The sequence below is a fragment of the Mesorhizobium sp. M1C.F.Ca.ET.210.01.1.1 genome, from assembly GCF_004791585.1.
Classification (GTDB): domain Bacteria; phylum Pseudomonadota; class Alphaproteobacteria; order Rhizobiales; family Rhizobiaceae; genus Mesorhizobium.
The window spans coordinates 112471-225267 of the sequence record NZ_SRUU01000007.1 but is presented as its reverse complement, the minus strand read 5'-3'; the positions used below and the strand labels follow the sequence as shown (position 1 = coordinate 225267).

Here is a 112797-nt window from a genome sequence, read left to right as displayed (position 1 = left end):
TTGTCCTTGCCACAGCCTGCGTCAGGAAGAACGTGCCTTTGAGGTTCGTGCCGAGAACCAGATCGAAGTCCTCCTCGCTGACGGATTGCGCCAAGCTTCGCCGCGAAATGCCGATATTATTAACCAGGATGTCGATTTGGCCGAAATGGGCTACCGCATCGCGCACGGCGTCTTCAATTCGTCGGGTCTCGGATATGTCCAATGGGACAATCAATGCGCGGCGCCCGAGCGCTTCGATGTCCGAGGTCAAATCCTTGCCGGCATTGTCGTCACGGACGATCGCAACGATGTCGGCTCCCGCCTCGGCGCATGCCAACGCACAGGCCCGGCCAATACCGCGCCCGGCGCCGCTCACCATCACGACCTTCCCGTGAAGGCCGAAGCTTGGCAGAGAACTCTTTGTCATCGTCGGTAACTCCAATGAGCGCCGCTTCCGGCGCCTGTTGTCTGATGCTGCTTTGGTAAGGTGGCAAAACGCCACGAGTTGTGACGGCGAGCCGTGATCGCCTCACAAGATCCGGCGTCGTGATTTCACGAAGGTGTCGAACGCAACCGCCAGAACGATGATCATCCCGATGATGATTTGCTGGACGTAAGCCGAGACATCTAGAAGAACGAGGCCGTTGAGCAGGACACCGATGAGGACGGTGCCGATGACCGTGCCGAATATTGTCCCGGTGCCCCCAAAGAGGCTGGTCCCACCAATCACAACCGAGGCAATGACAGTCAATTCAAAACCCGTACCTGCCACGGCCTCAGCCGAGTTCAGTCTTGCCGCCAAGACGAAAGCGCCGAGGCCTGCGAAGAAGCCGGTGATGACATAGACACTGAGGATAATCTTCTGGACGTTGAGGCCAGCGAGGCGCGCAGCTTCGGGGTTTCCGCCAACTGCATAGATCTGCCGGCCGTAGCGCGTGTAGCTCAACGTTATGTGCGCGATGATCGCGAACAGAACGAAGATCAGAACCGGAACCGGGACTGGCCCCAGCTTACCTTGGCCCCACCAGACAAATGCTTCGTCGAAGCCGCTGACCGGCCCGCCGCCGGAAAAGAGCAAGGCCGCACCGCGAAAGGCTGACATGCCGCCCAGCGTCACTACGAAAGGCGGCACCTTGAACCGGGTGATAGCCAGCCCTTGAACAAATCCTGCCGCGACGCCTACGCCGATCGCTGCCAGCGCTGCGACCTCCCAACCGAAACCCGTTGCGGCCGATCCATCGCCAACACTGAAACGATTGTCGAGGCCGCCCTTAGCTACCACCGCCGCGACAAGCCCTGCCAATGCTAGGATCGAGCCTATCGAAAGGTCTATTCCGGCGGTGAGGATGACGAAGGTCATTCCTATCGCCAGCAGTCCGTAGATCGAGACCTGGCGGAGCACGTTGAAAAGGTTCAGCGGCGTGAGAAATCGCGGCTCGAGGATCGAGAAGCCGATCATGAGGACCACAAGGAACAGCACTGGCGCGAAGCGCGCCACCACATTGAACGGCCGAATTTGCTGTCGCTTCGGGACCGGTGCCTCCGCTGCCACTTGCGCCATGTCGTTCTCCCCTGGTTGATCTCTCATGCCAGGACCGCATCCACGGTCATCAGGGCCATCAGCATTTCTGGATTGGCGGCGTCGGCCTGCACCTCGCCGGTGACGCGGCCCTCGCGCATGGTGATGATGCGGTCGCTGATGGCCAGCACCTCGGGCAGCTCCGAAGAGATCACGACGATGGCGATCCCAGTGCTTGCCATTTGAAACAGCAGATTGTGGACTTCGGCCTTGGCCCCGACATCGATCCCGCGGGTCGGCTCGTCCACGATGAGCACCTTGGGACCAAGAGCGAGCCAACGTGCCAGGACAATCTTCTGCTGGTTGCCACCCGAGAGGTCGGAGACGATCTGCTCCGGCCCCAGCATCCGGATGCGAAGCAGTTTCCGATACTCCGCGATCAAGGTGTCCTCGGCACCTGAATCGATGAAGACACCCAGCCGGGAAACCCGGTCTTGCGCGGTGACCGTCAGGTTTGCACGGATCGACTGCGACAGGAACAGGGCTTGCTGCTTCCTGTCTTCTGGCACTAGGCCGATGCCTCTTCGGATGGCGTCTTGCGGCGATGTCGGCCGCAACGACACGCCATCGATAAAGATATTCCCGGAATCGAACGGATCCGCGCCAAAGATGGCGCGCGCCGTCTCCGTGCGACCGGAGCCGACCAGCCCGGCGATGCCGAGGATTTCGCCGCGTCGAACCTCGAAACAGACGTCATGCAAGGCCATGGCATTCAGCCCTTCGGCGCCCCTGCGCCGCGACAGATTCTCGACACGAAGGACGACCCTCTCGGTCGCGGCCGGCGCCGGGCGCCGTTGCATCGCGGTGATCTCGCGGCCGACCATGTGACGGATGATGACATCTATGGAGGTATCGGCGACGTCTCCTTCGCAGACAAACGCGCCGTCGCGCAGGATGGTGAAGCGGTCGCACACGCGCATGACCTCTTCCAGACGGTGCGTGACGAATATGACGCTGAGCCCCTCGTCCCGGAACCCGCTGACGATGTCGAAAAGCCGATCCACCTCGGCATTTGAGAGCGCCGCTGTCGGCTCATCCATGATGATGAGTTTCGATTTCATCGACAGGGCGCGGGCGATCTCGACCAATTGTTGTTCGGCCACGGAGAGATCGCGAGCCAGTATGCGTGGGTTCTTCTCGAGACCAACCTTCGACATCAGGCCTTGCGCCTCGTCGACCAAACGTCCCCAATCCACGAAGCTTGCCCGGCCAGGTTCACGGCCAAGGAAGATGTTCTCCGCAATCGACATTCCAGGAACGAGCGTGAGTTCCTGGTAGATCGTCGCTATGCCACTGCGCTGCGCATCTTGAGGCGAGTTGAACGTGGCCTTCGCGCCAAGAAGATTTATCTCGCCGGCGTCCGGCGACTGAGCTCCCGACAGGATCTTGAGCAGGGTCGATTTGCCGGCACCGTTTTCACCCAGCAAAGCGTGAACCTCGCCTGCGCCGACGCGCAGATCCGCCGCTCTCAGCGCGGAGATGCCGCCAAACGACTTGGTGATGCCATTCATCTGCAAAAGAGGCTGGCGCATAGTGAGATCCAAACGAATTCAGCAGCCCGGAAAAGCGCGGCGTTGTGGGCCGATAAGGGTGAGGCCGGAGCTTAGGACCTCACCCTTGACCGCGATCGCCTTGGGAGGATAGCGGTCGCGGACGCCGAAGAGCTACTTCAGCTCTCCCAAACGTTCGCCGGCGTCGAGGTTGTCCTTTGTCACAGCGATCGGTGTGAGCAGCGTGATCTTGTTCTCCGGCGCCTTGCCGTCGCGCACAAAGGCTACGAGAATATCGACCGCCTGCCTGCCCTGCTTGCCAGGCATCTGCTCGATGGTGCCGGTCATTGCTCCATCGCGAACCTTGCCGAGCGATTCCGGCAGGGCGTCGAAGCCGATCAACTTCACCTTGTCGGTCAGGTCGCGGGCTTTCAGCGCCTCAAGGGCTCCGAGCGCCATATCGTCATTTGCCGCGGCGATGGCGTCGGGCGGGGTCGCCATGGATGCGAGCGCGGACTCCGTCATGGAAAGACCCTTGGCACGGTCAAATCCGGCTGTGTCCTCGAACACGAACTTGTATTTGGCCGCGAGGGGATCCAGCGCGTTGTGGAGGCCCTTGTTGCGGTCGATCGCGGCGCTGGTGCCAGGCTGCCCCTGCAGGTTCATCACTTTGGCGCCGTCGGGAAACAGCTTGATGATGAGTTGGCCCTGCACCTCGCCACCCTTCACATTGTCGGCACCGACGTGAGCGAGGATTCCTTTGACGCTGTCGATCGAGCGATCGACGGTGACGACCGGTATCTTGGCATCGATCGCTTCCTGGATCGCCGGCGCAAGCGCCGCTGAGTCGTTGGGGCTGATTACGATTCCGTCGACACCCTTGGCGATCGCCGCCTCGATATCGGCGCTCTGCTTGCTGGAATTGCGCTGACCATCACTCACCACAACGTTGATGTTGCGGAGCTTTGCTGCCTCGTCCTGCATCTCTTTCATGATGTGGACCGAAAATGGAAAGGCCAGATCAGGGCTGGACAGCATGATCGTCAGGGGTTTGTCGCCGGCCCACGACAGAGCCGGCGTCAGCAATGTTCCAAGAACTGCCAGGGTTGTCGCGAAGGTGTTTATGCGCATTTTCATTTCTCCTCCTTGGTTGTGCACGGATCGCGGACAAATGCTCTCCCCCGCAATCTTTTGCCAATTTGTTTATGTTCTATACATATTACGCAAAAAAAGAGAATGCAAGCCTCCCTCCTGCATTAGTCAACCGGCGGCGTGACGACGCCCTTTTTCAGAAGGATGTTTCCGTAGAGCCGTCGATCGCCGCTGAGAATGATCGCGAAGCCGCTCTTGGCGCGCCGCTTGAATTCGTCGGGAGTAATCGGCGCCAGCGACAGCGGCCGGTCAGCATGACTGGCGACGATCGCTAGGAATTCGCCAAAAATAGGCAGTTCCGTCTCGGGATTGCCGTCGACGATCATGCGGCATGCCGCCTCGGAATCGCGGCTTTCAAGCGGCATTACCGAAAGAACCGCTTCGAGGATCCGGGTGCCAAGGACGCCGTCCAGGCGAATGATATGGGCATCGTCATCGCAAGGATAGTTGGCGTCCACGATCGCGATCTCATGACCGTGGCCCATGGACCGCAGAGCATGGAGAAGATCGGGCGACAGGATTGGATCGATACCTTTCAGCATGACAGGCGTCCTTTCAGATTTGCGTTTTGGCTCAATGAGTGCGCGAGCGTTCCGCCGCTCAGCGATTTCACAGGAGATGCAAAAAGCATCCGACAAGCTCGGATATCTTGTATTTGCATTGAACCTATACTAATAGGCTTTGGTGGCCGTCAATGGCATTTTTCCGTACGCCTTCCGAGCGCGACCCACCGGCGACGTCCAGTCGCTCTGGACGCACACGGCCGGGTGACGCTAACAGGGCAGACGCCACGAAATGACGATCGAAATGGACGGGCAGGAATTTGAAAACCACCAACCTCATCCGCCACGTCAACGAGACGCGTTGCCTGCGCCTGCTGCGAAGGGCCTCGCCGCTTTCGCGCGCCGACATTGCCCGCGAGCTTGGCCTGACCCGGGCGACTGCCGGCAACGTCATCGCCGTGCTGCTCGAGGCGGATCTGGCCATGGAACTGACCGAGCCTCAGGAAGCGGGCAAGGTCGGCAGGCCGGGAATACGCGTAGCGCTAAACCCCAAGGGAGCTTTCTTCGTGGGTATCGACGTATCAAGCACCTGGCTGGCCGGTGTGCTCGTCGACTTCAGCGGGGCTGCGCTCAACAAGATCACCATTCCCAACAGCAGGAATTTCAGGGACCCGGAAACCGTTGCGCAGGCGATCGCCGATCTCGCGCGCCGCCTTGTTGTTGGTGCGGGTGTCGATACCAAGCGAGTTCGAGGTGTGGGCGTGTCCGTTCCCGGTATCGTGGGCCGAGACGGGGTCGTGGTTTCGGCGAGACTGCTGGAGTGGGAGGACGTCGATCTTGGACAGTTGGTCGCCTCCTCACTTGGGGCACCATGGCCGATCCGGGTGTGCAACGACGCCGTCGCGCTTTCTGCAGCCATCGGCGCGCTAGACACCCACGAGCCGGAAGACATGCTGGTGGTGTTGCTCTCGGAGGGGATAGGCGCGGCGATCATCCGCAATGGTCGGGTTGCCGAGGGCGCCAGTGGTTTTGCTGGCGAAATCGGCCATATGGTTCTTTCCGTCAGACCAGAAGATGCCAAATCCCAAACCCTGGGGTTGCTTGGGGGCTACAGCCCTTTCCTGCCGCTTCTTCCCGACGGGCAGTCGATCGCCGAGGGCCTGGCGGATTTGGCGGCAGAGCGGGACCACGGCAGCGTCCTGGAAATGAAACTCGAGACATGGTCCGAAGTGATCTCAGTCGGACTGCTCAATCTTATCCACATTCTAAACCCGGCACGCATCGTCCTCGGCGGCCCATTGGCTGTGTTGTTCCCAAGGATCCAGAAGAGGGTCGATGCGGTTCTGCGAGCCAATTTGCTGCACGGTCTGGCATTGCCGCCAATCAAGATCGCCGGCATTGAAGCCGACACCGTCGCTGTCGGCGCCGCCGGGACTCTTCGAGACAGCATTTTCCTGCTTCCTGAACTGGATCAAATTGGAAATGGAATGCCGGTCGGCCGGTCGCCCCAATTTGCCGAAATCGCCGGCTCATACAGCGAACGCTAATTGCAGTCGGGCACGCCTACGCGCCATTCGAGCCATCAACGCAACAGGCCGTCGCTCCTGAAATTGCCAAGCCGCACAACTTGGCGTGAGACCCGTGAGAACTGCTCGTTTTACTGGAAATTGCCGTCGAGCGGTCGCTCCCTGCGGACGCTTCGCGGGCCGCCTTCATCGCACGAAAGCTCGAAAGCAGGGTAATCGTTCTCTCGAAATCATCTTGCGCGACCAACACATGAGCATCGTCGGTGACCTTGACTTGGCCGTCACCGAGGCTTCAGCGTTGTTGGCTTGTCTACAGGGCATCTGCAAGGGCCAGAGCAATCTTTGAAGTAGCAGATTTCGGGAACATCCGAACTGCGCCAAGCCCATGCAGGGGCGCAAAGTGGCCATCGGCTGAATGATCGGGCTGAATGTCTGAAATGGGGCCGGAAGCCGAAGGTCCGGTTCTGCAACGGGGGGACCAGAAAGGCACCACTCGGCTGAGCACCACCGATCGATAACACTTTGAATGTCCCGCGTGCCGATGATCGGGTTCGTTTCTTTGAACACCGTAAGTCCCGAACAGATCGTGGGACCGATACCCGCGCCTATCGATCCTCGTACGTTGTCGCTCAGCATTTTTGTGGATACCGGTACGGCAACGCCGCGTGTTTGCTGCCTTTGAGCAAACAACACGGGATTACCATGGTTACGGAAAAGTTTGACTGCGTTACCCTTATCGGACTGCCTTACCATTGCGGCGTTCGAGGCGCGGTTCCGGGAAATGCCATGGCAACGGCGCCAGAGATTCTACTCGCCCCAGAGCACGTTCCCGACCAACTTCTTCACCGTAGTATTTCCCACCAAATCACTCTGCTTAACAACGCTGATCAAGCGACCGATGCCGAGATCGGTGATGATTTCCGGCTGATCCCCGCGGGAGATCAGATGGGGCGCATGCTTGTTCAAAGCATCCACACCGCCGCTGCGGTTCGAACTGCCAGAACCAACAACACGCTTCCTGTTGTTTGCCTTGGAACCTGCTCAGGGTCACTAGGGGTAATCGGCGGCCTGAATGCGAAGGAAAATCAATTCGGGGTGATCTGGTTTGACGCCCATGGCGACGCCGACACCCCCGAGACGTCGCGGACCGGATTTATCGAGGGTATGGTGACGTCGACGATCGTTGGCCGGTGCTGGTCTCAGTACACAGCTCAGACACCCGGGTTTGCGCCCATTCCCGAAGAGCACTTTATATCCGTAAGCCTCCACGAATTCTATTCGAACCCAGGTCCAGGAGACAACCTATCGGTTGGCACGGCGGTATCCAAACCAGTCATAGACAAACTTGGCTTCGACCGGAGCATGGCGGCCGCGCTGGACCTGCTCGCACCTCGAGTTTCTTCTGTATACGTGCACGTCGATACCGATGTCCTTGACCCGTCCGTTTTGAAATCCAACCTCCATAGCGCTCCCGGGGGTCTGACCGTGGACCAAGTCAACAGAGGTCTACAGATGATCGCCAACCAGTTCGAGATCCTGGCCGTCAGCTTCTCCTCATGGGACCCGGCAGTCGACCCGAATGGGGCGACGATCATCGCCCCCATGATCGCCAATGCCGCCGAAGCGGCTCTGGGCAGCCATCCCCGCTTATAGGCGTTTGGCCCTGCCTACTTATCCATCCGCCCAAAGCGGACCGGTAGCGCAGCTCAAAACAAAGGAGATCACATGTCGAAGAACTCAGTCGCGAACGCCTACACCCAGACCCGCAGGCAACTTCTGACGCGGACCGCAATGTTAGCCGGAGGCGCCATCATCGCGGCTGCGGGATCACGTGTCGGCTCGGCTCGAGCAGACGCCTTGGACGTCATGCATGTGGCTGTGACTGGAGGGAGCGGTGACTCGCTGGATCCCCACCGTACCCAGGGACAGGTATCAGACATTATCCGGTTCACGAACCTTTTCGACGGGCTCTCTGAATACCGTCCCGACGCTAGCGTCCAGCTATCCCTCGCGGAGTCCTTCACACCCAACGCCACGGCGGATGAGTGGACCTTGAAGCTCCATCCTGGCGTCAAACTTCACGACGGTCGTGAATCGGGATCGTAAAGCCAGAGCGAATTCCGAATTGCGTCGCCTCATCCATAAACTCTTGCTGTACCTGCGACAGTCCGAGCTCGCCGCTAGCTGCGTTCCAGCTGAATGTTTCCTGACGACTCCGTGCCCGATGGATAACCGGGTCGATCTTCTCATAAGCACTGCGCAGGTAATGGGACGTCCAGGGAGGCGGATAGGTTGAGATCAGGTCCGTAGCGCCGCCCACCTTAGGTGAAGGGAAGAGGTAGGCGAAGATTGGCAGGTCGAACGAATAGGCGATCTCGGACAGTACGTTGCGCAGGTCGGTCGCGTCGACGCTCTCTGCCAATTTCTCCGCGAATATTTGGAAGACGTCATGCCCGGCCAATTCAGCTTCTCTCCCAAATTGCGCGGCCGCTGAAACAGGCTCTAGGCCAAGGTCGCCCAACACGAGAAATCGCTCCGCGGTGGGCGCAGGTGCCTGACACCCGGCGCCGGTCAGCGCCTTAGCACCGCGCTCAGCACGTCCCGGATGCCGATCGCGCCGACGAAGCGCGACCCTTCGTCGAACAGCGCCACCGGCGCCGTCTGCGAGCGGTGCATGGCGAGCATCACCGTCTTCAGCGGCGTGCCGGGATTGGCCCAGAACACCTGGGCCCCCTCCTCCGGCTGGCGCTCGACATCGGCGCAGGAGACCCACACCGCCGGCTTGCCGTCGCGCTCGGCCGCGGCCACCAGGCCATGGTCGCCAATCCTGAAGCGCGTCGTCTTGCGCCGGTCGAGCCACACCCAGCCGCCGTTGCCCTGTTCCAGGTCGCGACGGTCGAAGACGCCGATGGCAAGCGGCCGCGAACGCTGCAGCAGCCAGGCGACGATCGCGACGACCAGCGCCAGAAGCACTGGCGGCACCATCAGCAGGAGATCCACCGCGCCGTCGAGGATGAAATTCAGCCCGTTGGAGAACGCCCGGAAAATCGTGTCGAAATTGTCGGTCAGGAAGCCGAAGAAAGCCTTGCCCCATGGCCCGATGGGGATCTTGTAGGCGACCAGAAATTTCGAGATCGGATCCATTGTCCCCTCTTGTTGGTTTTCGCCGCCCCTGGCGGGCGGTCATCTTCTGAAGCATATGAAAAAGGGCAGCCTTCCCAGCGGCTGCCCTTTTTCGGAGACTATACCGGCCTCAAGTCGTAAATCTCCCGAGCGCGGTCTTGACGGCTGCCACCGCATTGCCTGCGTCTAAGGGGGGCGCACCGACCCCATGTCATCAACTGTCCGTCAAAACAGCCAGCCTTGCGGCTTGATCCTCGCAGCGGCCGGCGGATTAGAATGAAGATCAATTATTAAGCGCAGCGTTGACAGCTGCGGTGGCATCGCCGCCGCTTGTGGTCGTCACGCCCTTTAGCCAAGTGGCAACGGAGTCAGGGTTCTTTTTCAACCAGCTCTTGGCGACATCATTGGCATCTCCACCCTTCAAGATGGTATCCATCATCCCACTTTCCATGGCGAGATTGAACTTAAGGTTTTTGAAAAAGGTGCCTACATTCGGGCACTCGCGCACGTACCCCTTGCGCGTAATGGTGTAGACGGTCGCCGAGCCGAAGCCGGAATCCCCCATCCCTTCCAGATAGGTGATCTTCATCGAGCCCATCACCGGGTGCGGTGTCCAGCCGAGAAATACGATCCACTGATTATTCTTCATGGCGGACTCTGCCTGAGTAAGCATGCCGGCTTCAGAAGATTCGACGAGCTCGTATCCCGCAATCGGCGAGTTCGGCTTCTTGATCATATCGAGGATGATCCGGTTGCCATCATTGCCTGCCTCGATGCCATAGATCTTGCCGCCCAGCTTCTCCTTCACCTCTGGTTTGGCTAAGTCGGCGAGACCCTTGATGCCTGCGTCAGCCATATAGTTCGGTACAACCATGCCATACCCGGCGCCTGTAAGATTAACATTGATCTGCTCAATAGTCCCCTCGGCCAGGTAATCCTTGACGTCATTCGTCATCGACGGCATCCAGTTATCCAGGAAGACATCGATGTCGTTGTTCTTCAACGAGGCCATCGTCACCGGTACGGAAACTTGCAGAGTCTGTGGTTCGTAGCCGAGCGCCTGGACAATGATTGAGCTCATGGCATTGGTTGCCTGCAGATCAGTCCATCCGACATCCGACAGGCGGACCTTCTTGCAGCTTTCCGCGTCAGCCGCTGCCGCGGAGGTCGCCAGCGCTGCCACCAAAGCCAATGCCGCTGCGACAACTCTTGTGCGTGACATGTAAGTTTCTCCCATTGTTTACTTTTGGGGGAACGTACCCGACTTGCCGAGCGCCGGCAGTCGAAAAAAAGTCAATAGGCAAGCTACTTTTTTGCGCGAAACAAACCACCGGGGCCATGCTACGGCTCGCACAAGTCGCCGGCTTTGGACGTCAACTGGGATCCCTGGACAGTCTCCCAGTGTTCGTCCCATTGCTTTAGCTTGACGCCTACTACCCTGAAGACACAGCATGGCAACTCGGACTGATCCCCTCACTATTGCAGATTTCGTTATCGTTGGTTCCGGCTCAGCCGGGTCCGCGATGGCATATCGCCTATCGGAAGATGGAAGAAACACTGTCGCCGTACTTGAATTCGGTGGTTCGGATAGGGGCCCGTTTATTCAAATGCCGGGGGCTTTCGGCTACCCCATGCGTATGGCTCGATACAATTGGGGCTACTACAGCGAACCTGAGCCACAACTCAACAACCGCCGCATTTTTGCCCCGCGCGGCAAAGTCGTCGGTGGCTCGTCCTCTATCAACGGCCTTGTTTACGTTCGGGGTCATGCTGAAGATTTTGATCGATGGAATGAACTCGGCGCGCGGGGATGGTCGTATGCCGATGTCCTTCCGTATTTCAAACGGATGGAAAATTCTCTTGGTGGGCAGCAGGGTTGGCGTGGAACTGAGGGCCCACTGCACGTACGCCGAGGTAACCTGTCGAATCCACTCTACAACGCATTTATCGAGGCTGGCCGGCAGGCCGGATTTCCGTTAACCGACGATTACAACGGAAGAAAGCAAGAAGGCTTCGGGCTGATGGAGCAAACCAGCCGCGACGGAGTCCGCTGGTCCACCGCGAATGCCTATTTAAAGCCCGCCTTGAAACGCCATAATTGCAGACTGATCCATTGCTTTGCCCGCAAAATAGTGATGGACCGCGGCCGAGCAATCGGGGTCGAAGTCGAGATTGGCGGTGAGACGGCGATTGTCCGCGCCAACAGAGAGATTATTGTCGCGGCTTCTGCATTTAACTCTCCCAAAATTCTGATGCTTTCAGGGATTGGCCTTGCCGAGCATTTGCAGAACATGGGAATTGATGTCGTCGCCGATCGACCTGGCGTGGGCCAGAATCTTCAAGATCATCTTGAATACTACCATCAGTTCAAAGCCACGCAGCCAATCACTCTCCATTCCAAGTATAACCTATTCTCGCAAAGTGTGGTCGGTGCGCAGTGGCTATTCTTCAAGAAAGGATTGGGTGCATATAATAATCTGCATGCTGCCGCCTTCATACGGTCGGCCTCGGGCGTGAAATCGCCAGATATTCAGTTCCACTTTTTCCCCATGGCAGTTGCATCGGATGGGACGCCTGCCTGCAACGGACACGGATTCCAGGCCCATGTGGGGTACAACATGTCCAAATCGCGCGGTTCCGTAACGTTGCGCTCTCCTGATTTTGCCGATGCGCCTGTCTTGAAGTTTAACTACATGAGCGATCCGGAAGATTGGAGCAAATTTCGGCATGCCATCCGCATAACTCGCGAGATCTTTAGCCAGCCGGCTCTTGAGCCATACCGAGGCGACGAGATTCAACCCGGGGTGAGTGCACGCTCGGATGATGAACTCGATGCTTTCCTGCGAGAGCATCTTGAAAGCGCTTTTCATCCCTGTGGCACCTGCAGAATGGGTGCTGCAGACGATCGGATGGCCGTCGTTGACCCGACAACGAGAGTCGTCGGGGTAGAAGGGCTACGGGTTGCCGACAGCTCTATCTTTCCCCACAACACGTACGGAAATCTGAATGGCCCTTCCATCATGACGGGCGAGAAAGCATCCGATCACATCCTGGGCAGGCATCCATTGCCTCGCTCAAACCAACAACCCTGGATCAATCCAATGTGGGAAACTAGCGACCGTTGACGGGGGTGTCCGCGTTCCGTGCTCTAAACCAATTTGGTCCCTGGGGAGCACCTCCAGCGAGGCAACTGCTGCTTCGCCGTGGAGTCTATGCAACCTGGCGAAAGCCCGCCCTCTTTTCCTCCCGGGGCGGGCTTTTTCGTTATCTGCACAACCCAAAAGGCCTCCTGCCCCTAACGCGCTTACGGGTGGCCTTTGAGCGGCGATCATCGAAGGCAAGCAAACCCACCACAATGGTTATGATCCTGGCCGCCGATCTCTCCAAGGCCACAGACCCCTCGAACAGTCGAAATTGTTCAGCCCAGCCCCGGACCGACCCACGCTGGTACCATCGCCCTGCACTGCTGCGGCGAGGTCCCATTGAATGCGCGAAAGCACTTGGCGAAATGCGAGGTGGACATAAACCCGCACGCTACTGCAATGTCGATGATTGGTAACCTAGTCCCTTCTATCAATCGCTTCGCGTGGTCGACCCTGATTCGGAGATAGTGGCGGACCGGCGGCAATCCAATGTAGGTCCCAAACAGTCGCTCCAGTTGCCGGCGGGAAATCCCAGCCCGCTGCGCGACTTCATCCACGGGCAGCGGACGTTCCACATTCTCTTCCATGATCCGCATCGCCAGCACCAGCTTGTCGCTCACGCCGGCAAACGCCAGGCCCGACGGCCCCGTCTGCCGGTTCGAGCCGGAGCGCTGGCCCTCGACGGTCGCGTGGCGGCAGACCTCCTGCGCGATGAAGCCGCCGGCATGGCCGCCGATCAGATCCACCGCGAGATCGAACGCCGCCAGCTCGCCGGCGCAGGTCGAATACTGCCCGTCCTTGACGAACAGGGAGTCGCGGATGCGCGGCTTGTGAAACACTTCGGAAAAGGCCGCGAGCCGCGACCAGTGGATCGTGCAGCGTATGTTCGCCAGGAGGCCGGCCTGGGCAAGCAGCCAGGGTGCCGTACCGAGAGCCGAGATCGGCACTCCACGCCGCGCGGTCGCCCGCAGAAAAGCATTTAGCTGCGGCGTCAGCTGCTTTTCCACCGCTTCGCCCGCGATGACGGCGAGTTGATCGGCCCTGCAGTCGCCAATGCCGGCTGAAAGCTCGTCCGTCGAAGCATCGACTGCGACTGAAAGCCCGTTTGCCCCTTCGATGGGCTGCCTGCTCGTCCCCACGATCTGCCAGCGAAACAGCGGCAGCCGGGAGACTGCGTTGGCGATGCGGAGCGGCTCGATATAGGCGTGAAGCGCCAGGTGGGAAAAGCCGGGCAATGCCAGCACCGCGACCTCAAACGGGCGGGCGACCGCCGCCGCCGTTTCCGACGCGGTCAGCGCCTTCATTGCGCTGATGTTGGTCGGCGCGTTCATCACTCCCGGTATATCGCCACGGGCTTGCCGAACATGCCCGGCTCCGGCTTCACGCCCAGCCCCGGCCGCTGCGACACGTCGACCGGCACGCCGAGTTTTTGGCCGAGCAGGTCGAAAAAGGCCATGTCGAAGGCGGCCTTGGCATAGCCATGCCCGTTCAAACGCTCATCCATGCGTTTCGCCAGCGGTCTGATCGAGGCGATCTCCGACCCGACGAGGCCGGGCGCAATCTGGGCGATTGCCGCGCGGGCGCCCAATGCGTGGTGGGGCTGATAGACGGGCCCGATCGGGCAGATCTCGCCCCAGCCGGCCAGCCCGTTGTCGGCGATAATCTCGACGAGTGTGCTATCGAGCGACTCCACATTGTCGCTCGCCATGCGGTAGACGCCGCCCTTCACCGGCAGTTCGGTCGTATAGACGTTGATCCTTTCAATGCGCATGACCATCTCAGTAATCCTCGTTCAGGGCATCGACCGCGGGGATCTCGCGCGAGCGTCGGTCGATATAGGCGCGCAGCTCGTCGTCCTTCGCAATATCGAGCGCGGGCTCTTCGTACTTGGCCAAAAGCCTGCGGGCATGCTCGAGTGCCCGCTGTTTGATGTCCTTGGTCCCGTCTGCGTACCACTGCTCGATCGAGTTGTTGTCGAACAGCTTCGGGATGAAGAAGGCCCGCTCGAAATTCGCTTGAGTGTGCGGATGGCCAAGATAATGGCCGCCCGGCCCGACATCGCGCACAGCGGAAAGGGCCTCGTCGAAGTCGTCCCACTGGACGCCTTGAGTCATGCGGTAACCCATCGAGCAGACCTCTGCGTCGACGACGAACTTGGCGATCGAGCAGTGCATGCCGGCTTCGTTCCAGCCTGCCGAGTGCCAGATATAGTTCGCGCCCGACATCAGCACGGCCATCATGGTCATGGCGCTCTCATAGCCGGCCTGCGCATCGAACACCTTGGCGCCGCCGAGCAGATTGGAGGTACGCCACGGCACGTTGTAGCGGCGCGCCATCTGGCCGATCATGAAGTTCATCAGCGATATCTCCGGCGTCCCCGCCATCGGCGCTCCGGACTGCATCGACACCGTCGACAGGTAGTGCCCGTAGATCGCGGGGCAGCCTTTGCGGATCACCTGGGTATAGGCAAGCGCGGAGAGCGCCTCGGCATTGAGCTGCGCCACGGCCGCGGCTGTGGAGGCCGGCGTGTTGGCGCCGCCGAGAACGAAGGGCGAGCACAGCACCGGCTGGTTGCGCCGGCAGAAGGCGCGCATGGCGCCGAGCATCACCTGGTCCCAGACCAGCGGCGAATTGCCGTTGCAATTGCCGGTCGCGACCGCGTGTGTCTCCAGGAAGCCTTCGCCGAACAGGATCTCGCACATGTCGAGCACGTCCTCGGCATTCTTGGGCGACGTTGTCATGCCCATGAACATCTTGTCGGAGTGCTTCATCGACGAGTAGGTGATATGCAGGTGCCGATGCGCGACGACGATGTCCATCGGCTCGACGATATGGTGCGCCGACGAGTGCAGCGCCGGCATCATGTGCGCCAGCTTGTGGAAGGTGCCGAGATCCGCAATCGTCGGGCCGCGCCTGACGTCATCAAGGTCGCGCATGTAGGGCGCGCCGGTCATCGGCACGAAGATCGACTTCGGCCCGCCGAGCTCGACATTTTTCGCCGGATCGCGGGCGAAATATTCGATCTTGGAAGGAATAGTCTTGATGAGTTCCATGACCAGGCCGCGGTCAAGATACACCCGGTCGTCGGCCCTGACGTCGGCGCCGGCCCTCTTCCAATCCTCGATCGCGATTGGGTCGCGGAACACCACGCCCACGTCTTCGAGGATCGCAAGCGAAGCCTCATGAATGCGCTCGACCTGCTCGGCATCCATCGGCTCCACGACCGGCAGGCCGCGCTTCAGCGTCGGCAGCATATCGATTTTCGGCGCCGTGCGGATGGTCCGTCGAGCCTCCCGCCCTCCTCTACGAGAAACTTGCAGCTGTGCAGTCAGGGCGGCCTCCAAACAAAAAATCTCCCACGTCGGACAAGGCGCCACTATTGCCCAGGTACGAAGGCTTGACCTACTGCAAAAGTCTCACGCCTGAGTTGATTAAACGGCCGTCAGACGCGCGGTGTTGTGGGTGGGGAGATCGAGATTCGTCGCCATAACGCGGTCTCGAGCCCTGACTCACCATGGCAGCCTCAGGATCGCAAGGATCCGTCGCCTCGCCCACTTGCGCCAGCAACGCGCATTGTCGCAGGACCCGGCGGAGATCCGCTGCTAAATTCGGAGGCGGGAGTCCCGGGGCACCAGATTACTTAAACTAATTTGTCCGAAATTTTTTTGCCGTTGAGAAGGTTCTAGAAAAGCCCATTATTCCGCGCACCGCCAGAAACCGCCTCAAGGTGTGAACATGTCCATTGACCTCGTTGCCAAGCTCGACGACAAATTGCGCGCAAAGCGCGAAAGCTTTGACAAGATCCCAGTGGTCGATATAGCGCCGCTTCTCGACGGAAGCGACAAGCAGGGCGTAGCCAAGCAAATCCGCTGGGCGCTTTCGAACACCGGCTTTATGTATGTGAAGAACCACGGCGTTGCGCAGGATTTCGTCGATTCAGTGTTCGACGTCAGCCGCCGGTTCTTCCAATTGCCAATGTCGGAGAAGATGGATTTGCACGTCAGCAAATCCGATGTCGCACTTCGCGGATATATCGAGCCATTCGGCGAAAACACCGACCCCGGAAAGACCAAAGACCTGAAGGAGTGCTTCGACATCGGTCCCGAGCGCCCAGCCCTGGAAGGCCCTTTCTTTGGCGCAAACCAATGGCCATCAGCCTTCCCCGAGTTTAGGGAGCTGACATACGGATACCACCAGAAGATGGTGGATCTGGCAAAGATGCTGTTGAAGGGGATCGCGCTTAGCCTGGACCTGCCGCAGGACCACTTCGAGGCGCTGATGCGCAACCCAATCAGCATTCAGCGCTTGCTTCATTACCCACCGCAGCGCGGCTATGTCGGCGAAAACATCATCGGTATCGGCGCGCACACGGACTATGGCAATCTGACCATCCTGGCACAGGACGACGTCGGTGGCCTCCAAGTGATGAACCGGGACGGTGACTGGGTAGAAGGCACGCCTATTCCCGGCACCTTCGTCATCAACATCGGAGATCTTATTCAGCGGCTGACCAATGATGTTTACCTCGCGAACATGCATCGCGTCGTGAACACCTCCGGGCGTGAGCGATATTCGATCCCCTTCTTCATCGACGCGGATTTCGAGGCAACCGTCGAGCCGTTGGCGTCGTGTGTCACCGCTGTCAATCCAATTCGTTATAAGCCGGTGACATGTGGGCAGCACAAATTCGGGCGATTTGCCGCCAGCTATGCCCACTTGGCAAAAGCGGGCTGAAGCCCGACAACCCGGGGAAGGCTCCGCAGGATTGCAGCCTTCAAGAACTCGAAGCAAGCCACCTGGCGAAAAGTCGACTTTTCGCCCCGGCGCTCGGATGGATCTTCAAATAGAATCCCATCGGCGACGTGATGGTTTCAGGCACCAGTTTAACCAGGCGCCGCTCGCGCATCAGGCTTTCCACCAACCCGTCCCAGCCAAGCACCGCACCGACATCATCCTGAGCTGCCTGCAGCGCAATCATATAGTTGTTGACGGAGAATTTCCGGCCCTTGGGATTTCCTTTGCCAAGCGCTTGAAACCAATCGTTCCAATTCGTCCAACCGGTTTCCTCGCTGCTCAAATGAATCAAGGGCGCCCCCAATAAATCTTCGACTCTGGAAATGCCATGCTCGGAGGCAAATCTCGGGGTGCCAAGCGCGACGATCCGATCTCGAAAAAGTTCGTGACACTCCTCATTTTCCTGGGGAGTTCCGTATTGAATGCTGAGGTCGCAGCGGATGGCCGTGGCCGGCACGTCGCTTACGATCTGCGAGACCGTAACAGCGGGATGGCTTTTCCAGAATGTCGAAATTTTCGGGGTCAGCCAAAGTGAACTTACCGCCGTGGTCGTCCTGATGGTTACATCGACGGCTTCAGGCCGGTCGCGCATTTGGGAAACTGCTTCGGAGATGATCTCAAATCCGCGCTGAAGAGCAACGAACAAAAAGGCCCCCTTCTCCGTCAATTCGACACCCCGGCTTCTACGCAGGAAGAGGTCGCATTTCAGATCACTCTCAAGCGCCTTGATCTGGTGGCTGACTGCCGCCGGCGTGACGTTCAATTCCCGAGCAGCCGTCTTGAAGCTCTCATTTCGGGCTGCCGCCTCGAAGCATATGAGAGCCGTCATCGAAGGGAGATCATAAGGTCTGGGCATCGGCGCCTCTTCGAGATGTTGCCAGCTTCAACTGCCGTTTCGTGGGAAGCCAAGTTAGATAAACTAAACCGCCACAAAAATTAATGCTATTGCCGAAACGGCATCAGCACGGAAGAATTGCAGCTTAAAACCTACGCTCACCTCGCTGGAAATTCCTATGGCATCCTCGTCGCCCTCCATCCAAGAAATGCTCGGACGCCGCAAGTCTGGTTACGCTCTGGAGCAGCCGTTCTACACCTCGCAGACCGTCTACCAGCTCGATCTCGAGCACATTTTCTACAAGGAATGGCTGTATGCGGCCCCGTCCTGCCAACTGCCGAAGCCGGGAAGTTATCTGACGCTTCGTGTCGGCGCCTACGAAGTGATCGTCGTTCGAGGCCGCGACGGCGAAATTCGCGCGTTCCACAACACATGCCGTCACCGCGGATCGACAATTTGCAAGGCGCGCGATGGCCAGGTCGCCAAACTCGTCTGTCCCTATCACCAATGGACCTATGAGCTCGACGGCAAGCTCATCTGGGCCAACGATATGGGAGCCGATTTCGACATGTCCAAACACGCCCTGAGGTCGGTTCAGCTGCGCGAACTCGCCGGGGTGATCTACATCTGTCTGTCGGATGCTTCACCGGCCTTCGAACCCTTTGCTGGATTGGCCCTCTCCTATTTGAGCGTTCACGATCTCACAAATGCGAAAGTCGCCCATACGTCGACCATCGTCGAGAAGGCCAACTGGAAGCTGGTGTGGGAGAACAACCGGGAATGCTTCCATTGCAGCAGCAATCATCCGTCGCTCTGCCGCTCCTTCTCACTTGATCCTGAAGTGGCTGGTGTGTCTGCGGACGGCTCGGTGTCGGCGGCTCTGCAAGCGCATTTCGACCGGTGCGAAACCTCCGGCGCGCCTGCACAGTTCCGACTGGCGAGCGACGGTCAGTTTCGCCTGGCGCGGATGCCCTTGCAGCAAAAGGCCGTGAGTTACACCCTCGATGGCAAGGCAGCGGTTCGCAAGAACCTCGGTCATGTAGCCTTGCCCGATGCAGGCTCGTTGCTGATGTTCCATTATCCGAGCAGCTGGAATCACTTCCTGCCGGATCATTCCCTAACCTTCCGGGTCATGCCGATCAGTCCGTCGGAAACCGAGGTCACCACCACCTGGCTCGTGAACAAGGACGCCGTCGAGGGCGTGGACTACGACATCAAGCGTCTAACCGAGGTCTGGATCGCCACAAACGATGAAGACCGCGAGATTGTTGAAGCCAACCAGCAAGGCATCTTCTCTCCCGCTTATGCTCCGGGCCCGTACTCGCCGGTGCAGGAAAGCGGCGTCTCGCAATTCGTTGACTGGTATGCGACGCGGCTTGAACGCTCGCTAGCGCCCACACTGCTGGCTGCGGAGTGAGTGGATGAATGTCGTCACAAAACCCAAGCTGGTTTTCTGGACCGATTCAGAAGAACTCGAATGCGTTTCCTTTCTTCCCGAGGCGCCGAACGTTTTGACTTTCTGCTTCCGGTCGCCGTCGGGGGCGCTGTTCAATTTCGATCCAGGGCAGTTCCTTACATTGGAGCTGCCTGTTCCCGGCGGCCCGATCTATCGGACCTACACGCTTTCCTCGTCTCCGTCGCGACCGACCTCCCTGACAATCACGGTAAAGGCGCAGGCAGACTCGATCGGCACGCGTTGGATGTTCGACAAGCTGCGTCCCGGCACGCGCCTGCGGGCTATCGGTCCAGGCGGCACTTTCTCAATCGCGCACCAACCTGCCGAAAAGTACCTCTTCATCTCCGCCGGCTCGGGCATCACGCCGATGATGTCCATGACGACCAATTTGTACGATTCCGGGGTTGACCCGGATATCGTCTTTGTCCACTGCGCGCGCCGGCCTTCCGAAATCATCTTCCGGGAACGGCTGGAACATATGGCATCTCGGGTAACCGGCATCGACCTGAAATGGGTGGTGGAGGAAACCGACCCGTACAAGCCTTGGACCGGTTACAGGGGCATGTTCAACCAGCTGATGCTGGGTCTGATGGCGCAGGACTACCTGGAACGCGAAGTGTTTTGCTGCGGACCGGAGCCCTTCATGCAAGCAGTTCGCGAGGCGCTGGCGGGTCTGGGCTTCGATATGGCTCGCTACCATCAAGAGAGCTTCCGCGCGCCCCTTCCGGAGGTAGAGAATGTTCCGGATGACTTCATTCCCGGAGACAAGACCGAGGCTCAGATCGAGTTCAGCTTGTCCGGCATCTCCGCGAAGTGCGTCGAGACGGATACGGTTCTGACGGCCGCGCGGTCTGCCGGCCTGATGATCCGTTCAGGCTGCAGCATGGGGATATGCGGGACCTGCAAGGTCCGCAAAACCGAAGGCCAGGTGCATATGGTGCACAATGGCGGCATCACAGAAGACGAGATCGCCGACGGTTTCATTCTTGCCTGCTGCTCGAACCCAGTCGGCCTGGTCAGGCTCGAAGCATAGCTGCCTGAGTACTCATCCCCATCGTATCTAACGGAGGTCGACCGGTGTCGCACGATCCTCTTCTCCAGCCGTATAAATTGAAGCACCTCACGCTTCGCAATCGAATAATCGTAACATCACACGAACCAGCATACCCTGAAGATGGCATGCCAAAAGAGCGGTATCGCGCCTACACCGTCGAACGTGCCAAAGGCGGCGTCGCGCTTACGATGACCGCCGGCTCTGCCGCCGTTTCGAGGGACAGCCCGCCGGTCTTCAACAATCTGCTCGCGTACAAGGATGAGATCGTCCCCTGGATCAGGCAAATGACCGACGCCGTCCACGAAGAGGGTGCCGCGATCATGATTCAGTTGACCCATCTCGGCAGACGGACGCGCTGGGACAAGGGCGATTGGCTCCCTGTGGTAGCTCCTTCACATCACCGCGAAGCCGCACATCGGGCCTTCCCAAAGAAGATCGAAGATTGGGACATCGAGCGCATTATCAAGGATTTCGCCGATGCCGCGGAACGCATGAAGGCCGGCGGCATGGATGGCGTCGAGCTCGAGGCTTACGGTCATCTGATCGACCAATTCGCATCGCCGCTGACGAATGAGCTGGATAGCCCATACGGAGGCTCGCTCGACAATCGCATGCGCTTCTGCCTCGACGTATTCAAGGCCATGCGCGAAAGGGTGGGCGAGGAATTCATCCTTGGCGTGCGTTACACCGCAGACGAGCGTTTGCCTGGCGGGACCAACAAGGCGGATGGATTGGAGATATCCCGGCGCCTCAAGGACAGCGGCCTCATCGACTATCTCAACGTGATCCGCGGCCACATCGACACTGACCCGGGTCTCACCGATGTGATCCCGATTCAGGGTATGGCCAACTCGCCTCATCTCGACTTCGCTGGCGAGATCCGCGCAGCAACCAAGTTTCCCACGTTTCATGCGGCGAAGATCCCGGACGTCGCGACCGCCCGACATGCGATCGCGGCCGGCAAGGTGGACATGGTCGGCATGACGCGCGCCCATATGACCGACCCTCACATCGTGAGGAAGATCATCGAGAAGCGGGAAGAGGACATCCGACCCTGCGTCGGCGCCAACTACTGCCTGGATCGCATATATCAAGGCGGGTTGGCGTTCTGCATCCACAACGCGGCTACCGGGCGCGAACAGGAAATGCCCCATGTGATTGAGAAGGCCGAGATCCGCAAAAAGATTGTCATCGTCGGCGCCGGCCCGGCAGGACTTGAGGCGGCGCGTGTGGCGGGCGAACGAGGACACGAGGTCGTGGTTTTTGAAGCAGCCAACGATCCGGGCGGGCAGATCCGTCTTACAGCACAAAGTGCCCGCCGCAAGGAGATGATCAGTATCATCGATTGGCGTATGGCCCAATGCCACAAGCTCGGTGTCACCTTCCGCTTCAACACTTGGGCCGAAGCCGCCACCATCGAGGCGGAGAATCCGGACGTCGTGATCGTCGCCACGGGTGGCCTGCCCAATACCGAAGTTCTGATGAAGGGCAATGAGTTCGTGGTTTCGTCATGGGACATCATCTCCGGCGACGTCAAGCCAGGCACAAATGTCTTGGTGTTCGATGATGCTGGCGACCATGCCGGACTTCAGGCAGCAGAGTTCCTGGCGAACGCGGGCGCGAAAGTGGAAATCATGACGCCGGACAGGTCATTCGCTCCGGAGGTAATGGCGATGAACCTCGTGCCTTACATGCGATCACTCCAGAAGCTTGATGTTACCTTCACCGTCACTTTCCGTCTGGAGTCGGTCGAAAAGAACGGCAACCAACTCGTGGCCCAGGTGGGAAGCGACTATGGCGGTGTGTCAAAGGAACGGGTCATCGACCAAGTTGTCATCAATCACGGGACAATACCATTTGATGACGTCTACTTCGAACTCAAACCGAAGTCCTCCAACGAGGGCGCCGTGTCTTACGACGAGCTAATAAGCGGAAAGCCACAGTCGATGAGACGCAACTCCGCAGGACTATTCCAGCTGTTTCGGATCGGCGACGCTGTCGCCGCCCGAAATACGCACGCGGCAATTTATGACGCATTGCGCCTAGTCAAGGACATCTAACAGCACGACGGACGTGAATATCCCATGGGAAGAAGCGAAGCACTGCAGAAATTCTTGGATGGCGCATTCCTCGCGTTTGACCGTTTTGCGGTCGACATCCGTTCGCGAAAATCGCTCACGCAGTTGTTCGCGCAACTGAACGTTCCGGGAGTTGAGCGCACGACGCCAGGATCGCGTCTCGCGGTCTGTGAGCGGTTTCTTGCGCCTGCTATGGATCTCACCCCCAACGAGCCTACGCTCCAAGCGCTGATCTCGCTGTTCAAGGCATTGGAACCGAAACTTGAGTGGAAGTGGCGAGCGACCTACGACAACACTGCGAGTCAGAACTTTCTGATGAGCCATGCCAATGTGATGATTGTTGGTCCCGGCGCTTTGGAAGATCGCCAGGATGCCTGGATCGGCGCGACGCTGATGGCACCCAACGTGCGCTACCCGGACCACAGCCACGCTCCGGAAGAGACCTATCTCGTCATATCTGAAGGTGAGTTTCGACAAGCAGATGGCGATTGGTTCGCCTTGAGCGCAGGCGGTTCATTCTTCAACCCACCGAATATCAAACATGCCATGCGATCTGCCCAGAAGCCTCTATTCGCATTTTGGGCGCTCCTCCCAGAGCAACGCGTTCATTGACCACGTGCTTAGTTGATTGATGTTTGGGGCTCGTTCCGAAGGTCCCATATTTTGCGCTTGTGGAACGATGAGCACTCCCGGCATGCACGCGGCGATCAACGATCAAATGCTGCGTTGCGGTGTGTCGACTTTTGGTAAGAGGGGTCGCATGTTGTGAGGGGAAATCCGTGCGGGTTGAATAGGAGTTGGGATCTCCCGACGTCTTGAGGGGCTTGGTTGAGCCGATCGCGCGATCAACGCGGGGTTAGGAAATTGAGATGGTTCGCCGTTACTACGATCTGCCATCTTTGACAGCCTTGGCGGTTTTTGAGGCATCCGCCCGGCACCTTTCGTTCAAGCTGGCTGCCGCGGAACTGAATGTCACGCCTGGCGCCGTCAGCCGGCAGATCAAGGCGATCGAAGACGAATTGGGGGTTCTTCTCTTCACTCGGCTCGGAACCGGTGTGACCCTGACCAGCGCTGGCGAAGATCTTTACGGCGTGTTGGCCAGCGGTTTCTCACGAGCTGCAGAAATCGTGCGAAATGTAAAACGCGGTGACCGTACGAAGAACGTCACGGTGGCTTGCTCTGATGCCTTGGCATCTATGTGGCTGATCCCCCGCATGCCGGACTTCTGGACACGGCACCAAGACATATCAGTCGACCACCTCATCTCTGATAATCCTAGGGACTATCGCCGAGCAGAGGTCGAATTGCGCATCCGCTACGGATTCGGGTCATGGTCCGACGAGAATGCCGAACTCCTTTTCGACGAGACGATTTATCCTGTGTGCGGATCGGAATTTGCGAACACCCATCGGGACGCAACCGCAGAGTCGCTAGCCGACCTGCCGCTACTGCATGTCGATTGGGTTGATCCCGACTGGGCAGCCTGGGACGAGGTGTTACGGCGCGCGGGTGTTCCGCACGGTCCGACCCGAGGTCGGCGCTTCGGGAAGTTCTTCGTGGCCCTACAGGCCGCACAAGCGGACCAAGGTGTCGCCGTTGGCTGGCACCGTTTGGTGAAAGCCCAGATTGAGGAAGGGAAACTGGTCAGATTGACGGATCTCGAGCTGCCGGCGCCGGGCGGCTACTATCTAACGTGGAACAACAATCGCCTGCTTTCCCCCGCGGCTGAAGCCCTGCGCACCTGGATCCGGGAAGTCGCTACGCAGGAACGAGAAAGCTAGAGTTCCTGGTTAGCTGACCTGTGCAGCGCCAGCGGAGCGCGCCGATTGACTATCAGCGGCTCCCGATAGAACTCGGCCGGAACTGGGTCATCGAGAGCGTCCGCAGTCATCGGCTCGTTTGCGCCGAGCGCAAGATCCGCGCTGCTATGTCGAGTTCACTTGACTTGCATCGGTCTGCATGCTTGAAATCATCGTGCGCATACAAGGAAGGTATGTTTGCATACTTGGCCCAATGCAATGCATCACACCTCTGCCGCCGAAAAAGCCAAACGCGCATGGTTGAAACCACTGAGAGGAACTTTTGATGTCAAACGAACTCGACTCTTTGAGCATTTGCGTCGCTTCCGGCAAACTGAGCCGCCGTAATTTTCTCGGCCGGGCGGCGGCACTTGGCATCGCCGCACCGTTCGCTAACGCGCTGCTTTCAAGCGCGGCTCGCGCCGCGGGTCCGGTCAAGGGCGGCATTCTGAAAGCAGCCATGGCCGGCGGAGAATCCACCAACAGCCTCGACCCGGGTACTTGGTTGAGCCAAGTCCCTTACACGTTCGGTCGTTGCTGGGGAGAGCAACTCCTTGACGTCTCTCCGACTGGCGAGATCGAGTACCGGTTGGCCACAGAGTATGATGCCTCTGATGACGCCAAGAAATGGACTTTCAAGATCCGCAAGGGCGTCACCTTTCACAACGGAAAGGACCTAACCCCTTCCGACGTCGTGGCGACGTTGGAGCGCCACGGCGACGCCAACTCGAAGTCGGGGGCGCTGCCCTTCGTTCAGGCATTCGAGACGATCAAGGCGGACGGCGATACAGTCGTCATCACGCTCAAGGAGCCGAACGCCGATCTGCCCTTTGTCGTGGGCGACTATCATCTGATGATCCAGCCGAACGGTGGCAAAGACAATCCGACCGCCGGCATCGGCACTGGACCTTACAAGGTAGCGGTCAACCAGCCTGGTGTGCGCCATGTCGGCGAGAGACATCTGGGGCATTGGGATTCCGACAAGCGCGGCCATGCCGACCAGGTCGAGATCATCGTTGTCAACGACGCGACCGCGCGCACCGCAGCACTTCAGGGCGGGCAGGCTCACATGATCAACCGCATCGAACCGAAGATCGTGGATCTGGTGAAGCGTATCGCCGGAGTCACCATCCGCAATGTTCCGGGCAAGGGGCACTACGTGATGGTTGCTCATTGCGACACTGCACCCTTCAACAACAACGACCTTAGGCTGGCGCTTAAATATGCCGTCGACCGAGAGGAGATGGTGAAAAAAATTCTCGGGGGTTACGGAACCGTCGGCAACGACACGCCGATGATTGCCGGCTATCCATTATACTCCGACGACATCGAACAGCGTAAATTTGATCCGGAAAAGGCTGCCTTTCACTATAAAAGGTCCGGGCATTCGGGTTCGGTGCTGCTGCGAACCTCTGACATCGCCTTCCCCGGTGCCGTCGACGCGGCGCAACTCTACCAGCAAAGTGCCGCCAAATGTGGCATTACGCTGGAGGTTAAGCGCGAACCAGGCGATGGGTATTGGGCTCAGGTCTGGAACAAGCAGCCTTTCTGCATGTCCTACTGGACTGGCCGTCCAACACAGGATCAGATTTACTCACTCGCTTACGTGTCCAAGGCCGAGTGGAACGACACGCACTTCTTCCGTGAGGATTTTGACAAGCTGATCGTCGCCGCTCGCAGCGAGCTCGACCAGGCGAAACGCAAGCAGCTATACCGGGACGCCGCCGTGATGCTGCGCGACCAGGGCGGTGTCATCGTGCCTATGTTCAATAACTACATCGATGCGACCAACGAAAAGGTCGGGGGCTGGGTGGACGATCCAAACGGCGAGCTGATGGGTTCCCATGCGCTGACGAAATGCTGGCTGCAGCCCTGAGTCGGGCGTTGCAGAGATGTCTTCACCAATCCTGAAGCTAATTGCCCAGCGCATTGCGCTGGGCATTCTCCTGCTGCTGGCCGTTTCGGTCCTGATCTTCGCCGGCACCCAGATCCTGCCCGGCGACGTCGCGCAAGCCATACTCGGACAATCGGCGACGCCTGAGTCGCTCGCCAATCTGCGCGAGCAGCTCGGACTCAACCAGCCTGCCTATATCCGCTATTTCCACTGGCTGGGCGGCGTGCTGACCGGCGACCTCGGCACCGCCATGTCGAGCGGGCAGGACATCGCGACGTCGATCAAGGAACGGCTGTGGAACACACTGTTCCTGGCCTTCTGGGCGGCGATCGTTGCCATCCCGCTGGCGATCACGCTTGGCCTGATCGCGGTGCGTTACCGCAATGGCTGGGTCGACAAGCTGATCTCGGGCGTAGCGCTCGCCTCGACCTCGTTTCCGGAATTCTTCATCGGCTATCTGCTGGTCTATTTCTTCGCCGTGAAGTGGCAAATCTTCCCCGGCATCTCGACGGTCTATGACGGCATGTCGTTCCTTGAGCGTATGCAGGCGATCGCCTTGCCGGCAACGGCGCTGACCCTGGTGGTGCTGGCGCACATGATGCGCATGACGCGCGCGGCGATCCTCAATGTCATGCAGTCGGCCTATGTCGAGACGGCGGAGCTTAAAGGGCTGTCGGCGTTCAACGTCATCCGCAAGCACGCCTTCCCCAATGCCATCGCGCCGATCATCAACGTCATCATGCTCAACCTCGCTTATCTGATCGTCGGCGTCGTCGTGGTCGAGGTGATCTTCGTCTATCCCGGCATGGGGCAATACCTGGTCGACCACGTCACCAAGCGCGACGTGCCGGTGGTTCAGGCGGTCGGCCTGATCTTTGCCGCTGTCTATATCAGCCTGAACATCATCGCGGACATCGGGGCGATCGTCGCCAATCCGCGGCTCAGACATCCAAAATAGGGGGCGGATATGCTCGATATCAAACGCATGCCGATCCCGGCGCTGATCGGCATCGTGCTTACGGCATTGTTCGTGCTGGCGGCGTTCTTCGCACCCTGGATCGCGCCGCACGGCAATGGCGAAATCGTTGGCGACGTCTGGGAACCAATGTCGGCAACGCATTGGCTGGGCACCGACAATCTGGGTCGCGATCTCTTGTCGCGGATGATCTACGGCGCCCGCATCACCTTGTTCATCGCGGTGCTGGCGACGGCGCTGTCCTTCTCGCTGGGCGCCATTCTCGGTTTCTCGGCGGCAGTATTCGGCGGCTGGTACGACACGCTGCTCTCACGCCTCGTCGATCTCCTGATGTCGATCCCGACACTGATCATGGGCCTGGTGGTGCTCTCGGTGCTGCCAACCAATCTGGTGACGCTGATCCTGGTGATGGGCGTTCTCGACTCCACCCGCGTCTATCGCCTCTCGCGCGCAGTCGCCGTCGACATCAACATCATGGACTATGTCGAGGCCGCCAAATTGCGCGGCGAAGGCGAAGGTTGGATCATCTTCCGCGAGATCCTGCCCAACGCGCTGTCACCGCTGATCTCCGAGCTCGGCCTGCGCTTCATCTATGCCGTGCTGTTCTTGTCGACGCTCTCCTTCCTCGGCCTTGGCGTGCAGCCGCCTGACGCCGACTGGGGCGGCATGGTCAAGGAAAACAAGGACGGCATCGTCTTCGGCATCGCAGCCGCGCTCATCCCGGCGGCGGCGATCGCCTTGCTGGCGATTTCGGTCAACCTTGTTGCCGACTGGGTGCTCAACCGGACGACAAGCCTTAAGGGAGGACGCGGCTGATGGCTGATACCAAAACGAAGCCCGTGCAGCCCAAGCAAGGCCTGCTGCTCGACATCCGCAATTTGCGCATCGAAGCGACGGTCTATCCGCCCGGCGGTGAGGCGCCGAAGACCATCACGCTGGTGCACGATGTCTCGCTGACACTGGAGAAGGGCAAGGTGCTAGGCCTGATCGGCGAATCCGGAGCCGGCAAGTCGACCATCGGCCTGTCGTCCATGGGCTATGGCCGCGGCGGCGTGCGCATCACCGGCGGCGAAGTCATCTTCAACGGCCGCGACATCCTCAAGGGCGGCAAGGAAGGTTTCCGCAAGCTGCGCGGCCGCGAAGTCTGCTATGTCGCGCAGTCGGCGGCGGCCGCTTTCAATCCGGCGCACAGGCTGATGGACCAAGTTGTGGAAGCCACGCTGCTGCACGGGACGGCGACACGAGCCGAGGCCGAGAAGCGCGCGGTCGCCCTATTCAAGAAGCTCAGCCTGCCCAATCCCGAAACCATCGGCGAGCGCTTTCCGCACCAGGTCTCCGGCGGTCAGCTGCAGCGCGTGATGACGGCGATGGCGCTGTGCTCGGAACCCGACCTGATCGTCTTCGACGAGCCGACCACGGCGCTCGACGTGACGACGCAGATCGATGTGCTGGCGGCGATCAAGGACGCCATACGCGACACGCATGTGGCGGCTTTGTACATCACCCATGACCTCGCCGTCGTCGCCCAGGTGTCGGATGAGATCATGGTGCTGCGCCACGGCAGGCTGGTCGAATGGGGAGGCACCCGCCAGATCATCAAGGAGCCGCGCCAGGAATACACGAACGCGCTGGTCTCGGTGCACGAAATCGAGCACCAGGAGCAGAAGCCCAGCGCGACGCCATTCCTGTCGGTCAAGAACGTCACTGCCGCCTATGGCGGCGGCCACGTCAAGGTGCTGAAGAACGTCTCGGTCGACATCTATCCGGGACAGACGCTGGCCGTGGTCGGCGAGAGCGGCTCCGGCAAATCGACGCTGGCGCGCGCCATCACCGGGCTTTTGCCGCCCGAGCAAGGCAGCGTCGTCTTCGACGGCCGCACGCTCGGCAACAGGCTTTCCGACCGGCCGAAGGAAGACCTGCGCCAGCTGCAGATGATCTACCAGATGGCCGACGTGGCGATGAATCCGCGCCAGACGGTCGGCACCATCATCGGCCGGCCGCTGGAGTTCTATTTCGGCATGAATGGCCGCGAGCGCGACAGGCGCGTGACCGAGCTTCTCGACGAGATCGAGATGGGCAAGGGCTTCATCGACCGCTATCCGGCCGAGCTCTCCGGCGGCCAGAAGCAGCGCGTTTGCATCGCCCGCTCGCTCGCCGCCAAGCCGAAGCTGATCATCTGCGACGAGGTGACCTCGGCGCTCGATCCGCTTGTCGCCAACGGCATTCTCAAGCTCCTGCTCAACCTGCAGCAGGTGGAGAAGGTCGCGTATCTGTTCATCACCCACGACCTCGCGACGGTGAAGTCGATCGCCGATTCGATCGCGGTGATGTATCGCGGCGAGGTGGTGCGCTACGGACTGAAAAGCAAGGTGCTTGCGCCGCCGTTCGACGCCTATACCGACTTGCTCTTATCCTCCGTCCCCCAGATGGAGATCGGCTGGCTGGAAAAGGCGATCCGGGGGCGGCGCATGGCGAGTGCTGGCAACTGAGCTTGAACAGCCGACCGATCTACCGAGCAAGCTCAGCCGTCCGCGATGCGGCCCTGCAGGCCTCATTCCTAGGCTAAATGCAACCTCCGGATCATCGCCCCGGGGCCGGCCAATTCATACTGGCGATGAGGTCGCTAAAACGTTCCCCTTGAACGAGGACATGCGAGCGCAGACAATCACCCGCCGCTTGCTCGTCGCCCGCAAGAATAGCTGAAACGATCTGCTCGTGTTCTTCGAACGAGACAGACACACGGTTCCGCGTGCGTAATTGCAGTCGGCGATATGGCTTGAGTCGCCTGTGCAAATTGGTGGCCTGCTCGAAAAGAAATCTGCTTCGGCTTGCCTTGTATATCGCGTGGTGAAAGAGCTCGTTGGCATAGTAATAGGCATCCGTGCCTTGCTCTACAGCGACGCGACAGGCCTCATGGGTTTCCAGCAGGTTATCATGATGCTCCGGCGTCAGTCGGCGCGCGGCCAGTCTGCCTGCGAACGCCTCTATCTCCGCCATGAATTCGAACATCTCAATCAATCGGTCCGGCGACAGTGCGGCAACAGCCGCGCCGCGCCGAGAAAGCACCTCAACGAGACCCGCTGTCTCGAGCTGCTTCAGAGCTTCGCGAATAGGCGTTCTTGACACGCGAAAGCGAAGCGCGAGGGGTTGCTCTTCAAGTCTCTCGCCGGGCTGAAACTCGCCACTTAGAATCGCCTCCTCAAGCAGATCCCGCACGGAATGACCCCGATCGGGCCCTTGACTAGAATTGGATTGCATGCAAATATTCCATTCGTGTATACATTGTTTTCGTCCCTGGATGCATTCTGACAGAGGCTATATGCGTCGGTCGATGAATATCAACAAAAAAGCGTCCTGTCAGACGCAGTTCGCCGGCTGGCATAGGGCGAATGATCCTGGAGTCGTAAATTGAGGCAATCAACCCACGGGCTGCAAAATGAGCCGCCGACCGTAAGCACGGACGATTTCTGCGTACAGCTGGATGACACGACCCTCTACGAAGACAATGTGCTGGCGTTGCTTGCACAGGTGCACAGGCGGCGTCTTTCGTCGGAATTGATCGCTTTCTACGGCTCCTCCTCCTTCCGTATGTGGGAACGAATGGCCGAGGATCTCAACGAGCTTCGCGTCGCCAATCTGGGTTTCGGCGGCGCTACCTATGCAAGTGCGGTTCATTATTTCGGGCGCGCTGTCGCGCCGCTGAAGCCGGCGAAGATCGTGCTGTATTTCGGCGAGAACGACATTTCCATGGACGGTATGACGGCGAAGTCGACCTTTGACAATTTTCTGCGGTTAATCGACGTGGCGCGAAAACAGCTCGGACCCATTCCGATCTTCTGCCTGTCGGTCAAGCAAAGCCTGGCTAATTGGATCTATGCCGATGAGGTGATGCGCCTGAACGCCCTGATCGCTGACTTCTGCTCGGGAGATCCCCATACGACCTATGTCGATGTTGCCACATGCCTTTTGGGCGAGAACGGGCGTCCGATGGGGCGTTATTTCAAGGACGACAACATTCATATCAATCATCGCGGTTACACCGCTTGGGCAGACGTCCTGGCGGCGGTTCCGAACCTTTTTACGGCCGAATCGGGACGATGAGCCACCCGCTTTGCCGATGATGATATGCTCACGTGAGGCAAAAGTTATGAGGGGGACTATTTTTTCGGATTTGCTTGCGTCGATTACCGAGCGCGGGCGCGCCGTTCTCGGATTGCCTCAGAGAGAGACGCAAGGAGCGGACGGACAGACCAGCATTGTAGATCTATGTGAACGACTGCTTTCTGGGCGAGGTGAAGCATCTGGAACAGCGTTGGCGCGGGCTGTGCTCGACGCCTACGATCATCTTAACGAGGCAGGCAAGAAGGATTTCTTCCTGATGCTCGCCGAAAGCTTTGGCTCTGACAAATCCGCGCTTCTGGAGGCGGTCGATCGTTGGACGCAGGAAGAAACCACAGAGCGCGCAACTGAGCTCCATTATCGCTCCGAGCCGCGGCGGCAGGAGTTGCTACGCCGTCTCAACTACGCGGCGGGAGGAACCGCGGCGCTTGTGAAGATGCGCGAGACGCTGCTTGGCCATCTTCCGTCCCATCCGGCGCTACGCGCCGTGGATCGGGACTTCGTGCATCTATTTTCATCCTGGTTCAACCGGGGTTTTTTAGTCCTGCGGCGCATCGATTGGACGTCGCCGGCAATAGTCCTAGAGAAGATCATTCGTTACGAGGCCGTCCATCAAATACTCGGCTGGGACGATCTGCGTCGGCGTCTCGATCCGCCGGATCGGCGCTGTTACGCCTTCTTTCACCCTGCGCTGCTTGACGAACCCCTCATCTTCGTCGAGATCGCGCTTTGTCACGAAGTTCCCTCAGCGATCCAGCCACTGCTGGCGCACGACCGAACCGGTGTGCCGGCGGGCAAAGCGAAAACTGCGGTGTTCTACTCTATCTCGAATTGCCAGCAAGGCCTCTCCGGCGTCTCTTTCGGCAATTTTCTTATCAAACAAGTGGTTGAAGAACTGCGCCGCGATCTTCCCGGTATCAAGACATTTGCAACCCTGTCGCCGGTTCCCGGCTTCGTGCGCTGGATGCGAACGGTGGCAATGGCTGGGATGTCTGCGCAAGATCGCGCGGGGGTCGCCTTCCTCGACGATCCGCAGTGGTGGACGGAACCTTGCCTAGTGGCGAAGACCCGCCCCCCGCTAGAGCGGCTGGCTCGGCAATACTTTCTGGATGCACGCCTGCCAGACGGGCGCCCTGTCGATCCGGTCGCCCGTTTTCATCTAGGCAATGGCGCTCGTTTGGAACGGATCAACTGGATTGGCGACATCTCCCCGAAGGGGATCCAGGAATCGGCGGGCCTGATGGTCAATTATCTCTATGACCTCGATTGGATCGAGGCCAATCATGAAGCTTACGCCAACAACGGTGAGATTGTCGCCTCGCCAGAGGTCCGCTCGCCGTTCTCCCCTGACTCGCCGGGCAACACGCTCCCCGGGCGGTCCTCTCGTCGCGGCAATGCTCCCAAGAGAATTAGTCCGCCCGTGGGCACAAGGTCAAAGTAAATATGACTTCATATCTCTACGAACGCCTAACCCAAACAGCGCCATCGGACGACAAGATCGTCATAGAAACACCCAATGGCCGCATCCTCACCTACGGAGACCTGCGCAAGGAATCGGCGAGGTTCGCTAACCTACTGGTTTCGCTCGGTGTCGCCCCCGGCGATCGGGTTGCCGTCCAGATAGAAAAGTCGCCTGACGCCATCTTGGTTTATCTCGCATGCTTGCGCACCGGCGCGATCTTCCTGCCTTTGAACCCGGCCTATACGACGGTCGAAACCGAATATTACCTAGGAGACGGTAGGCCGACGGTGTTCATTTGTGATCCAGCGGCATTCGAAAGAATCCTGCCGGTTACGGCGAGCATTAATGTCGCTCACGTCGAAACGCTCGGCAACGATGAGGACGGTTCGTTCGCGCGCAAAGCAAAGTGCCATTCTGTCGATTTCGATGATGTGCAACGCGGCCCGGATGATCTTGCCGCGATTCTCTACACGTCAGGCACGACTGGACGTTCGAAAGGCGCCATGCTCAGTCACGGCAACCTCGCATCTAACGCGGCAACGCTGAAAGATTTCTGGAGGCTGACCAGCGACGACATTCTCATTCACGCATTGCCAGTCTATCACACCCATGGCCTGTTCGTGGCGGTCAACACGATGCTAATGGCAGGCGGGTCGATGCATTTTCTGCCCGGTTTCAATGCGGAGCTGATCCTGAGTTTGATGTCTCGCTCCACAGTTTTGATGGGCGTGCCAACTTTCTACACGCGATTGCTGCAAAACGCTGCACTCACGCCCACGGCGACGAGCAACATGCGCATGTTCATTTCCGGTTCAGCCCCGCTTTGGGCCGAAACCCATCAGGAGTGGCAGGCCCGCACCGGCCATCAGATCCTGGAGCGATACGGCATGACCGAAACCAACATGAACACGTCAAACCCTTGCGAGGGGGACCGCATTGCCGGCACCGTCGGCATCCCGCTGCCTGGCATTTCGGTCCGCGTTGTGGATCCTGAAACCGGCGTAGCGTTGCCGCCCGGAGAAGTCGGTATGCTGGAGGTGAAGGGCCCAAACGTCTTCGCGGGCTATTGGCAGATGCCTGAAAAGACTGCGAGCGAGTTCAGTCTGGACGGCTTCTTTATGACCGGCGATTTGGGCCGGATCAATGAGCGCGGCTACATCCATATCGTCGGAAGGGCAAAGGATCTGGTGATCACCGGTGGTTTCAACGTCTATCCGATCGAAATCGAAAGCGAGATCGATGCATTACCCGGCGTGGCCGAGAGTGCCGTCATCGGCGTGCCTCACGCCGATTTCGGTGAAGGGGTCACTGCGATTGTAGTGCCGAAGAAAGGCGCCTCGATCGATGAGGCACGCGTACTTTCGGCCCTGCAAGGTCGGCTGGCGAAGTTCAAACTACCCAAGCGCGTTCTCTTTACCGACGAACTGCCTCGTAATGCGATGGGGAAAGTCCAGAAAGCTATGCTACGCCAGACCTACGCGGATCTCTACAAAGCCTAAACTTAGAAGCACTGAACGCTGTCTTGCTTCGATGTTTTCATGGACTAGTCGGCGCGCTCGGAACTGCGGGCCAGACGGGATGTGCACAGCTTGGGGCTTTCCAGGGTCGCGTATCTGGGGTTTTCGATCCTGCGTTGAAAGTTCTGTCCCAGCCACAAGCGGGCAAGGCCGGCGCCGTCGGAAGCCTCTGTTTGGGGAAAGCTCAGACGATAAAGGCAAGGTGGTCAGGCTGCCAGATCTCGAGCTATGGAACGACAACCGCGCGATTTTGCCTGCCGTCGAGAGCTTGTGCAGTGGGTTCGGAAATAGCGACACGGAGCAACAGACCTAGAGCTCTCTGCCGGCTCGCCTCCGCATCGCCCACAGCTTCAGCGGCGCACCGATCGTCATCAATGGTTCCGGATAAAGCCGGGACGGAGCCGGCTCGCTGAGGGCGTCCGCGACCATCGGCTCATCGCTGCCGGCGGCGAGCGCGGCGGCGAGCATTCCGTAGAGCGTGCCCTGAACCGTTCCCAGACCATTGCAGCATCCGGCGACGAACACCCTCTCTTCGATCTCTCCGAAGGCGGGCGCCGAGTTGAGGGAAAGGCACAGATGGCCTCCCCATCGGAATTCCATCGCCATGTCGCCCAGCATCGGGAAGCGCGCTCGGAACGATCGATCATGCGCCGCGCCGATTTGAGCGATCTGTTTGTCGCTGGTGGACATGTCCGGGTTGTAGGTGAAGGTGTTGCGCACCACGATGCGGTCGCCGATGCGGCGAATGGTCGAACCCATCGGATCGGCAGGGATCAGGCCCCAATAAGGCTCGCCGCCAAGAGCCGCTTGCTCGCTTTTGGAAAGCGGCCTCGTCATACTTGCATAGGTAAAGACGTGGAGCAGACGCTTCTTGAAGAAGCCCAAGCTCTCCAGATGGCCGTTGACGGTCAGGATCAGCCGCGGCGTGGAGATCTCACCCTCGGGCGTTTTCACGGTGTGTAGTTTGCCGGTCCGCAAGGATGTAACCGGGGATTGTTCGAATATCTGCACCCGCGTGGACAAGCCTTCGGCCAGGCCACGGATGAAGCCTGCCGGCTGCGCCATCACCGTGCCCGGCGTGAACGTGCCGCCCACGAAGAAGTCGCTTCCGGTGATTTTCTTCAACTGCGGTCCGTCGAGCCGATCGAACGGCTCGCCAAGGCCGGTCAGATGATTCTCGAAGTCGCGCAGTACACCGAGGCCGTGTTCGCTCGCGGCGCCATGGAACTTGCCGGCGCGAACGAAGAACCTCTGCAATCCATATTCATCCACTGCTGCGGCAGAGAACTCGATCGCCGCGCGGTTCATGCGAATGCGCTTGCGGTCGTGCTCCGGCCCGCCGCCATAATTCTCGCCGCCAAGCTCGTGCGGCAGGTCGATCATGAAGCCCGAGTTCCGCCCGGCAGCGCCCCAGCCAACCCGTTGAGCATCGACGACGACGACGCGGTCGCCGGGAACGAGCTGGGACAGGCGCCGCGCGGCCGCCAATCCCGCGAACCCGGCTCCTACGATGGTCCAGTCCGCTTCGTGGCGGCCGCGCAGCACCTCAGGTGCCTTGGGAGGCGACAGGAGCCCGTACCAGCCGGACATGTTGATGTCGGCTGGCGTTCTTACGGCCTGATATACGCTCATGGCTTTTCGGTTAGTCTACCGCGCGCGAGACCTTCGGATCGGAAATATCCGCCCAGATGGTCTTGAGTTCGGTGTACTGGTCATGCGCGTATAGCGACTTGTCGCGCCCACCGAAGCCCGAAAGCTTGTAGCCGCCGAAGGGGGTCGAGATGTCCCCTTCGCCGTAGCAATTGATACTCACCGTTCCCGCGCGGATGTCGCGCGCGACGCGATGTGCCTTGCCGAGATTGGCGGTGAAGATCGAAGCGGCCAGTCCATATTGCGTGTCGTTGGCGACCCGCACCGCCTCGTCGGCATTGGCGACCTTGATGACCGACAGCACCGGCCCGAAAATCTCTTCTCGCGCGATCGTCATTTGCGGCGTCACATCGTCGAAAATGGTCGGCTCGATGAAATAGCCCTTGCCGTGCTTGTGGGCATTGCCGCCCGCCACGACCTTGGCGCCTTCAGCGCGGCCCTTCTTGATGTAGCCCATGATGCGGTCGAACTGTTCCTTCGACACGATAGCGCCCAGCCGGTTGCCCGGGTCCAGCGGCTCGCCCAATGGCCATTGCGTGAGCTTGTGGAGTACGGTCTCGATCAGCCGGCTCTTGATCTTCTCGTGCACGATCAGGCGGGAATTGGACGAGCAGTTCTCGCCCATGTTCCAGAACACCGCCTGGGTGACGTGCTGAGCAACGACGTCGAGGTTCTCGGCGTCGTCGAGCACGATGCACGGGTTCTTCCCGCCGCATTCGAGCACGATGCGCTTGAGGTTGGACTTGGCGGAATATTCGAGGAATTTCCGGCCGATTTCGGTCGAGCCGGTGAAGGCGACCATGTCGATATCCGGATGCAGGCCAAGCGCCTTCCCGGTGATCTCGCCCGGACCGGTGACGATCTGCAAGACGCCCGGCGGCAGGCCGGCCTCATGCGCCAGCTCGGCAATCCGCAAGGTCGACATGTTGGTCTGCTCGGCCGGCTTGACGATGACGGAGTTGCCGGTTGCAAGCGCCGGCCCGATCTTCCAGGCCAGCATCAGGATCGGGAAATTCCAGGGTAAAACGCAGGCGACCACGCCAAGCGGCTGGCGCACGATCATCGACACGACGTTATCGCCCGAAGGCGAGGTCTGACCGTAAAGCTTGTCGGTGGCTTCCGCATGCCATTCCAGGCAATGCAGGGCCTCGGGGATGTCGATGGTTTCGACGTCGTAGATCGGCTTGCCGCTTTCGAGCGTCTCAAGAACGGCGAGCTCATGGGCGTTTCGCTCCATGAGCTTGACCAGGCGCCGCAGTACCCGCTTGCGCTCGCTCGGATGCGCCCGCGACCAGGCACCCGATTCGAACGCCAGCCGCGCCTTCTCGACCCCGAGGTCGACGTCGGCTTCGCCGCAGGAAGCGATCCTGGCGATGACCTGGCCGGTGGCGGGGTTGATGGTCTCGAACGTTTCGCCGGATTTTGCTGCCCGAGCCTTGCCGTCGATCACCGCATTGGTCGGCAGCGGCAGGCTGTCCGCCAGGTTCTGGTACTCATCACGCGTTAATAGCGATGACATTCTCGGAAACCCTCTTCTGGGATTTTGCGATGATGGAGGCGATGACCGCCTTCAGCGTACGGATCGTCGTCTCGAGCTCGCGTTTCTGCTCGTCATCGAGCGCGCGCATCGGCCGCCGCACCGGCCCCGCCGGTAGGCCGGTCAGCTCACACCCGAACTTGATGCTCTGCACGAACTTTCCGCCCTGTTCGAGAACGCGCATCAGCGGCAGCAGCGCCGACATGATCTGCCGGCCCTTGGCGAAATCCTTCTCGATGACGCACGCTTCGTAGAGCGCGATGTGCTCGGCCGGCAGGCAGTTGCCGGCGCCGCAGACCCAGCCCTTGGCGCCCCAGGCGAAGAATTCGAGCGCCTGATCATCCATGCCGCAGAACAGGTCGATATGCGGATAGTCGCGCGCCAGGGCGTGCAGCTGATTCGTGCTGCCGCTGGACTCCTTGATGGCGCAGAAATTGGTGCTGCGGCCGACCCGAGCCAGGAACTCCAGGTCCATCATCGTGCCGGTGCGGCCGGGATAGTTGTAGAGCATCACCGGCAGGTTGGCAGCCTTGTCGATTGCCAGCGCATGATTGGCAAGTTCCAGCTGCGTCGGCACCGCGTAGTACGGAGCCCCGATGAGGATGCCGTCATACTTCAGGTCCTTGGCGACCAGCGCATAGTCGATGCAGTCCTCGGTGCGGATAGCACCAACGCCGGCGATCAGCGGCACCTTGGCCTTCACCACTGTCTTGGCCAGCTTCAGCAGGCCGACGCGTTCATCGCGCGATTGGGCGTAATATTCGCCGGTCGTTCCGCCGACGATGATGCCGTGCACGCCAGACGCGACCAGATGCTCGACCATTACGCAGAAGCCGTCGCGGTCGATTGATCCGTCGGCATGAAAGGGCGTGGTGACGGGCGGAATAATGCCTTTGAACGACACTGGCCTGGCTCCAAATTGGGCATCAGGCTGGTGGTTATATGCAAGGATTGCGCGTCCAGCAGTCGAAATAAATTCACCCGCCAAGCTACTTTTTTGCGCGGCATCCGCCGCGGAAAGACATGAGGCTGTTTGCCTGCCGGCAACAAGAGTTGTCTTCAAGCCAGCCGAAGTCGTCCTCGGAACCACTTACAAACATGTGTCTCCGGTCGCCCAAGCGCCAAACGGTGCCGTCATCCACCATGTGACCGTCGGCGTCGCACATTGTAGTGTACTGGATCGAGCCAACGCTTTTGCGGCTATAGTCATTGGTCATGGTGCGTCTCCTTTGATGGATCGGGGTGATGGAGGGGAGCGTCAGAGCGTGCCGTCGGCCGGCAACTCGCGGGTGCGCTTGAGCGTTGACAGCAGAGCCGCCTTGTAGCCTTTGTCGCTATCGAACTGCGCCTGCTCCGCTTGTTCCTCACATGACGCGCGAAGCGGTCATCAGTGACTGTGTAACAAACTGCGTAACAAGCGGTGCGAAAATCACAACAATTTCAAGGGTCTAAGCAATAATTCGGAAGACGCTCTCTCCGCCATTTCGGTTTGGAGGATCAAGCTCGCAGCCGCCAAATTCGAGAGCAAACAAGAGTTCTTCCCGTCGGAGGATCGGCGGTAGCGGACCTTCGACTCGCCCCGCGAGGTCCTGCCGCGATCGCCCAACGATCCTGTTTGTACGCCTAGACCGTAATTCACCGGCCTGTCCGACCCACCTCTCTTCCGGAGGTCGCCGTCACGATCTAGATCCTGATCGCTGCACAGAAATCCGGCCGCAAGGTCGCGGGCGCTGCAGGTGGGCGCGGTCATGAAAAGCGACTCCCTTTCCTACCCTCCTCGGGGTCTCTCACGCGAAGACGCCGCCCGGTATGTCGGCGTGGGCATAACCAAATTTGATCAAATGGTCGCTGACGGCCGTATGCCAAAGCCGAAGAAGGTCGACACCCGCGTGATTTGGGATCGGTTGAGACTCGAGGCTGCGTTTACCGAACTACCTGGAGACGATGAAGAGAATATCGTCGACTTCCTGTTGCAAGGGAATCATCGCAGGGGATAAATTCGTTCTGTCATGACCGACAAATATCCTGGCCTTTCCTCCTACACCGATCGCCACGGCAAACTTCGCTGGCGCTATCGGACGAAGGAGCGTGTTGTCAGTCTGCCGGCGCCAAACCAACCCGGTTTCAAGGAGGCCTACCAAGCGGCGGTCGAGGGCCGGAAAATCCCAAAGGCTCCCGTCGTCCGTATGCCCGGAGCCGCCCTGCCCGGCACGTTTGGAGCGGCCTTTCAGCGGTTGAAGATCTCGGTCAAGTGGCTGGCGCTTGACGAAGCCAGCAAGCGCAAGAACACGCAGCTGATCGAAGAGTTCCTAGAACTCCGGGTGGTCGCAGATCACCCGCTCATCTGGCGGGATGTACCGGTAAAGAACCTTCGACGTATACATATTGAAGAGCTTCTTGGCCGCTTCATCGCCACGCCCCACAAGGCCAAGCATCTGCTGGTGGGCATACGCAAGTTGGTCTATGTCGCGCTGCGGCAAGATTGGATCGAAATCGATCCTACAGCGGCGGTCGAATGGCGTCCCGCTTATGCCGGTTGGAAGGCATGGTCGCGCGAGGCGATGGCGCAATTCGAAAACCGTTGGCAGCTCGGGACCGCCGCACGCACTTGCTATGGTTTGGCGCTCTGGCTCGGCAACCGTCGCGGCGACGTCGCCGGTCTTCGCTGGGATCAAAGGGTCACTCGTCGTGTCTTCATCGATGGCATCGAGCGTCACTTCGACGGGTTTGATATCGTTCAGGCCAAGAACAAGGGGCGAACTGGCGGTAAGCGGCTTTTCGTGCCGATCACACCAATGCTCTCCGAGATTTTGGATGCGGCCGACAGGCGCGGCGAGACCGTGTTGGTCAACGGCTATGGAGAGCCGTTCTCCGCCAAGTCGCTGACTGGAATGATGGCGCATTGGTGCAAGCTTGCCGGCTTGCCGAAGGGGCTGACCCTACATGGACTAAGGAAGTCGCTTGGCGTCTATCTGGCCGAGGCAGAGGCTTCGACCAGGCAGCTCATGGATGTACTCGGTCACGACGACATCGATCATGCCGAGCTCTATTCGCGCGAGGCATCGCAAGTACGGCTGGCAGTCCAGGGGATGGATCGAGTCGTGCGTCTGGTCACACGCAAGCCGATGCTTGGCGAACCTGTTGGCGAACCTCGTGGCGAACCACCCTATAAAGCATTGATAAATAACGATAATGGTGGGCCCGGAGGGACTCGAACCCCCAACCAAGCGGTTATGAGCCGCCGGCTCTAACCATTGAGCTACAGGCCCCACGCGGGCTGGCTTAGTGTTTTTCGCCTCGCGACACAAGGCTTTCCGAAGGCGCTGGCGACGCCCGCCCAAATCAGCCCATATTCGCGCTCTAGTTGCCAAAACGCGACTGGTTCGCAGACCGAGGAGATTTCGATGACCAGACATCTTTTGCCCATGGCGCTCGCCGCAGCGCTCGCGTTTCCGGCATTTGCAAGCGCGGCCGATTCGCCGCCCCCGCCCCGCATCGTCGTTTCCGGCGAAGGCGAAGCGACCGTTGCGCCGGACATGGCGATGCTGACGCTCAGCGTCATGCGCGAGGCCAAGACCGCGCGCGCCGCGCTCGATGCCAACAACGACGCCATGGCGGCGGTGATCGCGGCGATGAAATCGGCCGGCATCGCCGATCACGATCTGCAGACAGCCGGTATCCAGATCAACCCGCGCTACAATTACACCAACAAGGCGGACGGCAGCCAGGAAGCCGAGCTCGTCGCCTACCAGGTGACGAACACGCTGTCGGTGCGCGTGCGCGACGTCGACAAGACCGGCGACGTCCTCGACAAGGCGGTGTCGCTCGGCGTCAACCAGGGCGGCGGCATCGCCTTCACCAATGACGATCCGAAAGCCACTATCGTCGAGGCGCGCAAGAAAGCGGTTGCGGATGCGATCGCCAAGGCCAAGACGCTCGCCGAAGCCGCTGGCGTCAGCCTGGGCAGGGTGATCGAGATCACCGACCAGAATGTCGCGCCGGTGCCGATGCCGATGAACGCCAAGGCCTTCGATGCCGCCCGCGCCGCCGTGCCCGTGCAGGCCGGCGAGAACTCCTACTCCGTCCAGGTCACCGTCACGTTCGAGCTGAAGTGATCCCGGCCCGGCCTGTGTTCCGGAATCCAGCCACAAAAACCCCGGAGGACCGGTCCTCCGGGGTTTTTTGAGCCGCGCGCTTCAGGCCAGCTGAAGGGGCTCACTACTCATAGCTGATCCTCGCAGAGGATGATGCTAAGCGATCCTCGCGAGGATCGTCGTTCGTGGCGTTCTCGCCCCTTAGCGATAGATGATCGGGCAGCCGCGCTCGTTGGCGAAGACCACCACCACGCGGTCGCCATACTGGCGGCCGACCACCTTCACCGTGCGCCGGTCGATGTCGACGATGCGGACGCGATGCAGGCCCATGCGCTCGGCCTTGTCGAGCGCGCGGTCCGGCGAGCAGCCGCGGCGGCGCCATTCGCGATCGCGACGATAATAGCCGTCATCGTCCTCGCCGGTGTAGACGCCGAAACGGGGATCGGGGCCGTTGCCGAAGCCGAGATAGAGGCTGTCCGCGTGCGCCGCCGGGATGGCGCCGAGCGTGCCGAGCCCGACAAGGGCCGAAAGGGCTGCCGTCTTGATCTGGTTGAACATTATCTCTCTCCTTGTTGTAGGCCTCAGGCCCTTGAATTGATGATTGGCGAACCAATGATTTCAAAATGCCACTTCGTGTCTGAACTTTCTGCGAACCGGCCGTTCATGTCCGGTTCATGTTAATCCGCGCGCATCCATCGCCCCGCTCACTTCGAAATCTGGAGCCGGAAAACGCGCCATGGCGCACCCGGTTCCCTCAGGGTTCGTCGTCAAAACGCGAACGCGTCAGGGTTCGTCGTCAAGTATATAGTCGAAATAGTCGTCCGGCTCGGCCAGATCGGTTTCCTTGGCCTTCACCCGGCCGCGGATCGAAATCCCGGCCTCGTGCACGGTCTCCGCACTCCCCGAAACCAGCCTGTGCCACCAATAGAGATCATGTCCCTCGGCCACCAGCCGGTAGGCGCAGGTCTTGGGCAGCCAGGTGATGGTGCGCACATTCTGCGGCGTCAGCCCGACGCAATCGGGCACGCGCGACAGCCGGTGGGCATAATCCGAGCAAAGACATTTTTCGGCATCGAAAAGCCGGCAACCCACGCTCGTCCAGTAGATCTCGCCGGTGTCCTCGTCCTCTAGCTTCGAAAGGCAGCATTTGCCGCAGCCGTCGCAGAGCGACTCCCACTCGGCCGGGGTCATGGCCTCGAGCGTCTTGGTTTTCCAGAACGGTGCGGTCATGCGGCTGGATTTGGCCCTCCGTGGCCTTCCGGTCAAGCGCTGCTGTCGCGCTGACCCAGTATCAACATTAGAAAAACACGAAATTGCCTTCAAAAGGCCGGCCGGGCATCCTTGGCTGCTGCCAATGCCCGACGGAACCAATTGCGGTTGATGAAAGTTTGGGCAGGGATGGGACCCCACTAGGAGAAAATTGATATGAAACGCCAACCACGGATTCTGGCGGGTACGGCAATCGGCCTGCTTATGGCATCCGCGCCGTTGGGCGCGTATCCGCTGCAGGCCGATTTCGGCACCTCGCGGGGGGCGCCGCTTGTCCTGGCACAGTCGAACTGCGCCGAAGGCCAATCGGCCGAGGAGTGTGCGCAAAGCGGGCAGCAAGCCGAGCAGCCGAAGAGAAAGAAGCGCGAGCAGCAGCAACAGCAGACGGAAACGGCCCCGGCCGAGCAGCCCGCCGAGCCCGAGCAGAAGCCGCGCCGGAAGCGGCAGGACCAGCAGCAGATGGATACCGGCCAGGCGGAGCAAGCAGCACCGGCCGAACAGCAGTTCCAACCGCGTAAGAAGAAGCGCGACCAGCAGCAGCAGATCGAGGCAGCTCCGGCCGATCAGGGCGGCCAGCCCGCGACCGACGAACAGCAGTTTCAGCCGCGCAAGAAGAAGCGCGACCTGCAGCAGCAGACCGAGACGGCACCGGCCGAACAGGCCGCGCCTGCCGAACAGGCGGCGCCAGCCGTCGATGAACAGCAGCTCAAGCCACGCAAGAAAAAGCGCGACCTGCAGCAGCAGACCGAGACGGCACCGACCGAACAGATCGCTCCTGGTGAGCCTGCGCCTGCAAACGACAACCAGCAGTTCAAGCTGCGAAAGAAGAAGCAGGACCAGCAGATCGAGGCAGCTCCTGCCGAACAGGCGGCGCCGACCGAGCAGACGGCGCCGGCCACCACCGACCAGCAGTTCAAGCCCCGCAAGAAGAAGCGGGATCAGCAGCAGCAAACCGAGACGCCTCCCGCCGAACAGGCCCCAGCCGGTCAGAAGGCTGAGCCGGTTCCAGGCGAGCAGCAGGCTGCCCCTGCGCAGGGCGAAGAACCCACGGACCTGACGAAGAAGCGCAAGAAGGCGCTTAACTTGCAGCCCGGTGCCGGCCAGCCCGTGACCGGAGAGCAGCAGGCTGCCCCTGCGCAGGGTGAAGAGCCCACGGACCTGACGAAGAAGCGCAAGAAGGCGCTTAACTTGCAGCCCGGTGCCGGCCAGCCCGTGACCGGAGAGCAGCAGCCGGCGACCGGCGAGCAGGCCGCGCCGGCCCAGGGCGAGGCCCCGGCTCAGGGTGAAGCCACCGCCAAGCCAGGCGAAGCCCCGCTGCTGGACAGCCAGAAGGACGTTCTGCGCAAGCGCAAGGGCCGCCAGCCGGCCGGCCAGACCGAGAATGGCCAGGCGGGCGTTGAGCAAGGCGGCACCGGCCAAACTGGCAATCAGGCCGAACAGCTGCAGGGCCAGCAGGCGCAGAGGCCTGCCCCGGTCGACCAAGGCCCGCCGCCCACCGACGACAAGGCGGCGCAGCAGGCGATCGCGCCAGAGAAGATCGTTCCGGTAACGGAAGAGAAGGGCAAGCGGATCGAGCTTACGCCCGAGCAGCTTGTGCGCGAGCGCCGCAGGCCGGAGGGGGCGGACGTGGTGAAGCAGTTCGGCGACCGCGTGATCGTCCAGTTCAACAACCAGACGATCGTGGAAAGCAATGAGGCGCCTCGCATCACCCGCGGCGCCAAGGATGTCTACTACGAAGATCTGCCGCGTGGCCGCACCCGCGAAATCGTGGAGCGCGACAACGGCGTCAGGATCGTCACCATCCGCAACCGCAATGGCGACGTCGTCCAGCGTTCGCGCATCATGCCGGACGGACGCGAATATGTGCTGAGCTATGTCGACGAGCGGTACTACCAGGATGTCGACGGCTGGCGTGATCCGGGCGACGACCTGCCGCCGATGCGGCTCGACATCTCGCGCCGGGACTACATCCTGGATTCGGAGGACGTCGAGGATCCGGACGAGTATTACACTTTCCTCGAACAGCCGCCGGTGGAGAGGGTACAGCGCCTCTACTCGATCGACGAGGTCAAGCGCTCGGCCCGCGTGCGCGACATCGCCCGTCGTATCGACCTCGACACGCTGAACTTCGATTTCGGCTCGGCGACGATCTCCGACACCGAGGTGCAGAAGCTCGAAGGCGTGGCCACCGCCATGGAAAGGCTCCTGAAGAAGAACCCGGCGGAAACCTTCCTCATCGAGGGCCATACCGACGCGGTCGGCACGCCCGACGCCAACCTCGCACTGTCGGACCGGCGTGCCGAGGCGGTTGCCGAGGCGTTGACCAACGCGTACGGAATCCCCGCCGAGAACCTCACGACACAGGGCTACGGCGAGGAGTATCTCAAGGTGAACACGCCCGGCCCGAACCGCGAGAACCGCCGTGTCGCCATCCGCCGCATCACCTCGCTGGTGGCGCCGGTGGCGAGCAACGAGCAGTGACTGACGCATGTCGCCCAAAACTGCGCGGCGGTTTTGGGCGACATGCACAAACAAGGACCTGAAACGCGTCGCCTGAATCCGTTTCGGCGCGACGCGCTTTTAGCGTTTGATTTCAAAACCGTGGCCCGATTTTCGGAACCGGCGCGGCAAGGTGAGGCTTGTGCGGATCCGAACGGGCCTCGCCTTGAAATTCAAGAAGAATTGTCCCGCCATGCTCATTGAATCGCCGCATTGCGGCACCCAGATTCCAGTCAGGGCGTTCCCTGCCCTGTCCCGACTCCAGCGGGACACATGAGCCCCGCCGGCGCCCCTCTCCGGCGGGGCTTTTTGCCTTGAAAACAGAGTCCGTCTGCCCGAAATACGGACCGACCCCGCAGAGCAATTCCAGGAAAAGTGCGCAGCGGTTTTCCGTCCGTAATTGCGTAAAGACAAGTGACCAAAGCGAAACCAGTCCGGAACACGACATGAAGCGCCTCGAACTCGCCATCGAATCTGTCATCCTAGCCTCGCGCTGGCTGCTGGTCGCCTTCTATCTGGGGCTCGGCCTTGCGCTGGCGACTTACGCGCTGTCCCTCGGCAAGAAGCTCTACGAGTTCGTGATGAGCGTTTTCACGCTCGGCGATACCGATACGATCCTGAAGATGCTTGGCCTGATTGATGCCGCCCTTGTCGCCTCGCTGGTGGTGATGGTGATCATTTCGGGCTACGAGAATTTCGTCAGCCGCTTCGACGAGCAGGACGGCGAGGTCCACTGGCTCGGCACGATCGACGTCGGCTCGCTCAAGGTCAAGGTCGCCTCGACCATCGTCGCGATCTCCTCCATCCACTTGCTGCAGGTCTTCCTCAACCACGCTTCCTACACGAGCGATCAGCTCATGTGGCTGACCGTCATGCATCTGGCCTTCGTCTTCTCGGCGCTCATGCTCGCCTATATCGACCGGGTGATGGCGCTGGCCAAGGGTAAGAAGGCCATGGCGGAGTGAGACGTTTCCGCCTCGTCAGTAGATTCTTTTGACCTTCGTCTGCGAGTGCGCGAACACCTCGTCAGGAACGAAGAAATCGCCTGCGAGTTGGTCCGTTACGCCGGGCGCATAGACTGAAAAATCCGTGACGCCTTCGGCGCGCAGCACCTCCTCGTCGATGTAGAAATTGCCGGTCGCCTCGCGCGACGGCCGCAGGAAGATCGCATGCGCCGCATCGGCCATGATATCGGGTGAGCGGCTCATGGCAGCGACCGTGGCGCCACCCAGTAGATTGCGCACGGCGGCCGTGTCGATGGTCGAGATCGGCCACAGCGAATTGACCGCGATGCCGGCTCCAGCAAACTCGGCGCTCATGCCGAGCGTGCACATCGACATGCCGAACTTGGCCATCGTATAGGCGACGTGGTTCTTGAACCACTTGGCCTTCATGTCGAGCGGCGGCGCCAGATTCAGGATGTGAGGGTTCTTTGCCAACTTCAGGTGCGGAATGCACATTTTGGACACCAGGAACGTACCGCGCGTGTTGATCTGGTGCATCAGATCGTAGCGCTTCATGTCGGTCTCCAGCGTGCCGGTGAGCTGGATGGCGCTGGCATTGTTGACGCAGATGTCGATGCCGCCGAACCGTTCGACCGTCTTGGCCACCGCATCGGCGACCTGCCCCTCCTCGCGGATATCGCAGAGCACCGGCAGCGCCTTGCCGCCTGCCTGCTCGATCTCCTCGGCCGCGGTGTAGATCGTGCCCGGCAGCTTCGGATGCGGTTCCGCGGTCTTGGCAGCGATCGTCACGTTGGCGCCGTCGCGCGCCGCGCGCAGCGCGATCGCCAGCCCGATGCCGCGCGATCCGCCCGAGATGAACAGCGTCTTTCCCTTGAGCGACATCTTCGCCTCCCTCTTCAAACACGGGAGGCAACTTGCGCGGCGGACAGGCGTGGCGCAAGGCCCAAGGCGCCAGGACGAGATTACGCTGCGTCGCTCTGAAAACGGTGACCGACGGGGCTCAAACCAGCACCAGTCCCTGCCGCATGGCGATAGCGATCGCATCGGTGCGGTTCGCGGCGCCGAGCTTGATCAGGATCGCGGCGACATGGAATTTCGCCGTGTGCACCGAAATGTTGAGCCGCCGCGCGATCACCTTGTTGGGCGCGCCTTCCGCCAGCAGCGCCAGCACTTCCGCCTCGCGCGGCGACAACGCCGCGCGAGCCTCGTCGGGCGCTTCGTCTTCGGAGAGCTCGCCTTGGAAGTCGCCATGAGCGGCGGCCTCGGACGGTCCGCCGCGGGTGACGCGATAACCGGAGGCTGCCAATCGCGCGGCAGCAGCGATCAGCAGCCCGTCCGCGGAGGCCGGCAACACCGCAAGCACGTTGCCGGGTAGGGATTCGCGACGAGCGCGGCGGGAGAGCAGAACAGCAGGCGTGCTCGGAGCGATGGCCCGGCTCTCCAAGGCCGCGTCATCAATCACGGCGACATCGGCTGTCTGACCGGTGCCGCTTCCAGTCAGCGCCGACAGCAGGTCGTCGCTGACGCCGAGCGCGTCGGCCAGCTGTTCGGCGCGCCCCGCATCGCCGAGGGCGATCAGCACCGTCAACCGGTGTGTCGCCGGCTCCGGTCTTGCAATCGTTTGTGCCGCGCTCTCCGCCATCGACCCTCTCAGCTCAGCGGCTTCTCGCCGATGGTGATCGAAACGTCGCGCTGGGTGCCGCCGCTCAAGATACCGAGCGTCACGGCCGTGCCGGCGCTGTCCGGCCCAAGTTTGCGGATCAGCTCGCGCGGCCCGTGCACCGCTTCGCCGTTCCAGGCCACGATGATGTCGCCGACATGCAGGCCCGCGGCTTTCGCCGGGCCGCTGTCGTCAAGGCTCATCACCATCGCGCCATATGCGTCGCCGTTGCGGATCGGGTGCAGTCCCGCGCCGAGATAGCCGCGCGCGACATGGCCCTTCTCGCGCAGCGTCGCCACCGCCCGCTCGATCGTTTCGTAAGGCATGACCAGCGCCCGCCGGCGCGGCCCGAACAGCAGCATGCCGATCAGGCCGCCCTTGGCGTCGAGCACCGGGCCGCCCTCGAAACGGCTGCCAGTGTTGATGGCGAGGTTGATGCGCCGGTCGATCGTGCCGCCGCGCATCGAGCGCCAGGCAGGCCCGACCTCGCCGACCGAGCCGAATACGGCAAGCGAAGTCCCTTCGCTTCCGCCGACGGCGATCGCCACATGGCCGGGGCGCACGGCGGCAGCCTGTGGCAGTTGCGGCAAACCGGCAGCAGCGGAGGCCGGTTTCAACAGGGCAACGCCGGTCGAAGGATCGCGACCGACAAGCTCGGCCTTCACGGTTTCGCCCGAGGCCAGCGTCAGTTCGATCTCCTCGCCTGCCTCAACCGCTTCCTCGGCGGTGACGAAGAAGCCGTCGCGCCAGTGAAAGGCGCTTGCGGTGCGGTGGTGATGCGTGGCGAAGCTCGCCACCGCCGGCGCGGCGGCCGCCGCGACATCGGCAATGGCGTCGGAAAAGGCACTGAGGTTGAAGTCGCTCATATCGATGATCTCCTGGGTTCTGTGACCCAGATATCGCTCCAAGGCTCCGCCGGGGGTACTCGCCTGACGGCTAGTCGGCGGACGGACTGGCCATGTGGTCAGGTCGCGGCAAATGCGGCCGCTCCGCACATATAGTCATCATTGCGCAAGATCACATGGGAACACGCCGATGGCCTTCGCTGCCGAAAAACTCCAATCCGACGACTCTCTGCTGGACACCTATTCGGCGACCGTCGCCGACGCCGTCGACCGCATCGGGCCGGCGGTGTGCCGCATCGAGCGCATCGGCGCCGGCGGCCATGGCTCCGGCTTCGTCATCGCGCAGGACGGTTTGGTCGTCACCAACTTCCATGTCGTCGGCGACGCGCGCGCCGTGCGCGTCACGACGCCTGACGGCGCCGCGCGCGAGGGCCGCGTGCTCGGCCGCGATCCCGATACCGATATCGCGCTGGTGCGCGCCGACGGCAGTTTCGCCGACGTCGCGCCGCTCGGCGATTCCAAGCGCCTGCGGCGCGGCCAGATCGCGGTCGCGATCGGCAATCCGCTCGGCTTCGAATGGACCGTCACCGCCGGCGTCGTCTCCGCGCTCGGCCGCTCGATGCGCGCTTCGACCGGCCGGCTGATCGACGACGTCATCCAGACTGATGCCGCGCTCAATCCCGGCAATTCAGGCGGGCCGCTGGTGTCGTCGGCAGGCGAGGTGATCGGCGTCAACACCGCCATGATCCACGGAGCGCAAGGCATCGCCTTCGCGGTCGCCTCCAACACCGCGAACTTCGTCATCTCCGAGATCATCCGCTTCGGCCGCGTGCGCCGCGCCTTCATCGGCGTCTCGGCCGACACCACCAATCTGCCGCGCCGGGCCGCGCTGCTGTCGCAAGTCTCGACCAGCACGGCTGTGCGCCTGCGCAGCGTCGAAAAGAACGGGCCGGCGGCAAAGGCCGGCCTGAAGGAGGGCGACGTCATCGCCGCCATCGACGGCCGGCCGGTGACCGGCGTCGACGATCTCGTGCGCCTGCTCGATGCCGAACGGATCGGCCGCGAGACGGTCTGCACGGTCGTGCGCCGCAGCGGCGTCAGCCAGGTGGTGGTGACGCCGGTGGCGCGGAGCTGAGTGGCCTGACAATCCGCCCGAGCAGCAAGCGCGCCAATTCGCCGCTCGGGTCGAGGTCCGGGTCAAAGATCGTCATGTCCATGCCGATGCAGCGCCGGTCGGTCGCCAATGGCGACAGGATGGCGACGAGATCGTCGGGATCGATGCCGGGGCTGCCGGGCGAATCCACGGCCGGCATCAGCGTCTGGTCGAGCACGTCGACATCGAGATGCAGCCAGTAGAGGCAATCGGCACGCGCCAGGACCGCCTTTGTGGTCTCCAGCATGCCGATCGCACCCGCTTCCCGGGCCGCGAAGACGTCGATGCGCGTGATCGCGGTCGCATTGATGTCGGCCCAGGCGAAACCGGGATCACGGCTGTTGCGCTCGCCGATCTGCATCACCGCCTCGTCCGCGACCAGCGGGCCGGCAATGCCTGGCCATTCAGTGAGCAGCGGCTCGCCCCGACCGGTGGCCAAAGCCAGATCCATGCCCGCGGCGGAGCCGAGCATGGCGTTGACGTCGTAATTGCCCGGATGGCGGAAGTCGCTGTGGCCGTCGACATGCACCAGCGCGACGGGACCCGACCGCCGCGCAGCCGCCAACGCGCCGAGCAGCACCGAGCAATCACCGCCGATGATCAGCGGCCACTCGCCTCGCCCGAGCGCATCGGCAGTCGCGTCCGCGAGTTCGAGATTGAACCGGCGGATGGCATGGCCGTTGCGCAGCCGGGTACCCGGCTCCGGTTCGGCGCTGTAGGCAGGCCGCTCGATGTCGACGACGGCGCCGGGTGCCACGATTTCGGCCAGCCCAGCTTTGCTCAATGCCTCCGGCGCGCGCCAGGTGCCCGGCACATGGCCCGGCCGCAAAGGCCTAAGGCCAAGATTTGAAGGCGCATGGATTAGGCGGATGTCACGCATGCGATAGGCCCAGCTTCGATTCCGTCCAGCATAGACCGTGAGACAGATTCTCAGCCACACGCCCATTGACGTTGCGGACACCTGCTGCCATCGCGAGAGCTCAAACGCTCGCCGCAAATTGTGCCAGGAACTCCTCGCTCGGCCGGATCGGCTTGATGACGTCGATCAGCACTCCGTTGGGGTCCTTGGTGATGAAATGGCGCTGGCCGAAGGGCTCGTCGCAGGATCGGCAGGCCAGCAGCAACCGCTCGCTCATAGACCGCGTCGGGATCGCGGACTTCGAAATTGATGAGCAGGCCGGACGTGCGTCCTCGCCCCTCTTGCGGGATCGTCTCATGGTCGCCCTGCACGATGCCGAGATTGACGCGCCTGTCCTCGCTGGAGCGCAGATGCACATACCAGTCGCTTTCAAACAGCGGCTCGAAGCGGAAGTGCTCGACGTAGAAGGCCGCCGTACCGGCGACATCACCCGTCATCAGCACCGGATAGTAGCTCGTCGTCTTCATCTTTCCTTCTCCCCCCGCATAACATACAGTCTGTATGTGAATACAAATAACATACAGGCTGCATGTATGCAACAGGACTCCGGGCGCCGCTCCAACCGCGATCGCACCGAGGCGACGCGCGCCGATCTGATCCGCGCGGCGCGACGACTGTTCACCGAAAAATCCTATGCCGAGACCGGCACGCCGGAAATCGTCGCTGCGGCCGGCGTGACGCGCGGGGCGCTCTATCATCACTTTGCCGACAAGCAGGCGCTGTTTGCCGCTGTCGTCGAGCAGGAAGCGGCGGCGGTGGCGGCCGAGATCGATCATGCTTCGCCGCCCTCGTTCTCGGCCCGCAACGCCCTGATCGCCGGCTCGGACGCCTATCTCGCGGCGATGCGCGCGCCTGGCCGCACGCGGCTTTTGCTGCTCGATGGACCGGCCGTGCTCGGCCGTGCCGCCATGGACGAGATCGACAACCGCCACGGCAACCGTTCACTGCGCGAGGGCCTCGTCGCGGCCATGCGCGCGCAGTCGATGACGAGGCTGCCGGTCGAAGCGCTGACCGCCCTGCTGGCCGCCGCCTTCGACCGGGCGGCCCTCGCCATCGAGGCCGGGGCGTCGGCTGAAGAATATCGTGCTGTGATGTTGGCGCTCATGGACGGCTTGTCTCCGGCCCCTCCTCCGTCCACACGCCCGGCTCCATCTCGTTGAAGCAGCCCAGCTGCCGTTTGAATTCATCGATCAGCCAGGATGCCGCCGGCTTGGGGCTGCGGTCGGTGCGGTGCATGGCATAGAGCGGCGAGCGCACCTCGCGATAGGGCTCGAGATCGAGCTCGACCAGCCGGCCGCTGACAAGATCGTCGGCGATCAGCCAGCGCGGCAGGCCGCCCCAGCCGAGACCCTCTCGCATCAGTGCGTGCTTGGTGCGCACGTCCGTCAGCCGCCAGGTGCGATAGGCAAAAACGCCATAGTCGCGGCCGCGCGTCCGCTCCGACTGGTCTGAGACGACGAGTTGGATATGTTCCCGCAGATCCTCGACCGCAACAGGTTTCGGCAATTTCGCCAGTGGGTGATCGGGTGCCGCCGCCGGCACCATCGAGGTGAAACCGATGCGCAGCAGATTGACATCGGCATCGCCTATCAGCCCGCCAAAACCGAGATCCGACTGGCCATTGACGACCTGCTCGACGATCAGGCCGAGCGAGCCGATATAAAGCCGCAGCATCACCGCCGGGAACTGGGCTTCGAAGGCCTTGAGCACCCGCACGAGCGCCGGCGACGGCAGCGCCACGTCGACCGATACGGTCACCTCTGCCTCCAGCCCTTGCCGGTACCCGTCGGCGCGCGAGCGGATGCGCTGCAGGACGCCGATCATGCGCCGCGCGTCCTCCAGCATGGCCTTGCCGACGTCGGTCAGTTGCGGTTCGCGCACGCCTTCGCGCTCGAACAGTTTCAGGCCGAGCTGCGCTTCGAGATTGGCGATGCCGTAGCTCACCACCGACTGCGCCCGGTTGAGCTTGCGCCCTGCAGCCGAGAAGCTGCCGGTATCGGCCACCGCCACCAGGATCTGCAATTGGTCGAGTGTCGGATTTGGCTGCATGATCGATCAATCCATATTCTCGATGGATACCATGCAAATTATACCAGTTTTCCGAATAGAGCGGCAATCCCACATTGGCGGGGAAAGTTCAATCCAACCCCAAGGGGACACCGCCATGTCTATTCTGCTTGTTACCTCCAGCCCCCGCGGCGCTGCTTCGCACTCGACCCGCGTCGCCACCGATCTCGCTCAAAAACTGCTTGCTGCAGATCCGTCGGCCAAGCTTGTCGTGCACGATCTCGTCGCCAACCCGCTACCGCACATCGACCCCGACTATGCGACCGGCATCTACACGCCCGCTGAAGCGCGCAGCCAGCGCCAGGCCGAGGTGGTCGGCGTGTCCGATGCGGTGCTCGACGAGCTGTTCGCGGCCGACACGATCATCCTCGCCACCGGCTTCATCAACTTCAACATTTCCTCGACGCTGAAGTCGTGGATCGACCACGTCGCCCGCTCGGGCAGGACTTTCGCTTACGGCGAAAACGGTCCGAAGGGCCTGGTCACCGGCAAGAAGGTCTATATCGTGCTTGCTTCCGGCGGCATCTATTCCGAGGGCGCTGCGGTGCAGATGGATCACGCCATTCCTTATCTGCGCAGCGTTCTCGCCTTCCTGGGCATGACCGATGTCGAGGTCATCCGCGTCGAGGGCGTCGGCATGGGCGCCGATGCGGTCACCGCTGCGCTCGCCAAGGCGACCGCGAAGGTGGATGCGATCGCCGCCGCGGCTGCGAATGCGGACCAGATCGCTGCGGCCGCGTAGTCACTGTTCTTGATCTCACGAGCAACAGAGGCAGGCGCCGATCGGCGCCTGCCTCTTTGCATGCCATCGAGCGATGTCGTCGATCTGGAACGACTTTTTCTTTCCCCTGGTCCTGATCACCTCCGACAATTTGAAGACACTGCCGCAAGGGCTGACCGTGTTCGTCGGCGAACTCGCCACCGACCGGGGGGTTGTTCACCAGGCTGACACTGGCGGCGCTGCCGATTACGTTGCCCTACATCGTGTTGTCGAAGCAGTTCATTTCCGGCATCACCCAAGGGGCGATCAAATAGCGAAAGATCAGGGCATAACCAAGTGGCGAACCAGAACAAGATCATCATCACCTGCGCGGTCACAGGGTCGATCCATACCCCGTCGATGTCGCCGCACCTGCCGGTGACGGCGGAAGAGATCGCGACCGCGGCCATCGAGGCGGCCGAGGCCGGTGCTGCGATCGTCCACCTTCATGCCCGCAATCCCGTCGATGGACGCCCCGACCAGTCGACCGAAGCGTTCGCTCCGTTCCTGCAGGTCATCAAGCAACGCTCCAACTGCGTCATCAACATCACCACTGGCGGCGCCGCCACGATGAGCGTGGAAGAGCGGGTCAAGCCGGCGAAGGTTTTCGCGCCCGAGGTCGCGTCGCTCAACATGGGATCGATGAATTTCGCGCTGTTTCCGATGCTGGAGCGGTTCAAGACCTTCGAGCACGACTGGGAGCGGCCCTATCTCGAAAGCTCGCGCGACCGCATCTTCCGCAACACTTTCGGCGACATCGAGCACATATTGCGCACCTGCGCCGACAACGGCACGCGCTTCGAGATCGAGTGCTATGACATCGGCCATCTCTACACCCTGGCGCATTTCGTCGATCGCGGCCTGGTGAAGGCGCCGTTCTTCGTCCAGAGCGTGTTCGGCATCTTGGGCGGCATCGGCACACACCCGGAAGACGTCGCCCATATGAAGCGCACGGCCGACCGGCTGTTCGGCAATGCCTACCACTGGTCGGTTCTGGGCGCCGGCCGCCACCAGTTGCCCATCGCCACGCAGGCGATCGCGCTCGGCGGCAATGTGCGGGTCGGCCTGGAGGATTCACTGTGGATCGGCAAGGGCAAGCTCGCCCGGTCCAGCGCCGAACAGGTGACCAAGGTCCGCCAGATCATCGAAGGCCTCGGCGCCTCGATCGCCACGCCCGACGAGGCGCGGCAGATCCTGCAGCTCAAGGGCGGCGACAAGGTCGCGTTCTGACCGGAACCGGAAGCGCTGCTACCCGACCGTCGGCTATCCGAACAGCCTCTCGCCCTGCTCGTCGACGAGTTGGATGCCTTTCTTGATCGAGATGTCGACGGCATCGTCCAGTCCGGCGAAACGGTCGGCGCGGATAAAGCGGTGCTCCTTCATCACGCCGTCGACTTCCTTCGAGACGACGCCACAGGTCTGGTACTGGCCGTCGGCCTTGTAGGGCGTGGCGCTGATCAGGAATCCCTTGTGCTCGACCTGTTTTGCCGGCTTTGCGGCCCCGGACTCTGTTGCCTCGCCGCCACCGCCGCCGAAAAGACGTTTCAGAAAAGACATTTCAGTATCCTCCAACGGCAATCGTCCTGCATCACATAGCGTGTTGCAGGACGATTTTCAGTAGCGGTCGTTGGCTTGGCGGGCAATAGCCGTCCGGGAGGCACCCCGCAGCGGTCAGCGGCGCGACAGCGCCTCGAGCGCCGCGGCGGCGTCTTCCAGGATACTGATCGCCTCGGCCTGCTTGTCCTCCGGCGCATCGACGATATCGCTGAGCGCGGCTCGCAGCCGGTGGCGCAGCGCGCGGAAGCGGTCGCGCTTTTCATGGCGGCCACGCCTGTCCTCGCTGTCGTCGTTCCAGCCGAACCAGTCGCGCGCCTTGGCCATCTTGCGGCCGAAACGCTCGAGATGGTCGAGCACGTGATCGATCATCTCGCGGTTTTCCTCGAGATGCGCCCTGCCCGCCTCGGTGATCGAAAACACCTTCTTGTTGCCCTCGCTGGATGAGACCGCATAGCCCGCCTCTTCAAGGAAGGTCAGGGTCGGATAGACCACGCCCGGGCTCGGGCTGTAGATGCCGCTGGTGCGCTCCTCGAGCGCCTTGATGATGTCGTAGCCGTGCCGCGGCGCCTCGGCCAGAAGCGACAGCGTGATCAGCTTGAGATCGCCGTCGGCCAGCATGCGGCCGGCGCGGAACATGTCGCCCGGGCCGCCGCGGCCACCGCCGCGCATGCCGTGCCCGAACGGCCCGAAGCCGCCGCCGCGCCCGCCGAACTTGCCAGCCATATGCATGGACATGCACTCGCCGAAATGACTATGCCCGAAATGGCTATGTTGGTGCATGGATTGCTCCTTGAGTTATGTCTTACGATATATCTTAATTAGGCAGAGGCACTCACACAGTCAAGATATATCTTACGATGTATCGAATACTGCTTACCAAGGCGATTGCGTGTCGGGCCGATGCATGTCGGATCGATGCACGTCGCGGTGATGCGGGAGGCCGAGCCCGCCTACCAATGGCCCTTGCGCCGGTTCCAGGCATAGAGGAGGTCCGCGAAGCGGTCATAGGCAAGGCGTGTCAGCGGCAGCGCGGCAGGATTGCCGAACAGGGTCGCCAGCCAGGCTTCGCCCGGCGTCATGCGCCAGACCGCGACCACCACATCGGCCCCAACCAGAAACTTGCCCTCCGCATCGGTGGCATGCAGGCGCCGGCGGATATCCTCGAGCGAGGCGCCGAAGGCCGAAAGTGCCGCCGGCTCGAAATTGATGTCGCGGAATTCGATACGGCCCGCCTTGACCGCTTCGATGAGCCGCCGCTTCTGGCGATTGATGCCGGCATCGCACACCGGGCAGCGCGTATTATACCAGACGGTCAGCCGTGGCTTGGACATGGCGCGACCATCGAGGATGCCTCGCGGCCCCGCAATATCTGCCTGTGCCCCCGCCCCAGTGCCCTACCCCAGCGAACTGATGATCTCGCGATAGGCGAATTCCGGAAACGCTTTCATGGTCCGCGTCCTGACATTGCCACCCGAGGACAGCATCAGCGCGAAACGGGCAAGCACCGCATCGTCTGGCGCCTCGACAATGGCGACCATGTCGCATTCGCCCATGGTCAGATAAAACGCCTTGAACGATCCGCCCATCTCCCCCAGCAGCTTCTTGCCGGCATCGAGCCGCTTCGGCGACTCACGCACGTTCTTGGCGCCCTGCTCGGTCCAGTTGATCAGCATGATGTAGGTTGTCATGGCACACCTCCCTCCGGGGCCACGGAGCAGGCGCCTGGCCGTTACGACCGACGCCGGGCGGGCATCCGGCTTGTCGCCCACAAATGCATCCGACCCTGAAATTATCCTCCTGTCGGCCAGCCCCGGCAAGGCGGCATTGCGATGGTTGGAACGCAAAAAAGGGCGCCCGAGGCGCCCTTTCGAATTGCTGGCCTGATTTCCCTATCAGCTGTCGAGGAAGCTTCTGAGCTTGCGGCTCCGGCTCGGATGCTTGAGCTTGCGCAGCGCCTTGGCCTCGATCTGGCGGATGCGCTCGCGCGTGACCGAGAACTGCTGGCCGACCTCTTCCAGCGTGTGGTCGGTGTTCATGCCGATGCCGAATCGCATTCTGAGAACACGCTCCTCTCGCGGCGTCAGCGATGCCAGAACCCGCGTCGTCGTCTCGCGCAGATTGGCCTGGATCGCCGCGTCGATCGGCAGGATCGCCATCTTGTCCTCGATGAAGTCGCCGAGATGCGAATCCTCCTCGTCGCCGACCGGCGTTTCGAGCGAGATCGGCTCCTTGGCGATCTTCAGCACCTTGCGCACCTTTTCGAGCGGCATGGCAAGCTTCTCGGCCAGTTCCTCCGGCGTCGGCTCGCGGCCGATCTCGTGCAGCATCTGGCGCGAGGTGCGCACGATCTTGTTGATCGTCTCGATCATGTGCACCGGAATGCGGATGGTGCGCGCCTGGTCGGCGATCGAACGGGTGATCGCCTGCCGGATCCACCATGTCGCGTAGGTCGAGAACTTGTAGCCGCGGCGGTATTCGAATTTGTCGACCGCCTTCATCAGGCCGATATTGCCTTCCTGGATCAGGTCGAGGAACTGCAGGCCGCGGTTGGTGTATTTCTTGGCGATCGAGATGACGAGGCGCAGGTTCGCCTCCACCATTTCCTTCTTGGCGATCGCAGCCTCGCGCTCGCCCTTCTGCACCTGGTTGACGATCTTGCGGAATTCCAGGATCGAGATCGCCGTCTCGGTGGCGAGGCTCTGGATCTCGGCTCGCAGCTCCTTGATCGCGTCCTTCTCGTTCTTGGTGAACTCCTTCCAGCCGCGCGACGTCAGGTTGGCGATCGAGCGCGTCCAGTTCGGATCGAGCTCCGAGCCCTGGTATTCCCTGAGGAACTCCTCGCGGCGAACGCCATAGCTCTCGGCGAGCCGAAGCAGCTTGCCTTCGTTCTGCACCAGGCGCTTGTTGATGTCGTAGAGCTGCTCGACCAGCGCCTCGATGCGCGCGGTGTTGAGCGACAGCGACTTCACCGCCTTGATGAGCTGGTCCTTCAGCTCCTTCAGCCTGCGGTCCTGGCTGGGCGAAAGCGTGCCGGCGGCGGCGAGACGGTTCTCGACCTGCTGGTCCTGCAGCTTGCGAAGCTTCTTGTAGGTGTCGGCGATAACGTCGAGCGTCTCCATCACCTGCGGGCGCAGTTCCGCTTCCATGGCGGCGAGCGACAGGCTTGCCTCGTCCTCGTCGTCTTCCTCTTCTTCCAGCCCGCGCGTGTCGGCGCCGACATTGGTGATGTCGTCTTCTTCCTCGCGCGCCGCCGCGCGGCCGCGCGGCTTCTCCTCGGGCTTAGGCGCTTCCTCGATGCGTTCGACGACGGGGGCCTGCTTGGCCTCCGGACCGGCATAGGTCGCCTCGAGGTCGATGATCTCGCGCAGCAGGATCTTCGATTCGTTGAGCTCGTCGCGCCAAATGATGATCGCCTGGAAGGTCAGCGGGCTCTCGCACAGGCCCGCGATCATCGTCTCGCGGCCGGCCTCGATGCGCTTGGCGATCGCGATTTCGCCCTCGCGCGACAGAAGCTCGACCGAACCCATCTCGCGCAGATACATGCGCACCGGGTCGTCGGTACGATCGGTCGGCTCTTTCTTGGTGGTTGTGGTGGCAACGGCGGTGCCGGTCTGTTCGGCGAGTTCGTTGGCGTCCTCGTCCGAATCGGCGCCCGAGTCGGCCGCCTCAGCCTCCTCGCCCTGCTCGTCGTCCTCGACGACGTTGATGCCCATGTCGGACAGCATCGCCATCGTGTCCTCGATCTGCTCGGAGGTCACTTCCTCCGAAGGCAGCACCGAGTTCAGCTCGTCCATGGTCACATAGCCGCGCTTCTTGGCGGCCTTGATCATCTTCTTGACAGCATCATCGGAAAGGTCGAGCAGAGGGCCATCAGTGGCGCCTTCACGTTCGGTCTCGACCTCTTCCTTTTCCTTTGTCGCCATTCTTTGTCGTCTCCAAGCGGCAGAACATCGAAGCCGCGTAAGCTGCCGGACCGGTCATACCGGTTGCGCTCGCACCAGAACGCTTCTTACCGGGCCAGTAACCGCATCTCTCGTTAAGTCCAGATTAACCCTGGTATCTGTGGCAGGCCTTTTGCCTGTCCAGTGACCAGCACCTCACATCGCTCAAAATTTCCCGCCGACGCCGGGGCACGGTTAACGTTTCGAATCGTCCTGATTCCGCCAATCTGCCAGAAGGTCAAGCGCCTCTGGCATGATTCGCATGAAAAAAGCGAATCAATTACCCGACTTAGGGGCGTCGTTTCGACGCGCTGTGCACTTCCACTTCGTTTTTTGGCAGGTCTCGGCCTAAACGCGCCCAACCCTGCCCGATGAAACGCCGAACCCTTCGATCAGCGCTTCCGTTGCCTGTACATCGTTGAATTGCGCTTGAATCTCGACGAGATGCCGGAAGTTTTCATCCGAAGGATCTGCATCGAGCGCCGCCTGCGCCTGTTTCAGCTCTCTATGTAATGTGCGGGCGCTGCGCTGCAAGTGCAGCGCCTGGTTGAAGGCGTCGCGGGCATCGTCAAGTCCCGCGGTTTCGAGCGCCGGCCACTGCCGTGCCCGCTTGATCAGCGCCACCGCCCGCTCCCAGATGCCGCCGCATCCGGCGCGCTCGATCGTGGCGATCACCGCGTCGCGGTCGTCGGCCGCGTCATGCGCCATCGCGTCGAGGATGGCCGCATGGAGTTTGCGCAAATCTGAATTGGCGAGGTCGAGGAATTCGACATGCGCGAAATTCTCGTCGATCAGCGGCGGATGGTTGACCAGGGCCACGATGATCGTCGCCTCGCGCACCGACATGCCCTCGCCGGTCCGCTTGACCAGCGCCGAGCGGCCGAGGCTCTCGGTGATCGCCGCGCGCCCTCCAGCCGCCGCGCCCCGGCCAAACGCTCCGCCGGGCGCCGAACCCCTGCCGCGCTCGCCCGGCCGACCGTCCTGGCGTCCTGCCTGATGACCTTGCCGCGCGCCGCGCTGCGAGCCGAAGAAGCTCAGCACACGTTCGCGCATCTCCTGTTGATAGTGATAGCGCAGGCTTTCGTCGCGGATGCGGCTGGTCAGCTCGCGCAGCGTCTTTTCAAGCTCGGCGCGCCGCTCCGGCGTGTCGAAGACGCCGCCGGCCGTCTCGCGCATCCATAGAAGGTCGGCAAGCGGCCTGGCTTCCGCCAGCACCGCGCGAAAAGCGTCCGGTCCGTCGGCCTTGACCAGATCGTCAGGGTCCTTGCCTTCAGGCAGCAACGCAAAGCGCGCCGAGCGTCCGGGCTGGATTGCCGGCAGCGCAAGGTCGGCGGCGCGCCACGCCGCCTTCAGCCCGGCCTGGTCGCCGTCGAAGCAAAGCACCGGCTCGCCGGCCATGCGCCACAGAAGCTCGAGCTGGTTTTCGGTAAGCGCCGTGCCGAGCGGCGCCACCGCATTCTCGAAGCCCGCCTGCGCCAAGGCGATCACGTCCATATAGCCTTCGACGGCAATCACCGTGCCGCCTTTCGCCAAGGCCTTGCGGGCACGAGCGAAATTGTAGAGCACGTTGCCCTTGTGGAAGAGCTCGGTCTCCGGCGAGTTCATGTATTTGGCCAGGGCGTCCGGCGCCAGCGCCCGGCCGCCGAAGGCGATGATCTTGCCGCGCGAGTCCGGGATCGGGAACATGATGCGGTCGCGGAACCAGTCGTAGGAGACCGGGATGTCGTCGCCGTGCCGCACCAGCCCGCAAGCCTCGATATCGGCCTTCGGCACGCCCTTGGCCGCGAGGTATTCCTTCAGCGCGTTGCGGCTGTCCGGCGCATAGCCGAGCCGGAAGGACTGCTGCGTCGCCGGCGTCAGGCCGCGATCGCGCAGATAGGCGCGGGCCTTGGCGCCCTCCGGCCCCTGCAGGCGCTCCTGGAAGAAGACGGTCGCCATCTCCATGACGTCGGTCAGGCTGGCGCGTTCCTTTTCGCGCCGCTCCTCCCGTTCATCGCGCACCGGCATCGGCACGCCGGCCATCTCGGCGATCTTCTCGACCGCCTCGGGAAAGCTCATACCGTCGAGTTCGGTCAGGAATTTGAAATGATCGCCAGACACCGAGCAGCCGAAGCAATGGTAGCGACCCTTCTTGTCCTCGCAGTGGAAGGACGGGCTTTTCTCGCCGTGGAACGGGCAGCACGCCCAATAGTCGCCCCGCGAAGCATTGGTCTTCTTCCTGTCCCAGGAGACGCGCTGGCCGATCACCGAGGAAATCGGCACGCGGTCGCGTATCTCGTCGAGGAAAGCGGGCGGGAAGCGCATCGGGAAAGCTCGTTTGCCCTCCATATAATCAAGCCGCCCGGGCGCGACGACTCGATAAACCCAATCGTACCCGCTTTTCACAGACAAAAAGAAGGCGGCCGAGCGGCCGCCTTCCTGGTGTTCCGGATAATTGACGGATCAGTGCGCGGCGATCGCGCCGAAGATGATGCCGGAGACGATGCTGACCAGCAGGTAGTCGTTGCCGACGCGGATCCACTCCTGGCCGGGGCCGGGGCGGCGCAAGCCATAGCGGTGCCAGTCGCGCATCGCCTGATGGCGCTTCCAGTTGGAGTATCTCTGGCCGTAGCGCCAATGGCTGCGCTTCACCACGACCTTCTTCTTCACGACGCGCTTCTCGACATGCCGGCCCGGCTTCTGCCAGTCGACCTGAGTGTAGTTCGACTGCGGCGCGCTCGGCTGGGGGAGCGGCCCGGCCTGGCCCGAAAGGGCCGAGGCAGCCAGCATCGAGGCGGTGACGGCGGAAAGTATGAGACGCTTCATGGTCGTGCTCCCTGGTTGTCGATAGGCAAGGAGATAGCCGCGCCGGCATGAACCGAAACTGAACAGCTTGATTACAATTCTGTAATGATTTCTGATGCTTATATGAGCAACTTCAACAATTTGCCGATACCGCATCGGCGATCGGCTGGCCCCGCGAGCGATATTCGTCCCCCAATCCGCCTCCGGCATGCAACCAATATGCCTTCCGTCCATTTCCGACACACGCCGTCGCGTGCCGGCCGCCGGTCAAGCGGAGCGAAATTTATTATCCGGCTAAAATTGTTTGGAGTAGTCTCGACCCCCGAAATGCTTGTGATTCGTGCCCTTTTCCCCTTCCTTGCCGCCTCGTTGCGAGGTCGGGCATGAGCGGGTCCGTCGTCCTGCTGCACCTAGCCGGCGCGGTGGCGCTGATGCTGTTTGCCACCCGCATGGTGAAGACAGGCGTCGAGCGCGCCTATGGCGACGTGCTGCGCCACCGGCTGCGCGCCACCATGCGCAATCCACTGATGGCGGTTCTCGCGGGCTGCGGCCTCGCGGTCGCCTTGCAGAGCTCCACCGCCGTCACCCTGCTGGTCGGCTCCTTCGCCGGCGCCGGCATCGTATCTGGCGCCGCCGGACAGCTCGCCGTGCGCGGCGCCGAGATCGGCTCGGCGCTTGTGGTCAAGCTGCTGACCTTCGACCTGTCGCTTCTCGTGCCGGTCTGCCTGGTCGCCGGAACGGTCATGTTCATGGCCACCGAGCGACGTGACTGGCGCCAGCTCGGCCGCATCCTCGTCGGCATCGGCCTGCTGCTGCTGTCGCTGGAGATGATTGGCCAGGCTTCGGAGCCGTTGCGCCAGAGCCCGCTGATGCCGATGATCGTCAACTACTTCTCCGGCGATTTCGTCACCGCCTATCTTCTCGCCGCGCTGATCACCTGGCTGTTCCATTCCTCGATCGCGGCGGTGCTGCTCTTGGTGACATTGGCTGGCCGCGGCTTCATTCCACCGGAGCTCGGCATCGTGCTGGTGCTTGGCGTCAATCTCGGCTCCTCGATCATCGCGCCGCTGCTGACCCGCAATGCCGATCCCGGAGTGCGCGTGGTGCCGGTCGGCAATCTTCTGATGCGCGGCATGGGCTCTTTGATCATGCTGATCCTGTTCATGACGCTGAAGCCGCCGGTCGGCTTTCTCGGCGCGACCGGACCGGACCAGATCGTCAACGCGCACATCCTGTTCAACGTGATCATCCTGCTTGCGGGCCTGCCGCTCGCCGGTCTCGTCTATCGCATCTCCGAGAAGATCGTGGCGCTCGGTGCCGGACCTGCGCCGGCGGCAGCGCTCGATGTCGTCGAATTGTCGGCGCTGAACGAGAGCGCGCTCGACACGCCGAGCCAGGCGCTGGCCAACGCCACGCGCGAGGTGGTGCGGGTCTGCGAGACGGTCGAGATCATGCTGAAGCGCATCATCGAGCTTTACGAGAGCGCCGACGCCGGCAAGATCAAGGCGCTGGCCGCGCTCGACGACCGCGTCGATCAGAAGCACGCGGCGATCAAGCTCTATCTCGCCAAGGTCACCAAGAACCCCTTGAGCGAGGACGAGGCGCTGCGCTGCCAGGAACTGATCGGCGCCTGCGTCAAGCTGGAGCAGGTCGGCGACATCATCGTGCGCAACCTGCTGGTGCATGTCAGGAAGAAGCTGGAGCGCGGTCTGGAGTTCACGCCCGAGGGCTGGCGCGAACTCAGCGCCTTCCATGCCTCGGTGCTGGCCAATGCGCGGCTTGCCTTCAACGTGCTGGTCTCGCGCGACCCCGAGACCGCCCGGCAGTTGGTGCTGGAGAAGGATCTGCTGCGCGAGCGTGAGAAGGAGACCAGCGCCAGCCATTTCGTGCGGCTGCGCGACGGCACCGCCAAAAGCGTCGAGACCAGTTCGATCCACCTCGACACCATCCGCGATTTCAAGCAGATCAATTCGCTGCTCGCTTCCATGGCTTACCCGGTGCTGGAGGAGCGCGGCCTGCTCGGCGGCTCGCGACTGAAGGCCGGATAGCAAGCCGCAAAATTGCTGCCGTGACGTCAACTTGGGAACAAGGTTCCGCCGTCGGCACCAAAGCGGAAAAATTAGTCTTTGCTCCTCCAGCCATCCGTCGGCTAAGCATTGGATCAGGTCCACCGGGAGGATAGTTGTTGGATACCCATTCGCGCAGCTTCGCCAAGGCACTCTCGTGGCGCGCCACCGGCACGATCGACACAATGATCATCTCGCTGGTCGTGACCGGAAGCGTAAAGTTGGCGGCCGCCATCGGCTTGACCGAAGTCGTCACCAAGTCGTTGCTCTACTATCTCCATGAGCGGACCTGGCTGAAGATCCCCTACGGCCGCAAGACGGCTGCGCAATAACTTACGAGTCAAGGCGCAACCAACCCGCTCAAGAAAAGCTAAAGCGGCGTCGACAATTTCTGCATTGCCGGCGCCGCACATCCATGGTTTGACGCGCTGCATTCACCTCAAGTCTTTGCGCCCATGCTGCCGCTGATTGCCCTGTTCATTGCCGCCTTCGCCTTCGGCACCACCGAGTTCGTCATCGCCGGCGTTCTGCCGGAGGTGGCGGAGGGCCTTGGCGTTTCCGTGCCCACTGCCGGCTACCTGGTCTCCGGCTATGCCTGCGGCATCGCCATCGGCGGTCCGCTTCTGGCGCTTGCAACGAGCAGGCTCTCGCGAAAGGCGCTGCTCATCGGGCTGACGATAGCCTTCACCCTTGGCCAAGCCGCCTGCGCGCTGGCGCCCGACTTCACCTCGATGCTCCTGCTGCGGGTTGCGACGCCGTGGCGCATGGATGCTATTTCGGCGTCGCCATGGTGGTCGCGGTCGGGCTGGTGCGCGAGGACCAGCGCGGTCGGGCTGTCGCGGTCATCCTCTCGGGGCTGACCGTCTCCAACGTCATTGGCGTGCCGGCCGGAACAGCGATCGGCGGCCTATGGGGCTGGCGGGCGACCTTCTGGGTGATGGGCGCGCTGGGCGTCGTCGCGATTCTCGCCATGCTCGCGCTGCTGCCGCGCACGGCAGGCGCCGCCAACCGGCCCGTCAGCCTTGCGCACGAGGTGCGTGTATTGGGGCGCCAGCAGGTCTGGACTTCGCTCATCCTGATGCTGATGTTGATGATCGGCCAGTTCGGCCTGTTCACCTACATCACACCGACGCTGCTGGAAGTCACCGGCCTCGACGAAAGCCTGATCCCTTGGGTGCTGCTGCTCAACGGCGTCGGCGCCACGATCGGCGTTCTTCTCGGCGGCAAGCTTGCAGACTGGAAGCTGATGCCATCGCTGATCGCCATGCTTTTCCTGCAGGGGGTCATGCTGGCCATCATCTACGCCGTCAGCCCATATCCGTTGCCGATGATCGTTGCGATCGTCCTCTGGGGCGGCCTCAACTTCGCCATCGGCGCGCCGATCCAGACCCGGATCCTGGCCTGGACGGCGGACGCCTCGAACCTTGCCTCTTCGCTCATCCCATCGGGCTTCAATGTCGGCATCGCGCTCGCCGCCTCTCTGGGTGCCGCGATGCTCAATGCCGGCCTGGGCTATCGCAGCCTGCCGGTCGCCGGCGCGCTTGCCATGCTGGTGGCCGTGATGGTGGCGCTGGCATCGCAGGCCTGGGAGTGGCGCAGCCGCTCGACGCCGCCACTGCCTGCGGCCGCCGAATAGAGGACAGGGCACCGCGTTGTCGGTGTATTGCCTCAGACCACGGGCGGCGAATATCCGGAGCCGCCCGCAAGGATCGACGCCAAGCCGCGAAGGCCCTCCTCCAGCCGTTCGCGGCTGGATGCGGCGCCCAGCGCCAAGCGCAGGCCATCGGCGATACCGGCCATAACGGAAAACTCCTGCACTGGACTGATGGCCAATCCGCGCCGCCGGGCCAGGTCGCCAAGCTCCGAAGAGCGCGGCCGCTCGTCGAGTGGGTACCAGAGATGCAGGCACGATTGCGCCGCGGCGAACCCTGCTGGCAGGATTTTGCGCGCGATTGTCTGCCTGACCTCCGCTTCGGCACGCACCGCAGCGGTAATCTCGCCGGCGAGGCCGCTTCGCACCCACTCGCAGGCGAGACCCGTCATCAACGGCGGCGCCATCATCGTGGTGCCGCGGATTGCCGCCGCGATGTGCTCGACGGTCTCGACATCGGGCGCGGCAAGGAAAGCGGTGCGCAGGAAAGGCGAAATGCATTTCGCCATCGTCGCGACATAGATGGTCCGTTCCGGCGCCAGAGTGAGGAAGGCTGGTGGCGAAACAGGCAGCAGCGGGCTGTAGGGATCGTCCTCGATGATGGTCAAATTGAGCTTGCGGGCTATCCGCGCCAGATCCCGGCGCCGGTCCTCCGGCATGGTGATCGCAGTGGGATTGTGGAGCGTCGGGTTGAGATAAAGAAGACGTGCGCCGTGCTGTCGCACCGCCTCCTCCAGATAGTCGGGACGCATGCCGTCATTGTCGCGTCCCACCCCGGCCAGATTCCGTCCGGAGGTTTGCGCCAGCGCGATCAAACCCGGATAGGTCAGCGCATCAGTGACGATCGTATCGCCCTCGCGCGTGTGCGACAGAAGAACGGCCGCAAGCAGCGCCTGCGCCCCCGATCCGACGGCAACGCGTTCGATTGGCAGCCTGTCGCCGGTCGCAGCAAGCCATGATGAGCCGGCGGCGCGTTCGGCGGGCGAACCCGGGCCGGGATGGTAGGAAAGCAGCGCGTCCGCGCTGGAGCGTTTGAGCAGTCCCTCTATGCCCGCCCGGATCAATGCCGGCAGGCTGAGGCCCGAGGGTGCTGGCGGAATGTTCATGCTCAGATCGAGTATCGGCTCTTCCGGCTCGCCTGGCGTGATGAAGGTACCGCGACCTGCCGTTGCATCGATCAGGTTCCTGCGGCGTGCTTCGGTGAACGCCCTGGTGACGGTGGTTAGATCCACCGCAAGGAAGCGGGCAACCTCCCGCTGCGGCGGCAGCCTGTCCCCCGGCTGCAGCCGGCCGCTCGAGCGGGCAGCCGCAAGCGCGTCGACAATTCTGAGATAGATCGGCCGAGAGCCCTCCTCCATCGGAGAAAGCCAGCTGAGGCCGCTCTTATCGTTCACGCCGTCATTCTCCATACATTTTGTCGCATTGTATGCATACAATCATGATACTAGTATGTGTACGTGACCTCAAGGCCGATCGAATGCATGCGAGGTCCGTGGAGAGTACCAACCATGCAAGATCACGCGCACTATCCCGACCTCGAACCCTGGCGGGTCGGTATCCGCGGCCGCTGCCCGCGTTGCGGCGAAGGCCGGCTGTTCGACGGATTTCTCAAGCTAGCGCCGAAATGCGAGGTCTGCGGGCTCGACTATTCCTTTGCCGATCCGGCCGACGGCCCAGCCTTCTTCGTCATCTGCTTCGCCTGCGTTCCCTCAGTGCTGTTCGCCGTCTGGGCGCAGGTGAGCTTCGAGCCGTCCATGTGGTTCCACGCCTTTGTTTCGGTGCCCATAATTCTGGCGACCTGCATTCCGCCGCTCAGGCCACTGAAAGGCTGGCTTGTCGCGAGCCAGTTCTACTATAAGGCCGAAGAAGGACGACTGGCCAAGCCCGGCGAATAGGCGCTTCAATCGCGCTTGTCCGAGAACAGATCTAAAGCTCGATCCGGTATTTGAGACTCCCCGCGCCGCCATAGGCGGCGACCTTGGCGAACCGCCCGGCGAGAATCCCGCCATTGGCGAGGATCACCTTCTGCGAAGCGGGATTGTCGAGATCCGTGGTGATCTCGACATAGTCGAGGCCAACCGCCCTTGCCTCTTCCAGCATCAGCCGCAGCGCCTCGGTGGCGTAGCCGCGGCCCCGCTTCCACGGCACGACGGCATAACCGATATGGCCGAGCACGTGCGGCGGCAGCGCCGACGTGCCCTTCTGCCAGCGAAGCCCTATCGAGCCGACAGCCTCGCCATCCCATATCCAGCGCCGGAAGCCAGGCAAGCGCGGCACCTTGCTGCCGTCTGGCAGGGTGATGGGTGGTCCTTTCGCTTGCGGGTCGTGAAGACTGGCGAGGAAAGCGACGGGATCTTCCTCGATGGCCGCGAGCTGCTCGCGCGTCGTCTCCAGGAGCCGGACATTGTCGGGCGACCAGCCGCGCTCCAGCGCCGCCTTGTAGGATGGCAGGTGTTCGAGCGCGGGTTTGACGATTTCGACCATGTTAAATCCCGGCTTACGGCTGCCCTTGCTAAACAAGAAGTGTTTCGCCGATTGGGGCGAGGTCTTTTATGATTGGGGCAGGTGATTCACCGCAAGGGGATGGCGGTTCGAGAGGGGAAATAATCCGGTGCGGTTGAGATCTGTTCCGCTGGGCGTCACTGTCCTCTGCCTCATTGCCGCCGCCCTGACGATGTCGGCCCGATCTTACGCGGCCTTGCGATCATCAGATATCCCTGCATGGCTGCAGGCCCATGTCGGTGAAGGCGACGGCCAGATCGCTCAAGTGGTGCTGGAACGGGCCCGCGCGCTCTACCTCAAAAAGGCAAGCGAAGGATCGGTCCGGAACCCCTGCTACTTTGCCATGGACGCGACACGCCCCGGCGACTTGGGCAATGGGGTCCTGGGGCGCCGTTATTACATCATCTGCGAGGCCGAGCAGTCGTTCCGAGCGGTTTCGGCGGGCCATGGCGGCGGCCGCAATCTGAAGGGCGTCGCGGATTTTTCCAACGGCAGGCGCTGCGCGAAAAACTTCGGTAACGCGATGGATTCGGAGCTGACGGCCGGCGGCGCCTACATGACCGCTGAGGCGAAAACGTCGTTCAAGGGCTACTACCGTGTCGGCGCGAAGCAGAATGCGGTTTTCATGCGCACCTTCGTGCAGTTCGACGGCGAAGGTGAAACCGCCAACGCCAGGCAGCGCGTGATCGGCGGACATCCGGCAGCGCTGTTGAAGGGGATGTGCCTTCGCAAAAGCCCGAACAGCTCGTACGCCGACCATGATGGTTTTGTCCCCTTCGGCAAGCTGGTGAATTACGCCGGCGGCCGTAGCAATGGCTGCACGAGCTGGTCGCCTGCGGATGCCGAGCAGATCATTCCGATGGTGAAGAACAATCCGACGACGCTCTACATATACCCGGAGTCGCGGGACATCGCGGCGATCGCGCGGAAGGCAGCGTCCGGGCAATCGCTGTCGGGCGCGGAGCTTTATTGGAATGCATCCTGCCTGAAGGAGATCGGCGCGCCGAAATTCTGGCCGAAGAAGACCCTCGAGCCGATCATCGCGCAATACAAGAAGGATCACCCGCTGCCGCCGCCGCAGCCGGTGCCGATCTGCAAGGAGCCGTGAGGCAGTCCTCTACTGCAGCAGTCCCTTGACGATGGCGCTTGCCTTGGCGAAGTCCATCTGGCCGGCATATTTCTGCTTCAGCGCGCCGATCACCTTGCCCATATCCTTCTGGCTGGCCGCGCCTGTCGCTGCGATTGCCTCGCGGGCTGCCGCCATAATCGCCGCATCGTCGAGCTGCGTCGGCAGGAACGTGCGGATGATCTCCATCTCGCCGCGCTCCTGGGCCGCCAGTTCCGGCCGCTTGCCATCCTCGAACGCCTTGGCCGATTCCTCGCGCTGCTTCACCATCTTGGCCAGGATCTGCAGAATTTCTTCCTCGCTCGCCGCCGGCTTGCCGGCGCCGCGATTGGCGATGTCGCGGTCGTGGATGGCCGCCTGGATCAGCCGCAGCGTCGGCAGGCGGTGCTTGTCCTGCGCCTTCATCGCGCTCTTCATGGATTCGGCGATTTTCTCGCGCATCGTGCTTCTCCTTCGAATGCGGCGGACAATAGCTTTGCTGGTAACCTAAGGCAAATCTCGGCAAGCCACTGATATCGCTGGATGAAAGCAGACCGAACCCGGCTGGCGGCCACCTCATTGACCGCTCCCTCGCCTTCGCCTATGTACTCGGTCCTGCATGAGACAATGAGTTGACGCGCAAAAGCTGGGAAATCCTGCTTCGCGCCTTGCTGCGCGAGTGGTCCCGTTGACCAGTCGCCGCGCTTTACAGGAGTGCCTCCATGGCCACGACCACCGCCCCCTGGGCCACCGAAAAGCCGACCGCCCTTCTGGTGCTTGCCGACGGCACGGTGATCGAGGGCCGCGGCCTCGGCGCCACCGGATCGGCGGTCGCGGAAGTGTGCTTCAACACCGCGCTCACCGGTTACGAGGAGATCCTCACCGACCCCTCCTATGCCGGCCAGATCGTCACCTTCACCTTCCCGCATATCGGCAATGTCGGCACCAACGGCGAGGATATCGAAGACCTCAATCCGGCGGCGCGCGCCGGTGCCGTCGGCGCCATCTTCAAGGCCAACGTCACCGACCCGTCCAACTACCGGGCAGCCGGTCATCTCGACCAGTGGCTCAAGAAGCGCGGCATCGTCGCGCTTTCGGGTATCGACACCCGTGCGCTCACCGTGCTGATCCGCGAGAAGGGCATGCCCAATGCCGTCGTCGCGCATGCGCCCGACGGCGTCTTCGACCTCGACGACCTGAAACGGCGCGCCGCCGCCTGGTCGGGCCTAGTCGGGCTCGACCTCGCGAAAGAGGTTACGTCGGGCCAGTCCTCGGTCTGGCGCGAGACGCCCTGGATCTGGGACAAAGGCTTCGGCGAGCAGGACGACCCATCGCTGCACGTTGTGGCGATCGACTATGGCGTCAAGCGCAACATCCTGCGCCTGCTCGCGGGCCTCGGCGCCAAGGTCACCGTCGTGCCGGCCAAGACTGGCGCGGAAGAGATCCTGGCCATGCAGCCGGACGGCATCTTCCTCTCCAACGGTCCGGGCGACCCGGAAGCGACCGGCGAATATGCCGTGCCGGTGATCCAGGATCTCTTGAAGACCGACATCCCGCTGTTCGGCATCTGCCTGGGCCATCAGATGCTGGCGCTGGCGCTCGGCGGACGGACCGAGAAGATGCATCAGGGCCACCATGGCGCCAACCACCCAGTGAAAGACCACACGACCGGCAAGGTCGAGATCGTCTCGATGAACCATGGCTTCGCGGTCGACGCCGACTCGCTGCCCGAAGGCGTCGAGGAGACCCATGTCTCGCTGTTCGACGGATCGAATTGCGGCATTGCGCTGACCGGCCGGCCGGTGTTCTCGGTCCAGCACCATCCGGAGGCCTCGCCCGGCCCGCAGGATTCGCACTACCTCTTCCGCCGCTTCGTCAATCTGATCCGCGAGCGGCGCGGCGAGGAAGCGCTGGCCGAGCGCGCCTAGCTCAGACCACACCGGGCCTCAGGCCGCGTCCGTCACCGGTTCCTGCGTGTGCATGCGCTCGACCTCCTTCGGCGTCGGCTTGGCTACCTTCGTCACGAAGACGACAACCGCCAGCGTGAGGAAAACCGCGCCGAGCACATAGGGCGCCCCGCCGAATTCCACCGGCGCGCTCGGGCCGGTGAACCAGGAAAAGATCGCCGTATAAAGCAGCGGCGTGATGATCGAGGTGATCGAGAAGATCGAGGTCATCGCACCCTGCAGTTCGCCCTGCGCCGAAGGCGGCACCTTGGCCGCGGCAAGGCTTCTCAGCGGCGGGTCGCCGAGCGCTTCCAGGCAGCCGGCGACGATCACCGCATAGATCATCCAGCCCTGCGTGGCGAACGCATAGCCGAAGGCGCTGAGGGCGGTGAAGGTCAGGCCGATCGCCGCCGTCTTCCACTCGCCGAGCCTGGGAATGACACGCGGCAGCACCGTCGCCATGATGATCGCGCCGCACAGGCCGAAGGCGCCGAGCGAGAAGCCGATCTGCTGCTCATTCCAGCCATAGCGGTAGTTCGAGACGAAGGACCAGACCGCCGGATACATCATGTGGCCGAGCGTCATCAGGAAGAAGACCAGCCCGATCCAGCCGATGCCCGGATAGTTGCGCATCTGGATGAGCGTGCCGACCGGATTGGCACGCTTCCACTCGAAGCGGCGGCGGTGCTTTTCGTCCAGCGTCTCCGGCAGGAAGAACATCGCTATGAGGAAGTTCACCAAGGCGAGCCCCGCGGCGAAGTAGAACGGCACGCGCGGCCCGAACGTGCCGAGCAGCCCGCCCAATACCGGGCCGATGACGAAGCCGACGCCGAAGGCGATGCCGAGCAGGCCGAAATTCTTGGCCCGGTTCTCGTCGTTCGAGATGTCGGCGATGAAGGCCGACGTCGTCGAATAGCTGGCGCCGGAAATGCCGGCCAGCACGCGCCCGATGAACAGCATCGGATAGGACCAGGCGATGGCGCAGATCAGGTTGTCGATCGAAAAGGTGAGCACCGAGGCAAGCAGGATCGGCCGCCGCCCGAAGCGGTCGCTCAAGCCGCCGATGACCGGGGCGAAGAAGAACTGCATCGCCGCATAGACGAAGAACAGCCAGCCGCCCTCGATCGCCGCCTCGCTGACGCCGACACCGGTCAATTCCTGCAGATAGGCCGGCAGCACAGGCATGATGATGCCGAAGCCGATGACGTCGAGCAGCAGGGTCGTGAAAACGAGCGCAAGGCCCCGCTTGGCGGTCTTGGGGTCGATCATGGTGATAAGCTCCTCGGCCGCCTGGGCGGGAGGCACCTTATAGGCGAGCTTGCCGGCCAGAACAATAAGCGAACGACTGCAACTGCCTCATCCTGACATCAGTTGCGATGGCGCGCCCGAAGCAATTCCAGGAAAGTGCGCAGTGGTTTTCCGTCCGGATTGCGCAAAACCAGTTAAATATCGCTGCCGTATGTCGCCGCTCAGACCGGATTGTTGAAGGTATCGCAGTCCGAAAGCTTGCCGCTCTTGTAGCCGCGCGCCAGCCAGGTCTGCCGCTGCGCCGACGTGCCGTGGTTGAAGCTTTCCGGAACGACATAGCCCTGCATCTTCTTCTGCAGCGTGTCGTCGCCGATCTGCTTGGCGGCGTTGAGCGCGCTTTCCATGTCGCCCTGCTCCAATATGCCCTTCTGCGCCGTGTAGTGTGCCCAGACGCCCGCGAAACAGTCGGCCTGGAGCTCGACCCGCACCGACATCTGGTTGGCCTCGGTCTCGCCCATGCCTTGCCGCATCTGGTCGAACTTCGACATGATGCCCGTGAGGTTCTGCACGTGGTGGCCGACCTCATGCGCAACCACATAGGCCCGCGCGAACTCGCCCGAGGCGCCGAACTGCTGGTCGAGTTGCTGGAAGAAGGTCATGTCGAGATAGACCTTGTGGTCGCCGGGGCAATAGAACGGCCCGGCCGCCGAGGAGGCAAAGCCGCAGGCCGAGCGGATCTGGCCGCTGAACAGCACCAGTTTGGGGTCCTCGTAGGTAAGGCCGTTGGCTTTGAAGATGCCGGTCCAGGTGTCCTCGGTCTCGGCAAGCACCGTCGCCACGAACTGCTTCATTTCATCCGAAGCAGGCGCGCCGGTGCTGTCCTGCGAGCCGCTGTCGTCGGTGATCTGGCCGCCGCCGCCCGGCACGAGGCCACCGCTGCCGTCGCCCAGGATCTGCGAAGGATCAAACCCGAAATACCATCCAGCGAGAACGACCAGGATGACCAGGACGATGCTCGAGCCGCCGCCGGCGCGGCCGCCGATCGGAACGCGGAACTGGCCCGGGCTGCCGCCACCGAGCCCGCCGCCGCTATCGCTGCGCTCGTCCTCGATATTGTCGCTCTGACGGCGGCCTCTCCAAAGCATGGCAACTCCTCGCGATCCGAATGTCGTGGAAGGTCCGGCCCGCGACCGCCCCTCGCAAACAATTATCCCAATGGCCAAATCAAGTCACAGCATTTTTCACGGCGGGCACACGAGCGCTGCGACATACGGACCGGCAATTTCAGCTCTTCTGTTTCGAGCCGGCGCTTTTGCCGTCCGAGCTCTTGGAGCGTTCCTCGAACCGCGCGGCGCCCTTCTTCAGCGGACGTCCGGTCTCGGCCTCGGTCTTGCGCTCATCCCGAGCAGCGGCTTGCCTCAATCCCTTCGCTGCCTGCTTGCCCTTCTCGGTCGGTGCCTGTTCAACGCCCATCGCTTCCTCCCTGGCCGCCATGATCGCGGACTTCGAGACGAACGCGCTGGATGCCTGGCGGTTCCAGAAGCCGCAGGCGCGGACTTGAGTGGGGATCAGCGCGCCGTCATTGCCCTGCGAAACGCTTCCAGCGTCTCGGCGCTGACATGGTGCTCGATGCCCTCGGCGTCGATCCGCGCCGTCTCGGCGCTGACGCCCAGCGACCGCAGGAAGGCTTCCACCGTCTGGTGGCGGATGCGGCTCTCCTCAGCGACCTTCCGGCCAGCCTCGGTCAGGAACACCCCGCGGTAAGGCTTTCTGGAGACCAGCCCGTCGGCGCAGAGCCTGGTCAGCATCTTCGCCACGGTGGGTTGCGCGACGCCGAGCCTCGCCGCGATATCGACCTGACGGGCCTCATTGCCGTCTTCGATCAGGTCGGCGATCAGCTCGACATAGTCCTCGACGAGCGCGCCGCGGCGCGCTTCGCGCGTCTGCCGGAACCCTTCCGAATGGATTTCGGCATCGGGAAGCGGCTTTTCGCGTCGAACCGGTCTGTTCCTCAGCGCCAATACGCGCTCCTCCTTCGCCGAAGCTTGAATCGGCCCGTATTCATAACACGGAGCCGGGTGGTCTGGCCGTTTATTTGCATTCCCGCTCACGTGCAACCGGCCCCGCGTCGCCGAATAAAAAGCACAAACAATGAAATATAGCCTATTGCATAATGTTGAGCCATGGCATAGATGAGAGCTGCAATCGATCCATCCCAACGGAATCCCATGTCTGACGCCGAAGCAGTAGCCCTATCCCGTTCCGCGTGGCGTTTCGACAGCCCCAGCGACGAGCAGCCCAGCCTTCGCGAGGTCAATGCCTCGATCACGGTGCCGAAGACCGGCCTCTGGCTCCGCCGCCTGTTCGCCTTCATGGGCCCGGGCTACATGGTTTCGGTCGGCTATATGGACCCCGGCAACTGGGCGACGGACCTCGCCGGCGGCGCGCAGTTCGGTTACACGCTGCTTTTCGTCATCATGCTGTCCAACCTGATGGCGATCCTCTTGCAGGCGCTGGCCGCCCGCCTTGGCATTGCCACCGGCCGCGACCTGGCACAGGCCTGCCGCGCCTATTATCCGCGCCCGGTCAACTTCCTGCTCTGGGTCGCCTGCGAGTTGGCGATCATCGCCTGCGACCTTGCCGAGGTGATCGGCACGGCGATCGCGCTGCAGCTGCTGTTCGGCATTCCGCTGATCGGCGGCGCTATTCTCACCGCGCTCGACGCGTTCCTCGTGCTGCTGCTCATGAACAAGGGCTTCCGTTATCTCGAGGCCTTCGTCGTCGCGCTCTTGATCATCATCTTCGGCTGCTTCGCCATCCAGATCTTCGTCGCAGCGCCGCCGGCCGGCACGATCCTGCATTCGATGTTCGTGCCGTCGCCGCAGATCGTCACCAACCCGACGATGCTCTACATCGCCATCGGCATCATCGGCGCCACCGTAATGCCGCACAATCTCTATCTGCACTCCTCGATAGTGCAGACCCGCGCCTATGAGCGCACCGACGCCGGTAAGCGCGACGCCATCAAGTGGGCGACGACGGATTCGACCATCGCGCTGATCCTGGCGCTGTTCGTCAACGCCTCGATCCTGATCGTCGCGGCCGTGGCTTTCCATGGCACCGGGCATCAGGATGTCGCCGAGATCGGCCAGGCTTTTGAATTGCTGTCCCCGCTCTTGGGCCTGAGCATCGCCTCGATCCTTTTCGCGATCGCGCTGCTCGCCTCCGGCCTCAACTCGACGGTCACCGCGACGCTCGCCGGCCAGATCGTGATGGAAGGCTTCCTGCGCCTGCGTGTTCCGCAATGGGCGCGCCGCCTGCTGACGCGCGGCATCGCAATCGTCCCCGTGGTGATCGTCACCGCGCTCTATGGCGAAAAGGGCACGGCCCAGCTCCTGGTGTTCAGCCAGGTCATCCTGTCGATGCAGTTGCCCTTCGCCGTGGTACCCCTGGTGCAGTTCGTGTCGGACAAGAAGAAGATGGGCAATTTCGCCATCCCGCGCGGCGTGGCGGCGTTGGCCTGGATCGTCGCGGCGATCATCCTGGTGCTCAACTTCAAGCTGCTCTACGACACCATCGCCGGCTAAGACCGAACCGCGACTTTTCCGGCCGGCCGCGCTATCTTCTAGAAGCATGACCGGATCGGACGACGCCCGAAGATTCTACGCCAAGCTTATGGCCGCGCATGCGCGCTCCGCCGATCCCCGCATCGAGGAAGTGTTCGCCTCGGTGCCGCGCGAAGCCTTTCTCGGGCCCGGACCGTGGACCGTTTTTGCCGGCGATGGCCGGTTCAAGACGCCGACTGCCGATCCAAGCTACATCTACCAGAACGTGCTTGTTGTGCTCGATGCGGACAAGGGCATCAACAACGGCGAGCCGGTTCTGCACGCCATGTGGATCGGCAAGGCTCAACCGAAGCCCGGCGAGGCCGTCACCCATGTCGGCGCCGGCACCGGCTACTACACCGCGCTGCTGGCAAGGCTGGTCGAACCGGGCGGCAGCGTCACCGCCTTCGAGATCGAGGCGGACCTCGCCGCCCGTGCCAAGGCGAACCTCGCGGCCTATGGCAATGTCGCGGTCGTTGCCGGCGACGCCGTCGCAAGCCCGCTGCCGCCGTCCGACATCATCTATGTCAATGCCGCGGTCGTTGCCCCTCCTGCGCCATGGTTGAAAGCGCTCAAGCCTGGCGGCCGCCTGATCTTCCCTTGGCGGCCGGCGGAGCGCGTCGGCCTCGCCGTGCTGGTCACCCGCATGGAAGCGGGTTTCGCCTGCCAGCCCTTCATGGGCTCGTGGTTCATCCCTTGCGCCGGCGCCTCCGTCGCCGGCCCCGGAGCAAGAGTGCCAACCCGCGAACGCGCCGTCCGCACGCGCTCGATCCGGCTGAGTGAGGACAAGGCGCCCGACCGCACAGCCATCGCTGTCTTCGGCGATGTCTGGTTCTCATCGCGCGCTATTCGCGCCGGTGCGGGCGGCGAGCGATAGAGGTCTGCAGGCCCATGTCGGGAGAAGCGCCTGCCGCACGTCCTTGATACATGTCGCGCAAAACCGTGCAGCGGGTCTGCGAAAACGACATGCATAAAACAACGGCAAGCACGGATCGCAAGAAGGAGAAGACAGATGCGCAAGATCATCGCCGCCACTTTCGTCAGCCTCGACGGCGTCATGCAGGCGCCAGGCGGTCCGGAAGAGGATCCGGTCGGCGGCTTCAAGTTCGGCGGCTGGACGTTCCACTATTTTGACGAGGTAGCGGGCGCGGCACTGGATGAATTGTTCTCCAAACCCTTCGCACTGCTGCTTGGCCGCAGAACCTACGACATCTTCGCCGCGTACTGGCCGTATCAGAAAGATCCGATCGCGGATGCCTTCAACCCTGCGACCAAATATGTGGCCACGCATCGGCCGGATTCGCTCACCTGGCAGAACACCCAGCCGCTTGGGCCAGATGTCGTTGCAAGGCTTAAGGAACTCAAACAGGAAGACGGGCCTGACCTGCTCATCCAGGGATCGGGCAATCTGATCCAGACCCTGCTCGCCAACGGGCTGATCGACGAGATCCGCCTGATGATCTTCCCGCTGTTGCTGGGTAAGGGCAAGCGGCTGTTCGGCGACGACGCGATGCCGGCCGCCTTCAAGCTTGTCAAGTCACAGGCCTCGACCACCGGCGTCATCATGGCGACCTATGAACGCGGCGGCGAGATCAAGACCGGGTCTTTTGCCACGGAGCCGCCTTCGGAGGCCGAGCTCGAACGGCGCAAGAACTGGAAGTAGCGAGCCGAGGCTTGCTTCCTCGCCCCCGCCAAAGCGGGGAGAGGTGGCCGCGAAGCGGCCGGAGCGGGGGCTTCGCAGGGCTGATGCCTTTGAAGACTTGGCACCGTAGCGCCCCACCCCCTCTCCGTCTCGGCCTCGCCGAGCCACCTCTCCCCGATATTCGTGGGGCGAGGAAAGAAAGTGTTGCTCACGCAGCCTGGCGATAACGCGCCAGCCCCTTGCGGATATGCGCCGCGAACGCCTCCGCCGCCGGCGCTGCGGCATGCTTCGGCAGATGCAGATTGACGGAAAAGTTCGGCAGGGCGGGAAGGCCGGCGCCGGATAGGACGTCGAGATCGGCCGGAACCGTCGAGGCGAGCCAGGTGGTCACCGCAAGATCCGAGCGCACCGTCGCCGTCGTTGCGTCGATGTTGCCGTTCTCGAACACGGTGCGCCAGTCGAGCCCGTCTTCGCCGAGCGCCGCCAGCACCGCCGGGCGGAAGGCGCAGGTGTCTGCTACCATCGACACCGGCAAGGGCCGCTTCAAGCGCGCCGAGCCAGCTCTGGCGCCGACCCAAACCAGCCGGTCGACGAACAGGCACTCGCCGGCCGTCGGACCGGCCCGCTCCTCGATGACGGCGAGATCGATGGTGCCGGCCGCCAATGCCGCCGCAAGGTCCGGCGAGGCGGCGCAGACCAGAGAAATCTCCACCTGCGGGTAGGCTTCGGCATAGGTCTTGAGCACGGGTTGCAGCAACGTGCCGACCAGGTCGTAAGGCACGCCGATCCGCACCTGGCCCGCGACCGCCTTGCCGCCCATCTCCGCGATGATCTCGTCATTGAGCTGTAAGAGTCGCCTGCCCCTCTCGAGCAGCCGTTCGCCGGAACGCGTCAATTTCAAGCCGCGCCGGTCGCGCTCGAACAGCGTTTGGCCAAGCACCTCCTCCAGCCGCTTGATCTGCTGGCTGACGGCGCCTTGGGTGAGGTTGAGCGCATTGGCTGCCGCGGTCATGCTTGCCATGTCGGCAGTGGCGACAAAGGTGCGGATGAGCGTCGTGTCGATATCGCGGATCATTTTTCCATTATAGATACTAATGCTTATCATATCAAACATTGCATTTACTGATGGTGCAAAGCGCCTAGCATGCAGGCTCCTCCGACCGGGAAGCCTAAATGTCCGAAACCTTCCTCCCCCTTGTCATGTTCGCGCTGATCTCGACCTCTACGCCCGGCATAGCCACGACGCTGTCGACGGCATCCGGCGCGCAGTTCGGCTTTCGCCGCTCGGTGCCGCTGATGGCCGGCAGCGCCGCCGGACTGGCTTCGGTGGCGGCGGCAGGCGCGGCCGGCCTCGCGGGACTGCTCGCCGCTGTCCCTTCCCTGCAACTCGCCATGAAGATCGCGGGCTCGCTCTACCTGATCTGGCTGGCGATCAGGATCGGCCGCAGCGGCCCGCCCAACCTCGACGTGACCATGGCCAGGCCGAACAGCTTCTTCGGCGGCGCCGGCATTCAGTGGATGAACCCGAAGGGCTGGGCGATGGGACTGGGCGCTGCCGCTTCCTTTGCGGTGCTTGCCGACGGTCCCTTGCAGCTTGCGCTGCTGCTCGGCGCGGTGTTCGGACTGGCCGCGGCATTCTCGCTGTCGCTGTGGTGTGTCGCCGGCACGCTGCTCGCACGGCTGCTTCAGACGGAGCGGCAGTGGCGCGCGCTCAACACCGTGCTCGGCCTGTTGCTGGCCGCCTCGATCCTGCAGATGTGGCGACCGGTATAAAACGCTGGCTCCTCTCCCCGCTTTGCGGGGTAAGGAACCAGCGTGCAGTAGCCCTTAGACCGCGTAGCGGGCCGCCGGCTTGCCGGCGAACAGGCTGCCGTAGAAGTGGTCGCGCGCGCCGAGATACGTAGCCAATTCGGCAGCATCGGCAAGGCCGGGCGCGGTGACGGTCTCGCCCTGCGCGAACCCGGCAAGTGCGGCATCGACCAGATCGTCGGCGCTCATGATCCAGTCCTGGTTGATCCTGTCGAGGCTGATGCCGGAGACGTCCCAGAACTCGGTCCGGATCGGCCCCGGCAGCACCACCTGCGCCCGCACCTTGGTGCCGGCGACCTCCTTCTGCAGGGCTTCGGTGAAGTTGACGACATAGGCCTTGGTGCCGCTGTAGATGCCGCCGACGGCGATGCCATAGGCAACCACCGAGGCGATGTTGACGACGGCGCCGCGATTGCGCGCGAGCAGCCCCGGCAGCACCGCGCGGGTCAGCCTGGTCAGTGCCACGACATTGACCTTGATCATGCTCTCGGCAGCGTCCGCATCGGCATCGGCCACCGTCTCGATGCCGCCCATGCCGGCGTTGTTGACCAACAGCGTCACGCTCTCGTCCGTCGCGATCGCCTGCTCGACCCGGCGCAGATCGGCGTCGTTTGCGAGATCGGCGACGATCGTCTCGACCTTGCGGCCATAGGCATAGGCCAGCCTGTCCGCCACCTCCTGCAGCCGGTCGGCGCGTCGCGCCACCAGCACCAGATCATAGCCCTGACCGGCCAGCCGGTCGGCATAGACCGCGCCGATACCCGAGGAGGCGCCGGTGATCACGGCCGTGCCCTTGTTGTCTGTCTTGCTCATTGTCCTGTTCCTTTTCGTGCTGTCCGCGCTCTCGGCCTCGACTGACCAAGGCGGAGCCGATTAGCCAAATAGTGGCATATGCCACTTTCATCGAAGTAGGTATATGCCACTATCTTGTCAACGGCGGTTGGGAAAACTATTTCTGCGGCAGGCTGGCGCACCAATCCTCGCCGGCAGGGAGTGAACATGACCGAAGCTCAGCGGGCGGGATTCAGCCGCTGCAACAACGCCACGCTGCGGCGCGCCGCGCGCAGGCTCGGCCGCTTCTACGATGACGCGCTGGCGCCTTCGGGCTTGAAGGGCACGCAATTTGGCCTGCTCTTCCAGATCCATGTCAGCAGCGAGCCGGCGATGGGCGCCATCGCCGAGGCGCTGATCATGGATCTGTCGGCGCTCGGCCACACGCTGAAGCCGCTGATCCGCGACGGCTATGTCGAGACTTTCGCCGACAAGGACGACCGCCGCATCAAGCGCGTGCGCCTGACGCCGCAGGGAGAGGCCAAGCTTGACGAGGCGATCAAGCTGTGGAGCGCCGCCCAGCGGCAATTCGAGGAAAGGGTCGGCGCGGAACAGGCCGCGAAGCTGCGCGCAACGCTGGACGCGGTGGCTGATCTGGATTTGCAGATGCCGGCGGCCGCTCCTTCGGATTGAAGAAGCGGCCACCGCCGATCAATTCCTTGGTTGTTCTATTCGGCCGGCATCGCAACAGGGCGGGCAAACGCCCGGCCGGCAAGCACGACACCTAGCCCGGCGATCGGGAACATCGCTGCGATCACGCCGAGATCGGCCGGCGCGCCGAAGCGCAGCACCGCGCCGCCGACCACCGCGCCGAGCGCAACGCCGAAATAGAGCGCCGACGCATTCAGCGAGAGCACGATGGGCGCCGCATCAGGGGCGATCCTGATGATGCGGCTCGCCTGCGCCGGCGGGAACGCCCAGCCGACGATGCCCCACGGCACCATCATGCCCATCAGCGCCGGCCCGGCGATTGAATGCGGCAGGAAGGTCGGGATCAGCGAGAAGGTGGCGAGCATCGCAGCCGAGAGCGCCAGCGACCAGCCGACGGTGCGCGTCGCGCCGAACCGGTCGGCCGCCTGGCCGCCGGCAATGTTGCCGATGACCGCGCCGACGCCGAAGGCAAGCAGCATGCCGGGCAGCGCGAGCGGGCTGAGCCCTCCGCCTTCGATCGCCAAAGGCGCGATGAAGGCAAAGACGGTGAAGGCGCCGGTCAGCGCCAGCACGGTCGTCAAAAGGATCGGCATGATGCCGGGCCGGACCGCCGCGGCCAGCCTGCGCTTCAGTGGCAGCCTGGTGCCAACGATGCCGCGCGGCAGCCGCCACCACAGGATCGCGCCGGCAAGCGCGCCAAGGCCGGCGATGGCAAAGAAGGTGCCGCGCCAGCCGGCAATGGCCGCGACCAGCGCGCCGAGCGGGGCGCCGACAGCCACCGCGACCGTTGTGCCGCCGACCACGACCGCGATGGCACGCGCCCGGTGATGGTCGTCGACCAGCGCCACCGCCGTGCCTTGCGCGGTCGCCGCGAACAGGCCGGACGAGAGCGCCATGACGATGCGCGCGATCAGCAGCAATTCGAAGGACGAGCTCAGCGCCGCGACGATATTGCCGATGACGAAGAACACCAGCGTCCACAGGATGACGCGCCGCCTATCCCAGTCGCCGGTCAGCGTCGCGAGCACCGGCGCGCCAACCGCGTAGGCAAGGGCGAAGGCGGTGATCAGCGAACCGGCAAGCGGAACGGAGATGCCGGCATCCGCGGCGATATCGGGAAGAAGGCTGGTGATGACGAAGCCTTCGGTCGAGATCGTGAAAGACCCGAGCGCCAGCCAGTAAAGCCGCTTGTCCATGGGATTTGTCCTTAGTTCAAAAGTCATTGAACAATTGGACATGAAGGAGCATGATGTCAACGCAGCCGGACAAAAATAACCGAACCCTGCTGACAGCCCTGTGTCAGGACGGGGCAAAAAATCAGAAAGCTTCTTAAACCGGCACGTGGAGGAGGCGCGTTGAACTTGACGCCGTTTGTGCTTAATTCTCAGCCATGACCCTGCCCCATCCAACCGCCGACCAGATCAGCCTGCCGATCGTGCTTGCCGTGCTCGGCGACCCGACCAGGCTTGCCATCGTGCGCTATCTCGCCAGCAAGGAAGGCGTGCCGCTGAACTGCAGCAAGTTCCTCGATCTCGCCTCCAAGACCAACCTCAGCTACCACCTCGCCAAATTGCGCGAGGCGGGCGTCACGCGCGCCGAAGTCGTCGGCACCAGCCGTCTGATCACGCTGCGCCGCGACGACCTCGACAAGCGCTTCCCCGGCCTGCTCGACAGCGTGATCGCCGCTGCTGGCGAGGACAAGGCGCTGCCCATGGTCGGCACCGCCGACAGCGAAATCGACGCCTGATGCGCATTGCCGTCCTCGCCGACATCCACGGCAACGTGCTCGCTCTGGACGCCGTGCTCGACGATCTCGAGCGGCGCGGCGGCGCCGACCTCACCGTCAATCTCGGCGATTGCGTTTCCGGTCCGCTGTGGCCGCGCGAAACGATGGAGCGGCTGGAAGCACTCGGCCTGCCGACCGTGCGCGGCAACCACGACCGCCGTGTCGCCGAGGACCCGGCCGACGAGAACATGTGGCCGTCCGACCGTTATGCGCAGGAGCGACTGACACCGGCACAGCGCCAGGCGCTGTTCGCCTTGCCGCTCACGCTCGAGATCGCGCCGGGCATTGTCGCCTTCCACGCCAGGCCCGACCATGACGAAAAATACCTTGCCGACGCGATCGTCGACGGCCAGCTGGTGCGGGCGCCGCTCGCCGCCATCAGGCGGCGGCTGAAGTCGCTCGACCCCGGCTGCCGGATCGCGCTCTGCGGCCACAGCCATCGCAGCGAGCTCGTCCGCATTCCGGGCGGCCCGGTCATCTTCAACCCTGGCAGCGTCGGCTGCCCGGCCTACGACGACGACACGCCGCCAGCGCATGTCTCAGAGCAAGGCACCCCGCATGCGCGCTATGGCATCGTCGAGTTGGATGCAGCTTACCGCCCCGACCGCTTCGAGGCGATCGCCGTCGACTACGACCATGAAGCCGCCGCAAAGCAGGCCGAACAGGCGGGCAGACCAGAATGGGCGCATGCGCTGCGAACCGGTTTCATGAAGGATTGAGGATGAGGCGCAAAGCTGCGCTCCGATCGACGCTGCTGATCGCCGCTCCTTTGCTCGCGGCCGCCCTGCCGGCCTTGGCTCAGGAAGCGCCCGGGACGATCATTTCGATCATCGGCGGTCTTGCGCCGGACGATCTCCTCAACATCCGCGCCACCGCTTCGCCGGGTGGAAAGGTGGAGGCCCGCTTGCCCAACGGCACGGCCGTGAAGAATTACGGCTGCAAGCTCGTCAACAACTATCCCTGGTGCAAGGTCGAGGACACGCAGGACGCCCACGTCACCGGATGGGCGCCCGCCCGCTATCTGAGCCCAAACAATCCGGCGCCGGCACCTGAAGATGGCGCAGCACCTGCAGCCGAGGCCGGCTCGCCTCAGCAAGCCACCGCGCCCCAGCCTTCCGAAGAGCCGCAACCGGATATCGGCGCGCGCTTGGGCGGCACCGAGCCGGCCGAGCCGCCGTCGGCGGCCGACATCGGCAGGACCGCCATGCAGGATGCCTATGGTCTCGCCTTCGCGGCCTCTGCAACCGCTCAATCCGACACCCCTGCTCCCGATGCTGCCGACGGCATCCCCTGCGCGCGCCGCATCGGCCAGCCGATGACCCGCTGCGAGGTCAGCGTCGCACGCAAGGACGCCGACAGCACGGTGACGGTGACCGTGACCTGGCCCGACGGCGGAACGCGCGTCATCACCTTCCATGGCGGCCAGCCGGCCGGCTCGGACTCTCCAGACAAGTTCCGCTTCACCCGCGAGGGTACGCTCAACATGATCCGCGTCGGCGTTTCCGAGCGTTTCGAGATCACCGACGCGCTTGCGCTCGGCGAGTAGTTGATAAGGGAGTAGGCAGTAGGGATTAGGCAGTAGGAGAAAGACAGCCCGCCGCCTGTTACCCTATTGCCTATTCCCCACTGCCTAATCCCTCATTTTCGGGGTTACATCCGCCAAAACTCTTCCCTATAAGGCCCTCCTAGCCTGATACCAGAATCGCAAGCACAACCGGCCGGGTCCTCCCCCCGCCCGGTTTTTCGTGCAAGCCGCTCGCCGAACGGAACCTGTAGACATGCCAAGACGCACCGACATCAAGTCGATCCTGATCATCGGGGCCGGCCCCATCGTCATCGGCCAGGCATGCGAGTTCGACTATTCCGGCACGCAGGCCTGCAAGGCGCTGAAGGAAGAGGGTTTCCGCGTCATCCTGGTCAACTCCAATCCGGCCACCATCATGACCGATCCGGAGCTGGCCGACGCCACCTATATTGAGCCGATCACGCCGGAAGTGGTGGCCAAGATCATCGCCAAGGAGCGCCCCGACGCGCTGTTGCCCACCATGGGCGGCCAGACGGCGCTCAACACAGCGCTTTCGCTGCGCCGCATGGGCGTGCTCGACCGCTACAATGTCGAAATGATCGGCGCCGACGCTCACGCCATCGACAAGGCCGAGGACCGCGCCCTGTTCCGCCAGGCAATGAGCAAGATCGGCCTGGAGACGCCGCGCTCGATGCTGGCCAACGCCACCGACGTCAAGAACGCCGACCGCAAGACGCACGAGGCCGAGCGCGCCGCGCTCAAGGCCGAGAACCCGCCGAACCTCAATGCCGCGCTCGACGCGCTGGAGACCCGCTGGAATCTTGGCGAGGGCGACCGCAAGCAGCGCTACATCAGCCACGCCATGGCGATCGCCGCGGAGGCGCTCGACCATGTCGGCCTGCCGGCCATCATCCGGCCCTCCTTCACCATGGGCGGCACCGGCGGCGGCATCGCCTACAACCGCGCCGAATTCTACGATATCGTCCAGTCCGGCCTCGACGCCTCGCCCACCACCGAGGTGCTGATCGAGGAGAGCGTGCTCGGCTGGAAGGAGTACGAGATGGAGGTCGTCCGCGACAAGGCGGACAACTGCATCATCATCTGCTCGATCGAGAACCTCGATCCGATGGGCGTGCACACCGGCGATTCCATCACCGTCGCGCCGGCGCTGACCTTGACCGACAAGGAATACCAGATGATGCGCAACGCCTCGATCGCGGTGCTGCGCGAGATCGGGGTCGAGACCGGCGGCTCGAACGTGCAGTTCGCCGTCAACCCGGCCGACGGCCGCCTGGTGGTGATCGAGATGAACCCGCGCGTCTCGCGCTCCTCCGCCCTTGCCTCCAAGGCCACCGGCTTCCCGATCGCCAAGGTCGCGGCCAAGCTCGCCGTCGGCTACACGCTGGACGAGCTTGAGAACGACATCACCGGCGGCGCGACGCCGGCCTCGTTCGAGCCGACCATCGACTACGTGGTGACGAAGATCCCGCGCTTTGCCTTCGAGAAATTCCCGGGCGCCGAGCCGGTGCTGACCACCGCCATGAAGTCGGTGGGCGAAGTGATGGCCATCGGCCGCACTTTCCAGGAATCGCTGCAGAAGGCGCTGCGCGGACTGGAGACCGGCCTGACCGGATTGGACGAGATCGAGATCCCCGGCATCGGCCATGGGCCTACCGCCGCCAACCACGTCGACGACCGCAACGCCATCCGGGCCGCGCTCGGCACGCCGACGCCCGACCGGCTTCGCATGGTGGCGCAGGCGATCCGCATGGGCACGTCGCTCGAAGACGTGCACGCCATGTGCAAGATCGACCCCTGGTTCCTCGAGCAGATCGCCGGCATCATCGCCATGGAGGAGCGCATCCGCGAGCATGGGCTGCCGCAGGATGCCGAGAATCTCCGCATGCTGAAGGCGATGGGCTTTTCCGATGCCCGCCTCGCGTCGCTGACGAAGACCGACGCCGAACACGTTCAGAGCGCGCGCGAAAAGCTCGACGTTCACCCGGTCTACAAGCGCATCGACACCTGCGCCGCCGAATTCGCCTCGCCCACCGCCTACATGTACTCGACCTATGAGGTGCCCTTCGCCGGAGCGCTCGACAACGAGGCGCGGGTGTCGTCGCGCAAGAAGGTGGTCATCCTTGGCGGCGGCCCGAACCGCATCGGCCAGGGCATCGAGTTCGACTATTGCTGCTGCCATGCCGCCTTCGCGCTGCGCGACGCCGGCTACGAGGCGATCATGGTCAACTGCAACCCGGAGACCGTCTCGACCGACTACGACACCTCCGACCGCCTCTATTTCGATCCGCTGACGGCGGAGGACGTGCTGGAGATCCTGCGCGCCGAGAAGTCGTCCGGCGAGCTCGTCGGCGTCATCGTCCAGTTCGGCGGCCAGACGCCGCTCAAGCTGGCCGACGCGCTGGAGAAGGCCGGCATCCCGATCCTCGGCACCTCGCCCGACATGATCGACCTCGCGGAGGACCGCGACCGCTTCCAGAAGCTGTTGCACAAGCTCGGCCTCACCCAGCCGAAGAACGGCATCGCCTATTCGGTCGAGCAGGCTCGCCTCGTCGCCGGCGAGCTCGGCTTCCCGCTGGTGGTGCGCCCGTCCTATGTGCTCGGCGGCCGCGCCATGCAGATCATCCATGACGAGGGCATGCTGCAGACCTACCTGCTCGACACCGTGCCCGGCCTGGTGCCGGAGGACATCAAGCAGAAATACCCCGCCGACAAGACCGGCCAGATCAACACGCTGCTCGGCAAGAACCCGCTGCTCTTCGACACTTACCTCACCGGCGCCATCGAGGTCGATGTCGACTGCCTGTGCGACGGCAAGGAGACCTTCGTCTCCGGCATCCTGGAACATATCGAGGAGGCCGGCATCCACTCGGGCGATAGCGCCTGCTCGCTCCCGGTGCACGCGCTGCACCCGGACCTCGTCGACGAGCTGGAGCGGCAGACCGCGGCGCTCGCCCGCGCGCTCAATGTCGGCGGCCTGATGAACGTGCAATACGCCATCCAGGACGGCACGGTCTATGTGCTGGAGGTCAACCCGCGCGCCTCGCGCACCGTGCCTTTCGTCGCCAAGACCATTGGGCGTCCCATCGCGAAAATTGCGGCCCGCATCATGGCCGGCGAGACCCTGGAAAACGCCTTCGCCCATTACGGCGCCATGCCCGACGCGCGCAATCCCGGCCACATCGCGGTCAAGGAGGCCGTCTTCCCCTTCGCCCGCTTCCCCGGCGTCGACATCCTGCTCGGACCGGAAATGCGCTCGACCGGCGAGGTGATGGGCCTCGACCGCGATTTTGCCCTGGCCTTCGCCAAGAGCCAGCTCGGGGCGGGTGTCGACCTCCCCCGCTCCGGCACGCTGTTCGTCTCGGTCCGCGACGAGGACAAGAAGGGCATCCTGCCCGCGGTAAAACGCCTCGCCGACCAGGGCTTCAAGGTCCTCGCCACCTCCGGCACCGCACGCTTCCTCGCCGAGAACGGAGTGGTGGCCGAAAAGATCAACAAGGTGCTGGAAGGCCGCCCCCACATCGAGGACGCCATCCGCAACCGCCAGGTCCAGATCGTCTTCAACACCACCGACGGCCAGAAGGCGGTGTCGGACTCGAAGTCGCTGCGCCGCGCGACACTGATGCAGAAGGTGCCGTATTACACGACGCTGTCGGGTGCTGCGGCTGTGGCCGAGGCGATTGCAGCGCTACGGGCGGGGAGCCTGGAGGTGACGCCGCTGCAGGAGTATTTTGCTTAGACTATGGGGACTTAAAATCCATTGTGAGTGTGCCGTCTGGCCGCTTCTTCCAGACATACATTGTTACGTCACGCTGAATCCGGTCTCCTTTGGCATCGAAGGTTAGGTTTCCCAGCACGGTCGGAATTGGCTGACCGGACTTTATGGAAGCCACAACAGCCCTCGGCGCTTGACTGCCCGCTATTTCGATACCCTTGGCCGCCACCTGGACTGCCGCATAGGACTTCAGCGTGTAGTCTGCCGGCTCGAATCCTTGAGAACGAAAACGCGCAACAACGTCGCCTGCGGCGGGGTTGCCGCGGTCGTCGAGCGAGAACGCGATTAGAACGCCCTCCAACGCAGGTCCTGCCTTCCCCGGCAGATCGTGGACTAGAGCTCCATCTCCAGAGATGAACTGAACATTCAGTCCAGCTTCCTTTGTTTGGCGGATGAGCGGGCCAAAATCGTTGGCAAGCCCAGCAAAGAAGAGGACTTCGATCTTCATCAATTTGAGTTGGTTGACGAGGTCTGAAAAATCACCTTGACCAAATTTAATCTTCTTTGCCAGCTTCTCAGGATGTGCCCTCGCTCGTAACGTCTTCCTTGCTTTGTTCGCCAAGCCATCTCCATAGGGCGTGCCATCGCTAATGATTGCGAGATTCTTTTCTTGAAAATGATCGGCCATATACTCGCCGGCAAACGCCCCCTGAATATCGTCGCGACCCGCCGTCCGAAGAACATTCCAGAAATTGAGTTCGGTGAGACCGGGATTTGTCGATGCGGGACTGATCATCAGGGTGTTGTTCTTGGCATAAATCATCGCGGCGGGAACAGAATTGCCTGAGTTGAAGTGGCCGATAACAAAGCGAACTCCGTCTTTTGCCAGTTTTTTGGCAAGGGCTATCGCGGTTGCCGGCGTATTCTGATCATCAAGGACTATGAGTGCTATCTTGCATCCACGTATCCCGCCTTTGGCGTTGATGTCATCTACCGCAAGTTGAGCACCCCGCCGCATCTCTTCACCGTCGTACGCCCAATCGCCGGTCATGGGACCGACTACTGCCATCGGAATATCATCGCATTTTGCTGTAGCCGGCTCGGGAGTCGTCAGCACCGTCATAGCCAATAGTCCAGCGGCTAATATTGTGAAAAACCGCGACAACGCAGCCCCTAGCTCACCCATCCTCACCCCCAAAAGTATTTAGCTGAAAGAAGAAAATAACATGCTAGTTCGGTAAATTGAAAGCCTCGGCTGGAACGGTCAAACTCACGGATAGGGCTGTTGGAAGAAACGAGGCGCTGAAGAATAGGATACCTCAAGCGCCCATTTCTTCATCGTAGCGATCCTTCCAACACCCCTCATCCCGCCGTTGGCGACACCTTCTCCCACAAGGGGAGAAGGGGGAGCCTATCTCACCCCTGCCCCGGATACGGCATCCCATCCTTGTGCAGGAACCGTCCATCTGAACTCGGGCTCATCATGTCGATGTCGGAGCAGGTGATGAGATCGTCCGGGTTGCGCGAGCCGACCTCCAGATAGCGCGCCGTCACCGATGAGCGGTTGATCATGTGGTGGCCGTCGCCGCTGTTCTTGGCGAAGGCAGCACTATCGCCCGCCTTGAGCAGCGTCTCGCCGCCGTCCTCGACCAGCGTCAGCTCGCCCTCCAGCACATAGACGAGCTCGTCCTCATGGCTGTGCCAGTGGCGCTGGCTCGACCAGCCGCCGGGCGGCAGCGTCATCAGGTTGACGCCGAAATCTTTCAATCCGCCGGCATCGCCCAGGCGCTGCCGCGTGCGCTCGGCGCAGGGCTGGTCGAAGGGCGCAGGGTAGCCGGAGCCTTTGCGAACGGGGACGGTGGATAGGTCGATCTTGGGCATGGGACCTCCCGGATTGATGCCGCAGTGTAGTTCACGGCGAGCGAAGGCACAGAGCCAGCTTGCGATACGGGATTCGCCAAGGGTGTTGCGCGAGAACGCTTGCCATGGCGCTCTACGGCGCCCCGTAGAGCACGATTTCAAACCTTTTACGCCCTCTTTTGGCCCTCGCGCTCACCCCTTGACGCCGCCGGCGGTGAGGCCCGAAACGATCTTGCGCTGGAAGATCAGCACCAGCACCACCAGCGGCACGGTGACGACCACCGAGGCGGCCATGATGTTGCCCCAGGGGATCTCGAACTGCGAGCTGCCGGAAAGCAGCGCGATCGCCACCGGCACGGTGCGCTGCGCGTTGTTGGAGGTGAAGGTCAGCGCGAACAGGAACTCGTTCCACGCGCCGATGAAGGCGAGCATCCCCGTCGTCGCCAGCGCCGGCCACATCAGCGGCAGGAATACGCGCGTGATGATGATCCACGGCGTCGCGCCATCGAGGATCGCCGCCTCCTCGATCTCGACCGGCAGGTCGCGCACGAAGGTAGTGAGCACCCAGACGGTGAACGGCAAGGTGAAGATCATGTAGGAGAAGATCAGCGCGATGAGCGAGTTGTAGAGGCCCGCCCAGCGGATCATCTCGAACAGGCCGGCCAGCACCGCCACCTGCGGGAACATCGACACCGACAGGATGCCGAGCATCAGCGCCGAACGGCCGCGGAAGCGGATGCGCGCCAGCGAATAGGCGGCGGTGACGCCGAGCAGCAGCGAGATCAGGACGACGGCACCCGACACGAGCAGCGAGTTGGCCAGGTTGCGCAGGAAGGTGCCTTCGGTCAGCACGTTCCGGTAGTTGGCGAGGCTGATCGTCTGCGGCCAAAGGCTTGCCTCGAACAGTTCGGTCCCCGATTTCAGGCTGGTGACGATGGCGTAGTAGAATGGGAAGACGGCGATGAAGACGATTGCCGCAACCAGCGAGTAGAAGGCCATGCGCTTCAGGAATTTCATCAGCGGCCTCCGTCCAGGCTTAACCGGGCGATGCGGATGTAGGAAATGGTGAGCAACGCCAGGATCAGGAACAGCAGCGTCGAGGTGGCCGAGCCATAGGCGAACTTGTCGAACTCGAACAGGTTCTCGCGCGCGAACACCGACATCGACTTGGTCTGCACATTGTTCGGCGTCAGCACGTAGATCAGATCGAAGATGCGCAGCGCATCGAGCGCGCGGAAGATCACCGCCACCATCACCGCCGGGCGGATCAACGGCAAGGTGACCCGCCAGAAGATCTGCCATGGGTTGGCGCCGTCGAGTCTCGCCACCTCGATGATCTCGCGCGGCAGCATCTGCAGCGCCGCAAGGATCAAGAGTGCCATGAACGGCGTCGTCTTCCAGATGTCGACGATCAGCACCGCGACCATCGCCGTGTCGGCGCTGGCGGTCCAGGCGATCTTGGCGTGGATCAGGCCGAGACCGAGCAGCACGACATTGATGATGCCGAACTGGTCATTGAGCATCCACTGCCACATCTTGGCCGAGACGATCGTCGGGATCGCCCAGGGAATGAGGATCGCTGCCCTGACGATGCCGCGGCCGCGGAACTCGGCGTTGAGCACGAGCGCGACGATCATGCCGAGGACGGTCTCGCAGACGACCGAGATCGCGGTGAAGCGCACCGTGTTCCAGACCGCGCGCCACCACACCGGATCGACAAGCAGCCCGTCATAGATCGTGCGACCACTCGGCATGCTGAGCACCGAGAAGTAGTTGGCGAAGCCGACCCACTGGCGGGCGTCGAGGTCGGAGAGCGAAGCGTCGGTGAAGCTGAAATAGACGGTGCGGATGAGCGGCCAGCCGGCGACGGCGGCGAGCACCAGAAGCATCGGCGTGAGAAACAGCCAGGCCGAGCGCACGCGCTGGCGCATCAGCCGCGAGGATGGGCGCCGTACAGCAGCCGCTCCCGGCGGGCCCGCCTTTGTCAGCGCGGACCCGCCGGCGACGGCCCTGCTGGCACGAACGCCGGAGCCTGCCCCCACAGGCTCCGCGCTCACCAGCCGCTGCCCTTCAGCTTGGTCAGTGTCACTTCGAGATCGGCGAGGTTGTCGGCGGCGCTGCCTTCGCCGGACAAGGTCTTGTGCACGGCGGTCCAGAACTGGCTCGATGCCTCGTTGTACTTGACTTTGACCGCCGCCGAGGGGCGCGGCGCCGCGTTGAGAAAGACCTCCTTCCAGCGCGGGATGATCGGCTGCTCCCTGGCGATGTCGGCATCGTCATAGAGCGCCTGAATGGTCGGCAGGTTGGAGGTTCTGAGCGTCCGGTATTTCTGCATTTCGGGCGAAGCAATGAACTTGACCATGTCGATCGCGGCGTCCGGGTTTTTCGAATATTTGGAGACCGCGAGGTTCCAGCCGCCGAGCGTCGCGACTGGCCGCGCGCCCTCGCCGGTGCCCGCAGGCAGCGGCGCCACGTCGAACTTGCCCTTGATCGGCGCGTCCGCGCCGTTGCCCAGCGCATAGGCGTAGGGCCAGTTGCGCATGAAGACCGCGTTGCCGGTCTGCCAGACGCCGCGCGATTCCTCCTCCTGATAGGCAAGCACGCCCGGCGGCGCGATGGTGCCGATCCAGCCTTTGGCCATGTCGAGCGCCGCCGCCGCTTGCTGGTTGTTGATGGAGACGGTGCCGTCCGGCTCGATGATCGAGCCGCCGCCATTCGACATCACCCATTCGAGCGCGTCGCAGGTCAGCCCTTCATAGGCGTTGCCCTGGAAGACGAAACCCCACATGTCCTTGTTGCCGGCCGCGCGCTCCTTGTCCATGACGAGCTTTGCGGTATCGGCCATCTCCTTCCAGGTGGCCGGCACCTTGGCGCCGTATTTGTCGAGGAGATCCTTGCGGTAATAGAGCGCCGGCGCGTCGGTGAAGATCGGCAGCGCGATCAGCTTGCCGTTGACGGTCTGCGACTGGATGATCGAGGGAAAATGCTTGGCCGCGACATCCTTGGTCGCCGCGGTCAGGTCGACGAGCTGACTGGCGAGCTGCGGCGCCCAGATCACGTCGGTCTGGTAGACGTCGATGTCGGTGTTTCCGGCGGCGAGCCACAGCTTGTACTGGCCGAACTGGTCCGTCGTCGACGGCGGCATGACGACGATGTTGACCTTGTTGCCGCTCTGCTTCTCATACTGGTCGAGTATCTCGCGCAGCACCTTGATGCCGTTGCCGGTGTCTCCCGATACGATCGACAGCTCGACCGCGCGGGCGGGAACCACCGCGAACATCACGCCGACTGCCAGCGCCAAGAGTGCATGAAAAAGCTTCACGGCGGTGGACCTCCCTTGCGGCTACCGACTGCGCGCGTCGACAGCCCTCAGATGCCCACCCAGCACTTGAATGCGGAGCGCCGCTTTGGGTTCCAATATGAGCCATTCCGCATATATCAGCGGCGTGCCGGTTCCTGAACGGACGCGGAAGATTGCGATCTGGCTGGAGGAATGGGCGGCGTTCAAACCAAAGCGGGCGGACTCCGAAACCCGCCGCCCCGGAGCCCGCCTTGGAGTGGCTGACGCATGCCGGCACAGCCTCCTCCGACGCCTTGCCAGCGTCGATCCGCCGATCGGCCGCCCGGCACGACGACGCATTAGCATGTCCTAACGTCAACCTGTGTGAAGCGCTTCACAATGCCGCCGCGTATCAGCCTGCGGGGCCGTCGGCAGGGGCAGAAATGTCCTTAGCCTTCCCAGGCGACCGGGATCATGCCCAGCCGCTCGTAGAGCCTGAAAGCGACGGTGTTCTTCACCGTGTTGGTCTTGAGGTCGACATGGACGGCGCCCCTGTCGCGGAACGTCAGGAACACATGTCGCATGAGTGCCTCGCCGATGCCCTGCCCTCTGGAGTCCGGGTGAACGGCGAGATCCTTGACGAAGCCGGACGCCCAGCAAAGCGCGGCGCCCGCCAGCAGCCCCTTGCTGTCGATGACGAGGAAACAAAGGTCCGGATCGAACTCGGCATCGCCCGAGATGCGCTGCCACCACTCGTCGAACGGACCGTCGGTGCCGTCGTCGAACACCTCTTCCAGGAGCGCATGCAGCGCTTGCGCATCCCTGTGCTCGAAAAGGCGCATGACGAAACCTTCCGGCCAATGCGGCGCGGTCAGCGTGTCGTCGAGAAGCTTGCGAAGGCGGATGTCGTTGGGTGCCGGCGGGCGAGGGCCTGGATCTTCATGCATGTCCCTGCCCCAAAATCAGCCACGTGCCCGAAAGGCTGCGCGCTTTTGGGCGACCTTCAGCGGACCGTATGCTCAGGCGCCTGGCTGCAGGCGGCGGCGGTCGACGCCGAGGCCCGTCGCCTCGAGCATGCCCCTGCGCTTGGCGTCGTAGTAATAGCCGGTCTGGTAGAGCATGTCGGCCCGCTTGGCGTTGCCGCCGGAGACCAGCCAGGCACCGCGCAGATATTTGACCGCGTATTTGAGATTGGTCTCGGCGTCGAACAGACCGCTGGCCGGCCCGTCATAGCCCATGCCGCGCGCCGTCGCGTGCTTGATCTGCATCAGCCCCCAATGGCCGTGATTGAAGGCTTTCGGGTTGAACGTGCTCTCGCGGTTGACGACATGGCGCACCAGCTCGACCGGCACTTCGTAGATCGCCGAATACTTCTCGATCAGCCGCTCGATCTCGGCGCGCGGCCCCGTGGCATGCTGCTCGGGCTGGCTCGGCTGCGCAAGCAGCGCCGGGTTCTGCGGCACCACATAGGCGGCCTGCTGGACACCGGGCATGGGAGCCACCTTCGCCGACTGGCCGGTGACGGGCATGGCAACGCCGGCGGTCCTGTAGACGGCTGCCTGCTTGAGCGAACCGGGGCCGGTCGGCGAGGCGCCGGCCATCAGCACCGGCGGCGGCGGAAACTGGCCGGCGACCGGCGTCGAGCCCGCGAACGCGGTGGCCTGCGCGGGCGGTGGAAGGGCTGCGCCGGGCTGCGCCGGCGGCGGCAACAGGGCACCAGGCGTCGTCGCCCCGGGGGTCGTCACCAACGCCACTGCATCGCCGGTCAGCGCCGCCGTCTGTACCTGCGCAAGACCGGAAGGCTCCGGCAGCACGGCTACTGTTTCGGGCAGCGCGATGGTCGGCGTGTCGTCCTCGACGGTCGGCGTCGAAGCTGCCGCAAGCTGGGGCGCGGCCTTCATCTGCGAGGTCGAAGTGCAGCCGCTGAGGCCGGCGGCGGCAACGAGCACGCCGATCGCGGTGAGTATGATTTTCGCTGCCAAGCCCTGCAGTCCGATTGTCGGTTGTTAAGAAGTCCTTACACCAGCGATTCTTCGCCGGCAATCAGCGGACCTAAGCGGTTTTCGGGTGGCGGGACTCGGTGCGAACTGCAATATTGTTCCCTATCTGTACTGTTCATGTACCCGTTTTTCGCAGTTTGCCGACAGGAGCACGCCATGGAAAACGCATCACCGATCACGGCCGGCCACGCAGTGTTAGAAACAGTGATCGGCTTCATGGGCATTGCCTGGAGCGAAAAGGGCCTGATCCGACTCTGCCTGCCCGAGCGCAGCCGCGAAGCGGTCGAGCGCCGGTTGTTTCGCCATGGTGGGGTCCCAAGCGCCACCGAACAGCCGCAATGGGTGGTCGAATTGATCGCCTCGATCAAGGCCTATGCCGCCGGGGAGGATGTCGATTTCTCGGGCGTGCCGGTCGACCTCGACGGCGTCGACGATTTCCGTCTCGCCATCTATGACGCCGCGCGCAAGCTCGGCTTCGGCGAGACCACCACCTATGGTGAGCTTGCCAAGCGCGCCGGCCATGCCGGCCTCGCCCGCGAGACGGGTGCGGCCCTCGGCGCCAATCCGGTGCCGCTGGTCATTCCATGCCACCGCATCCTTGCCGCGGGCGGCAAGATCGGCGGCTTCTCGGCTCCCGGCGGCTCGGCGACCAAGGAAAAGATGCTGGCCATGGAAGGCGTGCGCGTTGGCCCGCCGCCGGCCGCGCAGGCGTCGTTCGGGTTCTAGGCCTCAGTAATGCGGGAAGAGGCGGCGGCGAAAATGCCGGTCGAAGTCCGGCCGCTTGCAGATATAGACGGGGCAGGACCTGGTGTCGGCGCTCGGCACATAGGCCCTGGCCCTCACCTCGCCCATGTTGCAGAAGCGCTCGTCCCGCACATAGCGGTCATAGAGCGGCAGTCCCGGCACGCGGCTCGACTGATAGCGCAGGATGACGGCGCCCTGCCTGGCGATCGTCGCCTGCACGCGATCGCAGCTCATGCGCGTCGGGTCGTAGCGCGAGACAGCCTGCGCCTCGGCGGCCACCAGCATCAGGCAGGCGGCAAGCAGAATTCTCTTCATGATCCTCTCCTGAAACAGCGAGCGTGTCATTCCTCCACAACGCGCGCATGGCCTAAAAACGTCCACGCGATCGGCGCGCTCCGTTGCACGCTATCGCGGCACATGGCGGTAACGCCATCTTGTTTTCGTCCGCGAACCATACTATATCCGGCGCATTGAATTTGGCCGATCGATCGGGCCTCGCGATCTTCGCGTTTGCTGACGTCTCCAAAATTTCGATACCACCGGCCGGGCTTTGGTCCGGTCAAACGAAGCAAATGTGAAGGGCATTTACATGGCAACTGGTACGGTCAAGTGGTTCAACGCCACCAAGGGCTACGGCTTCATCCAGCCTGACAATGGCGGCGCGGACGTTTTCGTCCACATCTCCGCCGTCGAGCGCGCTGGCATGACCACCCTCGTTGAAGGCCAGAAGATCAACTTCGAGATCGAGCAGGACCGCCGCACCGGCAAGTCCGCTGCTGGGTCTCTGAGCAAGGCAGCCTGATTTAGCGCAGGGCGCGCGTCGGACGAAGGTTCGGAGCGCGCGGCAAGTCACGGATGTACTGACGGTCGCGCGATAAGCGCGCCGGAACGAAAGGGTCCGACAAGCCGAAGCAGCAGATTGCTGACGGCCCGGCCCCAACGCTCCCGATCAGGCTACCGGCATAGGAAGGCGGGCATTGCCCGCCTTTTTTGTTGTCTGATTTAGGCCACGAAGGAATTTGCCTAGGGCAACCACTTGATGGGCACATGTCCCTTGTCAGCCTCCACCCGCTTCAGCCACTCCACCACGGCCGGATAGGCGTCGAGCTGGAAGCCGCCCTTCCCGGCGGTATGGGTGTAGGCGTAGAGCGCAATGTCCGCGACGCTGTAGGCGCTGCCGGCGAAGAAGGCGTTCTGCTCCAGATGCTTGTCCATCACGCCGAGCGCCTTGTTGCCGCGCTCCAGCGTCTGCGCCAGCCGCTCCGGCGTCGCGTCCTTGGCCCGTTCCGGAAAGGTGAGCAGCGCCTTGCGCACCGCGATGTAAGGCTCGTGGCTATATTGCTCGAAGAACAGCCACTGATAGCCCAGCGCCCGCTCATATTTGTCGGCCGGCAGGAAGCGCGTGCCTTCGGCGAGATAGAGCAGGATGGCGTTGGATTCGGCGATGCGCCGGCCATCGTCGAGCTCGAGTAGCGGCACCATCGCGTTCGGGTTCTTGGCGACGTAGTCGGCCTTGCGCGTCTCGCCTGTATGCGAGCTCACCTCGACACGGGTGAAGGGAATGCCGAGCTTTGCCATCAACAGGCGCGGTTTGTAGCAATTGCCGCTGTCGATCATGTCGTAGAGTATCATGGCCTTCACCTCGCGCGACGATCGACAGGCTCTACCTCGCCTGCGCGGCGCTCATCCAGTGATTTGTTTTGGCGCAAACATCAGCGGCGCTGATGCAAGGGCACGACCTTGTTGTCCATGCCAAGCAGCGCGTCGATCGACAGCGGCTCCTCGTTGAAGATCGTGCCCGCAAGCGCCGGGCGGGCAAGATGATACCCCTGCAAGAGGTCGACGCCGCCGTCCAGCGCGACGCGCAGATGCGTAGCCTGCTCGATGCCTTCGACCAGAACCTTGGCGCCGCGGTCGTGCAGCATCGAGACCAGCGGCCGGAAGAACCGTTCGGCGGCGGCATGGCGGCAGAACTCAGCGAACCAGCCGCCGTCGATCTTGACGATGTCGGGCGAAAGCAGGCCGATGCGCGCTTCGGTCGAATGTCCGGTGCCGAAATCGTCGATGGCGATGCGGATGCCGTCCCGCCTCATCTCGCGCACGAGGCAGGCAAGCACATGGTCGTCGGCCGCCTGCTCGGTGATCTCGCAGACCAGCATGGCGGGCGAGAGGCCGAAATCGTCGAGATGTCTGGTCATAAGGCGGATCTCGGCCAGCGCCCGGCCGAGATGATCATTGATCGTCGGGTCGTAGTTGAAGAACAGCGCAAGCCCGTCGACGCCGATGTTGCGGTAGTTGCCGAGATGCAGTCTCCGGCACATCGTCTCGACGAACAGCCGGTCCGCCGTCGCGACGCTGTCGAAGAAGACCTGCGGCGCAACCGGCGTTGCGACGCGCCGCGGCTCGATCAGCGCCTCCACGGCAACGGCCTTGAGCGTCCTGCCCTGCGGCGCGAAGATCGGCTGATAGCAACTCCACAGCCGGAACTCGCCATAGACGCCGAACTGAAGGCCGATCTCGTCGGCGAAGATCGCCTCGTCGACATCACGCCGCCTGTCGGGCCGTGCGGTCATGGCGTCACCTTGCGCCCGAACGCCTTCGCCGGCCGCGACGGCCGCACGGGAGCGGGATTGGCGGCGACCGTGGCCTTGCTCTCTTCAGCCTCAGGCGCCCGCATGCTCTCGCCGAAACTGGTCGGCGCCAATTCCGGCCGGGCAAGCACATAGCCTTGCACCATCGAGGCCCCGGATTTTTCGGCGAGGTCCAGCTGCCAGCCTTCCTCGATACCTTCGAAAACCGTGCGGATGCCCTGGCTCTCGAAACTGCTCACCATCGCGGTCAGCAGCGCGAAACCGGCCCCGGACTCCATGAGCTGCGTGATCCACTGGGCGTCGAACTTGACGATGTCCGGCCGCAATTCCTTGACGCGGTTGATGTCGGAATCGTCGGCGCCGTAGTCGTCGACGGCGATGCGGAAGCCGTTGGCGCGCAGCGCCTCGACAAAGCTGTAGAGCGTCTCCTGCGAAGCCGACTTCTGCTCGGTGACCTCGCACACGATCCGGCGCGGATCGATGCCGGCCTCGTGCAGCACCAGGCGCATGTCGCGCAGTGCCTTGTCGGCAATAGCGCGGTCGGTGAACACCGACGGATCGAAATTGACGAAGACGGACGCCTCTTCGGGCAGGCAGGCGCCGGCGTTGAGCAGGTGCAGCGTCCTAGTCAGCGCCTCGATATGCAGCCGGTCGCCAGCCGGACAAGTGCCGAAAAAGCTCATCGGCGACTGCGGCTCGCCGTCGCGAAACGGGCGGATCAATCCCTCGAAGGCGACGACCGAAAGCTTGCCGTCGTTGAAGGCGAAGATCGGCTGGAAGGCGCTCTGCAGCGTGTAGATGCCCCAGACACCGCTGGAGGTGCCGTCGTCATGACGGATGATATGAGCAAGCCCGATGCTGCGCGACAAAGGTCCCTCGCTCGGCCAAACCGGCGGAATTCAATCTGCGATCCTGCCAGCCAAGGGTTTACCGGTCGTTGATGAATTTATAGTTGCCGCTCACGCCACCTTGACCCCTGGATCATCCGACAATGCTTGCGCTTGGGCCGATGATGCGACATGAGAGGCGCCGCGGCCGCTCCTGGCCGCGACACTTCTTGGAGACGCTCTGTCATGGCCTTTCTTGCCGACGCCCTTTCCCGCGTGAAGCCTTCCGCGACCATCGCGGTGACGCAGAAAGCGCGCGAGCTGAAAAATGCCGGCCGTGACGTCATCGGCCTCGGTGCCGGCGAGCCGGATTTCGACACGCCCGACAACATCAAGAACGCGGCGATCGAAGCGATCCGTCGCGGCGAGACCAAGTATCCGCCGGTTTCCGGCATCGCGCCACTGCGCGAGGCGATCGCCAGGAAGTTCAAGCGCGAGAACAATCTCGACTACCGCCCGGAGCAGACCATCGTAGGCACTGGCGGCAAGCAGATCCTGTTCAACGCCTTCATGGCGACGCTGAACCCCGGCGACGAGGTCATCATCCCCCGTCCCTATTGGGTGAGCTACCCGGAAATGGTGGCGATCTGCGGCGGCACGTCGGTGTTTGCCGACACCTCGATCGACAACGGCTTCAAGCTGACCGCAGAGGTGCTGGAAAAGGCGATCACGCCGAAGACGAAATGGCTGCTGATGAATTCGCCGTCCAACCCGTCGGGCGCCGCCTACACAGAGGCCGAATTGCGCGCGCTGGCCGACGTGCTGCTCAAGCACCCGCATGTCTGGACGCTGACGGACGACATGTACGAGCATCTGACCTATGGCGACTTCGTCTTCAAGACCATCGCTGAGGTGGAACCGAACCTCTACGAGCGCACGCTGACCATGAACGGCGTGTCGAAAGCCTATGCCATGACCGGCTGGCGCATCGGCTACGCCGCCGGCCCGGTGCCGCTGGTCAAGGCTATGGACATGATCCAGGGCCAGCAGACGTCGGGCGCCTGCACCATCGCGCAATGGGCGTCCATCGAGGCGCTCAACGGTCCGCAGGACTTCATCGCCAGGAACAAGGCGATCTTCCAGGGGCGGCGCGATCTTGTCGTCTCGATGCTCAACCAGGCGCGCGGCATCACTTGCCCATCGCCGGAAGGCGCCTTCTATGTCTATCCGTCCTGCGCCGAGCTGATCGGCAAGAAGGCGAAGAGCGGCAAGGTCATCGACAGCGATGAGGCGTTCTGCTCGGAGCTACTCGACGCCGAAGGCGTTGCCGTGGTGTTCGGCTCGGCCTTCGGCCTCGGGCCGAACTTCCGCATCTCCTACGCCACGTCGGAGACGCTGCTGGAGGAAGCCTGCACGCGCATCCAGCGCTTCACCGCGTCGCTGACCTGACGGGCAACGCGGCGACCAATGAGAGAACCCGGCTTCGCGCCGGGTTTTTTGGTGGGTATTTCAGCCGCCATACTGCTCGTCGGTGACCGCCTCCAGCCAGTCGGCATGGACGCCGTCCAGCGCCTCCTGCATGGCAACATGCGTCATTGCGGTTTTCGGCCCGGCGCCGTGCCAGTGCTTTTCGCCCGGCGCGAAGGAGATGACATCGCCCGCTCTGATCACCTCGATCGGCCCGCCCCATGTCTGTGCAAGCCCGGCGCCCGACGTGACATAGAGCGTCTGGCCGAGAGGGTGCGTGTGCCAATGGGTGCGGGCGCCCGGTTCGAAGCTGACCAGCGTGGCCCTGAGCCGCGCCGGCGCCTCCTTCTCGATGATCGGCGTCTGCAGCACCTTGCCGGTGAAATACTTTTCGGGCGCGATAATCGTCGGCACGCTGCCGCATGCGATGATCTTCATCGTTCAAATCCTCAAGGTATGACGGCCGTCCACGCGGGCAAGCCGGATTGGCAGTCGGATATTCGCTCCACATCGCTCCGGGCGCTAGCATGATTGAGGTCGACCATGCGATTGTAAAGCCGACCGGCGCCCAATTCAGAAGCCGGCAAGGCAATTGGCGTTCCTATTTTCCTTGCCCTCTCCGCGAACCCGTGTGACGATGGCCTTCGGCAGGTGGTGAGCAACAACCCCGCCCGCGACGGCCGAACAGGCCGGCCGCCGCTCTTCAAAGGGTGCGATCGGACGCAAAACCGGTTTCCACTTTTGCTGATCGCTCTCTTGGGAAACGCCTGAGTGGAGGTCAGCCATGGGTACTCGCGCCGGAGGACGACGCACGGGACCGAAATGCATTGCCATAGTCGGTCCCTTCGCAAGCGGTAAGACGACACTTCTCGAAGCAATCCTCGCCCGTACGGGCGCCATTCCCCGCCAGAATCCCGTATCATCGGGCAACACAGTTTCCGATCACTCCCCAGAGGCCCGCGCCCACGCCATGAGCGTCGAGGCGACCTTTGCCACTACGGAATTCATGGGCGAGCAGTTCACCTTCGTCGATTGTCCCGGCTCCATCGAATTCGCCTTCGAGGCCGAGCCGGTGCTTGCCGCCTGCGATGTCGCGGTGGTCGTGGCCGAAGCGGACGAAAAGAAGATCCCGGCCCTCCAGCTCATCATGCGCAAGCTCGACGATCTCGGCGTGCCGCGCATCTTATTCCTCAACAAGGTGGACAAGGCGATCGCCGGCGTGCGCGAGACGCTGAAGATGCTGCAGCCGGCGAGCTCGGCGCCGCTGCTGCTGCGCCAGATCCCGCTGCGCAAGGACGGCGTCGTCATCGGCTCCATCGATCTCGCGCTCGAGCGGGCCTATGTCTACCGCGAATATGCCGAAAGCCAGGTCGCCGAGATTCCGAACGACGACAAGGCGCGCGAGCTTGAAGCGCGCTTCTCGATGCTGGAGACCCTGGCCGACCATGACGACCAGTTGATGGAACAGTTGCTCGAGGAGATTGAACCGCCGAAGGACGCTATTTTCGACGACCTTGCCGCGGACCTGCGCGCCGGCATGGTGACGCCGGTTCTGATCGGCACGGCGGAGAAAGGCAACGGCGTGCTGCGCCTGCTGAAGACGATCCGCCACGATGCGCCGGACGTCGAGGCGACCCGCAAGCGACTTGGCGCGCCCGACGGCAGCCAGACGGTCGTGCAGGTGATGAAGACCATCCACACCGCGCATGGCGGCAAGCTGTCTGTGTCGCGCGTGCTCTCCGGCCAATTGGCCGATGCGGCCGAGCTTTTCCTCTCCAATGGCGACTCGACGAAGGTCTCCGGCATCTACAAGATGCTGGGCAAGGACCAGTTGAAGCTGTCATCGGCCAAGGCTGGCGATACCGTCGCGCTCGGCAAGCTAGACAACGTCAGGACCGGCCAGACGCTGAGTTCGGCCAAGGGCGGCATCAAGCCTCTGGTGACGTTGGAATCGCCGCAACCGGTGTTTGCCTTCGCGCTGCGCCCCAAGGAGCGCAAGGACGAGGTCAAGATGTCGGCGGCGATCCAGAGGCTTGCCGAGGAGGACCCCTCGCTCAGCCTGCGCCACAACCAGGACTCCGCCGAAACCGTGTTGTCGGGGCATGGCGAAATGCATCTTCGCGTTGTGCGCGAGCGCCTGGAGGGCAAGAACCAGATTCCGATCGAAGGCCATTCGCCGGCGGTGCCTTATCGCGAAACGATCCGTAAATCCGCGCAGCAGCGCGGCCGCCACAAGAAACAGTCCGGCGGCCACGGCCAGTTCGGCGACGTGGTGATCGAGATCAAGCCGCTGCCGCGCGGCTCGGGCTTCCAGTTCACCGACACCATCACCGGCGGTGTCGTGCCCAAGACCTACATCCAGTCGGTGGAGACGGGCGTTCGCGACTATCTGAAGAATGGTCCGCTCGGCTTCCCGGTGGTCGACGTCGCCGTCAATCTCTCGGACGGTTCCTACCATGCGGTCGACTCCTCCGACATGGCCTTTCAGATGGCGGCGAAGCTGGCGATGAAAGAGGGTATGGCGGCCTGTTCGCCGGTCCTGCTGGAGCCGATCATGAAGGTCGAGATCGTCACGCCGTCGGATGCAACCTCGAAGATCATCGCGCTGATCCCGCAGCGGCGCGGCCAGATCCTCGGCTATGACGCGCGACCCGGCTGGCCGGGCTGGGACGTGGTCGAGGCGACCATGCCTCAGGCCGAGATCGGCGACCTGATCATCGAGCTGCGCTCGGCGACGGCAGGCGTCGCCAGCTACAAGGCCGCCTTCGACCATATGGCCGAGCTGACCGGCCGCCTTGCCGACGAGGCGATGAACGCCAACGGCAAGGCCGCCTGACCGACTTTGCTCGATGATACGAAAAAACGGCGCCCGGATCTTCCGGACGCCGTTTCTAATTGCGGACCGTCTCCTGGGAGGTACGGCAGGTCCGCCGCATTACAAAATGGTTCGGACGCGGTAGCTGCCTGAGCCCGGCCTGTCCGAGTGATGCCCCCATCTCCCGAACCGACCAACCGCGTCCTATGATCTGCTTAATCGATAGAGAGCGTCCGCGACATGTTACCCGATGTTACATGTCACTGTTACGTGGCTTTCGCGCACGCATTTCCGGTATCGGCGTGATCTGTGGGCAACAAAAAAGCCGGATCAATAAAGATCCGGCTGAGTTTGATTGGAAGTGCCGATTAGGGCTAACCTCCAGAGGGGAACACTCGAGGGCGCTAATGGGAGGAGAACGCGCCCAGGAGATGAACTATATATGTGCTCATCATGCCCAAGAAACAAGCATCTATTTTGCAACACACGCATGCAAAAACATGCAGGCTGTGGTCCAACCTATTCCAGGGACCGATAGGACCAGGAAAAATGGCCGAAATCCTGGGTCTTTCCGAGCCAGAAGCGATTGCTGATATGCGAAATGGGCCGATGCGGGCCGGAAATACGCAGAATTGTAAATGATGTGGATTCGGGCAGCCCGCGTTTATTTTTGCGGCAGGAGAGCCTGATGCGAACTTTTTCGGCAATTGCCGGCAGCGCGCTATTCCTTGTTGCCGCACCTGGCGTGGTCGCGGGGCTGATACCCTGGCTGCTAAGCGACCATTATCGCATACCGCTGTCGACGGTGCCGGGTTTCGTGCCCCTGGGCTCGATCCTGGTGGTCGCGGCGGCAGGCGTCCTGCTTCACGCCTTCGCTCGCTTCGCCCTGGAGGGACTGGGCACGCCCGCCCCCGTTGCGCCAACCGAGAAGCTCGTTGTTGGCGGCGTCTATCGCCATGTGCGCAACCCCATGTATGTGGCGGTGCTGTCGATCATCCTCGGCCAGGTGCTCATCTTTTCGAGCTGGGCGGTCCTCGTCTACGGCCTGATCGCCGCGGCGGCGATGATCTCCTTCGTGAAAGTCTACGAAGAGCCGACGCTCGCCCGCCGCTATGGCACCGAATACGAAACCTACCGCCGCGCCGTTCCCGGCTGGCTGCCGCGGCTGACACCGTGGCGAGGGTAAGCCGCAGTCGAGCTATCGAGATTCAGGCCTAATAGGACCAGCTGCGGGCCTTGGCGATGATGAAGTCACGAAAGACGTGCAATTTCGCCTGGTTCTTCATCGCGTCCGGATAGGCGAAGTAAGTGTCGAAGGACGGCACTTCGGTCTCGGGCAGCAACTGCACCAGGTTGGAGTCCTTGTTGATCACGTAGTCGGGCAGCATGGCGATGCCCGCGCCGCCCTGGACCGCGCGCTTGATCGACAGAATGTCGTTGATCTGCAGCGTCGGCACCCTTTGCCCGCCCTCGAAATCCCCGACCGTCTCCAGCCAGTTCAGCTCCGATAGATGCGAGGGCACCGGCACGCCGAAGGTGACGATCCGGTGGTTCCTCAGTTCCGCGATAGAGGCCGGCTTGCCGAACTTCGCCACATAGGAAGGGGACGCGTAGAGATGGAAGTGCACGGTGAACAGCCGGCGCTGGATGAGATCCGGCTGCTGCGGTTGCCTGAGGCGAATGGCGCAGTCGGCCTGGCGCATGGTCAGGTCGAGTTCCTCGTTGGCGAGGATGAGCTGCAGGCTGATCTCCGGATAAAGCTCGATGAATTCCTGCACGCGCTCGGTCAGCCAGCCGGCGCCCAAGCCCACCGTCGTCGTCACCCTGAGCACACCGGAGGGGCGATCCTTGGTCTCGGTCAGCCGCGACTTGATCGTCTCCAGCTTCATCAGCACGTCATGCGCCGTGCGGAACAGCATCTCGCCCTGCTCGGTCAGCACGAGGCCGCGCGCGTGGCGGTGGAACAGCGCCACGCCGACGTCATGCTCCAGCGCGCTGACCTGCCGCGATATCGCCGATTGCGACAGGTGCAATGTCTCGGCGGCGTGGGTGAACGATCCAGCCTCCGCCGCAGCGTGAAACACGCGTAGCTTGTCCCAGTCCAGCGCCATGATTCCCCTCGTGTTGCCTTTGGCGTCTGAATGAAAAATCAGGCTTTTAAACGGCGTTCTTCAGCCGATCGATTACTCCGCTGCTTCGCGGTGGACTTCGATCCCGGCCAGATATTTCTCCGCCTCGAGCGCGGCCATGCAACCGAGCCCCGCCGCTGTCACCGCCTGCCGGTAGATGTCGTCGGTGACGTCGCCGGCGGCAAAGACGCCGGGAACGTCGGTGCGCGTCGAATCGGGCGCCGTCCACAGATAGCCGTTCGGCTTTTGCTTGAGCTTGCCGGCGAAGAGCTCGACCGCCGGCGCATGGCCGATGGCCACGAAAACGCCGTCGACCTTCAGCCGCGACACCTCTCCGGTCGCCACATTGCGCAGCTTCAGCCCCTCGACCGACGGCGGCAGCGGCGCCTTGCCCGGCTGGCCGGTGATCTCGTCGACGACCGTGTCCCAGATCACGCGGACATTGTCCTTCTTGAACAGCCGCTCGCGCAGGATGCGCTCGGCGCGGAAATCGCTGCGCCGGTGAATGACAGTGACGCTCTTGGCGAGGTTGGCGAGGTAGAGCGCCTCCTCGACCGCCGAATTGCCGCCGCCGACCACCGCGACATCCTTGCCACGATAGAAGAAGCCGTCGCAGGTGGCGCAGGCCGAGACACCGAAGCCCATGAAGGTCTGCTCCGAGGGAATGCCCAGCCACTTGGCCTGCGCGCCGGTGGCGATGATCAAGGCGTCCGCGGTGTAGACGGTGCCGGAATCGCCCGTGGCGCGGAACGGCCGCACATTGAGGTCGACCTCGGTGATGATGTCGTTGACGATGTCGGTGCCGACATGCTCGGCCTGCTTGAGCATCTGCTCCATCAGCCAGGGACCCTGGATAGGATCGGCAAAGCCCGGATAGTTTTCGACGTCGGTGGTGATCATCAACTGGCCGCCCTGCTGCAGGCCGGCGACGAGCATCGGCTTCAGCATGGCGCGGGCGGCATAGATCGCCGCCGTATAGCCGGCCGGGCCGGAGCCGATGATGAGAACGGGCGCGTGTTTGGTGGTCATCAAAAAAGTCCCCTGCGGCTCTAGGCCGTGGTTTGTCGCCGGTAATGTAAGTGTTGCCCGCCAAGCCAGCAAGGCAAGTTGGCTTTAGTCCCCGGAAAGCTTCGTGGCACGGCATAAAGGACCATATCGCCGCCTCGAGGCAGAAAAATCATCGCAAAGGGATGGCCTCCCGCGCGAAACCAAATTACAAAATCGCGAAAGATTCTTGCGCGAAAGCCGATCATGCCGCTCAAAGCCGATCTCGACGCCATCGACTGGAAGATCCTGCGCGAGCTTCAAAATGACGGCCGCATGACCAATGTCGAGCTGTCCAACCGGGTCGGCATCTCGGCTCCGCCTTGCCTGCGCCGCGTCAGGCGGCTGGAAGAGGCCGGCATCATCCGCGGCTACCGGGCGCTGCTCAACGCGCCGGCTCTCGGCATGGATGTCGTCGCCTTCTGCCTCATCGGCCTGCACCATCAGGCCGATGCCGAACTCAAGACCTTCGCCGAGCGCACGCGCGGCTGGCCGATCGTGCGCGACGCCTGGATGGTTTCAGGCGAGTCCGATTTCCTGCTGCATTGCGTCGCGAGCGATCTCGGTACCTTCCAGACCTTCGTCATCGAGGAGCTCGCCTCGGCCCCCAACGTCGACACAGTGCGGACCGCGCTGACCATCCGCCGGGTCAAGGACGAAGGGTTGGTCGCCTTTCCGGCTTGATGCGCCGGCTTCCGATGAAGCCGCTGGAAAAACAGTGATTTGGCGTTCAATTTTGAATCAACGCGATCGGAGCGATCGTATTGCGGTGAGCAGGGCTTCCAGGTCTCGTGCATCGCAAAGCGGCAAGACCGAAAGCCCGCCCATCGCTGCGGCTTCGCCATCGACAAGCCACCCACGCTCGAGGCCGGCGCGCTGCCCAGCCTCCATATCTGCCGGCTTGTCACCGACGATCAGCGATCGCTTGAGATCGACGTCAAGGCGACGCGCCGCCTCGACCAGCATGCCCGGGTTAGGCTTGCGCATCGGATGGTCGGCAATCGCCAGAGGACCCGAGCCGGCCTCGTGGTAGGCGCAGGCAAGCACCATGTCGACGGTGGCTTCGTTCTCGGCAAGCAGGTCGAGCACCCGCTGGTTGACGCGGCCGAAGGCATCCCAGCCGAAATAGCCGCGCGCGATGCCGGACTGGTTGGTGACCACGATGACAGGGATACCGGCCCGGTTGGCAGCTTCGATCGCCGACAGCATCTGCGGCCTGAGCACAATGTCGGCCGGATCGCTGGGATAGTCGGTGTCCACATTGATCGTGCCGTCGCGGTCGAGGAACAGCGCCGGCAATCCGGACGGAAAAGGTCTTGCTCCAATCCGCTCGACCCACAGGCCGGGCTCTACAAGCGGAAAGGCGGCACTGCCCTCAGCCATTGCTGAGACGCGCTTCGACCACCTCGCACAGATGGTGGTAGAGGCACAAATGCCCCTGCTGGATGATCGGCGTCGAGGTCGACGGCACGTTGAGCAGGATGTCGGTCAGCGGCTTCAACTTGCCGCCGGTGTCGCCGGTCAGGCTGATCACCGTCATGCCCATGGCCCGCGCTTGCTCGGCGGCGGCAAGGATGCTCGGCGAATTGCCGCTGGTCGAGATCGCGAGCAGCACCGCGCCCTCAGACCCATGCGCCTCGACCTGGCGCGAGAAGACCGTGTCGAACCCGTAGTCGTTGCCCCAGGCGGTCAGCACCGCCGCGTTGGCCGGCAGCGCGATGACATTGTAGGCCTTGCGCTCCTTGAGGAACCGGCCGACCAGTTCGCCGGCGATGTGGATGGCGTCGCTCGCGGAGCCGCCATTGCCGCAGATCAGCAGCGCCTTGCCCTGCGACAGTGCCGTCACGACCGTGTTCACCGCGCGCTCCATCTCGCCGGTAAGGTCGCGCTCGACCATCGCCGAGATCGCCGCCGCGGAGCGGACCAGATAATCGTTCAATTCGGACATGAAATCCTCAATTCGGGCCGCCGGCACGCAGCTTGCCGATGGTGTTGGTCGTGCTCTTGCCGGCGACGAGGTCGACCAGCACCACGCGCCCGCCTGCCTTCTGCACCACGTCGGCGCCGACCACGGTCTCGATGGTGTAGTCCGCGCCCTTGACCAGGATGTCGGGCTTGAGCGTCTCGATCAGCTTGAGCGGCGTGTCCTCCTCGAAGACGACGACCGCATCGACTGAGGCAAGGGCTGCCAGCACGCAGGCGCGGTCATGCTGGTCGTTGACCGGACGTCCCGGCCCTTTCAGCCGGCGCACCGAGGCGTCGCTGTTGAGGCCGAGCACCAGCCGGTCGCATTGGCTGCGCGCGGCATGCAGAAGGCTGACATGGCCGGCATGCAGGATGTCGAAGCAGCCATTGGTGAAACCGACGGCCAGCCCCTCATCCTTCCACGCCGCCACCATCCTGGCCGCCGCAGTGGCGTCGAGAATGGCATCCTGATGGACAACCGGCCCATGCGAGCGGAACAGCGCGCCCGAAAGCTCCTCGACGCTCAGCCGCGCCGTGCCGCGTTTTCCCACCACGACGCCGCCGGCCGCGTTGGCGATTGTGGCGGCCTGCACGCGGTCCGCGCCCGCGGCCAGCGACAGGGCGAAGGTCGCGATGACGGTGTCGCCGGCGCCGGAAACGTCGAACACCTCGCGCGCCTGCGTCGAGATGTGGCGGGCATCCTCCGCCGTGACGACGCTCATGCCCTTTTCGCTGCGCGTGGCGACGATGAACTCGAAATCATGCGCGGCAATCAGGTCGCGTGCCGCGGCCACGATCTCGTCGTCGCCGAACACCGCGCGTCCGACCGCTTCGCCAAGCTCCTTGCGATTGGGGGTGACGGCCGTCGCTCCGCCATAGCGCGCATAGTCGCGGCCCTTCGGATCGACCAGGACCGGCTTTCCGGCGTCGCGGCAGATCGCGATCAACTCGGCCGCCACACCATCGAGCAGGACGCCCTTGCCGTAATCGGACAAGATGACGATGTCGGCGCGCGCAAGCGCTGCCTGGAAGTGCTCGATGAGCATCGCCCGCTCGCTGCGGGCCAGCGGTTTGATCTCCTCTTCGTCGAAGCGCAGCACCTGCTGGTTGAGCGCGCTGAAGCGGCTTTTCGACGAGGTCATGCGGTCTTGCCGCTGCACCAAGCCGTCCGTATCGGCGCCGAGATCGCCGAGCATGCGCAGGAGATCGTCGCCGGCCTTGTCGGCGCCGATCACCGCCACCGGGATCGCGGCGCCGCCCAGCGACACGATGTTGGAGACGACATTGCCGGCGCCGCCCATGGCCAGCATCTCGCCCCGCCCGTGCAGCACCGGGATCGGCGCTTCCGGCGAGATCCGCTCGATGACGCCGCTGACGAAGCGGTCGAGGATGAAGTCGCCGACCACCAGCACGGTGACCTCGCCGAAGCGGGCGATGGTGCGATGCAAGGGTTCCGAAGAAGGCAGATGCTGCTTGATCATCTCACTGGCACACGCCGAAAAGGCTGGTCTTGATCAGGGTTGCGGCGCCGGAAATCCGGCGCCCTTCGTTCTTCGCGATGCCGATATACCGCAATTCGGGCCAGCGCAACGGCATGCCGCAGACGGGATGACGGCGAAACGCGCGCGAGTGAAGCGTGAGCTTTGCGGCGCGACTGTGGCCGAGCGCATGACCGGAACGCGTTTGGCGTGCTTTATCGACACTCCCATCGGCGTCCCCTATAAGGGCCGGAATCGGCAACGCAACAGAGGCCTTCATGATCATCGTCACAGGCGGCGCCGGCATGATCGGCTCCAACATCGTCGCCGCGCTCAATGCCGAAGGCCATGACGACATCGTCGTCGTCGACGATCTGACCGACGGCCACAAGATCGCCAACCTGGCCGACCTGCATATCGCCGACTATCTCGACAAGGACGAATTTCTGGCCCGGCTCGAGGATGGCGGGCTCGGCCGCATCGAGGCTGTCTTCCACCAGGGCGCCTGCTCGACCACCACCGAATGGAACGGCAAGTTCATGATGGAAGTGAACTATGCCTATTCGAAGCGGCTGCTCAATGCCTGCCTGGCGCTGCGCGTGCCTTTCCTCTACGCCTCCTCGGCCTCGGTCTATGGCGGCGGCAGCGAGTTCCGCGAGGAACCGGAGTTCGAGCGTCCGCTCAACGTCTATGCATACTCGAAGAAGCTCTTCGACGACTATGTCCGCCGCAACGTCTTCGATACCGACCATTCGCAGGTTGCCGGCCTACGCTATTTCAACGTCTACGGCCCGCGCGAGGCGCACAAGGGCGCCATGGCCTCGGTCGCCTACCATTTGTTCAACCAGGTCGAACAAGGCCAGAACCCGAAGCTCTTCGGCGCCTACGGCGGATTCGGTCCTGGCGAGCAGAGCCGCGACTTCATCCATGTCGGCGATGTCGCCGAAGTCAATCTGTGGCTGTGGAAGCGGGGCTTGAGCGGCATCTTCAATTGCGGCACCGGCCGCGCCCAGCCGTTCCGCGCGATCGCCGAAACGGTGATCGGCACACTCGGCAAGGGCGAGATCGAGTTCATCCCCTTTCCCGATCATCTCAAGGGCAGCTACCAGAGTTTTACGCAGGCTGATATGTCCCGCTTGCGCGCGGCCGGATACAATGGCCAATTCCGGACTGTCGAAACCGGCGTCAGAGGCTATGTCGAATGGCTGAAAGCCCAACGATCCTCGTGATCGGCCCACGCTGGGTGGGCGACATGGTCATGGCGCAGTGCCTGTTTGCGGCACTGAAGGAAAAGCATCCGAACGCCGCGATCGATGTGCTGGCGCCGGCCTGGGCAGCCCCCTTGGTTAAGCGCATGCCCGAGATACGCTGCCAGATCGATTTCCCGCTGATGCCCGGCGCGCTCGAATTCCGCAGCCGCAGGCGCTTCGGCCGCCTGCTGCGCGGCCGCTACGACATGACCTATGTGCTGCCGGGGAGCTGGAAATCGGCGCTGATCCCGTTCTTTGCCCGCATTCCCCACCGCGTCGGCAATCTGAGGGAAATGCGCTACGGCCTGCTGACCGACATCGTTGCTTTGCCCGACGCGCTCAAACGGCGCACGGCGCGCGCCTATTTCGGCCTGGCGCGGGGTGGCACGTTTCGCGCGCCGAAGCTCACTGTCGATACGGCCAACCAGGCGGATCTGCTGGGGCGGTTCGGACTCGACGCAAGGAAATTCGTCGCCTTGATGCCTGGCGCCGAGTTCGGCCCGGCAAAACGCTGGCCGAGCGAACACTATGCCGAGCTCGCCCGAGGGATGATGGCAAAGGGCCTCGGTGTCGCCCTGCTCGGCTCGAAGAACGACGCCGAGGTTACCGGCGAGATCGCGAGGCTCGCCCCCGGCGCCATCGATCTTGCTGGCAGGACAAAGCTGGAGGACGCCATCGACCTGATCGCCGCGGCGAAGCTTGCGGTGTCGAACGACAGCGGGCTGATGCATATCGCGGCCGCCGTCGGCACGCCGATCGTCGCCGTCTACGGGTCGACCTCGCCCGAGAACACGCCGCCGCTGACCGATCGCTCGGAACTGATCTGGCTGCATCTCTCCTGCTCGCCCTGCCACAGCAAGACCTGCCCGCTCGGCCATCTCAACTGCCTGAAGACGCTCGACGTCGCGCGGGTCGCGGCAGCCGCCGACCGGTTGCTTAAGGTTCCAGCAGCCGCATGAAGGTGCTGATCGTCAAGACATCGTCGATGGGTGACGTCATCCACACCTTCCCGGCAGTCGAGGATGCGCTCCGTAACCGCCCCGACATAAGTTTCGACTGGTGCGTGGA

At 62.7% G+C, this 112797-nt stretch carries 106 protein-coding genes, 1 tRNA gene and 5 pseudogenes (2 of these 112 cut by a window edge); 49 read left to right on the top strand and 63 right to left on the bottom strand.

The genetic code is table 11. The annotated features are described in order from the left end of the window. The 5 genes from EN853_RS10825 to EN853_RS10805 form a co-directional block, all read right to left on the bottom strand. Positions 1-406 carry the 5' portion of a glucose 1-dehydrogenase gene (locus tag EN853_RS10825; RefSeq protein ID WP_127858553.1) on the bottom strand. 368 nt of this gene lie to the left of the window's left edge, so only the first 406 of its 774 coding nucleotides appear in the window; its start codon is at positions 404-406; its stop codon lies beyond the left edge, outside the window. Between the two features lie 102 nt (positions 407-508). Further along, the gene (locus EN853_RS10820) at positions 509-1540 is read right to left on the bottom strand and encodes an ABC transporter permease (protein WP_127858552.1); all 1032 of its coding nucleotides are present in this window, start codon (positions 1538-1540) and stop codon (positions 509-511) included. Between the two features lie 23 nt (positions 1541-1563). Continuing rightward, a complete protein-coding gene (locus EN853_RS10815; protein ID WP_245516913.1) occupies positions 1564-3069 on the bottom strand; it encodes a sugar ABC transporter ATP-binding protein in 1506 nt (501 codons plus the stop codon). A gap of 153 nt (positions 3070-3222) precedes the next feature. Beyond that, complete coding sequence (locus EN853_RS10810) at positions 3223-4179, bottom strand: substrate-binding domain-containing protein (protein WP_127858550.1); 957 nt, start codon at positions 4177-4179, stop codon at positions 3223-3225. A gap of 125 nt (positions 4180-4304) precedes the next feature. Next, positions 4305-4838, bottom strand: a complete 534-nt coding sequence (locus EN853_RS10805) for an RbsD/FucU domain-containing protein (RefSeq protein WP_245516911.1) — start codon at positions 4836-4838, stop codon at positions 4305-4307. Between the two features lie 185 nt (positions 4839-5023). Here EN853_RS10805 and EN853_RS10800 point away from each other — a divergent pair, with 185 nt between their 5' ends. Beyond that, positions 5024-6250, top strand: a complete 1227-nt coding sequence (locus tag EN853_RS10800) for an ROK family transcriptional regulator (protein WP_127858549.1) — start codon at positions 5024-5026, stop codon at positions 6248-6250. Between the two features lie 681 nt (positions 6251-6931). Next, entirely contained in the window at positions 6932-7882 is a 951-nt protein-coding gene (locus EN853_RS10795; RefSeq protein ID WP_127858548.1) for an arginase family protein, read from the top strand. Positions 7883-8300: 418 nt separating this feature from the next. Here the strand turns inward: EN853_RS10795 and EN853_RS33905 are convergent, their stop codons facing one another. The 3 genes and pseudogenes from EN853_RS33905 to choX form a co-directional block, all read right to left on the bottom strand. After that, positions 8301-8750 (bottom strand): autoinducer binding domain-containing protein, encoded by a 450-nt coding sequence (locus EN853_RS33905; RefSeq protein WP_168247749.1) that lies wholly within the window; start codon positions 8748-8750, stop codon positions 8301-8303. Positions 8751-8800: 50 nt separating this feature from the next. Then, a pseudogene (locus EN853_RS10785) lies at positions 8801-9127 on the bottom strand (CBS domain-containing protein); the annotation flags it as partial. A gap of 508 nt (positions 9128-9635) precedes the next feature. After that, a complete protein-coding gene (gene choX / locus EN853_RS10775; RefSeq protein ID WP_127858546.1) occupies positions 9636-10574 on the bottom strand; it encodes a choline ABC transporter substrate-binding protein in 939 nt (312 codons plus the stop codon). 229 nt (positions 10575-10803) lie between these two features. Between choX and betA the strand changes: the two genes are divergently transcribed. Next, positions 10804-12477 carry a choline dehydrogenase gene (gene betA, locus EN853_RS10770; protein WP_127858545.1) on the top strand — a complete coding sequence of 558 codons (1674 nt, stop codon included), beginning with the start codon at positions 10804-10806 and terminating at the stop codon, positions 12475-12477. Positions 12478-12770: 293 nt separating this feature from the next. On the opposite strand, the gene EN853_RS10765 is transcribed toward betA, so the two are convergent. From EN853_RS10765 to EN853_RS10755, 3 genes are read right to left on the bottom strand one after another with little or no spacing between them, the layout of a single operon-like run. Beyond that, entirely contained in the window at positions 12771-13826 is a 1056-nt protein-coding gene (locus tag EN853_RS10765) for a GlxA family transcriptional regulator (protein ID WP_127858544.1), read from the bottom strand. Beyond that, positions 13826-14272 (bottom strand): hypothetical protein, encoded by a 447-nt coding sequence (locus EN853_RS10760; RefSeq protein ID WP_245516910.1) that lies wholly within the window; start codon positions 14270-14272, stop codon positions 13826-13828. Before EN853_RS10760 ends, EN853_RS10765 begins: the two co-directional genes overlap by 1 nt. 1 nt (position 14273) lies before the next feature. After that, entirely contained in the window at positions 14274-15827 is a 1554-nt protein-coding gene (locus EN853_RS10755; protein WP_127858593.1) for a trimethylamine methyltransferase family protein, read from the bottom strand. Positions 15828-16230: 403 nt separating this feature from the next. Here EN853_RS10755 and EN853_RS10750 point away from each other — a divergent pair, with 403 nt between their 5' ends. Then, positions 16231-17229, top strand: coding sequence for a 2-oxoglutarate and iron-dependent oxygenase domain-containing protein (locus EN853_RS10750; RefSeq protein WP_127858543.1), 999 nt, complete (start codon positions 16231-16233; stop codon positions 17227-17229). A 40-nt stretch (positions 17230-17269) separates the two neighbouring features. Here the strand turns inward: EN853_RS10750 and EN853_RS10745 are convergent, their stop codons facing one another. Continuing rightward, positions 17270-18145, bottom strand: a complete 876-nt coding sequence (locus EN853_RS10745) for a LysR family transcriptional regulator (protein ID WP_127858542.1) — start codon at positions 18143-18145, stop codon at positions 17270-17272. Between the two features lie 157 nt (positions 18146-18302). On the opposite strand from EN853_RS10745, the gene EN853_RS10740 reads away from it, so the two are divergent. The 9 genes from EN853_RS10740 to EN853_RS10700 all read left to right on the top strand — a co-directional run bounded on the left by EN853_RS10740 (position 18303) and on the right by EN853_RS10700 (position 29870). Continuing rightward, a complete protein-coding gene (locus EN853_RS10740) occupies positions 18303-19541 on the top strand; it encodes an aromatic ring-hydroxylating dioxygenase subunit alpha (RefSeq protein ID WP_127858541.1) in 1239 nt (412 codons plus the stop codon). A 4-nt stretch (positions 19542-19545) separates the two neighbouring features. Next, a complete protein-coding gene (locus tag EN853_RS10735; RefSeq protein ID WP_127858540.1) occupies positions 19546-20613 on the top strand; it encodes a hybrid-cluster NAD(P)-dependent oxidoreductase in 1068 nt (355 codons plus the stop codon). A 44-nt stretch (positions 20614-20657) separates the two neighbouring features. Then, a complete protein-coding gene (locus EN853_RS10730; protein WP_127858539.1) occupies positions 20658-22694 on the top strand; it encodes an NADH:flavin oxidoreductase in 2037 nt (678 codons plus the stop codon). A gap of 24 nt (positions 22695-22718) precedes the next feature. Next, a complete protein-coding gene (locus tag EN853_RS10725; RefSeq protein WP_127858538.1) occupies positions 22719-23324 on the top strand; it encodes a dimethylsulfonioproprionate lyase family protein in 606 nt (201 codons plus the stop codon). 257 nt (positions 23325-23581) lie between these two features. Beyond that, positions 23582-24493 (top strand): LysR substrate-binding domain-containing protein, encoded by a 912-nt coding sequence (locus EN853_RS10720; RefSeq protein ID WP_127858537.1) that lies wholly within the window; start codon positions 23582-23584, stop codon positions 24491-24493. A 304-nt stretch (positions 24494-24797) separates the two neighbouring features. After that, positions 24798-26387, top strand: coding sequence for an ABC transporter substrate-binding protein (locus EN853_RS10715; protein ID WP_127858536.1), 1590 nt, complete (start codon positions 24798-24800; stop codon positions 26385-26387). 16 nt (positions 26388-26403) lie between these two features. Continuing rightward, on the top strand, positions 26404-27363 hold the full coding sequence (locus EN853_RS10710) for an ABC transporter permease (protein WP_127858535.1): 960 nt from the start codon (positions 26404-26406) through the stop codon (positions 27361-27363). Positions 27364-27372: 9 nt separating this feature from the next. After that, on the top strand, positions 27373-28197 hold the full coding sequence (locus tag EN853_RS10705) for an ABC transporter permease (protein WP_127858534.1): 825 nt from the start codon (positions 27373-27375) through the stop codon (positions 28195-28197). After that, on the top strand, positions 28197-29870 hold the full coding sequence (locus EN853_RS10700; RefSeq protein WP_127858533.1) for an ABC transporter ATP-binding protein: 1674 nt from the start codon (positions 28197-28199) through the stop codon (positions 29868-29870). The genes EN853_RS10705 and EN853_RS10700 overlap by 1 nt, the downstream gene beginning before the upstream one ends. A 91-nt stretch (positions 29871-29961) precedes the next feature. On the opposite strand, the gene EN853_RS10695 is transcribed toward EN853_RS10700, so the two are convergent. Beyond that, entirely contained in the window at positions 29962-30639 is a 678-nt protein-coding gene (locus EN853_RS10695; protein ID WP_127858532.1) for a GntR family transcriptional regulator, read from the bottom strand. A gap of 150 nt (positions 30640-30789) precedes the next feature. Between EN853_RS10695 and EN853_RS10690 the strand changes: the two genes are divergently transcribed. From EN853_RS10690 to EN853_RS10680, 3 genes are read left to right on the top strand one after another with little or no spacing between them, the layout of a single operon-like run. Further along, entirely contained in the window at positions 30790-31482 is a 693-nt protein-coding gene (locus tag EN853_RS10690) for a GDSL-type esterase/lipase family protein (RefSeq protein WP_127858531.1), read from the top strand. 46 nt (positions 31483-31528) lie between these two features. Next, positions 31529-32941, top strand: a complete 1413-nt coding sequence (locus EN853_RS10685) for a malonyl-CoA decarboxylase (protein ID WP_127858530.1) — start codon at positions 31529-31531, stop codon at positions 32939-32941. 2 nt (positions 32942-32943) lie between these two features. Beyond that, on the top strand, positions 32944-34461 hold the full coding sequence (locus EN853_RS10680; RefSeq protein WP_127858529.1) for a malonyl-CoA synthase: 1518 nt from the start codon (positions 32944-32946) through the stop codon (positions 34459-34461). A gap of 327 nt (positions 34462-34788) precedes the next feature. Here EN853_RS10680 and EN853_RS10675 read toward each other — a convergent pair whose 3' ends face one another. The 5 genes and pseudogenes from EN853_RS10675 to EN853_RS34355 form a co-directional block, all read right to left on the bottom strand. After that, the gene (locus EN853_RS10675) at positions 34789-36069 is read right to left on the bottom strand and encodes an FAD-binding oxidoreductase (RefSeq protein ID WP_127858528.1); all 1281 of its coding nucleotides are present in this window, start codon (positions 36067-36069) and stop codon (positions 34789-34791) included. Positions 36070-36121: 52 nt separating this feature from the next. After that, on the bottom strand, positions 36122-37648 hold the full coding sequence (locus tag EN853_RS10670) for an aldehyde dehydrogenase (RefSeq protein WP_127858527.1): 1527 nt from the start codon (positions 37646-37648) through the stop codon (positions 36122-36124). Next, complete coding sequence (locus EN853_RS10665; protein ID WP_127858526.1) at positions 37626-38570, bottom strand: dihydrodipicolinate synthase family protein; 945 nt, start codon at positions 38568-38570, stop codon at positions 37626-37628. The genes EN853_RS10670 and EN853_RS10665 overlap by 23 nt, the downstream gene beginning before the upstream one ends. Positions 38571-38655: 85 nt before the next feature. Next, a complete protein-coding gene (locus tag EN853_RS10660) occupies positions 38656-38883 on the bottom strand; it encodes a hypothetical protein (RefSeq protein ID WP_127858525.1) in 228 nt (75 codons plus the stop codon). A gap of 41 nt (positions 38884-38924) precedes the next feature. After that, positions 38925-39032: pseudogene (locus EN853_RS34355) on the bottom strand (DUF1857 domain-containing protein); the annotation flags it as partial. 382 nt (positions 39033-39414) lie between these two features. On the opposite strand from EN853_RS34355, the gene EN853_RS10650 reads away from it, so the two are divergent. Both EN853_RS10650 and EN853_RS35275 read left to right on the top strand, forming a co-directional pair. Then, positions 39415-39663 carry a hypothetical protein gene (locus tag EN853_RS10650; RefSeq protein ID WP_127858524.1) on the top strand — a complete coding sequence of 83 codons (249 nt, stop codon included), beginning with the start codon at positions 39415-39417 and terminating at the stop codon, positions 39661-39663. Between the two features lie 12 nt (positions 39664-39675). Beyond that, positions 39676-40668, top strand: a pseudogene (locus EN853_RS35275) (tyrosine-type recombinase/integrase); the annotation flags it as partial. 191 nt (positions 40669-40859) lie between these two features. On the opposite strand, the gene EN853_RS10640 reads toward EN853_RS35275, so the two are convergent. Further along, positions 40860-40935, bottom strand: a tRNA-Ile gene (locus tag EN853_RS10640). A 135-nt stretch (positions 40936-41070) separates the two neighbouring features. On the opposite strand from EN853_RS10640, the gene EN853_RS10635 reads away from it, so the two are divergent. After that, on the top strand, positions 41071-41781 hold the full coding sequence (locus EN853_RS10635) for an SIMPL domain-containing protein (protein ID WP_127858523.1): 711 nt from the start codon (positions 41071-41073) through the stop codon (positions 41779-41781). Positions 41782-41961: 180 nt separating this feature from the next. On the opposite strand, the gene EN853_RS10630 is transcribed toward EN853_RS10635, so the two are convergent. Then, on the bottom strand, positions 41962-42318 hold the full coding sequence (locus tag EN853_RS10630) for a hypothetical protein (protein ID WP_127858522.1): 357 nt from the start codon (positions 42316-42318) through the stop codon (positions 41962-41964). A 225-nt stretch (positions 42319-42543) separates the two neighbouring features. Then, positions 42544-42990: a YcgN family cysteine cluster protein gene (locus EN853_RS10625; RefSeq protein WP_127858521.1), complete on the bottom strand. Its 447-nt coding sequence runs from the start codon at positions 42988-42990 to the stop codon at positions 42544-42546. 195 nt (positions 42991-43185) lie between these two features. Between EN853_RS10625 and EN853_RS10620 the strand changes: the two genes are divergently transcribed. Then, complete coding sequence (locus tag EN853_RS10620) at positions 43186-45510, top strand: OmpA family protein (protein ID WP_127858520.1); 2325 nt, start codon at positions 43186-43188, stop codon at positions 45508-45510. A gap of 464 nt (positions 45511-45974) precedes the next feature. Continuing rightward, positions 45975-46493 carry a TIGR00645 family protein gene (locus EN853_RS10615; RefSeq protein WP_127858519.1) on the top strand — a complete coding sequence of 173 codons (519 nt, stop codon included), beginning with the start codon at positions 45975-45977 and terminating at the stop codon, positions 46491-46493. Between the two features lie 15 nt (positions 46494-46508). Here the strand turns inward: EN853_RS10615 and EN853_RS10610 are convergent, their stop codons facing one another. From EN853_RS10610 to EN853_RS10600, 3 genes are all read right to left on the bottom strand, one after another. After that, positions 46509-47375, bottom strand: a complete 867-nt coding sequence (locus tag EN853_RS10610) for an NAD(P)-dependent oxidoreductase (protein WP_127858518.1) — start codon at positions 47373-47375, stop codon at positions 46509-46511. Between the two features lie 118 nt (positions 47376-47493). Then, positions 47494-48135 carry a response regulator transcription factor gene (locus EN853_RS10605; RefSeq protein ID WP_127858517.1) on the bottom strand — a complete coding sequence of 214 codons (642 nt, stop codon included), beginning with the start codon at positions 48133-48135 and terminating at the stop codon, positions 47494-47496. 8 nt (positions 48136-48143) lie between these two features. After that, positions 48144-49019, bottom strand: a complete 876-nt coding sequence (locus EN853_RS10600) for a S1C family serine protease (protein WP_127858516.1) — start codon at positions 49017-49019, stop codon at positions 48144-48146. A 169-nt stretch (positions 49020-49188) separates the two neighbouring features. Here EN853_RS10600 and EN853_RS10595 point away from each other — a divergent pair, with 169 nt between their 5' ends. Further along, the gene (locus tag EN853_RS10595; RefSeq protein WP_127858515.1) at positions 49189-50133 is read left to right on the top strand and encodes a trypsin-like peptidase domain-containing protein; all 945 of its coding nucleotides are present in this window, start codon (positions 49189-49191) and stop codon (positions 50131-50133) included. On the opposite strand, the gene EN853_RS10590 is transcribed toward EN853_RS10595, so the two are convergent. Beyond that, positions 50096-50935, bottom strand: a complete 840-nt coding sequence (locus tag EN853_RS10590; protein WP_245516907.1) for an arginase family protein — start codon at positions 50933-50935, stop codon at positions 50096-50098. The genes EN853_RS10595 and EN853_RS10590 overlap by 38 nt on opposite strands. 196 nt (positions 50936-51131) lie before the next feature. Beyond that, a pseudogene (locus EN853_RS10585) lies at positions 51132-51537 on the bottom strand (VOC family protein). A 66-nt stretch (positions 51538-51603) separates the two neighbouring features. On the opposite strand from EN853_RS10585, the gene EN853_RS10580 reads away from it, so the two are divergent. Continuing rightward, the gene (locus EN853_RS10580) at positions 51604-52230 is read left to right on the top strand and encodes a TetR/AcrR family transcriptional regulator (protein WP_127858514.1); all 627 of its coding nucleotides are present in this window, start codon (positions 51604-51606) and stop codon (positions 52228-52230) included. Here EN853_RS10580 and EN853_RS10575 read toward each other — a convergent pair. Continuing rightward, complete coding sequence (locus tag EN853_RS10575) at positions 52172-53119, bottom strand: LysR family transcriptional regulator (RefSeq protein ID WP_127858513.1); 948 nt, start codon at positions 53117-53119, stop codon at positions 52172-52174. The genes EN853_RS10580 and EN853_RS10575 overlap by 59 nt on opposite strands. 115 nt (positions 53120-53234) lie before the next feature. Between EN853_RS10575 and EN853_RS10570 the strand changes: the two genes are divergently transcribed. Beyond that, positions 53235-53879: an FMN-dependent NADH-azoreductase gene (locus tag EN853_RS10570; protein ID WP_127858512.1), complete on the top strand. Its 645-nt coding sequence runs from the start codon at positions 53235-53237 to the stop codon at positions 53877-53879. Between the two features lie 315 nt (positions 53880-54194). Further along, complete coding sequence (locus EN853_RS10560; RefSeq protein ID WP_127858511.1) at positions 54195-55127, top strand: 3-keto-5-aminohexanoate cleavage protein; 933 nt, start codon at positions 54195-54197, stop codon at positions 55125-55127. Positions 55128-55160: 33 nt separating this feature from the next. On the opposite strand, the gene EN853_RS10555 is transcribed toward EN853_RS10560, so the two are convergent. From EN853_RS10555 to EN853_RS10525, 7 genes are all read right to left on the bottom strand, one after another. Continuing rightward, positions 55161-55454 carry an HlyU family transcriptional regulator gene (locus EN853_RS10555; protein WP_127858510.1) on the bottom strand — a complete coding sequence of 98 codons (294 nt, stop codon included), beginning with the start codon at positions 55452-55454 and terminating at the stop codon, positions 55161-55163. 114 nt (positions 55455-55568) lie between these two features. Further along, the gene (locus EN853_RS10550; protein ID WP_127858509.1) at positions 55569-56234 is read right to left on the bottom strand and encodes a PadR family transcriptional regulator; all 666 of its coding nucleotides are present in this window, start codon (positions 56232-56234) and stop codon (positions 55569-55571) included. 170 nt (positions 56235-56404) lie between these two features. After that, the gene (locus EN853_RS10545; protein WP_127858508.1) at positions 56405-56785 is read right to left on the bottom strand and encodes a DCC1-like thiol-disulfide oxidoreductase family protein; all 381 of its coding nucleotides are present in this window, start codon (positions 56783-56785) and stop codon (positions 56405-56407) included. A 63-nt stretch (positions 56786-56848) separates the two neighbouring features. Continuing rightward, on the bottom strand, positions 56849-57142 hold the full coding sequence (locus EN853_RS10540) for a GYD domain-containing protein (protein ID WP_059186919.1): 294 nt from the start codon (positions 57140-57142) through the stop codon (positions 56849-56851). Positions 57143-57346: 204 nt separating this feature from the next. After that, positions 57347-59377 (bottom strand): RNA polymerase sigma factor RpoD, encoded by a 2031-nt coding sequence (rpoD, locus tag EN853_RS10535; protein WP_127858507.1) that lies wholly within the window; start codon positions 59375-59377, stop codon positions 57347-57349. A gap of 366 nt (positions 59378-59743) precedes the next feature. After that, entirely contained in the window at positions 59744-61699 is a 1956-nt protein-coding gene (dnaG, locus tag EN853_RS10530) for a DNA primase (RefSeq protein WP_127858506.1), read from the bottom strand. Positions 61700-61837: 138 nt separating this feature from the next. Then, positions 61838-62200 (bottom strand): RcnB family protein, encoded by a 363-nt coding sequence (locus EN853_RS10525; protein WP_127858505.1) that lies wholly within the window; start codon positions 62198-62200, stop codon positions 61838-61840. A gap of 362 nt (positions 62201-62562) precedes the next feature. Between EN853_RS10525 and EN853_RS10520 the strand changes: the two genes are divergently transcribed. The 3 genes and pseudogenes from EN853_RS10520 (at position 62563) to EN853_RS10510 (ending at position 65881) form a co-directional block, all read left to right on the top strand. Continuing rightward, entirely contained in the window at positions 62563-64227 is a 1665-nt protein-coding gene (locus EN853_RS10520) for a Na/Pi cotransporter family protein (RefSeq protein ID WP_127858504.1), read from the top strand. Positions 64228-64364: 137 nt separating this feature from the next. Beyond that, positions 64365-64577 (top strand): DUF2061 domain-containing protein, encoded by a 213-nt coding sequence (locus EN853_RS10515; RefSeq protein WP_127858503.1) that lies wholly within the window; start codon positions 64365-64367, stop codon positions 64575-64577. A 123-nt stretch (positions 64578-64700) separates the two neighbouring features. Further along, positions 64701-65881 (top strand): annotated as a pseudogene (locus EN853_RS10510) (MFS transporter). A gap of 32 nt (positions 65882-65913) precedes the next feature. On the opposite strand, the gene EN853_RS10505 reads toward EN853_RS10510, so the two are convergent. Next, complete coding sequence (locus EN853_RS10505) at positions 65914-67290, bottom strand: PLP-dependent aminotransferase family protein (RefSeq protein WP_168247748.1); 1377 nt, start codon at positions 67288-67290, stop codon at positions 65914-65916. 114 nt (positions 67291-67404) lie between these two features. Here EN853_RS10505 and EN853_RS10500 point away from each other — a divergent pair, with 114 nt between their 5' ends. Further along, entirely contained in the window at positions 67405-67791 is a 387-nt protein-coding gene (locus EN853_RS10500; RefSeq protein ID WP_127858501.1) for a DUF983 domain-containing protein, read from the top strand. A gap of 31 nt (positions 67792-67822) precedes the next feature. Here the strand turns inward: EN853_RS10500 and EN853_RS10495 are convergent, their stop codons facing one another. Next, positions 67823-68380 carry a GNAT family N-acetyltransferase gene (locus EN853_RS10495; protein ID WP_127858500.1) on the bottom strand — a complete coding sequence of 186 codons (558 nt, stop codon included), beginning with the start codon at positions 68378-68380 and terminating at the stop codon, positions 67823-67825. 127 nt (positions 68381-68507) lie between these two features. Between EN853_RS10495 and EN853_RS10490 the strand changes: the two genes are divergently transcribed. Then, positions 68508-69506 (top strand): hypothetical protein, encoded by a 999-nt coding sequence (locus EN853_RS10490; protein ID WP_127858499.1) that lies wholly within the window; start codon positions 68508-68510, stop codon positions 69504-69506. Positions 69507-69515: 9 nt separating this feature from the next. Here EN853_RS10490 and EN853_RS10485 read toward each other — a convergent pair whose 3' ends face one another. Next, on the bottom strand, positions 69516-69965 hold the full coding sequence (locus EN853_RS10485; protein ID WP_127858498.1) for a GatB/YqeY domain-containing protein: 450 nt from the start codon (positions 69963-69965) through the stop codon (positions 69516-69518). Positions 69966-70225: 260 nt separating this feature from the next. On the opposite strand from EN853_RS10485, the gene carA reads away from it, so the two are divergent. Next, positions 70226-71431: a glutamine-hydrolyzing carbamoyl-phosphate synthase small subunit gene (gene carA / locus EN853_RS10480; protein WP_127858497.1), complete on the top strand. Its 1206-nt coding sequence runs from the start codon at positions 70226-70228 to the stop codon at positions 71429-71431. Between the two features lie 18 nt (positions 71432-71449). On the opposite strand, the gene EN853_RS10475 is transcribed toward carA, so the two are convergent. The 4 genes from EN853_RS10475 to mntR all read right to left on the bottom strand — a co-directional run bounded on the left by EN853_RS10475 (position 71450) and on the right by mntR (position 74718). Continuing rightward, positions 71450-72718, bottom strand: coding sequence for a TCR/Tet family MFS transporter (locus tag EN853_RS10475; protein WP_127858496.1), 1269 nt, complete (start codon positions 72716-72718; stop codon positions 71450-71452). Positions 72719-72918: 200 nt separating this feature from the next. After that, positions 72919-73842, bottom strand: coding sequence for a neutral zinc metallopeptidase (locus EN853_RS10470; protein ID WP_127858495.1), 924 nt, complete (start codon positions 73840-73842; stop codon positions 72919-72921). A 139-nt stretch (positions 73843-73981) separates the two neighbouring features. Continuing rightward, on the bottom strand, positions 73982-74170 hold the full coding sequence (locus tag EN853_RS10465; protein ID WP_127858494.1) for a hypothetical protein: 189 nt from the start codon (positions 74168-74170) through the stop codon (positions 73982-73984). 95 nt (positions 74171-74265) lie between these two features. Further along, complete coding sequence (mntR, locus tag EN853_RS10460) at positions 74266-74718, bottom strand: manganese-binding transcriptional regulator MntR (protein WP_127858493.1); 453 nt, start codon at positions 74716-74718, stop codon at positions 74266-74268. 207 nt (positions 74719-74925) lie between these two features. Between mntR and EN853_RS10455 the strand changes: the two genes are divergently transcribed. The 3 genes from EN853_RS10455 to EN853_RS10445 all read left to right on the top strand — a co-directional run bounded on the left by EN853_RS10455 (position 74926) and on the right by EN853_RS10445 (position 77965). Then, on the top strand, positions 74926-76284 hold the full coding sequence (locus EN853_RS10455) for an Nramp family divalent metal transporter (RefSeq protein ID WP_127858492.1): 1359 nt from the start codon (positions 74926-74928) through the stop codon (positions 76282-76284). 46 nt (positions 76285-76330) lie between these two features. Continuing rightward, positions 76331-77179, top strand: coding sequence for a methyltransferase domain-containing protein (locus EN853_RS10450; protein ID WP_127858491.1), 849 nt, complete (start codon positions 76331-76333; stop codon positions 77177-77179). A gap of 135 nt (positions 77180-77314) precedes the next feature. Beyond that, entirely contained in the window at positions 77315-77965 is a 651-nt protein-coding gene (locus EN853_RS10445; protein WP_127858490.1) for a dihydrofolate reductase family protein, read from the top strand. 187 nt (positions 77966-78152) lie between these two features. Here the strand turns inward: EN853_RS10445 and EN853_RS10440 are convergent, their stop codons facing one another. Continuing rightward, positions 78153-79019 (bottom strand): LysR substrate-binding domain-containing protein, encoded by an 867-nt coding sequence (locus EN853_RS10440; protein ID WP_127858489.1) that lies wholly within the window; start codon positions 79017-79019, stop codon positions 78153-78155. A 98-nt stretch (positions 79020-79117) separates the two neighbouring features. Between EN853_RS10440 and EN853_RS10435 the strand changes: the two genes are divergently transcribed. After that, entirely contained in the window at positions 79118-79717 is a 600-nt protein-coding gene (locus tag EN853_RS10435; protein WP_127858488.1) for a LysE family translocator, read from the top strand. Between the two features lie 54 nt (positions 79718-79771). Here the strand turns inward: EN853_RS10435 and EN853_RS10430 are convergent, their stop codons facing one another. Continuing rightward, on the bottom strand, positions 79772-80566 hold the full coding sequence (locus tag EN853_RS10430) for an SDR family oxidoreductase (RefSeq protein ID WP_127858487.1): 795 nt from the start codon (positions 80564-80566) through the stop codon (positions 79772-79774). 186 nt (positions 80567-80752) lie between these two features. Between EN853_RS10430 and EN853_RS10425 the strand changes: the two genes are divergently transcribed. Next, the gene (locus EN853_RS10425) at positions 80753-81217 is read left to right on the top strand and encodes a MarR family winged helix-turn-helix transcriptional regulator (protein ID WP_127858486.1); all 465 of its coding nucleotides are present in this window, start codon (positions 80753-80755) and stop codon (positions 81215-81217) included. Between the two features lie 35 nt (positions 81218-81252). On the opposite strand, the gene EN853_RS10420 is transcribed toward EN853_RS10425, so the two are convergent. Further along, positions 81253-82431, bottom strand: coding sequence for an MFS transporter (locus EN853_RS10420; protein WP_127858485.1), 1179 nt, complete (start codon positions 82429-82431; stop codon positions 81253-81255). A 194-nt stretch (positions 82432-82625) separates the two neighbouring features. On the opposite strand from EN853_RS10420, the gene EN853_RS10415 reads away from it, so the two are divergent. From EN853_RS10415 to carB, 4 genes are all read left to right on the top strand, one after another. After that, positions 82626-82982: a helix-turn-helix transcriptional regulator gene (locus EN853_RS10415; RefSeq protein ID WP_127858484.1), complete on the top strand. Its 357-nt coding sequence runs from the start codon at positions 82626-82628 to the stop codon at positions 82980-82982. Further along, positions 82982-83740, top strand: coding sequence for a metallophosphoesterase family protein (locus tag EN853_RS10410; RefSeq protein ID WP_127858483.1), 759 nt, complete (start codon positions 82982-82984; stop codon positions 83738-83740). The genes EN853_RS10415 and EN853_RS10410 overlap by 1 nt, the downstream gene beginning before the upstream one ends. 2 nt (positions 83741-83742) lie before the next feature. Further along, a complete protein-coding gene (locus EN853_RS10405; protein ID WP_127858482.1) occupies positions 83743-84567 on the top strand; it encodes an SH3 domain-containing protein in 825 nt (274 codons plus the stop codon). Between the two features lie 232 nt (positions 84568-84799). After that, a complete protein-coding gene (gene carB / locus EN853_RS10400) occupies positions 84800-88303 on the top strand; it encodes a carbamoyl-phosphate synthase large subunit (RefSeq protein WP_127858481.1) in 3504 nt (1167 codons plus the stop codon). A 1-nt stretch (position 88304) separates the two neighbouring features. On the opposite strand, the gene EN853_RS10395 is transcribed toward carB, so the two are convergent. The 7 genes from EN853_RS10395 to EN853_RS10365 form a co-directional block, all read right to left on the bottom strand. Continuing rightward, complete coding sequence (locus EN853_RS10395; protein WP_167524414.1) at positions 88305-89402, bottom strand: branched-chain amino acid ABC transporter substrate-binding protein; 1098 nt, start codon at positions 89400-89402, stop codon at positions 88305-88307. 293 nt (positions 89403-89695) lie between these two features. Further along, positions 89696-90160, bottom strand: coding sequence for a cupin domain-containing protein (locus EN853_RS10390; RefSeq protein WP_127858479.1), 465 nt, complete (start codon positions 90158-90160; stop codon positions 89696-89698). 171 nt (positions 90161-90331) lie between these two features. Next, positions 90332-91159 (bottom strand): carbohydrate ABC transporter permease, encoded by an 828-nt coding sequence (locus EN853_RS10385; protein ID WP_245516924.1) that lies wholly within the window; start codon positions 91157-91159, stop codon positions 90332-90334. Continuing rightward, positions 91156-92070, bottom strand: a complete 915-nt coding sequence (locus EN853_RS10380) for a sugar ABC transporter permease (protein WP_127858591.1) — start codon at positions 92068-92070, stop codon at positions 91156-91158. Before EN853_RS10380 ends, EN853_RS10385 begins: the two co-directional genes overlap by 4 nt. A 122-nt stretch (positions 92071-92192) precedes the next feature. Beyond that, positions 92193-93461 (bottom strand): ABC transporter substrate-binding protein, encoded by a 1269-nt coding sequence (locus tag EN853_RS10375; protein ID WP_245516906.1) that lies wholly within the window; start codon positions 93459-93461, stop codon positions 92193-92195. A 407-nt stretch (positions 93462-93868) separates the two neighbouring features. Further along, on the bottom strand, positions 93869-94366 hold the full coding sequence (locus EN853_RS10370) for a GNAT family N-acetyltransferase (RefSeq protein ID WP_127858477.1): 498 nt from the start codon (positions 94364-94366) through the stop codon (positions 93869-93871). Between the two features lie 72 nt (positions 94367-94438). After that, positions 94439-95401 (bottom strand): lytic transglycosylase domain-containing protein, encoded by a 963-nt coding sequence (locus tag EN853_RS10365; RefSeq protein WP_167524413.1) that lies wholly within the window; start codon positions 95399-95401, stop codon positions 94439-94441. Between the two features lie 174 nt (positions 95402-95575). Between EN853_RS10365 and EN853_RS10360 the strand changes: the two genes are divergently transcribed. Next, positions 95576-96145 (top strand): methylated-DNA--[protein]-cysteine S-methyltransferase, encoded by a 570-nt coding sequence (locus EN853_RS10360; RefSeq protein WP_127858476.1) that lies wholly within the window; start codon positions 95576-95578, stop codon positions 96143-96145. A gap of 3 nt (positions 96146-96148) precedes the next feature. Here EN853_RS10360 and EN853_RS10355 read toward each other — a convergent pair whose 3' ends face one another. Then, positions 96149-96478 (bottom strand): hypothetical protein, encoded by a 330-nt coding sequence (locus EN853_RS10355; RefSeq protein WP_127858475.1) that lies wholly within the window; start codon positions 96476-96478, stop codon positions 96149-96151. A gap of 274 nt (positions 96479-96752) precedes the next feature. On the opposite strand from EN853_RS10355, the gene EN853_RS10350 reads away from it, so the two are divergent. After that, positions 96753-96965 carry a cold-shock protein gene (locus EN853_RS10350; protein ID WP_040970890.1) on the top strand — a complete coding sequence of 71 codons (213 nt, stop codon included), beginning with the start codon at positions 96753-96755 and terminating at the stop codon, positions 96963-96965. A gap of 221 nt (positions 96966-97186) precedes the next feature. Here the strand turns inward: EN853_RS10350 and EN853_RS10345 are convergent, their stop codons facing one another. The 3 genes from EN853_RS10345 to EN853_RS10335 all read right to left on the bottom strand — a co-directional run bounded on the left by EN853_RS10345 (position 97187) and on the right by EN853_RS10335 (position 99623). Continuing rightward, positions 97187-97795: a glutathione S-transferase family protein gene (locus EN853_RS10345; protein WP_127858474.1), complete on the bottom strand. Its 609-nt coding sequence runs from the start codon at positions 97793-97795 to the stop codon at positions 97187-97189. Between the two features lie 80 nt (positions 97796-97875). After that, positions 97876-98736, bottom strand: coding sequence for an EAL domain-containing protein (locus EN853_RS10340; protein WP_127858473.1), 861 nt, complete (start codon positions 98734-98736; stop codon positions 97876-97878). Then, on the bottom strand, positions 98733-99623 hold the full coding sequence (locus EN853_RS10335; protein ID WP_127858472.1) for an EAL domain-containing protein: 891 nt from the start codon (positions 99621-99623) through the stop codon (positions 98733-98735). The genes EN853_RS10340 and EN853_RS10335 overlap by 4 nt, the downstream gene beginning before the upstream one ends. Positions 99624-99827: 204 nt before the next feature. On the opposite strand from EN853_RS10335, the gene EN853_RS10330 reads away from it, so the two are divergent. Then, positions 99828-101030, top strand: a complete 1203-nt coding sequence (locus tag EN853_RS10330) for a pyridoxal phosphate-dependent aminotransferase (RefSeq protein ID WP_127858471.1) — start codon at positions 99828-99830, stop codon at positions 101028-101030. Positions 101031-101090: 60 nt separating this feature from the next. Here EN853_RS10330 and EN853_RS10325 read toward each other — a convergent pair whose 3' ends face one another. Together EN853_RS10325 and EN853_RS10320 are read right to left on the bottom strand one after the other, a co-directional pair. Next, on the bottom strand, positions 101091-101486 hold the full coding sequence (locus EN853_RS10325) for a cupin domain-containing protein (RefSeq protein WP_127858470.1): 396 nt from the start codon (positions 101484-101486) through the stop codon (positions 101091-101093). A 135-nt stretch (positions 101487-101621) separates the two neighbouring features. After that, complete coding sequence (locus EN853_RS10320) at positions 101622-101834, bottom strand: hypothetical protein (RefSeq protein WP_127858469.1); 213 nt, start codon at positions 101832-101834, stop codon at positions 101622-101624. On the opposite strand from EN853_RS10320, the gene EN853_RS10315 reads away from it, so the two are divergent. Together EN853_RS10315 and EN853_RS10310 are read left to right on the top strand one after the other, a co-directional pair. Further along, positions 101833-103884 carry an elongation factor G gene (locus tag EN853_RS10315; RefSeq protein WP_127858468.1) on the top strand — a complete coding sequence of 684 codons (2052 nt, stop codon included), beginning with the start codon at positions 101833-101835 and terminating at the stop codon, positions 103882-103884. The two genes, EN853_RS10320 and EN853_RS10315, sit on opposite strands and share 2 nt — an antisense overlap. 667 nt (positions 103885-104551) lie before the next feature. Beyond that, on the top strand, positions 104552-105049 hold the full coding sequence (locus tag EN853_RS10310) for an isoprenylcysteine carboxylmethyltransferase family protein (RefSeq protein ID WP_127858467.1): 498 nt from the start codon (positions 104552-104554) through the stop codon (positions 105047-105049). Positions 105050-105077: 28 nt separating this feature from the next. Here EN853_RS10310 and EN853_RS10305 read toward each other — a convergent pair whose 3' ends face one another. Beyond that, positions 105078-105974: a LysR family transcriptional regulator gene (locus EN853_RS10305; protein ID WP_095777339.1), complete on the bottom strand. Its 897-nt coding sequence runs from the start codon at positions 105972-105974 to the stop codon at positions 105078-105080. 72 nt (positions 105975-106046) lie between these two features. Continuing rightward, complete coding sequence (gene trxB / locus EN853_RS10300; RefSeq protein ID WP_127858466.1) at positions 106047-107021, bottom strand: thioredoxin-disulfide reductase; 975 nt, start codon at positions 107019-107021, stop codon at positions 106047-106049. 222 nt (positions 107022-107243) lie between these two features. Between trxB and EN853_RS10295 the strand changes: the two genes are divergently transcribed. Next, a complete protein-coding gene (locus EN853_RS10295) occupies positions 107244-107720 on the top strand; it encodes an Lrp/AsnC family transcriptional regulator (RefSeq protein ID WP_126088098.1) in 477 nt (158 codons plus the stop codon). A 57-nt stretch (positions 107721-107777) separates the two neighbouring features. Here EN853_RS10295 and EN853_RS10290 read toward each other — a convergent pair whose 3' ends face one another. The 4 genes from EN853_RS10290 to EN853_RS10275 are packed head-to-tail and all read right to left on the bottom strand — an operon-like array spanning position 107778 to position 110771. Beyond that, entirely contained in the window at positions 107778-108419 is a 642-nt protein-coding gene (locus EN853_RS10290) for an HAD family hydrolase (RefSeq protein ID WP_127858465.1), read from the bottom strand. Then, positions 108412-108984 carry an SIS domain-containing protein gene (locus tag EN853_RS10285; RefSeq protein ID WP_127858464.1) on the bottom strand — a complete coding sequence of 191 codons (573 nt, stop codon included), beginning with the start codon at positions 108982-108984 and terminating at the stop codon, positions 108412-108414. The genes EN853_RS10290 and EN853_RS10285 overlap by 8 nt, the downstream gene beginning before the upstream one ends. A gap of 7 nt (positions 108985-108991) precedes the next feature. Continuing rightward, positions 108992-110482 carry a D-glycero-beta-D-manno-heptose-7-phosphate kinase gene (gene rfaE1 / locus EN853_RS10280; protein WP_127858463.1) on the bottom strand — a complete coding sequence of 497 codons (1491 nt, stop codon included), beginning with the start codon at positions 110480-110482 and terminating at the stop codon, positions 108992-108994. 1 nt (position 110483) lies between these two features. Then, positions 110484-110771, bottom strand: coding sequence for a hypothetical protein (locus EN853_RS10275; RefSeq protein WP_127858462.1), 288 nt, complete (start codon positions 110769-110771; stop codon positions 110484-110486). Here EN853_RS10275 and rfaD point away from each other — a divergent pair. The 3 genes in view from rfaD to waaC are tightly spaced (each overlapping or abutting the next) and all read left to right on the top strand, a layout consistent with a single transcriptional unit that may run on beyond the window. Next, complete coding sequence (gene rfaD, locus EN853_RS10270) at positions 110758-111708, top strand: ADP-glyceromanno-heptose 6-epimerase (RefSeq protein ID WP_127858461.1); 951 nt, start codon at positions 110758-110760, stop codon at positions 111706-111708. The two genes, EN853_RS10275 and rfaD, sit on opposite strands and share 14 nt — an antisense overlap. Next, entirely contained in the window at positions 111681-112688 is a 1008-nt protein-coding gene (waaF, locus tag EN853_RS10265; RefSeq protein WP_127858460.1) for a lipopolysaccharide heptosyltransferase II, read from the top strand. The genes rfaD and waaF overlap by 28 nt, the downstream gene beginning before the upstream one ends. Then, positions 112685-112797: the beginning of a lipopolysaccharide heptosyltransferase I gene (gene waaC, locus EN853_RS10260; protein WP_127858459.1), read on the top strand. The gene runs 862 nt beyond the window's last position; the window shows 113 of its 975 coding nt (coding positions 1-113); the start codon lies at positions 112685-112687; its stop codon lies beyond the right edge, outside the window. The genes waaF and waaC overlap by 4 nt, the downstream gene beginning before the upstream one ends.

Excerpts from the sequence above, each read along its gene's own strand:
- EN853_RS10520 (WP_127858504.1), top strand. The coding sequence starts at position 62,563 with ATGAGCGGGTCCGTCGTCCTGCTGCACCTAGCCGGCGCGGTGGCGCTG.
- EN853_RS10540 (WP_059186919.1), bottom strand. The coding sequence starts at position 57,142 with ATGACAACCTACATCATGCTGATCAACTGGACCGAGCAGGGCGCCAAG.
- EN853_RS10570 (WP_127858512.1), top strand. The coding sequence starts at position 53,235 with ATGTCTATTCTGCTTGTTACCTCCAGCCCCCGCGGCGCTGCTTCGCAC.
- EN853_RS10295 (WP_126088098.1), top strand. The coding sequence starts at position 107,244 with ATGCCGCTCAAAGCCGATCTCGACGCCATCGACTGGAAGATCCTGCGC.
- EN853_RS10495 (WP_127858500.1), bottom strand. The coding sequence starts at position 68,380 with ATGGTCGAAATCGTCAAACCCGCGCTCGAACACCTGCCATCCTACAAG.
- dnaG (WP_127858506.1), bottom strand. The coding sequence starts at position 61,699 with ATGCGCTTCCCGCCCGCTTTCCTCGACGAGATACGCGACCGCGTGCCG.
- EN853_RS10475 (WP_127858496.1), bottom strand. The coding sequence starts at position 72,718 with ATGATCGACCCCAAGACCGCCAAGCGGGGCCTTGCGCTCGTTTTCACG.
- EN853_RS10395 (WP_167524414.1), bottom strand. The coding sequence starts at position 89,402 with ATGACGGTGCTGACGACTCCCGAGCCGGCTACAGCAAAATGCGATGAT.
- EN853_RS10695 (WP_127858532.1), bottom strand. The coding sequence starts at position 30,639 with ATGCAATCCAATTCTAGTCAAGGGCCCGATCGGGGTCATTCCGTGCGG.
- EN853_RS10815 (WP_245516913.1), bottom strand. The coding sequence starts at position 3,069 with ATGAATGGCATCACCAAGTCGTTTGGCGGCATCTCCGCGCTGAGAGCG.
- EN853_RS10410 (WP_127858483.1), top strand. The coding sequence starts at position 82,982 with ATGCGCATTGCCGTCCTCGCCGACATCCACGGCAACGTGCTCGCTCTG.
- trxB (WP_127858466.1), bottom strand. The coding sequence starts at position 107,021 with ATGACCACCAAACACGCGCCCGTTCTCATCATCGGCTCCGGCCCGGCC.
- EN853_RS10700 (WP_127858533.1), top strand. The coding sequence starts at position 28,197 with ATGGCTGATACCAAAACGAAGCCCGTGCAGCCCAAGCAAGGCCTGCTG.
- EN853_RS10390 (WP_127858479.1), bottom strand. The coding sequence starts at position 90,160 with ATGCCCAAGATCGACCTATCCACCGTCCCCGTTCGCAAAGGCTCCGGC.
- EN853_RS10285 (WP_127858464.1), bottom strand. The coding sequence starts at position 108,984 with ATGTCCGAATTGAACGATTATCTGGTCCGCTCCGCGGCGGCGATCTCG.
- EN853_RS10810 (WP_127858550.1), bottom strand. The coding sequence starts at position 4,179 with ATGCGCATAAACACCTTCGCGACAACCCTGGCAGTTCTTGGAACATTG.
- EN853_RS10340 (WP_127858473.1), bottom strand. The coding sequence starts at position 98,736 with ATGACCGCACGGCCCGACAGGCGGCGTGATGTCGACGAGGCGATCTTC.
- carA (WP_127858497.1), top strand. The coding sequence starts at position 70,226 with ATGGCCACGACCACCGCCCCCTGGGCCACCGAAAAGCCGACCGCCCTT.
- betA (WP_127858545.1), top strand. The coding sequence starts at position 10,804 with ATGGCAACTCGGACTGATCCCCTCACTATTGCAGATTTCGTTATCGTT.
- EN853_RS10705 (WP_127858534.1), top strand. The coding sequence starts at position 27,373 with ATGCTCGATATCAAACGCATGCCGATCCCGGCGCTGATCGGCATCGTG.
- EN853_RS10315 (WP_127858468.1), top strand. The coding sequence starts at position 101,833 with ATGGGTACTCGCGCCGGAGGACGACGCACGGGACCGAAATGCATTGCC.
- EN853_RS10455 (WP_127858492.1), top strand. The coding sequence starts at position 74,926 with ATGTCTGACGCCGAAGCAGTAGCCCTATCCCGTTCCGCGTGGCGTTTC.
- EN853_RS10605 (WP_127858517.1), bottom strand. The coding sequence starts at position 48,135 with ATGGCGGAGAGCGCGGCACAAACGATTGCAAGACCGGAGCCGGCGACA.
- EN853_RS10435 (WP_127858488.1), top strand. The coding sequence starts at position 79,118 with ATGTCCGAAACCTTCCTCCCCCTTGTCATGTTCGCGCTGATCTCGACC.
- EN853_RS10465 (WP_127858494.1), bottom strand. The coding sequence starts at position 74,170 with ATGGGCGTTGAACAGGCACCGACCGAGAAGGGCAAGCAGGCAGCGAAG.
- EN853_RS10760 (WP_245516910.1), bottom strand. The coding sequence starts at position 14,272 with ATGGTCATGCGCATTGAAAGGATCAACGTCTATACGACCGAACTGCCG.
- EN853_RS10575 (WP_127858513.1), bottom strand. The coding sequence starts at position 53,119 with ATGCAGCCAAATCCGACACTCGACCAATTGCAGATCCTGGTGGCGGTG.
- EN853_RS10630 (WP_127858522.1), bottom strand. The coding sequence starts at position 42,318 with ATGTTCAACCAGATCAAGACGGCAGCCCTTTCGGCCCTTGTCGGGCTC.
- EN853_RS10485 (WP_127858498.1), bottom strand. The coding sequence starts at position 69,965 with ATGCGCGAGAAAATCGCCGAATCCATGAAGAGCGCGATGAAGGCGCAG.
- EN853_RS10450 (WP_127858491.1), top strand. The coding sequence starts at position 76,331 with ATGACCGGATCGGACGACGCCCGAAGATTCTACGCCAAGCTTATGGCC.
- EN853_RS10650 (WP_127858524.1), top strand. The coding sequence starts at position 39,415 with ATGAAAAGCGACTCCCTTTCCTACCCTCCTCGGGGTCTCTCACGCGAA.
- EN853_RS10425 (WP_127858486.1), top strand. The coding sequence starts at position 80,753 with ATGACCGAAGCTCAGCGGGCGGGATTCAGCCGCTGCAACAACGCCACG.
- EN853_RS10470 (WP_127858495.1), bottom strand. The coding sequence starts at position 73,842 with ATGCTTTGGAGAGGCCGCCGTCAGAGCGACAATATCGAGGACGAGCGC.
- EN853_RS10740 (WP_127858541.1), top strand. The coding sequence starts at position 18,303 with ATGGCATCCTCGTCGCCCTCCATCCAAGAAATGCTCGGACGCCGCAAG.
- EN853_RS10360 (WP_127858476.1), top strand. The coding sequence starts at position 95,576 with ATGGAAAACGCATCACCGATCACGGCCGGCCACGCAGTGTTAGAAACA.
- EN853_RS10305 (WP_095777339.1), bottom strand. The coding sequence starts at position 105,974 with ATGGCGCTGGACTGGGACAAGCTACGCGTGTTTCACGCTGCGGCGGAG.
- EN853_RS10715 (WP_127858536.1), top strand. The coding sequence starts at position 24,798 with ATGTCAAACGAACTCGACTCTTTGAGCATTTGCGTCGCTTCCGGCAAA.
- EN853_RS10795 (WP_127858548.1), top strand. The coding sequence starts at position 6,932 with ATGGTTACGGAAAAGTTTGACTGCGTTACCCTTATCGGACTGCCTTAC.
- choX (WP_127858546.1), bottom strand. The coding sequence starts at position 10,574 with ATGTCACGCACAAGAGTTGTCGCAGCGGCATTGGCTTTGGTGGCAGCG.
- EN853_RS10445 (WP_127858490.1), top strand. The coding sequence starts at position 77,315 with ATGCGCAAGATCATCGCCGCCACTTTCGTCAGCCTCGACGGCGTCATG.
- rfaE1 (WP_127858463.1), bottom strand. The coding sequence starts at position 110,482 with ATGATCAAGCAGCATCTGCCTTCTTCGGAACCCTTGCATCGCACCATC.
- EN853_RS10345 (WP_127858474.1), bottom strand. The coding sequence starts at position 97,795 with ATGATACTCTACGACATGATCGACAGCGGCAATTGCTACAAACCGCGC.
- EN853_RS10725 (WP_127858538.1), top strand. The coding sequence starts at position 22,719 with ATGGGAAGAAGCGAAGCACTGCAGAAATTCTTGGATGGCGCATTCCTC.
- EN853_RS10610 (WP_127858518.1), bottom strand. The coding sequence starts at position 47,375 with ATGTCGCTCAAGGGAAAGACGCTGTTCATCTCGGGCGGATCGCGCGGC.
- EN853_RS10635 (WP_127858523.1), top strand. The coding sequence starts at position 41,071 with ATGACCAGACATCTTTTGCCCATGGCGCTCGCCGCAGCGCTCGCGTTT.
- EN853_RS10290 (WP_127858465.1), bottom strand. The coding sequence starts at position 108,419 with ATGGCTGAGGGCAGTGCCGCCTTTCCGCTTGTAGAGCCCGGCCTGTGG.
- EN853_RS10525 (WP_127858505.1), bottom strand. The coding sequence starts at position 62,200 with ATGAAGCGTCTCATACTTTCCGCCGTCACCGCCTCGATGCTGGCTGCC.
- EN853_RS10325 (WP_127858470.1), bottom strand. The coding sequence starts at position 101,486 with ATGAAGATCATCGCATGCGGCAGCGTGCCGACGATTATCGCGCCCGAA.
- EN853_RS10600 (WP_127858516.1), bottom strand. The coding sequence starts at position 49,019 with ATGAGCGACTTCAACCTCAGTGCCTTTTCCGACGCCATTGCCGATGTC.
- EN853_RS10545 (WP_127858508.1), bottom strand. The coding sequence starts at position 56,785 with ATGTCCAAGCCACGGCTGACCGTCTGGTATAATACGCGCTGCCCGGTG.
- EN853_RS10620 (WP_127858520.1), top strand. The coding sequence starts at position 43,186 with ATGAAACGCCAACCACGGATTCTGGCGGGTACGGCAATCGGCCTGCTT.
- EN853_RS10680 (WP_127858529.1), top strand. The coding sequence starts at position 32,944 with ATGACTTCATATCTCTACGAACGCCTAACCCAAACAGCGCCATCGGAC.
- EN853_RS10745 (WP_127858542.1), bottom strand. The coding sequence starts at position 18,145 with ATGCCCAGACCTTATGATCTCCCTTCGATGACGGCTCTCATATGCTTC.
- EN853_RS10320 (WP_127858469.1), bottom strand. The coding sequence starts at position 101,834 with ATGGCTGACCTCCACTCAGGCGTTTCCCAAGAGAGCGATCAGCAAAAG.
- EN853_RS10710 (WP_127858535.1), top strand. The coding sequence starts at position 26,404 with ATGTCTTCACCAATCCTGAAGCTAATTGCCCAGCGCATTGCGCTGGGC.
- EN853_RS10370 (WP_127858477.1), bottom strand. The coding sequence starts at position 94,366 with ATGCATGAAGATCCAGGCCCTCGCCCGCCGGCACCCAACGACATCCGC.
- carB (WP_127858481.1), top strand. The coding sequence starts at position 84,800 with ATGCCAAGACGCACCGACATCAAGTCGATCCTGATCATCGGGGCCGGC.
- EN853_RS10735 (WP_127858540.1), top strand. The coding sequence starts at position 19,546 with ATGAATGTCGTCACAAAACCCAAGCTGGTTTTCTGGACCGATTCAGAA.
- EN853_RS10750 (WP_127858543.1), top strand. The coding sequence starts at position 16,231 with ATGTCCATTGACCTCGTTGCCAAGCTCGACGACAAATTGCGCGCAAAG.
- EN853_RS10430 (WP_127858487.1), bottom strand. The coding sequence starts at position 80,566 with ATGAGCAAGACAGACAACAAGGGCACGGCCGTGATCACCGGCGCCTCC.
- EN853_RS10580 (WP_127858514.1), top strand. The coding sequence starts at position 51,604 with ATGCAACAGGACTCCGGGCGCCGCTCCAACCGCGATCGCACCGAGGCG.
- EN853_RS10310 (WP_127858467.1), top strand. The coding sequence starts at position 104,552 with ATGCGAACTTTTTCGGCAATTGCCGGCAGCGCGCTATTCCTTGTTGCC.
- EN853_RS10685 (WP_127858530.1), top strand. The coding sequence starts at position 31,529 with ATGAGGGGGACTATTTTTTCGGATTTGCTTGCGTCGATTACCGAGCGC.
- EN853_RS10670 (WP_127858527.1), bottom strand. The coding sequence starts at position 37,648 with ATGTCATCGCTATTAACGCGTGATGAGTACCAGAACCTGGCGGACAGC.
- EN853_RS10720 (WP_127858537.1), top strand. The coding sequence starts at position 23,582 with ATGGTTCGCCGTTACTACGATCTGCCATCTTTGACAGCCTTGGCGGTT.
- EN853_RS10440 (WP_127858489.1), bottom strand. The coding sequence starts at position 79,019 with ATGATCCGCGATATCGACACGACGCTCATCCGCACCTTTGTCGCCACT.
- EN853_RS10420 (WP_127858485.1), bottom strand. The coding sequence starts at position 82,431 with ATGGACAAGCGGCTTTACTGGCTGGCGCTCGGGTCTTTCACGATCTCG.
- EN853_RS10625 (WP_127858521.1), bottom strand. The coding sequence starts at position 42,990 with ATGACCGCACCGTTCTGGAAAACCAAGACGCTCGAGGCCATGACCCCG.
- waaF (WP_127858460.1), top strand. The coding sequence starts at position 111,681 with ATGGCTGAAAGCCCAACGATCCTCGTGATCGGCCCACGCTGGGTGGGC.
- EN853_RS10500 (WP_127858501.1), top strand. The coding sequence starts at position 67,405 with ATGCAAGATCACGCGCACTATCCCGACCTCGAACCCTGGCGGGTCGGT.
- EN853_RS10660 (WP_127858525.1), bottom strand. The coding sequence starts at position 38,883 with ATGACCAATGACTATAGCCGCAAAAGCGTTGGCTCGATCCAGTACACT.
- EN853_RS10820 (WP_127858552.1), bottom strand. The coding sequence starts at position 1,540 with ATGGCGCAAGTGGCAGCGGAGGCACCGGTCCCGAAGCGACAGCAAATT.
- EN853_RS10355 (WP_127858475.1), bottom strand. The coding sequence starts at position 96,478 with ATGAAGAGAATTCTGCTTGCCGCCTGCCTGATGCTGGTGGCCGCCGAG.
- EN853_RS10380 (WP_127858591.1), bottom strand. The coding sequence starts at position 92,070 with ATGCGCCAGCGCGTGCGCTCGGCCTGGCTGTTTCTCACGCCGATGCTT.
- EN853_RS10330 (WP_127858471.1), top strand. The coding sequence starts at position 99,828 with ATGGCCTTTCTTGCCGACGCCCTTTCCCGCGTGAAGCCTTCCGCGACC.
- EN853_RS10765 (WP_127858544.1), bottom strand. The coding sequence starts at position 13,826 with ATGAACGCGCCGACCAACATCAGCGCAATGAAGGCGCTGACCGCGTCG.
- rfaD (WP_127858461.1), top strand. The coding sequence starts at position 110,758 with ATGATCATCGTCACAGGCGGCGCCGGCATGATCGGCTCCAACATCGTC.
- EN853_RS10615 (WP_127858519.1), top strand. The coding sequence starts at position 45,975 with ATGAAGCGCCTCGAACTCGCCATCGAATCTGTCATCCTAGCCTCGCGC.
- EN853_RS10595 (WP_127858515.1), top strand. The coding sequence starts at position 49,189 with ATGGCCTTCGCTGCCGAAAAACTCCAATCCGACGACTCTCTGCTGGAC.
- EN853_RS10675 (WP_127858528.1), bottom strand. The coding sequence starts at position 36,069 with ATGTCCGGCTGGTACGGGCTCCTGTCGCCTCCCAAGGCACCTGAGGTG.
- EN853_RS10415 (WP_127858484.1), top strand. The coding sequence starts at position 82,626 with ATGACCCTGCCCCATCCAACCGCCGACCAGATCAGCCTGCCGATCGTG.
- EN853_RS10555 (WP_127858510.1), bottom strand. The coding sequence starts at position 55,454 with ATGTCTTTTCTGAAACGTCTTTTCGGCGGCGGTGGCGGCGAGGCAACA.
- EN853_RS10550 (WP_127858509.1), bottom strand. The coding sequence starts at position 56,234 with ATGCACCAACATAGCCATTTCGGGCATAGTCATTTCGGCGAGTGCATG.
- EN853_RS10405 (WP_127858482.1), top strand. The coding sequence starts at position 83,743 with ATGAGGCGCAAAGCTGCGCTCCGATCGACGCTGCTGATCGCCGCTCCT.
- rpoD (WP_127858507.1), bottom strand. The coding sequence starts at position 59,377 with ATGGCGACAAAGGAAAAGGAAGAGGTCGAGACCGAACGTGAAGGCGCC.
- EN853_RS10350 (WP_040970890.1), top strand. The coding sequence starts at position 96,753 with ATGGCAACTGGTACGGTCAAGTGGTTCAACGCCACCAAGGGCTACGGC.